Origin of the sequence: Mongoliimonas terrestris, from assembly GCF_001927285.1 — a bacterium.
Taxonomy (GTDB): domain Bacteria; phylum Pseudomonadota; class Alphaproteobacteria; order Rhizobiales; family Pleomorphomonadaceae; genus Chthonobacter; species Chthonobacter terrestris.
Map to the genome: position 1 here is coordinate 113,264 of NZ_MSIG01000007.1, position 112,341 is coordinate 225,604.

Consider the following 112,341-nt stretch of genomic DNA (forward strand, 5'->3'; position numbering starts at 1 on the left):
CCGGCGGAACCGCCACGCCGTGGCTGTAGCGGCCGAAGGGCGGGCGGACGTCGCGCGGGGTCAGGATGGTCGCCATCGTCGTCTCGCTCATGCTCGGATCGATCGCCAGCTTAGGGGCAGCCGTCCGTCCGCGACAAGCGGAAGGGGGTGGCAGCCGCGCGTCAGAATGCGGCATACTGCCCTGAAAATAAGCATAGGATCCAAACGGGCAGGTCCGTCCGTACGCTCTGAGGCGGCGTCCGCTGGTCTGGCCGTGCGGACGCATCGGTCATGCCGGTGGCATGGCTCTTGCCAACCATCCGATCAAAAATGCAAATGTCGTCCGGGTGCGACGACAGTTCGCGGGAAGGGGCTTCGATCATGGCTTCGCGTATGCTGGTTCTCACTGCCGCCGCTTTCGGTACCCTCGTCGCCGGGCCCGCCGCGGCGCTCGACGAGGTGACGTTCGGCACCAACTGGCTGGCCCAGGCCGAGCACGGGGGCTTCTATCAGGCGGTCGCCGACGGCACCTACGAGAAGTTCGGCCTGAAGGTGACCATCCGCCAGGGCGGCCCGCAGGCGGCCAACCGCTCGCTCCTCATCGCCGGCCAGATTCAGTTCTACATGGGCGGCAACATGCTGGAGGGGCTGGACGCGGTGAAGCAGGGCATCCCGACCGTCACGGTCGCGGCCAGCTTCCAGAAGGACCCGCAGGTCCTGATGGCCCATCCGGACCAGGGCGTGGAAAAGTTCGAGGATCTCGCCAAGCTGCCCACCATCTTCATGGGCAAGGACGGCTTCATCACCTTCTTCCAGTGGATGAAGTCGGCCTATCCGGGCTTCAAGGACGAGCAGTACAAGCCCTACACCTTCAACCCCGCCCCCTTCATCGCCGACCCGCAGTCGGCCCAGCAGGGCTATCTCACCTCCGAACCGTTCGAGGTGGAGCGCCAGGCGGGCTGGAAGCCGGTGATCTTCCTTCTGGCCGACCAGGGCTTCGACACCTATTCGACCACCATCGACACCCAGGCCGACCTGGTCGCCAACAACCCGGACCTCGTCCAGCGCTTCGTCGATGCCAGCATGATCGGCTGGTACACCTATCTCTACGGCGACAACGCCGCCGCCAACGCCCTCATCAAGACCGACAATCCGGAGATGTCGGACGAGCAGATCGCCTTCTCGATCGCCAAGATGAAGGAATACGGCATCCTGGAGTCCGGCCCCGCGCTCGAAAAGGGCATCGGCTGCATGACCGACGAGCAGCACGCGTCCTTCGCCGACAAGCTGATCAAGGCCGGCATCGTCGACGCGTCGGTGGACGTGAAGAAGGCCTATACCCTCCAGTTCGTCTGCAAGGGCACCGGCCTCGACGTCAAGAAGGCCAACGGCGGCTGACCCGAGCCGGGCGGCCGCGGTGCATCGCGCCGGGCCGCCCGGTCTGTCCCGCCGGCCGTTCGATCGTCCGTCGCCGCCGACCTTCGGCGGCGACGGCCTCTCCTGTCCGCCCGCTTCCCTCGCGTTCCTCCAGGCCCCGATGTCGTCTTCGTCTTCGGCCGCAGCGCCCCATTCCCCCGTCGTCCGGCTGGAAGGCGTCACCAAGAGCTTCGCCAACGGCACCCTGGCGCTCGATCGGCTGACCCTCGACGTGGCGCCGGGCGAGTTCCTCAGCCTGCTCGGGCCCTCCGGCTGCGGCAAGTCGACGGCGCTGCGCATCATCGCCGGCCTCAGCCACCCGACCTCCGGCCGGGTCGACTGGCCGTCCGCCGGCGAAGGCGCTGGCGCCCATGCCCGATCGATCGGCTTCGTCTTCCAGGAGCCGACGCTGATGCCCTGGGCGACGGTTTTCAACAACGTTTGGCTGCCGCTGCGCCTGAAAGGCCGGTCCAAGGCGTCCGTCCGCGACGCCGTCATGGACGCGCTGGAACGGGTCGGCCTCGCCGCCTTCGCGGACGCCTACCCCCGCGAACTCTCCGGCGGCATGAAGATGCGGGTGTCGCTCGCCCGCGCCCTCGTCACCCGGCCGAAGCTCCTCCTGATGGACGAGCCCTTCGCGGCCCTTGACGAGATCACCCGCTTCAAGCTCAACAACGACATCCTGAAGCTCCAGGCCGAACTCGGCTGGACGGTGGTCTTCGTTACCCATTCGGTGTTCGAGAGCGTCTATCTCTCCTCGCGCATCGTCGTCATGGCGGCCCGGCCGGGCCGGGTGTTCGACGAGATCGCCGTGCCGGTGCCGCGCCCGCGCAACGAGAGCTTCCGCACCTCGCCGGACTATGTGGCGCTCTGCCGCGAGGCGTCCGACGCGCTCACCCGGGCCATGCAGGCCGCCGGACGGGAGGTCGCCTGATGGCCGCCGACGCCTCCGCTCCCGCCGCCGCCAACCGGACCGCCGCCCCGACGGACGCTTCCGTCTGGCGCGACCGAGTGCTCCGCGTGGTGGTGCCGCTCGTCATCCTGGTGCTCTTCGTCGGCGTCTGGGACTGGTATGTGCGCGCCTACGGCATCAAGCCCTACATCCTGCCCGGTCCCTTCCTGGTGGCCGAGACCCTGGTGAAGGACTGGGGCACCCTCTCCGGCGCCCTTCTCGTCACCATCCGCATCACCGTCACGGCCCTCCTCCTGGCGCTCGTCGGCGGCACGCTCCTTGCCATCCTGCTCGTCCAGTCGAAGATCGTGGAGCTGGCGCTCTTTCCCTATGCGGTGGTGCTGCAGGTGACGCCCATCGTCGCCATCGCGCCGCTCATCCTCATCTACGTGCCGGACACCCAGGCGGCGGTCCTCCTCTGCGCCTTCATCGTCACCTTCTTCCCCATCCTCTCCAACACCACCCAGGGCCTGAAGAGCGTCGACCACAACCTCCTCAACCTCTTCGAGCTCTACGGCGCCAGCCGCTGGCAGACCCTCGTCTTCCTGAAGATCCCGGCCGCGCAGCCCTATTTCTTCGCCGGCCTGAAGATCGGCGGCGGCCTTGCGCTCATCGCCGCCGTGGTGGCGGAGTTCGCGGCCGGGTCGGCGGGGGCGGGGTCCGGTCTCGCCTTCCGCATCCTGGAGAGCCAGTACCGGCTCAACATCCCCCGCCTCTTCGCCGGCCTCATCCTCCTGTCGGCCACCGGCGTCGTCATCTTCTGGCTAACCAGCCTCGCCTCCCACCTGGCGCTCCGCCGCTGGCACGAGAGCGCCCTTGCCCGCGAGACCTGAGACATGATCCATCCGCGCGACGCCCTCGCCCGCACCGGCGGAGCCTTCCGGCTGGCGAACGCTACCGTGCCAGCCGTCCTCGTCGACGGCCCCGTGCCGGCGCCCGACGCCACAGGCCTCGTCCGCCTGGACCTTGCCGTGGAGGCCGGCCGGGTCACCGCCGTCGCGCCCGCCGGGTCGCTCGCCGCCGCCGACGGCCCGCCGGTGGTGGACGTCGACCGCGGCATGGTCTGGCCGCTCTTCGTCGACATGCACACCCACCTCGACAAGGGCCACATCTGGCCCCGCACGCCCAACCCGGACGGCCGCTTCATGAGCGCGCTCCTTGCCGTCAAGAGCGACCGGGAGGCCGCCTGGTCGCCGGACGACGTGCGGCGGCGGTTCGACTTCTCGCTGAAGTGCGCCTATGCACACGGCACCCGGGTGATCCGCACCCACATCGACAGCATCCCGCCCCAGGATGCCCTCTCCTGGCCGGTGTTCGAGGACCTTCGGGCCGCATGGGCCGGCCGGATCGACCTCCAGGGCGTCTCCATCGTCGGGCCGGACACCATGGTCGACGCCGACGCGATGGACGCCATCGCCCGGCGCGTGAAGGCCGCCGGCGGCGTGCTCGGAGGCTCGGTGGCGGTCTTCCCGGAGGCCCGCAAGGCGGTCGCCGTCACGGTCGCCACCGCCATCCGCCACGGGCTCGACCTCGACCTCCACATCGACGAGACGGAGGATCCGGCCTCGGTCGCCCTCGGCCTCTATGCGGAGGAGATCCTGGCGCAGGGTTTCGAGGGCCGGGCGGTGGCGGGCCATTGCTGCTCGCTCGCCCGACAGGACGACGCCACCGTCGACCGGACCCTCGACCGTGTCGCCGAGGCCGGCATCGCCGTCGTGTCCCTGCCGATCTGCAACATGTACCTGCAGGACCGCCATCTCGCCGGCGACGACGAGACCGGCGCCGGACCGCGCCGGACGCCCCGCTGGCGCGGCGTCACGCTTCTCCACGAGATGAAGGCGCGCGGCATCCGCGTCGCCGTCGCCTCCGACAACACGCGCGATCCCTTCTACGCCTACGGCGACCTCGACGCCCTGGAGGTCTTCCGGGAGGCGACGCGCATCCTCCACCTGGACCACCCGCACGGCGGCTGGCCGGCGGCGGTCGCCCGCGACGCGGCGGACGCCATCGGCGCCGACGGCTTCGGCCGCATCCGCGTCGGCGGGCCGGCGGACCTCGCGCTCTTCCGGGGGCGCACCTACACAGAATTGCTGGCGCGGCCGGAATCGGATCGCGTCATTCTCCGCGACGGCCGGCCGACCGTCGCGAGCCTCCCCGACTACCGCGACCTCGACGACCTTTTCGGAGACCTCTCCTGATGAGCGCTCTACCCGGACCCGACCTCGCCGCCTTCCGCGCCGCCCTCGGGCCGATCGCCCAGGAGGACAACCCGGCCATCGTGCGCCAGAAGAGCCGCGACTTCTTCTGGTACTCCCCTGTCCTCAAGAAGCAGCTGGAGCACGTCACCGGCGACCTCGTGGTCACCCCGAAGACCGAGGCGGAGGTGGTCGCGGTGGCCCGCGCCGCCTTTGCGCACAACGTGCCGCTGACCACGCGCGGCGCGGGCACCGGCAACTACGGCCAGGCCATGCCGCTCTCCGGCGGCGTGGTCCTCAACCTTGCCGACCTCGACAAGGTGAAGGCCATCCGGCCGGGCGCGGTGACGGCGGAGGCCGGCGTCATCATGGAGAAGCTCGACCACGAGACCCGGGCGCATTCGCGCCAGGAGCTTCGCCTCCACCCGTCCACCTACCGCACCGCCACCCTCGGCGGCTTCATCGCCGGGGGATCCGGCGGCGTCGGCTCCATCCGCTGGGGCGGCCTTCGCGACCTCGGCAACATCATCCGCGCCCGGGTGGTGACCTGCGAAGCCGAGCCGCGCGTGCTCGACCTCACCGGCGAGGACATCGCCAAGGTCAGCCACGCCTACGGCACCACCGGCATCATCACCGAGGTGGAGGTGCCGCTCGCCCCCGCCTACGACTGGGTGGACGTGCTCGTCGCCTTCGACGATTTCGTGGCCGCCGCCGCCTTCGCGGACGGGCTCGGCAACGAGGACGGCATCCTTCTGAAGAACCTCGCGGTCGTCGCGGCGCCCATGCCGCACGACTATTTCCTCCGCCACCAGAAGTTCCTGCGCCGCGACCAGTCCGTCGTCGCCGTCATGGTGGCGCCCTTCGCCCTCGACGCCATGCTGACCTTCACGGCGCGGGACAGTCGGGCGAGCGTCGTCTACCGGTCCGACACCGCGTCGGCGGAAGACCTGAAGACCCTGCCGCTCTCCTTCGAGCTCTCCTGGAACCACACGACGCTCCGCGGCCTCCGGGTCGATCCGACCATCACCTACCTCCAAGTGCTCTATCCTTTCCCGGACCAGATCGAGAAGGTGGCCCGGATGACCGCCCTCTTCGGCGACGAGGTGCCGGGCCACCTGGAGTTCGTGCGCTTCGACGGCAAGATCACCTGCTTCGGCCTGCCGGTGGTGCGCTTCACCTCCGAGGAGCGGCTGGACGAGATCATGCGCCTCCACGAGGAGCACGGCTGTCCCATCTTCAATCCGCACCGCTACACCCTGGAGGAGGGCGGCATGAAGCAGACCGACGCGGTGCAGCTCGCCTTCAAGCGCGAGGCGGACCCGAAAGGCCTTTTGAACCCCGGCAAGATGATCGCCTGGGAGGATCCCACCTACGATTTCGCGTCGGCGAAGACCTATCTCTTCCCCGGCCTCAGCCGAGCCGGGTGATGCCTCCATGCGCGTCCTGGTGATCCACGCCCACCCGGTGGAGACGAGCTACAACGCGGCGCTCCATGCTGCCGTGGTGTCGAGCCTGACGAAGGCCGGCCACGCGGTGGACGACCTCAGCCTCTACGCGGAGCGATTCGACCCGGTGCTGACGCGCGAGGAGCGGATCGGCTACCACGACCTCGCCCACAACCGGGCGGGCGTCGCGCCTTACGTGGACCGGCTGCTCGCCGCCGAGGCCATCGTGTTCGTCTACCCGGTCTGGAACTACGGCCTGCCGGCCATCCTGAAGGGCTTCGTCGACCGGGTCTTCCTGCCGGGCGTCTCCTTCGTGATGAAGGACGGCAAGGTGGTGCCGACCCTCACCCACATCCGCAAGCTTGCCGTGGTGACCACCTACGGCGGCACCCGCTTCCGCGCGATTCTCGCCGGCGACCCGCCGCGCAAGATCGCCGAGCGGGTGTTCCGGGTCACCATGGGTTTTCCCAGGCTCACCTATCTCGCCCACTACGACATGAACCGGTCGACCGACGCCACCCGGTCGGCCTTCCTCGCCAAGGTCACGCACGCCATGGCGGCCTTCTGACCCTCTCGTAACGGAGCGCGGACATCCGGCCGTCCTGCCGCCGGCACCCGCCCTTTCGGAGTATCGTCGATCTTGAACGTGCTTGTCGTCTACTGCCACCCGTGCGCGGACTCCTTCGTGGCGGCCGTCAAGGACGCCGCCCTTTCCGGCCTCGCCAAGGCTGGCCACGCGGTCCGCATCGTCGACCTCTACGGGGATGGCTTCGAGCCCGCCATGTCGGCGGAGGAGCGCCGGCGCTACCACGACGCCGGGGTGAACGAGGCGCCGGTCGCCGACCATGTGGCCCACCTGAAGTGGGCCGAGGCGCTGCTCTTCATCTATCCCACCTGGTGGTACAACCTGCCGGCCATGCTGAAGGGTTGGCTCGACCGCGCCTTCGTGCCCCACGTGGCCTTCGTCATGCCGACCGCCACGCAGGGCATCCGCGGGAATCTGCGCAACATCCGCCGCATCGACGTGGTCACCACCTGCGGCGCCTCCTGGCACGTCTCCAAGCTGATGGGCGAACCCGGCCGCCGCACCCTCACCCGGGGCCTTCGCGCCATCTGCCACCCCTTCTGCCGCACCAGCTACACGGCCCTCTACAAGATGGACACCGTCTCCCCGGAGCGCCGCACCCGCTACCTTGCCGAAGTCTCCGCCCGCTGCGCCCGGATCCGGTAGAGCAGGGGCGGGCTGCACGCCGCGTGGCAGGTGGGGACGTGGCGCATTGTAGGCCGTGCGGCGCGAGGGAAGGGGAGTGTAGAGTTGGGCCATCTATGGCAACCGCCACGATGGTCGCCCTGCTCCCCCATCCCCCCAGGTCGTCACCCCGGCGCACGCCGGGGCCCAACCGTCGGCGCCATCATCCGCACCGGTGCACGCACCGGCACCGCCAGCTGGATCCCGACGTCCGTCGAGATGACGGCTTGCAGGTTGCGATGAAGCGCCATCCCCCGGGTCGTCACCCCGGCGCACGCCGGGGCCCAACCGTCGGCGCCATCATCCGCACCGGTGCACGCACCGGCACCGCCTGCTGGATCCCGACGTCCGTCGAGATGACGGCTTGCAGGTTGCGATGAAGCGCCATCCCCCGGGTCGTCACCCCGGCGCACGCCGGGGCCCAACCGTCGGCGCCATCATCCGCACCGGTGCACGCACCGGCACCGCCTGCTGGATCCCGACGTCCGTCGAGATGACGGCTTGCAGGTTGCGATGAAGCGCCATCCCCCGGGTCGTCACCCCGGCGCACGCCGGGGCCCAACCGTCGGCGCCATCATCCGCACCGGTGCACGCACCGGCACCGCCTGCTGGATCCCGACTTCCGTCGGGATGACGGCTTGCACGTTGCGATGAAGCGCCGTCCCCCCGGGTCGTCACCCCGGCGCACGCCGGGGCCCAACCGTCGGCGCCATCATCCGCACCGTTGCACGGACCGGCACCGTCGGATGGATCCCGACGTCCGTCGGGATGACGGCGTACGTGTAAGGACGAAGGGCTGTTCGCCGCGTTGGCGGCTTCTTCGGTCGGACCACGGCGGACGGTAGAGCCCCCCTCACCGCACCCAATGCCGCCCCTGCAAATGCACCCCGAACCGCGTCGGCGTGCGGGCGAACGACACCAGGCCGGCGAGCGCCGGGCGGTCGTGGACGATGATGGCGGTCGGGATGGCGGCCAGCAGCTCGCCGTGCGGCCACTTGTCCTCGAAGGCGGCCCGGAAGCCGCCCTTCTGCAGGACGGCCGCGATTCGCGGCGGGATGCCGCCCGCCAGATAGACGCCGCCCTTGGCGAGGAAGGTCAGCGCCAGGCTGCCCGCCACCCGGCCGAGATGGGTGGCGAAGAGGTCCAGCGTCTCGGCGGCGAGCGGATCGCCCGCATCGGCTGCCGCCGTCACCTCGGCGGGGGTGCCGAGCGGAGCCGGCACGCCGTCGGCGGCGGCGATGGCCCGGTAGAGCCGCACCATGCCGGAGCCGCAGATCAGCGTCTCGCCGGAAACGCGCTCGCCCACCCGGTCGATGTGCGGCCAGATCTGGAGATCGCGCGCGGTGACCGGCGCGAGATCGATGTGGCCGCCTTCGCCCGGCACCGGGATCCACGAATGGGCGGCGTGGACAAGGCCGGCGGCGCCGAGGCCGGTGCCCGGACCCACCACGATCTTGGTGCCCTCCTCCGGCGGCAGGGCGTCGCCGACAGCCACCAGATCCTTGTTCTCCAGCGCCGGCAGCGCCAGGGCGAGCGCCTCGAAGTCGTTGAAGAGGATCACGTGGTCGAGGTCGAAGCGGTCGATGAGGGCGCGCGGCTCCACCACCCAGGGGCAGTTGGTGAGCGGCGTGCGCTCCTCGCCGATCGGGCCGGCGACGGCGAAGATCAGGCTGCGCGGTCGCATGGACGTCTGGTCGATCACCTCGGCGGCGAGCGCGTCCTCGATGGTGGCGTGCGCGCGGGTCTCCACGTTGGCGAAGTGGCGGAGCGCCGCGTGCACGTCCGACAGGAGGGCGAAGCGGGCGTTGGTGCCGCCGATGTCGGCGAACAGCACCGGAAAGGGGAGGGCCTTCAGGTCGTCTTCACTCTGCCGGACCATCGGAAACTCGCTGCTTGGAAGGATCGATCATGAAACGGGAAGGCGAACGGCGATAGGCACGGCGAGAGGCTCACGGCGACGCAGGCAGCACCAGAGCGCCATCGATCAGAAGGTCGGCCGTCCGACGATTGAGCGCCATCGGAATGTCGTAGACAAGGGCAAGCCGCGTCAGCGCCTTCACGTCCACGTCGTGCGGCAGCGGCGTCAGCGGGTCCACGAAGAAGAACAGGCCGTCGAGCCGGCCTTCGGCGATCAGCGCGCCGATCTGCTGGTCGCCCCCGAGCGGGCCACTCTTCAGCCGGGTCACCGGCAGGTCGGGGCAGGCAGCCTCCACGCGGCCGCCGGTGGTGCCGGTGGCATAGAGGTCGAAGCCGGCGAGCCGCGCCCGGTGGGCGATCGCGAAGGCCACCATGTCGTCCTTCTTGGCGTCGTGCGCGACGAGCGCGAGCGCGGGGCGTGCCGGCATGGGGTCTGTCCTCCCTGGAAGCGGCCACTTTTTTCGCGGTCCGTATTTAGTGGACCAGTCATAGCGCGTTTCTGATCCGGAACAAAGATGGCCCCTGTCGGGCGGCCGGCGCACCGCACGCAGGCGCCGTTCGACACCGGCATTGCCGCCGGATTGGGCAGCGCTGCCTCTCTTGTCCGCTTGGTCAAAAACGCCCAAGAATCCCGATGCAAATGATCCGAAAAGGTGCTTAGCTTCGTGTCAGGTGGCGGCGAAGCCCTCCGCGCGAGAGGGCAGCCGCCGCTGTCATATCCTTCCGAGAGGGCGAGGCTTTTCATGTTCAGACAAGTGATCGGTGCCGCCGTGGTCGCGGCGACGCTCGCGGCGCCGGCCTGGGCCGCCGACGTGAAACCGGCGGTCGTCTACGGCACCGGCGGCAAGTTCGACAAGTCGTTCAACGAGGCCGCCTATGGCGGCGCCGAGAAGTTCAAGGCCGAGACCGGCATCGAGTACCGCGACTTCGAGCCGACCAACGACACCCAGGGCGAGCAGGCGCTGCGCAACTTCGCCAGCCGCGGCTTCAACCCGGTGGTGGGCGTCTCGTTCGCCTGGACCTCGGCGATCGACAAGGTGGCGGCCGAGTTCCCCGACACCAAGTTCTACCTGATCGACAGCGTGGTGGAGAAGCCGAACGTCCGCTCGGTGGTGTTCAAGGAGCACGAGGGCTCCTACCTCGTCGGCGTCCTCGCCGGCCTCACCTCCAAGACCGGCACCGTCGGCTTCGTCGGCGGCATGGACATCCCGCTGATCTCCAAGTTCGCCTGCGGTTACGCCCAGGGCGCCGCGGCGGCCAAAGACGGCACCAAGACCCTGCGCAACATGATCGGCACCACCGGCGCCGCCTGGAACGATCCGGTGCGCGGCGGTGAACTCGCCAAGACCCAGATGGACCAGGGCGCGGACGTGATCTACGCCGCCGCCGGCGCCTCCGGCCTCGGCGTGCTGCAGGCGGCCGCCGACGCGGGCAAGCTGGGCATCGGCGTCGACAGCAACCAGAACGGCCTGCATCCGGGCGCCGTCCTCACCTCCATGATCAAGCGCGTGGACCTGGCCGTCTACAACGCCTTCATGGAGACCAAGAACGACACCTTCCAGCCGGGCGTGGTCGCCCTCGGCGTCGCCGAGGACGGGGTGGGCTGGGCGCTCGACGACAACAACGCCAAGCTCGTCACCGAGGAGGCGAAGGCCGCGGTGGAGAAGGCCAAGGCCGACATCATCGCCGGCACCGTCACGGTGCACGACTTCATGACCGACAACACCTGCCCGAACTGACGGCAGGTCGGCGGGCGTCCGGCCACGGCCGGGCGCCCCTCGCGGTCGCGTCGGCCCCGGCCCGGACAGTCCTCGTGTCCGCCGCCCGCCGGCCCGCACGCCGCTTTTCCATTCCGACCAATCGTGCATGATGGACGGACCCGGGCGCCCCACGCACCGGCCGACCGCCGCAGGACGTCGTGTGCCGGAGTGTGCAGAACCCGTGTCCAGACCCGTGCCCCCTCCCGTGAACGCCACCGCCCCATCCTCGCCGACGCACCCGGCCGGGGCGGCGCCGCTTGCCATCGAGCTCGTCGGCATCGACAAGAGCTTCGGGCAGGTCCACGCCAACAAGGACATCCACCTTGCGGTGAAGCGCGGCACGATCCACGGGATCATCGGCGAGAACGGCGCCGGCAAGTCCACGCTGATGTCCATCCTCTACGGCTTCTACCAGGCCGACCGGGGCGAGATCCGCGTCGGCGGCGTGCCGACGGTGATCCGCGACAGCCAGGCGGCCATCGCCGCCGGCATCGGCATGGTGCACCAGCACTTCATGCTGGTGGAGAACTTCACCGTCCTTGAGAACGTGATGCTGGGCGCCGAGGGCGGCGCTTTCCTGAAACCCGGGATTTCCCGCGCGCGGGCCGAACTGAAGCGGCTGGAGACCGAGTACGCCCTCGACGTCGACCCGGACGCGGTGATCGAGAGCCTGCCGGTCGGCCGCCAGCAGCGGGTGGAGATCCTGAAGGCGCTCTACCGGGGCGCCGACATTCTCATCCTCGACGAGCCCACCGGCGTGCTCACCCCCGCGGAGGCGGACCATCTCTTCCGCATCCTTCGCGTGCTCCGCGACCAGGGCAAGACGGTCATCCTGATCACCCACAAGCTCCGCGAGATCATGGCCATCACCGACGCCGTGTCGGTCATGCGCCGCGGCGAGATGGTGGCGACCCGCACCACCGCCGAAACCACCGTGGAGGAGCTCGCCGAGCTGATGGTCGGCCGCCGCGTGCTTCTCAAGGTCGACAAGGGCCCCGCGCACCCCGGTCCGGTGGCGCTTCAGGTCAAGAACCTCACGGTCCGCGACCACCGCGGCGTCACCATGGTGGACGACGTGAGCTTCGACGTGCGCGCCGGCGAGATCGTCGGAATCGCGGGCGTCGCCGGCAACGGCCAGTCGGAGCTTCTGGAGGCGCTCGCCGGCATCCGCCGCCCGTCGTCCGGCGACATCCTGATCGACGGCGCCTCCACGCTCGGCGCCGATCCGGCCATGCTCCGCCGGCGCGGCCTCGCCCATGTGCCGGAGGACCGGCACCACATGGGGCTCGTCCTCAAGTTCGAGGAGTATGAGAACTCCATCCTCGGCTACCAGGACGACCCGCGCTTCCTCAACGGCCCCTTCATGGACATCGACGCCATCCGCGCCGACGCCCGCGAGAAGATCGCCAAGTACGACATCCGCCCGCCCAACTGCCGGCTGAAGACCGCCAACTTCTCCGGCGGCAACCAGCAGAAGATCGTCCTTGCCCGCGAGATCGAGCGCGACCCGACGGTGCTGATCATCGGCCAGCCGACCCGCGGCGTCGACATTGGCGCCATCGAGTTCATCCACAAGCGCATCGTGGAGATGCGCGACGCCGGCAAGGCCATCCTGCTCGTCTCGGTGGAACTCGACGAAATCCGGGCGCTTGCCGACCGGGTGGTCGTCATGTTCGCCGGCCGGGTGGTGGGCGAGAAGACGCCCGACGCCAGCGAGCAGGCGCTCGGCCTGATGATGGCCGGCATCGCCGCATGACCCGCCCCGATCGTTCCCGACCCGACCGCTCCCGATCCCGTCGCTCCCGCCCCGACCCGACCACGAGGACCCTCGCCCGATGAGCGCCGCCTCCGTTCCCCTGCCGCGCTGGGTGACCTTCGGGCTGATGCCGGCGCTCAACCTCGCCGTCGCCTTCCTGATCTCCGGCCTCGTGGTGGCCTTCATCGGCGAAAGCCCGCTAGAGGCCGTGGAGGTGCTCCTGACCGGCGCGCTCGGCTCCGGCGAGGGCATCGGCTACACGCTCTTCTACGCCACCAACTTCATCTTCACCGGCCTTGCGGTGGCGGTCGCCTTCCACTGCGGCCTCTTCAACATCGGCGGCGAGGGCCAAGCCTATCTCGGCGGCCTCGGGGCGGCGCTCGTCGCCCTCAGCCTCGGCGAGGTGCTGCCCTGGTACGCCACCATGCCGGTGGCGGTGCTGGCGGCCGCCCTCTTCGGCGCCGCCTGGGCGCTCATCCCGGCGTGGCTGCAGGCAAGCCGCGGCAGCCACATCGTCATCACCACCATCATGTTCAACTTCATCGGCGCCGCGCTGATGGTCTACCTTCTCGTCAACATACTGAAGGTGCCGGGCGCCATGGCACCGGAGACGCGCACCTTCGCCGAAGGCGGCCAGCTGCCGAAGCTCGCCTTTCCGTTCGAACTCTTCGGCGCCCGCCTCGGCGCCGCGCCCTTCAACGTCTCCTTTGTCATCGCCCTCCTGATGGCGGTGCTCGTATGGCTCCTGATCTGGCGCACCCGGCTCGGCTACGAGATCCGCGCCACCGGCACCAATCCCACCGCCGCCATCTACGCCGGCATCCCCTACCGGCGCACGGTCATCGTCACCATGCTGATCTCCGGCGGCCTTGCCGGCATGATGGCGCTCAACCCCGTGATGGGCGCCTCCGCCCGCCTGCAGGTGGAGTTCGTCGGCGGCGCCGGCTTCGTCGGCATCGCGGTCGCCCTCATGGGCCGCTCCCATCCGCTCGGCATCGTGTTCGCCGCCATCCTGTTCGGCGTCCTCTACCAGGGCGGCGCGGAGCTCTCCTTCTGGATCCCGTCCATCACGCGCGACATGATCGTGGTCATCCAGGGCCTCGTCATCCTGTTCGCGGGGGCGCTCGAAAACATGTTCCGGCCGGCCCTGGCGCGCCTCTTCTGGCGCGTCCCCACGGCCTCCTCCGTCAAGGCTTGAGGGGCGACACGCGATGGACCTCTTCACCGCCGCCGTCCTCGTCCTCGACAGCACCGTCCGGCTCACCATCCCGCTGCTCTTCGCCGCCCTCGCCGGCCTCTTCTCCGAACGGGCCGGCGTGTTCGACATCGGCCTGGAAGGCAAGATGCTGGCCGGCGCCTTCGCGGCCGGCTCCATCGCCATCGTCACCGGCTCGCCCTATCTGGCGCTCGTCGGCGCCATCCTGGTGTCGGTGGCGCTGTCGCTCGTCCACGGCTTCGCGTCGATCACCGCCAAGGGCAACCAGATCGTCTCCGGCGTCGCCATCAACTTCGTGGCCGCCGGCCTCACCGTGCTCCTTGGCCAGAACTGGTTCAGCCAGGGCGGCCGCACGCCGCAGCTCCCCAACACCGCCCGCTTCAACCCGATCGAGCTGCCGGGCGCCGCGGCGGTCCGCGACGTGCCGGTGGTCGGCTACCTCTATGCCGAGCTCATCTCCGGCCACAGCATCCTCGTCTACCTGGCCTTCCTGGCGGTGCCCTTCTCCTGGTGGGCGCTCTACCGCACACGGTTCGGCCTGCGCCTGCGCGCCGTCGGCGAGAACCCGGGCGCGGTCGATACCGCCGGCATCTCGGTGGAATGGCTGCGCTACCGGGCGGTCATCGTCGCCGGCATCTTCTGCGGCCTCTCCGGCGCCTACCTCGCCATCGCCCAGTCGGCCGGCTTCATCAAGGACATGACCGCCGGCAAGGGCTATATCGCGCTCGCCGCGCTCATCTTCGCCAAGTGGAAGCCGGTGCCGGTGATGTTCGCCTGCCTCCTCTTCGGCTTCCTCGACGCGGTCGCCATCCGGCTCCAGGGCACGCCGGTGCCGCTCGTCGGCGAAGTGCCGGTGCAGATCTTCCAGGCGCTCCCGTATATACTGACCTGCATTCTACTCGCCGGCTTCATCGGCACGGCGATTCCGCCGAAGGCCGGCGGCGTGCCCTACACCAAGGAGCGGTGAGGATCCCCCGATGACTGAGGACACCGCCGCGGCTCCCGACACGTCCCCCGACGGCACCCTGTTCGCCGCCCTCTTCGCCGCCGCCGCCGGCGCGCGCGACAAGGCGCACGCGCCCTATTCGCGCTTCCACGTGGGCGCCGCGCTCCTCGACGACACCGGCGCCATCCACGCCGGCTGCAACATCGAGAACGCCGCCTATCCGGAAGGCTGGTGCGCCGAGACCACCGCCATCGGCCACCTCATCATGGCCGGCGGCCGGCGCATCGCCATGGCGGTGGTGGTCGCCCCGCGTATCGATTTCGCCGGCACCCCCGGCGGGCGCTTCTGCACGCCCTGCGGCGGCTGCCGCCAGCGGCTCGCCGAGTTCGCCGGCCCGGACACGCCGATCTATTCCTGCGACCCGGAGGGCCGCCACATGCTCGTCCTGATGAAGGACCTCCTGCCGGCGGGCTTCTCCCTGGAGACCGACCGATGAGAGCCTCCCACGGACCCGCCTGCGCGGAGGTGATCCGCGCCCGCCGGCCGGCGGCGCCACGCATCGGGCTGGTGCTCGGCTCCGGCCTCGGCGCCTTCGCCGACGCGGTGGAGAACGCGGTCCGCTTCCCTTATGCCGAACTGCCCGGCTTCCCGGTCTCGGGCGTCTCCGGCCACGCGGGCGAGATGGTGCTCGGCACCGTCGCGGGCGTCGAGGTCGCCGTGATGGCCGGCCGCGCCCATTACTACGAGCACGGCGACGCGGGCGTCATGCGCACGCCGATCGAAACCTTCCAGGCGCTCGGCTGCACTGCCGTCATCCTCACCAACGCGGCCGGCGGCCTCCGGCCCGAGGTGCCGCCGGGCGAATTGATGCTGATCACCGATCACATCAATGTCTCCGGCAGCAACCCGCTCTTCGGCGAGCCGACCGACCGGCGCTTCGTCGGCCTCACGGAGGCCTACGACCCCCACCTCGCCGCCCTCTTCCATGCGGCGGCGGCCGAGGAGGGGCTGGCGCTCGCGACAGGCACCTACATGTGGTTCTCCGGCCCGTCCTTCGAGACGCCCGCCGAGATCCGCGCCGCCCGCATCCTTGGCGCCGACGCGGTCGGCATGTCCACCGTGCCGGAGGTCATCCTCGCCCGCTTCTTCGGCCTTCGGGTCGCGGCGGTCTCCACCATCACCAATTTCGCGGCGGGCCTCGGCGACGGGGAACTCAGCCACGAGGACGTCAAGGCGGTCGGCCCGTTGGGCGCCGCCAAGCTGATGCGCATCCTCCCCCGGGTGATCGCAGCCTACGGGAGCCCCTGATGGACAGCGCCGACAGCCACGCCGTCGCCCGCCGGGCGCTCGGCCTTCTGGACCTCACCGACCTTTCCGGCGAATGCACCCCCGCGGCCATCGACCGGCTCTCGGCCCGGGCGGTGACGCCGCACGGGTCCGTCGCCGCGGTCTGCCTCTACCCGCGCTTCGTCGCGCAGGCGACGGCGCTTCTCGCCGGCACCGGCGTCAAGGTGGCGACCGTCGTCAACTTCCCGGCCGGCGGCGAGGACACCCCGGCCGTGCTCGCCGAAACCCAGGCGGCGCTCGCCGACGGGGCCGACGAGATCGACCTGGTCATGCCCTACCGGGCCTTCCTGGACGGCCGACCGGAGGTCGCGCGCGACCAGATCGCCGCGGTGTCGTCCCTCGTCAAGGCCGCCGGCGCCCGGTTGAAGGTCATCCTGGAGACCGGCGAGATCGGCGACCTCGACAAGGTCCGGGCCGCCTCCGAACTGGCCGTGGAGGCCGGCGCCGACTTCCTGAAGACCTCCACCGGAAAGGTGAAGGTCAACGCCTCCATCGAGGCGGCGCGCGTCATGCTCGACGTGATCGCCCGCTCCGGGCGCACCGACCTCGGCTTCAAGCCCGCCGGCGGCATCCGCACCCTGGAGGACGCCGCCGCCTACCTCGCCGTGGCGGACGCCGCCATGGGGTCCGGCTGGGCGCGCCCGTCCACCTTCCGCTTCGGGGCGAGCGGCCTCCTCGACGCGCTCGTCGCCACCCTGGAAGGGCGCGAGGACGACGGCGGCACCGGCTACTGACGGGATCGGGTCCGGCAAAGCGGGCCGGCGACCGGACGGGGCGCAAGACCCCGCCATGAGGGAGGACACCATGGCTTTCATCCCGCAGGAGATCATCCGCCGCAAGCGCGACGGCGCGGCGCTCGCCGCCGACGAGGTGCGCTTCCTGATCGACGGCCTCACCCGCGGCACGGTCACCGAGGGCCAGGCAGCCGCCTTCGCCATGGCGGTCTTCTTCCGCGGCCTCTCTCGCGACGAGCGGGTGGCGCTCACCCTCGCCATGCGGGATTCCGGCACCGTGCTCGACTGGTCGGACCTGCCCGGCCCCGCCCTCGACAAGCATTCCAGCGGCGGCATCGGCGACACGGTCTCGCTCATGCTCGCCCCGGCGGTCGCCGCCTGCGGCGGCTTCGTGCCAATGATCTCCGGCCGCGGCCTCGGCCACACCGGCGGCACCCTCGACAAGCTCGACGCCATCCCGGGCTATGGGAGTCAGCCGGACAACGCTCTTTTCCGAAGCGTGGTGCGGGACGTCGGCTGCGCCATCATCGGCCAGACCGCCGACCTCGCCCCGGCCGACAAGCGCCTCTACGCAATCCGCGACGTCACCGCCACGGTGGAGAGCCTCGACCTCATCACCGCCTCCATCCTGTCGAAGAAGCTCGCCGCCGGCCTCACCGGGCTGGTGCTCGACGTGAAGGCCGGCTCCGGCGCCTTCATGGCGACCCTCGACGACGCGCGGGGCCTTGCCGAAAGCCTTGTCTCCGTGGCGAACGGGGCGGGCCTTCCGACCGTCGGCCTCATCACCGACATGAACGAGCCGCTCGCCTCCGCCGCCGGCAACGCCCTGGAGGTCCGCGTCGCCATCGACTTCCTCACCAACACCCGCGTCGACCCGCGGCTCCACGCCGTCACGGTCGAATGCGGCGCCGAGATGCTCGTCCTCGGCGGCCTCGCTCCGGACGTGGCCGCCGGCCGCACGGCCATCGCGACGGCCTTCTCCAGCGGCCGGGCCGCGGCGGTGTTCGCCCGCATGGTGGCGGCGCTCGGCGGGCCGGCGGACCTCCTGGAGCGGCCGGAAGCCTATCTCGCCCGCGCGCCCGTGGTCCGGCCGGTGCACGCCGACGCGGCCGGTGCGATCGCCGCCATCGACACCCGCGCCATCGGCGTCGCCGTCGTCGCCCTCGGCGGCGGCCGCACGCGCCCGGAGGACGCCATCGACCCGTCGGTCGGCTTCACCAACCTTGCCGGTCTCGGCACCGTCGTCGACGGCGAGCGCCCGCTCGGCCTCGTCCACGCGGCGAGCGAGGCGGCGGCCGACGCCGCGTCCGCCGCGCTCCGCGCCGCCTACCGGATCGGCCCGCCGGCCACGCCCGGCCCCCTCGTCATCGACCGCATCACGGTTTGACCGGCCCTTCGCCCGCCGCCGCCCCCACAAGGACCCGCCTATCATGGCCAGAGCCGTTCTCATCGTCCTCGACAGCGTCGGCATCGGCGGCGCGCCGGACGCGGCCGCCTTCGGCGACGCGGGTGCCGACACGCTCGGCCACATCGCCGAGGTCTGCGCCACCGGCGGGGCCGACGTGCCGGGCCTACGCGCCGGCCCCCTCCTTCTTCCCAACCTCGACGCCCTCGGCCTCGGCGCCGCCGCCGAAGCCGCCACGGGCCGCCGGCCGCCCGGCCTCGAAACCGACGCCATCACCGGCCGCTATGCCGCCGCCGCGGAGGTGTCGAAGGGCAAGGACACCCCCTCCGGCCACTGGGAGATCGCCGGTGTGCCCGTGCCGTTCGACTGGGGCTATTTCCCCGAGACGGTGCCTTGCCTGCCTCCCGATCTGGTGGCGGCCTTCGTGCGCGAGACCGGCGTGCCGGGCATCCTCGGCGACCGGCACGCGTCCGGCACCACCATCATCGCCGAGCTCGGCGAGGACCACATCCGCACCGGCAAGCCCATCCTCTACACCTCCGCCGACTCGGTCCTCCAGATCGCCGCCCATGAGACCCACTACGGCCTCGACCGGCTGATCGACCACTGCCGCATCGCCCGCTGGCTGGTGGACCCGCTCGGCGTCGGCCGGGTGATCGCGCGCCCCTTCGTCGGCGAGACGGCCGACACCTTCACCCGCACGGCCAACCGGCGCGACTTCGCCGTCCCGCCGCCGGAGCCGACCCTCCTCACCCGGGTGGAGGCGGCGGGCGGCCGGGTAATCGGCGTCGGCAAGATCGGCGACATCTTCGCCCATACCAACGTCACGGAGGTGCGGAAGGCCGCCGGCAACGACGCCCTTGTCGACGCCACCCTCACGGCGCTCGCCGACGCCCGCGACGGCGACCTCGTCTTCACCAACCTCGTCGACTTCGACACCAACTTCGGCCACCGGCGCGATCCGGCCGGCTACGCGGCGGCCCTGGAGGCCTTCGACGCCCGCATCCCGGCGCTCCTTGCCGCGCTCCGCCCCGGCGACCTCCTGGTGCTCACCGCCGACCACGGCTGCGACCCCACCTGGCGCGGCACCGACCACACCCGCGAGATGGTGCCGGTTCTGATGGCCGGGACGGATGTCCAACCCGGCTTCGCCGGCCGCCGGTCCACCTTCGCGGACATCGGCGAGACGGTGGCGGCGGTCCTCGGCCTGCCGCAAGGTCCGCACGGCGTTTCCATGCTCTGATTCGCGTCCGCCCTCTCCCGCCGACCCTGGAACTCTTCCCCGATGACCCTCGCCATCCCGAAAGTGGAGCTTCACTGCCATATCGAGGGCGCCGCCCCGCCCGCCCTGGTGCGCCGGCTCGCCGCGCGCCACGGCGTCGACGTCAGCCGCCTGTTCGACGAGGCGGGCGACTATGCCTGGGCCGATTTCACCAGCTTCATCCACGCCTATGACGGCGCCGCCGCCGTGTTCCGCACCTCTGAGGACTACGCCCTCCTCGCCGAGACCTACCTCACCGCCTCGGCCGCCGAGGGGGTGATCTACACGGAGGTGTTCGTCTCGCCGGACCATGCCCGGCGCACCGGCATTCCGTACGCGGACTACATCGGCGGCCTCATCGACGGCATGCGCCGGGCGGAGGCGGCGCACGGCATCGTCGGCCGGCTGATCCCCTTGATCGAGCGGCACTTCGGGCCGGAGACGGCGGTGGAGGCCGCGAAGACCGCGGTCGACCACCTGGTCCCCGAGGTGGTCGGCTTCGGCATGGCGGGCGACGAGCGGATGTTCGCCGTCGCCGACTTCGCGCCCGCCTTCCGCATCGCCCACGAGGCCGGGCTGCCGCTCACCTGTCACGCGGGCGAAATCCTCGGGGCCGACAGCGTGCGCGCGGCCCTCGACGCGCTGCCGCTCCGCCGCGTCGGCCACGGCGTGCGGGCGGCGGAGGATCCGGCGCTCGTCCGCCGCCTCGCCGACGAGGGCATCGTCCTGGAATGCTGCCCCGGCTCCAACGTCGCCCTCAAGGTGTTTCCAAGCTTCGCCGCCCACCCGTTCGCGGCGCTGCGCGCGGCCGGCGTGCCGGTGACCCTCAACGCCGACGATCCGCCCTTCTTCTGGACCTCCATGGGCCGGGAGTACCAGATCGCCCGCGACCATCTCGGCCAGAGCGAGGCGGACCTGATGGCCATCACGGCGACGGCCGTGGAGGCGGCTTTCTGCGACGAGGCCACCAAGGCGCGCCTGCGCGCCCGCCTCTCGACAGGCGCCTTTCCAAGCGCTTGAGCGTACGCCATATTCCCACGTTCCATGAACGGCAGCGCCATCCGGTGCGCCAGAGGACCTTGCCATGACGGGCAGCGACAACCGTCCCAGCCACATCCGTCTCACCTCCCATCCGGGTGCCGGCGCGCCCACCCGCTTCCCGATCCACTGGGGCGAGGCGGACGCGAAGGCGCGCGGGCCGGTGATCGGCACCGTGTCCCGGTTCGGCGACCGCAACGCCATCGGCACCCACGGCGGCAGCTATTCGCTCTACCGGGCGCTCGCCGTGTCGTCGGGCGCGCTCAACCCCATCCAGCGTCCGGACCTCACCAACACCGCCCCCGTGGTGCCGGTCGGTCCCTTCCCGCAGTGGTCGGACCCCGGCCGGATCGTCTCGCTCGATCCCTTCGGCCATCTGGCGGCGGACCTCTTCGCGGACCTCATCGCCGAGGGCGTCGACATCCGGCCGACCATCGCCATCACCAAGGCGCGCCTGACCCTCAACGAGATCCAGGAGGCCATCCGCCTCGGCCGCCTGCAGGTGGACGGCACGGTTGTGCACGAGCACGGCGACGTCTCCGTCATCAAGGCCGCCGTCGACCCGGTCTGGTACCTGCCGGGCATCGCCGAGCGCTTCGGCGTCAAGGAGGAGAAGCTGCGCCGGGTGCTGTTCGAGCAGACCGCCGGCATGTACCCGGAGCTCGTCACCCGGCCCGACCTCTCCGTCTTCCTGCCGCCCATCGGCGGCATCACGCTCTATCTCTTCGGCGATCCGGCCGCCGTCGCCGACCCGCGGCGGCGCCTCACCTGCCGGGTGCACGACGAGTGCAACGGCTCCGACGTGTTCGGCTCCGACATCTGCACCTGCCGGCCCTATCTCCTGCACGGCATCGAGGAGTGCGTGGCCGAGGCCCAGCGCGGCGGCGCCGGCCTCATCGTCTACAACCGCAAGGAGGGGAGGGCGCTCGGCGAGGTCACCAAGTTCCTGGTCTACAACGCCCGCAAGCGCCAGGAGGGCGGCGACACGGCCGCCAAATACTTCGAGCGCACCGAGTGCGTGGCCGGCGTGCAGGACGCCCGCTTCCAGGAGCTGATGCCCGACGTGCTGCACTGGCTCGGCATCACCCGCATCGACCGCTTCGTCTCCATGTCGGACATGAAGCACGACGCGGTGGTACGTTCCGGCATCGAGATCGGCGAGCGGGTGGCGATCCCGGACGACCGCATCCCCATCGACGCGCTCGTGGAGATGGAGGCCAAGAAGGCCGCCGGCTACTACACCCCGACCGCGCCGCCGGCCCCGGACGATCTCGCCGACACCAAGGGCCGGTCGCTCGACGACTTCTGATCCCGCCCGCTGCCCGCCCCGAACCCGCCCCGAACCCGGTTGCCCCGAGAGTGCCGATGACGACCGTCCCAACCGACGAAGACCTCGCCCGCGGGCTCCTCGGCGCGGCCCCCGTCCGGGCGCGCGCCGGCGTCATGCTGGAGGCCGGGATCGCCAGACGCCTCGACCATTTCGACGTCCACCTCGACCGGCTGCCTGCGGCGGCCGAGTTCGTCCTTCAGGTGATCCGCCGCGCCTACCCGACCCTCGACATCCCCTTCCACGCCCGCTGGCGCCATTTCGAGGCCGGCGGCTTCGACCGCTGGGGCGCCTACGCGGAGGCGGTGGGCTTTGCCGACGTGGGCGCCATGGGCCGCGCCGCCTACGACCTCGCCATCCTGTCCGTCCTGCTCGACGCCGGCGCCGGGCCGTCCTGGCGCTACGCCGAAGGCGTGACCGGCGAGACCTTCGCCCGCTCCGAGGGTCTTGCCGTGGCGAGCTTCGCCATGATGACCTCCGGCCTCTTCTCCGCCGTCCCGCTCGACCCCTTCCGGGCCGACGCGGCGGCGCTCCGCACCCTCACCGAGGCCGAGCTCGCCGCCGGCTTCCAGGTGGACGACGGCAACCCGCTCGTCGGCCTTGCCGGCCGCACCGCCCTCCTCAACCGGCTCGGCAAGGCGGTCGAGGCCGCGCCGGACGTGTTCGCGCTTGCCGACCACCCGCGGCCCGGCGGCCTCTTCGACCTGCTCTTCGCTGAAGCCGAGGCCGCCGGCGGCACGCTCCCGGCGCCGCGCATCCTCGCCGTGCTGCTTTCCGCCCTCGGGCCGATCTGGCCGGGCCGCCTCGCGCTCGGCAACGTCGACCTCGGCGACACCTGGCGCCATCCGGCGATCGTCACCGACGACGTCACGTCCGGCCTGATGCCCTTCCACAAGCTCTCCCAGTGGCTCGCCTATTCGCTGATCGAACCGCTGGTCTGGGCCGGCATCGACGTCACCGACGTGGACGGGCTGACGGGTCTTGCCGAATACCGCAACGGCGGCCTCTTCCTCGACCTCGGCGTCATCACCCTCAAGGATCCGGCGGCGGCGGCCGTCGCCCATCCGGTGGAAAGCCCGCTCGTGGTGGAATGGCGCGCCCTCACGGTCGCGCTCCTCGACCGGATCGCCGACGAGATCCGCCGCAGCCTCGGGCGCGACGCGGAAAGCCTGCCGCTCGCCAAGGTGCTGGAGGGCGGCACCTGGGCGGCCGGCCGCGAGATCGCCCGCCGGCTGCGGCCGGGCGGCGGGCCGCCGCTCACGGTGGCGAGCGACGGCACGGTGTTCTGACGGCGCGCGCGAACCCCCGTCTGCCGGCACGGCGCGGCGGAAGGCGGGTCCGAACCGGCGCGCGGCATTCCCTCCGTTCGCGGATGAAGGTAGGGTCGCCCGACCATCGGTGGTGAGACAGGAAGCCCGGCCGCGCCGGCGGCGGGCCGGAAGACCGGAGAGAGGTCAAATGCAGGGCGTCACGATCGTCGATCATCCCCTCGTGCAGCACAAGCTGACCATCATGCGCGACAAGGAGACGTCCACGGCGGGCTTCAGGCGCCTGCTCCGGGAGATCGCGACGCTGCTCTGCTACGAGGTCACCCGGGGCCTTGAACTCACCACCATCGACATCGAGACGCCGATGGGTCCGATGAAGGCGCCCACCCTCGTCGGCAAGAAGCTGGTGTTCGCCTCCGTGCTGCGGGCCGGCAACGGCCTCCTGGAAGGCATGCTGGACCTGGTGCCCGCCGCCCGCGTCGCCCACGTGGGCCTCTACCGGGATCCGAACACCCTGGAGGCCATCGAATACTACTTCAAGGCGCCGGACGACCTCGGCGACCGGCTCACCGTGGTGGTGGACCCGATGCTGGCGACGGCCAACTCGGCCATCGCCGCCGTGGAGCGCCTCAAGGAGCGCGGCGCCAAGGACATCCGCTTCGTCTGCCTCCTGGCCGCCCCGGAGGGCATCGAGCGTTTCCGTGGCGCCCATCCGGACGTGACCATCTTCACCGCCGCGGTCGACAGCCACCTGAACGAGCACGGCTACATCGTGCCGGGCCTCGGCGACGCCGGCGACCGGATGTACGGCACCAAGTAGGCACCGAACCCAGCACGCATCGGGCAAGGCGCCGGGACAAGCGCGCCGCCCGTCGGGGAGATCAGCATGATCGTCGTCTTCGGGTCGATCAACGTCGACCTCGTCACCGTGGTGCCGCGCCTGCCGGGGCCGGGCGAGACCGTGAAGGGGCCGGACTACCAGGTCTTTCCGGGCGGCAAGGGGGCCAACCAGGCGCTCGCCGCCCGCCGGGCCGGCGCGGCGGTCGCCATGATCGGCGCGGTCGGGGCCGACGGCTTCCGGCACGAGGCCCTGTCGCTGCTCGCCGCCGCCGGGGTGGATCTTTCCGGCGTCGCCGCTCTCGACGCGCCGACCGGCATCGCCATGATCGCCGTCGACGGCCGGGCGGAGAACCAGATCGTGGTGGCGAGCGGGGCGAACAGCCGCGCCGACCCGGCCGGCGTCGCCCGCCGCATCCGGGCCGGCGACACGCTGCTCCTGCAGTACGAGGTGCCGGACGCCGCCGTGCTCGCGGCCGCCGAGGCGGCCCGGGCCGCGGGCGCGCGGGTGCTCCTCAATGCCGCCCCGGCCGGTCCGGTGCCGCCGGCGCTCGCCCGCTGCCTCGACGTCCTCATCGTCAACGAGCACGAGGCCGCCGAGGTGGCCGCCGCCGCCGGCCTGCCGGAGGCGCCACGCGCCTTCGCGTCCGCCTGGGCCGCGGCCTCGGGCGGCGTCTGCGTGGTCACGCTCGGCGCCGAGGGCGCCGTCGCGGCCGGTCCGGAAGGCCAGGTGTCGGTGGCGGCGCCCTTGGTGAAGGTGGTGGACACGACCGCCGCCGGCGACGGCTTCGTCGGCGCCTTCGCGGCCGCCCTCGATCGCGGGGCCACGCTGGCCGAGGCCTTGATGGACGGGGTCGCGGCCGGGAGCCTCGCCGTGGAGACAACCGGCGCCCAGCCGAGCCTGCCGGATGCCGCCGCCATCCGGACGCGCGCCGCCGGCCTTGCGGCGCGCGCCTGACGGCAAGCCCGGGAAGGTCGGGCAACTCCGACCTTCACGAGCCGCGCACGACCGCCTACCGGCTGGCCGCGGCGGCCTTCATGCCCGTCTGCAGGCGCTCCGCCGCGCCGCGCAGGATGATGCGCACCTGGGTGCCCTCGTCGCTCGCCGTCACGTCGCCGAGCTGGCCGCCGACCCGGCGCACGGCCGCCCGGAGGGCCGCGACGGCCAGGTGCCAGTCGGCCAGGATCGGGTCGTCCTCGCCGGCCTCCAAGGCGGCGCGCTGGCCCTTCACGGTCAGGCTGGCGGTCTCGAAGTTGATGCCCTTCATGTCGAGGGTCATCATGGCGGGGGCGGTGCCGAGCCGCGCGTAGGCGACCAGGAGGGCGAGCCGCACCACCGCCTTCAGGTCGTCCGGCGCGCCGGAAACGAGCGGCGACTCCTTGCCGATGTTGTAGGCGGCCACCAGCCCGGCGGTCTGGCCGGCGGCGAACCACTCCTCGGCGAAGGCGAGGACTTCCAGGTTCTGGCTGCCTCCTTCCGGCGCGCCGCCCATCAGGGCGAGGCAGGCCTCCAGCGAGAGCTTCACCTCCAAGACCCGGCGCTCCGACTGGCGATAGAGCCGCTTCTGCTCGCGCACGTCGGATTCGGCCGCAAGGCGCGACCGCTGGATGGGCGTGGCGTCGGCGAACATCGCAACATAGGTGGGCGTGCGGGTCTGCTTGCCCACCATCAGGCCGCCGCACGCCGCGTAGCGGGCGCCTTCCGACGTGATGATCTCCACGAGCCGGCAGTCGGCGCCGAAGCGGTCCACGTGCTCGCGCAGCACCGAGCGCACGTTGCTCTCCATGTCGCGCACCACCAGCGGCGCGGCGTTCTGGCTGCGGACGAGGTCGCGGTCGAAGAGGGCGGTGGCGGGCGCGTTGGCGAACGTGGGCGTGCCGTCGGCGACCATCTGGACGATGGCGAAGGGCGACTGTTCCAGAAGGCTTTCGGCGACGAGCACCTTCTTGCGCCACACCTCGGCCAGGAAGCCGCGGAAGCGCTCCAGCTCCGAGCCGAGCCGCCCCACCTCGGTGGCGCCGCTCGGCAGCCGGTCGCCGGTGTCGGCGAGCGCCGGGTCCTTCATCACCAGGGCCAGCACCTTGAGGATCTTGCGCAGCGGCGCGGCGATGCGCGTCTCCACCACCAGGAAGGCCGCGAGCCCGGCCGCGAGCCCGGCGACGACCGCGATCAGCACCGCGCGCTCCACCGCCAGGGCCTCCATGGCGCCGATCGAGGCGGTGTCCATGCGCGTCAGGATGTGAAAGGGCGTCGCCGTCGTCTCCGGGGCGAGGTAGAACTCCACCCGCGCCGGATCGCCGGTGGCGTAGACCGTCTCCGGCGTCCGCCGGATCGTCTCGAAGGCGGTGGTGGCCGGCTCGCCGAAGGTCTGCAGCAGGTGGCCGGAGGTGTCGATCACCGCGCCGCCCTTGACCACGTCCAGCACCGCCAGGCGGGTGGCGACGCGGTTGATCTCCTCCGCCTTGGTCTGGTAGCGCGGGTCGAGAGCCGCCCGGAAGGTGAGTTCGGTCGCGGCGAACAGCCGGTCGATGTGCACGGCCCGGTCGCGCTCGGCGATCACCACGCCGACCCCGACGCCGGCCAGGACCGTGAACAGGAAGGCGAGAAAGCCCGCCATGGCGGAGGCCGTCACCAGCACCCGCCGTCTGTTCGCGCTGTCGCTCACCGGGCCTACTCCATTGCCGGTTGTTGAAGGCGAGGTCCCCGCGGCCCTCCCCTCGGCGCCATCCCCCCGGTGGCGTCGGACAGGACCGGCCTGCCGATCTCACGTCCGGCCTATGGTTAGTGGATGTTCACTGCGTTTGCGTTAATGAAGCGAAGCGGCCCGATCAGCACCAGGTCACCGGCGTGCCGAGGCGCGGGCGGATCATGTAGACGTGCGTCAGCGTATAGGTTTCGGTTCCGGTATACTGCTGCATGATGGAAGAGAACGGCGAGGTGTAGCTGAATTCCGAGTAGGCGACGATCACCTGGCTGTTCGCTTCGGCGATTCCGGCGGGGATCGTGTGCGGAATGGTGGTGGATCCCTTGGTCGGCACGTTTGCCGGGTCGTTGCGCGAGGTGGAGCAGCCGATCGTCTGGGCGCCGCCGGCCGACACGTTGACGGTGTAGACCATCAGCTTCAGATCGCTGACCGCATAGGGCGTCATGATCGCCGACGAGGCGTTCAGAACATTGGTCACGTCGCTCGCCGTCATGGCGGAATACTGGGAGAACAGGTCGCCGATGGTGGCGGCCACCCGGTTGACCTTGCGGTCGATGGAGAGCGCCTCGCTGATCTCCACGCAGCCGGCGTAGATCAGCAGCATGAGCGGCAGGATGAGGGCGAACTCCACCGCGGACACGCCCCGCCGGTCTCGCTCCAGGGCGGCGGCGCGGGCTCGGATCCTGGCGAGAAGAGCCGTCATCGGGTCACCACGGGAAGGGTTCGTTGCGGAAGGCGACGGACGCGCCGAGGAGGTGGTTGCCGTTGGCCAGGAGCGAACTCGTCTGTCCGAAGATGTTGAAGATGGCCGGCCACTCGTAGTAGCCGGTCACCACCACCACGTCGCCGCGCGCGCCGGGGTTGAAGGCGAACACGTCCTTCATGGTGCCGTCCGGATCGACCGGCGTCGTGGTCGTGATGGTGTTGAAGTCGTCGTAGCGGACCACCTCCACGAACAGCTTGTCGGCGCAGTCCCCGAAGGTGCCGAGCCCGTTGCAGACGAGCGTCTTGAAGGCGGTGGCGGTCATCCCCGCCTGCTGCACCTGCCCGGTGCGGATCTGGCGGGAGGCCTGGGTGACGGCCGTGTCCAGCACCTGTCCGGCGAAGAACAGCAGCGCGGTTTCCAGGATGGCGAACAGGAGAGCGAAGAAGGGGATTGAGACGAGCGCGAACTCCACCGCCACCGAGCCGTCGGCCGCGCGCTGGAAGCGGCGGGCGGCGGAGCGAAGCGGCCTCATCTGGCCGGATCCCGGAAGCTGCAGTCTTGGCATGGATTGACCCGTCGGCACTCGTGGAGCCGGCCGCGACGACCGGTCCGCCAAGGATCACTGGATCACGGGGACAGTTGAGAAAAAGTGTATGTAATCGCTCGCGAGCGATTCAATTGCCACCGGCTGTGCCGTTGTGGACCGCGTTCTGCGACTGGATGGTGCTGTAGAACTCCGTGTCGTCGCCCGGGATCAGGGTCGGCTGGCAACGCTCCATGCAACTCATGCTGTAGCGGCTCGCGCCCTTCTGTACCGTGACCACGTTGATGGTCGGCGCCTGCACCATGATCTGGGTGTCGGCGATCGGCTCGCCGGCGTCGTCGAGCACGATCACGTTGGTCACCCCGTAGGCGCGCCCGGTGATCACCAGCGTCTGGCTGTCCTGCATGGTGGCGTCGGCGATCGACGGGTTGCCGATGATGACGGTCGCGGCCGGCGCCGCAATCCGCAGCACCTTCGCCTGGTCGAGCGTCACCACCACCGGATCCGCCGCCTCGGCAGCATAAAGCGGCATGGGCGACAGGGCGGCGAGCGAGACGGAAACGAAGGCGGCAAGACGGGCGGTCATCGCGGTTCCCAAGGTCGGTCCGGGGTGGGTCCGGGACGGGATTCGGACGGCGGACGAGCGCAAGGTTTCAGGATTTGGGTGAACACTTCGCTAACGACATCGCAGAAACCCGGGCCGCACCCGTCGGGAGCGGCGCGGCGACCGACACGCCGCCCGCCGGAGCGCCGCGTGCCGAAAGCGCTCGGTCCGACAAATACGACCGCGGAAATCCGGCAAATTCAAAGTTATCGGATGATGAAGCCGCGCCGTGAACGGTAAACGGCCTTTCAACGATCCTGATTAACGGAATCAATTTTAAGCAACCCTCACGTCGTTTTAACTGAAAAGAGCGGCTTTCCGATCGGGTCGATCTTATGCGTTCGGTTTAACCTCGTGGAAACATGCATAGAATAGCTTGGAACTCGGTTCAGAACGGTCGGGCGACACGAACAAGACCCTCGAACCCGTGCTGTCAAAGTAGACCTAGGAGATTGATCATGAAGTCCCTCATCGTCCGTTTCATCAAGAACGAATCCGGCGCCACCGCCATCGAGTACGGCCTGATCGCCTCCCTGATCGCCGTCGCGATCATCGGCACGGCCGGCGCCCTCGGCACCAACATCTCCAACACCTTCCAGGATGTCTCCGATGCGCTGAATCCGGCGGAGTGATGGTCCGGCCGGCGGCGGTCCGTTCCTGTCGTCGGTCCTCATCCTCCCCCAAGGGCGGTCCGCTCCCCGGCGGACCGCCTTTCCTTTTTTCGGGACGGCGCAAAAGACCCTGTTTACCGGATCGGTTCTAGCGTTCCGTCCGCCCGTGCCCGTCGCCCCACCCGGGGCGCGCCCTTTCCGGAACTCCGCCCATGTGGTCGACCGCTCTTGCCCTTCCCATCCTGGCGCTGCCGATCCTGACGACCTATGCGGCCGTGTCCGACCTCTTCACCATGCAGATCCCCAACCGGATCTCGCTCGCCCTCGTCGCGGCCTTTGCGCTCGCGGTGCCGGCGATCGGGCTCGACTGGACCCTCGTCGGCCAGCACGCGGCGGTCGGCGCCGGCGTGCTCGCGCTCACCTTCGCGCTGTTCGCGGCCGGCTGGATCGGCGGCGGCGACGCCAAGCTGGCCGCCGCCCTGGCGCTGTGGATGGGGCCGGCGCACGGGCTCGGCTTCGGCCTCTACACGGCCCTCTACGGCGGCGCGCTCACGCTGCTCTTTCTCAGCTTCCGCGCCATGCCGCTGCCCGCCATGGCCCTGCGAGAGGAATGGATCCTGCGCCTGCACGGGCGCCAGAACGGCGTGCCCTACGGCATCGCCATCGCGGCCGGAGCGATCACGATCTTCCCCAAGACCGTCTGGTTCCAGGCGCTCGCCACCCTGCTCTGACCGAGACTCCGAAACGGGCTTCGACGTTTCCGGGCATCACGCGACGGGTTGGGGCAGCCGGACGGCGACACCCCGGCGTTGCGGAGCCGGGCGGTCGAAACTCGAATACGAAATGAGATATTAACCATAAATTCAGGGCTTCGCATCCAAATTGCCCGGACAGTCCCTCCAAGGGCCCCTGTTCGGGGAATTGCGATGCGTCCGATCCAGCTTGTCATTCTTCTCGTCGCGTTCGGCGCGGCCGGTCTGGCCGGCGTCGTCGCCATGCGCCTCGCCGCGACGCCGCCGCCGGCGCCGGTCGAGGTCGCCGTGCCGTCGACGGTCCCGGCCATGGAGACCGCCGAGATCCTGGTGGCCGCCGGCAACATCCGGATGGGCGCCCCCATCCTGCCCGACACGGTCACCTGGCGGCTCTGGCCGAAGGAGGGCCTTTCCGGCGACTACATCACCCGCACCGGCCGCCCCGACGCCATCACCGAGCTTCAGGGCACGCTCGCCCGCAGCCCCTTCCTCGCCGGCGAGCCCATCAAGGACGGCAAGCTGGTGCGCACCGACCAGGGCTTCCTGTCGGCGGTGTTGCCGAAGGGCATGCGCGCCGTGGCGGTCCGCGTCAACGCCGCCTCCACGGCCGGCGGCTTCGTGCTGCCGAACGACCGGGTCGACATCATCCTCATCCGCCAGCCCCGCGAGGAGGGCGCCGAACCGGTCAGCGAGACCATCCTCCACAACATCCGGGTGCTGGCCATCGACCAGACGGTGGAAGACCAGACCAACCAGCAGAACACGGTCGTCGCCCAGGACACCGCCACCCTGGAACTCACCCCGGACCAGGCGGAACTGATCATCCAGGCCCAGCAGATCGGCACCATCTCGCTGGTGCTCCGCTCCATCGAGGACAACGACACGACGGCCGATGCGGTCCGCACCGAGGGCGTCACCGTCATCCGGTTCGGCAACCCGTCGCGCGTCAACGCCAAGGACAAGCCGTGACCGCGCCCGCTGATCAGAGAAGGACCCGCCCGATGAAGCGCTCGCTCCTCCGCCTCGCCGCGGCCGTGCTCCTGGCCGCCGGCCTCGCCGTCCCGGCGGCGGCCCCGTCCGTCGCGGCCGACGCCGCCAACCTGGTGTTCTCCTCCGGCGCCGAATTGAGCGGCCGGGTTGTCCACCTGCCGGTGGACAAGTCCATGGTCATCGAGCTGCCGGAGGACGTGCGCGACGTGCTCGTCTCCAACCCGCAGGTGGCCGACGCGGTGGTCCGCTCCGCCCGCAAGATCTACCTGATCGGCGTCAAGGTCGGCGAGGCCAACGTCTTCCTGTTCGGCGACGGCAACCGCCAGATCGCCCAGTTCGAGCTGGTGGTCAGCCGCGACACGGTCGGCCTCCAGGCCATGCTGGCCTCCGTGCTGCCCGGCACCGACATCCGCGTGCAAACGATCGGCGACAGCCTCGTCCTCTCTGGCACGGCGAAGTCCACCGAGGAGGCCGGCAAGGCCGCCGATCTCGCCGGCAAGTTCATCGGCGACCCTGCCAAGGTGGTGAACATGCTGGCCGTCGGCGGCAGCGACCAGGTGCACCTCAAGGTGGTGGTCGCCGAGGTGCAGCGCGGCGTCATCAAGGAACTCGGCATCGACACGGAATCGCTGCTGCAGAACACCGGCATCGCCCTTTCGGTGGTCAAGCAGGTGGTCGAGACCGCCAACACCGTGAACGGCAGCGTCACCGGCAACTGGACCGGCACGGCCACCCGCGCCCTCTCCTCCGGCGTCGGCCTCGCCGACGGCATGCGCCTCTCCAACGTGGTGAAGCTCCTCAACCAGCAGGGCGTCGTGCGCACTCTCGCCGAGCCGACCCTGACGGCGGTCTCCGGGGAGAAGGCGAGCTTCCTTGCCGGCGGCGAATTCCCCATCCCGGTCAGCCAGAGCGACGGCGAGATCCAGGTGGAGTTCAAGCAGTTCGGCATCAGCCTCGCCTTCGAGCCGGTGGTGCTGGCGCCCGGCCGCATCAGCCTGAAGATCCAGACCGAGGTGAGCGAGCTCTCCAACGAGGGCGCCGTGCAGATCAGCGGCCTCACCATTCCGGCCCTCACCGTGCGGCGCGCCAACTCCACGGTGGAGCTGCCCTCCGGCGGCTCGATCGTCATGGCCGGTCTCATCCGCGACAACGTCCGCCAGACGCTCACCGGCTACCCGGGCCTGATGGACCTGCCGGTGCTCGGCTCGCTTTTCAAGAGCCGCGAGTACCAGCGCAACCAGACCGAACTCGCCGTCTTCGTCAGCCCCTACCTGGTGAACCCGACGGCGAGCGCCGCCCTGACGCGCCCGGACGAGAACTTCGCCCCGTCGGGCGACGCGCAGGCGGTCTTCCTCAACCAGCTGAACCGCGTCTACGCCTCGCCGGGCATCACCCCCAAGGGGGCCTACCAGGGCCGTGTCGGGTTCGCCTATGACTGATATCCGCACCCCAGAGGAGACTGGACGCATGACGATCTTCGGTCGGCTGTCGGGACGTGTGCGCGTGAGCGCCGCCGCGGTGGGTCTCGCCGGCCTCGTCGCCCTCGGGGGCTGCGCCAAGGCGCCGGACATCACCGGGTCGCTGCCCTCCGACGACTATCGCAAGCGCCATCCGATCACCGTGGAGGAGGCGCCGGAGACGCTCGACATCGCCGTCGGCCACGGCTCGCCGGGCTTGTCGCCCAACGACCGCGACCGGGTCATGGCGTTCGCCGCCGACGCCCGCGAGAAGGCCACCGGCTCCCTCGTCATCATGGTGCCGTCGGGCGCCGCCAACGACCGCACCGCTGCCGCCGTCGCCCGCCACGTGGTGGCGACGGTCGACCGGGCCGGCCTGCCGCGCACCCTCGTGGAGACGCGCCCCTATGCGGTGGTCGAGCCGGAGGTCGCCGCGCCGATCCGGCTCAGCTACAGCCGCATCAAGGCGGTCGGACCGCGCTGCGGCGCCTGGGCGGAGAACATCTATCGCGACGCCACCAACGACAGCGACAGCGAATTCGGCTGCACCACCCAGGCGAACCTCGCCGCCATGGTGGACGATCCGGCCGACCTGATCGCCCCGCGCGCAGGCACGCCCGCCAGCGGCGCCCGCCGCACCGTCCAGTACGGCAAATGGGTCACCGGCGAACAGCCGTCGTCCACCGCCCCGATCGAGGGCGGTTCGTTGTCCAGCGTTGGAGGGGGCTGATGGATCGAGCGACAGCAGGCGGCGTGCCCGCGCCCGGCGACCGGATCGCCGAGAACGTGGACCTGAGGCCGATCCCGCGGATCGCCATCCAGGCCTTCTGCGAGACCCCGGAGGTCGCCGCGGCCCTGGAGCAGGCGGCGGGCGACCGGCGCATGGCCCGCACCCACGTGAAGATCCACATGGGCGGCATCGCCGCCGCCACCGACTTCTACAGCTCCGCGCCGACGCCCAACCTCCTCTTCGTGGAGAGCAAGGAGCGGCGCGAGAAGGCGCTCGAGCAGGTCGACCGGCTGGCGGCCGTCTGCGACGGCGGCAGCAAGGTCATCCTCGTCGGCCACTATGACGACGTGGCGCTCTACCGCGAGCTCCTGAAGCGCGGCGTCAGCGACTACATGGTGGCGCCGTTCGACCTCTTCGACGTGATCCGCGAGATCGGCGAGCTCTACCTGTCGCCGGACGCCGGGCCGGTCGGCCGCACCGTCGCCTTCCTCGGCGCGCGCGGCGGGGCGGGCTCGTCCACCGTCGCCCACAACGTCGGCTTCGCCCTCTCGCGCGACTTCGAGTCCGACGTGGTGATCGGCGACTTCGACCTCGCCTGGGGCACCGCCGGCCTCGACTTCAACCAGGACCCGGCCCAGGGCATCGCCGACGCGGTGTTCTCGCCGGAGCGGATCGACGACGTCTACCTCGACCGCATCCTCGCCAAGTGCGCCGACAACCTCAGCCTGCTCGCCGCGCCGGCGACGCTGGAGCGCACCTACGACTTCGACGAAACGGCCTTCTCCACCCTCGTCGACGTCATGCGCGCCGGGGTGCCGGCCGTGGTGCTCGACATCCCGCACGTCTGGAGCGGCTGGGTGCGGCAGACCCTGATGACCGCCGACGAGGTGGTGATCACCGCCATGCCGGACCTGGCGTCGCTGCGCAACTCCAAGAACCTCGTCGACCAGCTGAAGCTGATGCGCCCGAACGATCTGGCGCCCAGGCTGGTGATCAACCAGGTCGGGGTGCCCAAGCGGCCGGAGATCAAGCCGGACGACTTCCGCAAGGCGCTGGAGCTCGACATCGCCGCCGTGATCCCGTTCGACCCGGCCCTCTTCGGGGCCGCCGCCAACAACGGCCAGATGATCGCCGAGGTGAGCGCCAAGAGCCCGATCGCGGACGCCTTCTCCGATCTGGCCCGGCGCGTGATGGGACGCGAGCCGGTGCGCAAGGCCCGCAAGGGAGCGTTCGCGCCGCTCCTGTCGCGTTTGTCCCTTGGCCGCCGAGCGCCCGGCTGACCGGGCAGGGAGTGAAGTGCAACGATGTTCGGCAAGCGAGGAAACTTCGGACAGAGCGACGGCGCGGCCAAGCCGCTGAAGCCGACGGCGCCGCCGCCGTCGACCTCCGCGGCGCCCCCGCCGCCGGCCGCCAGCGCGCCGCCGCCGAGGAGCGACGCCAAGCCCGCCGGGTCGGGCGGCGGCCTCGCCACGCCCATGCCGGCGGAGCGGCGCAAGTCCGACAACTACTATGACGTCAAGTCGTCCATCTTCTCCGCCCTCATCGAGACGATCGACCTCTCCCAGCTCGCCAAGCTCGACGTGGAGACGGCGCGCGAGGAGATCCGCGACATCGTCAACGACATCATCCAGCTGAAAGCGGTGGTGATGTCGATCTCCGAGCAGGAGGAACTGCTCGACGACATCTGCAACGACGTGCTCGGCTACGGGCCGCTGGAGCCGCTGCTCGCCCGCGACGACATTGCCGACATCATGGTCAACGGCGCCAACACCACCTACATCGAAGTCGCCGGCAAGGTGCAGCAGACCGGCATCCGCTTCCGCGACAACACCCAGCTGATGAACATCTGCCAGCGCATCGTCAGCCAGGTGGGCCGCCGGGTGGACGAGGCCTCGCCGATCTGCGACGCGCGCCTGCCGGACGGCTCGCGCGTCAACGTCATCGCGCCGCCGCTCGCCATCGACGGCCCGACCCTCACCATCCGCAAGTTCAAGAAGGACAAGCTGACCCTCGGCCAGCTCGTCAAGTTCGGCTCCATCTCGCCGGAGGGCGCCACCATCCTGGAGGTGATCGGCCGCGTCCGCTGCAACGTCATCGTCTCCGGCGGCACCGGCTCGGGCAAGACCACGCTCCTCAACTGCCTCACCGCCTTCATCGAATCCGACGAACGCATCATCACCTGCGAGGACGCGGCGGAGCTGCAGCTGCAGCAGCCCCACGTGGTGCGCCTGGAAACCCGCCCGCCCAACCTGGAAGGGGAGGGGCAGGTGACCATGCGCGATCTCGTCAAGAACTGCCTGCGCATGCGCCCCGAACGCATCATCGTCGGCGAGGTGCGCGGCCCGGAGGCGTTCGACCTCCTCCAGGCCATGAACACCGGCCACGACGGCTCCATGGGCACGCTCCACGCCAACTCCCCGCGCGAGGCGCTCTCGCGCGTGGAATCCATGATCACCATGGGCGGCTACACCCTGCCGTCGCGCACCATCCGCGAGATGATCTGCGCCTCCGTCGACGTGGTGGTGCAGGCCGCGCGCCTGCGCGACGGGTCGCGCCGCATCACCCACATCACCGAGGTGGTGGGCATGGAAGGCGACGTGATCGTCACCCAGGACCTCTTCCTCTACGACGTGGTCGGCGAGGACGAGCACGGCCGCCTGATCGGCCGGCACCGCTCCACCGGCATCGGCCGGCCGCGCTTCTGGGATCGGGCTCGCTACTACGGCGAGGACAAGCGCCTCGCCGCCGCCCTCGACGCCGCCGAGGCGGACGAACTGCCGGCCTTCAACTGATCCGCCGTCCCGCGAAGGTGAGTGCGACCCATGCTGTTCGGTATCGATACCACCGTCCTCGCCATGATGGGCCTGATCGGCCTGTCGGCGGCGGCGGTCGCCTACGCGCTGCTCTACGGCCGCATCGCCTCGGAAAAGCAGCGTGATGAGCGCCTCGTCCGCGTCGCCGCCGCCCCGGTGCGCACCGCCGGCGCCGGCGGGCGCAAGGCCGACCCGGTGTCGTCGCGCAAGCGCTCGGTGCAGGACACACTGAAGGACATCGAGCTCAAGCAGAAGTTCAAGGCTGCCCGCTCCACCAACCCGCCCATGCCGCTCCGTCTCCAGCAGGCGGGCCTGAAGCTCTCCATGGGCAAGTTCTGGATCTTCAGCGCCATCACCGGCGTGCTCTGCTTCTTCGGCATGCTGATCGCCGGCATGCCGCTGACGGTCGGGCTCGGGGCGGCCGTCGTCGGCGCGCTCGGCCTGCCGCGCTTCCTCGTCAACTACCTGCGTAAGCGCCGCCAGGCCGCCTTCCTCGATGAACTGCCCAACGCGGTCGACGTCATCGTGCGCGGCGTCAAGGCCGGCCTGCCGCTCAACGACTGCCTCCGGATGATCGCCTCCGAGGCCAAGGAGCCCCTCCGCAGCGAGTTCCGCGCCGTGGTGGACGCCCTTGCCATCGGCATTCCCCTCGACGAGGCCATCTCCCGCCTGTTCGAGCGCATGCCGCTGCCGGAGAGCAACTTCCTCGTCATCGTCATCTCCATCCAGGCCAAGGCCGGCGGCAACCTCTCCGAGGCGCTCGGCAACCTCGCCAGGGTGCTCCGCGAGCGCAAGAAGATGCGCGCCAAGATCCAGGCGGTCAGCATGGAGGCCAAGGCGTCGGCCGGCATCATCGGCTCGCTGCCGCTCATCGTGATGGCGCTCGTGTGGATCACCAGCCCGGACTACATCTCCATCCTGTGGACCGATCCGCGCGGCCAGGTCGTGCTCGGCGTCTCGGCGCTGGTGATGTTCACCGGCGTCATGGTGATGCGCAAAATGATCAACTTCGACATCTGAGGGCGGGCATGTCCGGTTTCATCGATACGGTCCGCGACCCCGTCTTCCTGATGTCGACGCTGATCGCCGTCGCCATCTTCATGACGGTGCTGTCGATCGCCATGCCCATGCTGCAGCCCGACCGGCTGCAGAACCGCATGAAGGCGGTCGCCGTGGAGCGCGACAAGATCCGCGCCCGCGAACGCGCCCGCCTCCAGGCGGAAAGCAGCCGGGGCAGCCTGCGCGGCAAGGAATCCAAGCGCTACATGCGCGACCTTGTCACCCGGCTCTCCCTGAAGAACGCGCTCGCCGACCAGAAGACCGAGCAGATGCTGCTCCAGGCGGGTCTTCGCGGCGAGGCGCCGCTGACCATCTTCCTGTTCGCCCGCTTCGTCCTGCCCTTCATCTTCCTCGCCGTCGCGATCTTCTACGTCTTCATCGTCCTGAAGCTCGACCGGCCGCCCATGTTCAAGGCCGCGATCTGCATCGGCGCCGGCTATCTCGGCTTCTACCTGCCGATCGTCTACGTCAAGAACATGGTCAACAAGCGCCAGCTCTCCATCAAGCGCTCCTTCCCGGACGCGCTCGACCTGCTGCTGATCTGCGTGGAATCCGGCATGTCGATCGAGGCGGCCATGCGCAAGGTGGCCGAGGAGATCGCCATCCAGTCGGTGGAGCTCGCCGAGGAGTTCAGCCTCACCATGGCCGAGCTCGCCTTCCTGCCCGACCGGCGCATGGCCTACGAGAACTTCGCCGCCCGCGTCGGCCTCGACGGCGTCAAGTCGGTCTGCCTATCGCTGATCCAGTCGGAGCGCTACGGCACGCCGCTCGGCAGCACGCTCCGCGTTATGGCACAGGAAAACCGCGACATGCGCATGAACGAGGCGGAGAAGAAGGCGGCCGCCTTGCCGCCGAAGCTCACCGTGCCGATGATCGTCTTCTTCCTGCCGGTGCTGTTCGCCGTCATCATGGCGCCGGCCATCCTCAAGGTCATGGCGCTCTGACCATCCAGGCGCCCCGCCGGGCAGGGCGGGCCACCCGGCCCGCCGCTCCGAAGGGCGAGGGCCCCGGCCGCCGGCCTCAGCGCGCGAGCAGACGCTCCGCCAGCGCCACCCACCAGCTCACCCCGTAGGCGATCGCCCCGTCGTCGAAGTCGTAGGCCGGGTGATGGAGGCCCGCCGAGGGGCCGTTGCCCATAAAGATGTAGGCGCCGGGCCGTTTCTCCAACAGATAGCTGAAGTCCTCCGCCCCCATCATCGGGTCCGCCGTCTCGGTCACCTGCCCCGGCCCCACCACGGCGCGGGCGACGTCGGCGGCGAGCCGTGTCGCCTCCGGGTCGTTCACGGTCACCGGATAGCCGGGGGTGTAGGTCACGTCCGCCCGCGCGCCGTAGACCGCCGCCGTCGCCTCGGCCACCGCGCGCACCCGCGCCTCCACGGCCGTCCGGACGGCGGGATCGAGGGTCCGCACCGTGCCGGACAGAAGCGCGGTCTGCGGGATCACGTTGTTGGTGTCGCCGGCGTGGAACTGGGTGACCGACACCACCGCCGCCGACAGCGGATCGGCGTTCCGCGAGACGATCGACTGCAGCGCCATCACCACGTGGGCGCCCACCAGCACCGGGTCGATGGTCGTCTGCGGCTTGGCGGCGTGGCCGCCGCGCCCCTCGATCTCGATGCGGAACACGTCGGCGGAGGCCATCATGGCGCCCGGCCGGATGGCGAACCGGCCGACGTCGATGCCCGGCATGTTGTGCAGCCCGTAGACCTCCTCGAACGGGAAGCGTTCCAGAAGGCCGTCCTCCAGCATGGTCCGGGCGCCGGCCCCGCCTTCCTCGGCGGGCTGGAAGATGAACACGATGGTGCCGTCGAAGGCGCGCGTCTCGGCCAGGTGCCGGGCGGCGCCGAGCAGCATGGCCGTGTGCCCGTCGTGGCCGCAGGCGTGCATGGCGCCCGGCACCGTGGACTTGTGCGGCACCTCGGCGATCTCCTGGATCGGCAGCGCGTCCATGTCGGCGCGGAGCGCGATCCGCCGGCCGCCCGGCCCGTTCCGGCCGTGCAACTCGCCCACCACGCCCGTGCGGCCGACGCCCTCGGTCACCGTGTCGAAGCCGAAGGCGCGCAGCTTGTCGGCCACCACGCCCGCCGTCCGGTGCACCGCGTAGAGCACCTCCGGATGGCGGTGCAGGTCCTGCCGCCAGAGGGTGATCTCGGGAACCATGTCGGCGGCGCGGTTGAGGAGCGGCAAGGGATCTTCTCCACGGAAAGGGACCCGTCAACTTCGCCAACCCTCGGGCGAAACGCAAGGTGTCCTGCCGCCACGGCCACACCATTGCCGCCGTCGCCGCTATTGTCGGTCCTCGGCCGGCGGCGATTCGCCCGCCCTCCAACGCCGTCCCGTCCCTTCCGCCGTCTTCAGCCCATCCGGATCGCCCGCCCCATGCCGCTCAGCCGCCGCGTCTTCCTCGCCGCCCCGCTCGCCCTCGCCGCCTGCCAGTCCGAGCCGGCGCGGGTCGCCGTGAAGCCCACCTTCTACGAGGACCTCGCCGCGCCGAACGCGCAGGTGGACCAGGGCCGCGCCCTCTCCATGATCAACCAGTACCGCGCCCGCAGCGGCGTCGGCGCCCTCGCGCTCGATCCGGAACTCGGCCGCATCGCCCGCGCCTACGCAACGGAGATGGCGGCCGCCGACCGCATGTCCCATTCCCTCTCCGACGAGGCCCGGCTCGGCAACCGCCTGCGCGCCAACGGCTACGCGTTCGCGGCGGCGGGCGAGAACATCGCCGCCGGCTACCGCACCCTGGCGGAGGCCTTCTCCGGCTGGCGGGAGAGCCCCGCCCACGACCGCGGCATGAAGGACGCCGACATGACCCGCATGGGCATCGGCACCGCCTACAACCCGAACTCCAAGTACAAGGTGTTCTGGTGCCTGATCTTCTCGCGCCCGCCGGGCGATGCGGTCGGCGTCGCGGGCGTGCCGGGCGTCGCCGGCTCGCCGAGCGTGGTCACCGTGGCGGGCGCGCAAATCGGCAACTGACGGCGATCGCGGCCTCGGGCCTTGCCGACCACTGAATAACCGGGAGCGCGAGCCTTGCCGCGCCCGCAAGGCCGATCCGCGCCTTTCATCCTACATCTTTAGGCCAAATCTTAAGCCTCTTCGGCGATGCGCAATTGAATCCCGCAGCGCACGCGCTCACACTCGTCGGTCATCGAACGACCGTGATCGAGTGCATTTCCCCGTGTTGACGCGTCCCTCCTTCGACAGTCTCGCCCGGGCCTTCCGGTGGTCCGTCCCGTCCCGCCTCAACATGGGCGTGGACGTGTCGGACCGGTGGGCGGCCGTCGAGCCGGACCGGCCGGCCATCCTCGCCCACCGGCCGGGCGGCGGCGTCGACGTCACCACCTTCGCGGACCTGTCGCGCCTTTCCAACCGGCTCGCCAACGCGCTCGCCGCCAACGGCGTCGGCCGCGGCGACCGGGTCGCCATCCTGCTGCCCCAGTCGGTGGAGGCGGTGGTCGCCCACGTGGCCGCCTACAAGATGGGCGCCGTCGCCCTGCCGCTCTCCATCCTCTTCGGCGTGGACGCGCTCGGCTACCGGCTGGCGCGCGCCGGCGCCAAGGCGGTGATCGCCACCGCATCCGCCGCCGAGAAGGTCGCCGCCGTGGCGGACGCCTGCCCGGACCTCTCGCTGGTGATCACCACCGACGGCCCGGCGCCCGGCGCGCTCGCCTTCGCCGACCTCCTCGCCCGCGCGTCCGACCGCTTCACGCCCGTCGACACCGGCCCGGCCGACCCGGCGCTGATGATCTTCACCTCCGGCACCACCGGCCTGCCGAAGCCGGCGCTCCACGGCCACAGCGTCCTCCTCGGCCACCTGCCGGGCATCGACCTTGCCCAGGACGGCCTCGGCCAGGCGGGCGACGTCATGTGGACGCCGGCCGACTGGGCCTGGGCCGGCGGCCTCCTCAACGCCCTGATGCCGGCGCTCCACTTCGGCGTGCCCGTGGTGGCGCACCGGTTCGAGAAGTTCGACCCGGACCTCGCCTGCCGGCTGATGGCCGACTTCCGCGTCACCAACGCCTTCCTGCCGCCGACCGCCCTCAAGCTGATGCGCCCGCTCCAGGGCATCCGCGAGCGGCACGACCTCCGCCTGCGGGCGATCGGCTCGGCCGGCGAGGCGCTCGGCCGCGAGGCCTACCAGTGGGCCCAGACCGAGCTCGGCCTGCCGGTCAACGAATTCTACGGCCAGACCGAGTGCAACGCGGTGATCGGCTCCGCCCACGCCCTCGGCGTCGGCCGGCCGGGCTTCATCGGCCGCGCCATCCCGGGCCACGACGTCGCCATCCTTGGGCCGGACGGCGCGCCCGTCGCGCCGGGCCAGCTCGGCGAGATCGCCATCCGCCGGCCCGACCCGGTGATGTTCCTCGGCTACGCGGGCGACGATGACGCGACCGCGGCCAAGTTCGTCGGCAACTGGATGGTCACCGGCGACGCCGGCCTGATGGATGAGGACGGCTACATCGCCTTCGTCGGCCGCGACGACGACGTCATCACCTCCGCCGGCTACCGCATCGGCCCGGGCGAGATCGAGGACTGCCTCCTCGGCCATCCGGCGGTCCAGCTGGCCGTGGCGGTCGGCAAGCCCGATCCGGTCCGCACCGAGGTGGTGAAGGCCTATGTGCGCCTGAAGCCCGGCGAGACCGGCGACGCCGCGCTTGCCGCCGCCCTCAAGGCGCACGTGCGCGAGCGCCTCTCCGCCCACGAATACCCGCGCGAGATCGCCTTCGTGGACGAGATCCCCATGACCACCAGCGGCAAGCTGATCCGCCGCGGCTTCCGCGATCGCGCCCGCGCCGAGGCCGAAGCCGCCGACCCGGCCGCCTGACCGGCCGCCGCCGTCTCATCGCCGGCACGCGACGGCCGGCTCCGTCCGATTTTTCCGTGCGTCGGAATCAGCCCGTCCGGCGCAGCCGCGCCTTCACGCCCCGCGCCGCCGCCCCAAGCCGCCGGCGTGCGATCAGCAACGCCACCGCGAGATCGGCCTTGCGGTTGGCGTCGCGGCGGGTGGCGAACACCAGGGTGCCGATGCGGATCCGCCCGGCCCAGAGCCGGTCGATCATCGGATGATCGGGGGTCGCCAGGCTGTCCACCTCGGCGAAGCGCCGCTCCGCCTGGAAGCTTTCCGAGACGAGGCGGATCAGCTGCACCCCCGGCGAGCGCGCCGCGTGGGCGTCGTCGTGGGCGATCTTCCAGATCACCGCCCGGTCCGCCACCGAGAGCGTCACCAGCGCCGCCACCGGCGCGTCGGCCACGTGGAGCACGTCCACCCGTGCCTGCCCGTTGGCCGCGAAGGCCGCGATGAGGTCCGCCGCGAAGGCCCGCGCGCCCGGTTCGGCCGTCAGGCTGGTGCCTTCGCGGCCCTTCCAGCTGGCGTGCTCCAGCGCCAGGAAGGCCCCGAACGCCGCCTCCACACCCGCCGTCGTCGTCGCCGTCTCGTGCCGGTGCCCGCCAGCCTCGTCGAGCCGGCGCAGCAGCCGGCCGAGTTCCTTCCGCCGCTTGCCCTGCAGCCCCGGCCCGAACCCGACCGCCGGATCGGCCGCCGGGTCGAAGGCCGCGCGGGCGTGCACGTCGAGCGCATGGAGGGTCAGGCCCTCCGCCGCCGCCGCCGCAGAAAGCGCCGCGACGAACGGCCCGTCGAGCCGCTGGTAGGGCAGGCGCACCACGTCGGCGACGGTGCCGAGCGCGGCGATCAGCCGGCCGGCGTCGAAGCCCGGCCGGGCGAGCGGCGTGCCGAGCGGCCCGAAGCGGCTGGCGAACCCGTTGCCCATGCGTGGGCCGAGGCCCGGCAGCGGCCGGGCGCGCCGGAGCACCGCCAGACTGTCCAGGTCGCCGCCGTCCGCCCCCGGCACCGCCACCACGGTCCAGTCGTCCGGCTCCACCCGGCCGGCGGCGGCCGACAGCATGGCGGGCGTGAGGAAGGGATTGGGCTCCGCCGCCGTCTCCGCCAGCCGCATCCAGGCCTCCCCCAGGGTGGCGCGGGCGTCGGTGAGCGGACCGCCGTCGAGCCCGCGCGTCACGACGGACGCCCGTGCCCGGGCGCCCGGGTCGCGCTTTGCGGCGCAAGCGCTGTCTCGATGGCCAGATGCAGTTCGCGCGGCGAGAAGGGCTTGGCCACCACCGGCCCGCCCTGCCAGCCGGCCTCCGGCAGCCGCGGTGCGGTGGCGAGCCCCGTGATGGCGATCGCCGGCGGCATGGCCGGCCCGAGCACCTCTTCAAGGCGGCAACGCACGCTCTCGCCGGTCTCGCCGTCGAGCGTCCAGTCGAGGCAGACGAGGTCCGGCCGCCGCCGGCGCACCTCCGCCTCCGCCTCGGCGCCCGACGTCACCGCCACCACGCGCATGTCGAAGCTTTCCAGGATGGTGAGCATCAGGAGCCGGCTGACCAGGCTGTCGTCCACCACCAGCACGGCCATGCCCTTGAGGCTGACGCCGGCCGCGTCCGCCGGCCCGCGGACCGGCCGCCGCCGGATGCGCCGGCGCACGCCGAGAAGCCGCCGGCCGGTGCGCGGCCGCCCCGCGCCGGCCCGCGCGCGCCCGATGGCCCGCGGCGCCTCGTCCGCCCCCGCCCCGCTGTCCGTCGTCGCCCCGCCGTCCGCCGTCGCGAGAGGCAGGCGGAACGCCGCGCACGTGCCGCCTTCCGGCCGGCCGGAGAGCGCGAGCGTGCCGCCGAGGGCGCCGGCGAGCCGACGCGCGATCGCCAGCCCCCGGCCGCTGCCGGCCCGGCCGGTCACCGGGTCCGGCCGCCCGTCCATCACGCCGCCTGTTGCGGCGCCAAGCCTCGGACCATCGTCGAGCACGGAAAAGACCACGTCCGTCCCCTCCACGGCGACCCGCACCCGGACTTCCGTGGCGGCGAACTTCAACGCGTTGGAGACGAAGTTGACGAGCACCTGGCGCAGCCAGGTCTCGTTCGCCGGCACGTGGTCCGGCAGGCCGGGCTCCACGTCCACGGACACCCGCAGGCCCGCCGCGCCGATCAGCGGCGCGTAGAGGGCGGCCACCGAGCGCGCCATGTCGCCGGGCGCCACCCGTCCCAGCGGCGGAGTCCGCGCCGTTCCGTCCTGCCCGGTCCCGTTCCGCCCGGTCCCGTCCGACCCAGTTCCGTCCGGCCCGGTCCCGTCCGGCCCGGCGAGATCGTCCGCCAGCCCGAGCAGATGCCGGCCGGCAAGCCGGATCAGCTCCACCACCCGCCGGTCGCCGGCGTCGAGGTCGCGGGCGAGCAAGAGGTCGCCGAGCGCGATCACCGCGCCGAGCGGCCCGCGCATCTCGTGGGCGACGTCCGCCAGCCGGTCCGCGGCAGCCCGGCCGGCCTCCGCCGTGTCGGCGGCGGCCGGATGGGCGCGCGCAGGGTCCGGCGGCTCGGTCGAGGTCGGTGAGGCCATGCGGGGTCCTGGCTCGCTCGAAAGATCGGGGGACCGGCGCGCCGGCCTGTTACCCCAGTCTAGACGAGCCCCCGTAAAGACCGTCTTTATCCCCCGCCCGCCGCGCGGCCCGCCCCTACACCCCAGTTGACGCCCGCCCGCGCGCCACTATAGTCCCGCGCGCTGCCCCAGTGGCGAAATGGTAGACGCGGCAGACTCAAAATCTGTTGCCTTCGCGGGCGTGCTGGTTCGAGTCCGGCCTGGGGCACCATTTAACCATTACCAGGAGTTCCAAACTTCGCCACGGCCTCCGCTAAAGCCCTGAAAATCCATGCTTTCGAAGCGATTTGCATTGCGAGGCGTTGCGGATCGATGCGAGCTGAGTTGTTCCTAGCCGCGAATTTGTAGGGTACCCTGTAGGGGATCAACACCCAACAAGGGGTTCCCCGATGCGCCTCCGAAGCGTCAGAGCAACCCTCACCGACGCAGCAATCCGCAAGCTGAAACCGGCTGAGAAGGCCTACAAGAAGAGCGACGGCGGCGGGCTCTACCTATTCGTGACGCCTGCCGGCGCCAGGTCTTGGCGCATGGACTATCGGGTAGCCGGGGCGTGGAAAACTATCACGCTTGGGCTCTACCCGGCCGTAAGCCTCGCTGAAGCCCGGCGCCTCCGGGACGAGGCGCGGGCCCTCCTGGCGCGGGACCTGGATCCCGCCGCAGAGCGCGGGCGCCTTGAGGCTGCCAAGAAGGCCGAGGCCGCCGACACGTTTGGGGCTGTCGCCGATGAGCTGTTGGCCCGCCACGAGCAAGAGGGCAGGGCACCTGCCACGATGAAGAAGCGCCGCTGGCACCTGGACGTGCTTTGCGCACCGCTACGAGCCCGCCCACTACGGGAGATCACCCCTCAGGAAGTTCTCGCGGTGTTGAAGGGTATCGAGGCTGATGGATACCTGGAGACTGCCCACAGGGTGAAGGCGGACATCTCCGCCGTCTATCGTTTGGCGATCTCGACCTTGCGGGCCCAGTTCGACCCGGCCCAGCCGCTGAAGGGCGCGCTCCTGAAGGTACCCGAGCGCAACCGGCCCGCTATTGTTGACGAACTGGCATTTGGCAAGCTCATCAACCGGATCGAAGCTGACTGCAGGGCATCGGCATCTACCCGGCACGCGCTGCTGTTCCAAGCCCTTACGGCAGCCCGCCCCGGCGAGGTCCGCCTAGCCACCTGGGCGGAAGTCGACCTTGAGGCAGCTGTGTGGCGCATCCCTGCCGCCAGAATGAAGATGAAGCGGGCTCACGATGTGCCGTTGAGCCGGCAAGCGGTGGCGCTCCTAAAGCGCCAGCGCGATCAAACCGAAGGGGAGGATCTCGTCTTCCCGAGCAGCCACCGCGGCAAGGCCATGTCGGACATGACCTTCAACGCGGCCCTCCGCCGGATGGGGGTTACCGACCACGTCAGCCACGGATTTCGGAGCAGCTTCAGCACCATCCTCAACGAGCGCGGCCACCCAGGGCACGTCATCGAAACAGCCCTTGCGCACGTGGAGCCGAATGCGGTTCGTCGAGCCTACAACAGGGCGGTGTACTGGCCCGAGCGCATGGCGCTCCTTCAAGCCTGGGCAGATCTGATCGACGATATGAAGCGGCAAGCGGCTATCGCAATCAGTCATGATGTGCAAAGCGATGCAAGCAAGAAGGAAGGTGCGGCGCAGGCAAGGCTAGGCGGCATCTCGTCCAAGAGGCGAAGATCTGTGGAAGCCGCGTGACATTCTGGCGTCGACCTAGACAGCTATAGCGATGTAGGTGAAGTTCATTCCGTTTGCTCTGACACAGGCAGCACGAAATGAACGATGAGTACGAAAGACGCAAGCGCCTTACGTTCGCGGAGGCTGAGGGGCTAGTGCCTCTGCCAGGGCAGCATCGCCGAGATGTTGTTCCTCCTCGACTTCGTGCTAAACTCTTTCAAGTAATTTACGGATCTATAAAGAGTTCTTGCGACTATTCCTTTTGTGTTACGCACCCATGGAATTTCATTCTGTTAAGAAAGCATGTAGATCTAGATCACTTGCTTGTAAATCGCTTCACAACTAATTTCAACGCTCATGTACAATATCTAGAGGGTATATTCGGGTCCGACAATGCGCCGCAAATATACGGGCTCTTGACTTTTCTTCTTCGTGATCCGCTGGTGCCTAGAAATTTAAAGCACGCCATAGCTACGATCTTGGAGGAAGGCAGAGCTGGCTTTCGTGTGTTCGGAGGCGACACCTTGATGCCGGCAGTTTCCGAGCACGAGGCCGTGGCGATCGTAAACGCGCTCAACGATGCAAGAGAGCTACCACGGCAGGGTGCATTCGCGCATCTCACTGCTGCGTCAGTCGCCCTGAGTGAGGGTAAGCACGCGCTATGTGTACGCGAAAGTATTAGTGCAGTAGAAGCAACGGTTCGGTCTCTAACAGGGAAGAAAAGTCTTTCAGATGCGCTGGTTGAACTGCAGAAGCGCGTGCATATCCATAGCCAGATGAAGAGCGCAATAGATAAGCTTTACGGATATACAAACCAGGAAGAGGGTATTCGCCACCCGTTGCTCGAAGGTGACGAGGCAAATGTAGATGAAGCCGACGCTGTCTTCATGTTTGGTGCATGTGCGTCGCTCGTAAGCTTCATCGAGAGTAAGGCGCGGGTAGCAGGCACATCCCCGGCCTAGCCCACTGTGGACTGCCGTGCTGAGCCCGTATTGCTATATTTGCACGAGTTGCTGGGAGTAGTAGCATGCGCCTTCTACAACAGGGGGAAGCATGCGCCAGAGCCTTTTTTTCATTTTACCGGTGCTGGTCACCGGTTGCGTCTCTGCTCCTCAGCCCGTGGCCATACAGATGAGCGATGGCGCTCAGCTAATTGGATCGCTAGCTAGTTCCGGCCCTGCAGCCGACCTACAGGTGAGCAATGCGACCACCGGCCTGCGCTGCGCAGGTCAAGTCACCCAAACTGGCCCCGGCAGCACCTTACAGGTGCCGATTTCATGTTCGGATGGGCGCATCGGATCTGTTTCGATATTTCAGGACAGCGCGGGACGCACCGGCTTTGGTTCGGTCACAATGACCGACGGAAGCACAGGAAATGTGGGGCTGGGCAAGGCTGCTGGATGGACACTCAGCCCGGCACCAGTTGGGGCCGATGAGGCGTCAAGCCAAGCAAGCTTTGGTGCAGCGGCGCAAGCGGAACCCGGTGCCATGGCGGCACCATATCATCGGGCCGCAATGACTTCGTTCGGGCGTCAGTTCGCCAACTGTGCGGAGGCGCGCCGAGCCGGCGCTGCCCCTGTGCGCATAGGCGATCCCGGCTATTCGCGACGGCTGGACAGAGATGGCGATGGTGTAGCCTGCGAACCATAGTGATGGGCGGGGGGGGGCGGCTAATGTGGCAGGTGGCTTTACGAGCTTTTGTTTTCATAAGTGTGGCAGTTTTCCAAGTCACTGGTCCTGTACATGCAGGCTTTGTTAACAACTTTAGCCAATGGCGAGATCTATCGGACAATGCTCGGAGTAATTACATTATCGGTATGTTCGATGCGTTCACAAACTTAAGCTTTAACGAAGACCATCAAGCCCTCATAGTCGGTCTGGACAGCTGTGGGCATGCGCTTGATCTTAAGTCTGGGATGCTAGCTGAAGCTGTCACTCAAGAGTACCAGAGTGATCCATCGCTGTGGAACGAAACTCCATTGATCATCTTTCATCGTGTTGTGGTGTTTCGGATGTGCTTGCGTTACATAAATGAAGCCAGGGAGAGCCGTGGGCTTTCGCTGTGGTCATCTCCGTGAGATCCTCGACCGAGAAGCCCTCCCGCAAGCTTTGCCAGAAGCAGCTTGGTAGTTCGCGCCCTAATTCGCTCCTCTATCACTGCAGGTTGAGATTGCATCGGTAGCTAGCCGAGCTAAGCTTCAGCGGTAGCTGTGGCAGTGCAAGGCATACCGATGCGGATGCGGGCGGTCATAATTGCGGTTCTCACCTTGGGCGGCTGCCAGACGGCGCCGAGCAAGGTGCAGAGCGAGCCCCTCCGACTTCGGCGGAGGAGTACGAGGGCCTGCGTGCGGACATCACCGAGTTCTGCACCCCGCGCTCGCCATCTCAGGAGCAGTTCAACGCTTGCATGGCCCGGTACGCGCAGGCCTGGGCTAACCTAGTAGACGATCTGAAGGTGAGAGCCGCTGACGCTGATCGCCGGCAGGCACCCGATGCAGCGGGGGCGCCACCGAAGGCGCCGCCGCCAGCCTTCGCTCCCGCCAAGGGACGCGCCCGTAGAGTACCATCTGCCGACATCAGGTCTTGAGTGCCCGATAAACAGACGCCCTGCCGATGCCGAGCTTATTGGCGATTTCCGTGGGGCCAAGGCCTTGCGCCTGCAGCGCCAGGACGGCCGCGCGGTCGATCTTTGCCGGGCGCCCCTTGTAGAGCCCCTTCTCTTTTGCGGCCCGAATGCCCTCCAGCTGGCGCTCGCGGCGAAGGTTCGTCTCGAACTCGGCGAAGACGCCCAGCATCTGGAGGAAGGCGCGGCCTGCTGCCGTGCCGGTGTCCACCGGCTGTTCGGTGGCCCGAAGAGCCACCCCTCTCGCCTCGAGATCGCGGACAAGCACAGCAAGGTCCGCCAACGACCGCGCGAGGCGGTCGATCCGTGTGACCACAAGCGTATCACCCTTGCGCAGGAAGCCCAGCACGGTCGCCAACTCGTCCCGGCCTTTGGTCGTGGTCCCGGAGCGCTTCTCGCTGCGGACGACGGAACAGCCGACGGCTTGAAGCGCGGCCTCTTGGATGTTGCAATCTTGGTCGTCAGAGCTGACGCGGGCATAGCCGATGAGGGTCATTGTGCGCTTCCGGTGTCTCGTTTGCATCTAGATCCTTGTCGCACAGTGTCTCGGAACTGTCAATCGGACCCAAATGAGACGCGCAGACTGTCTCACTGCATTGCTTCGCATGGGTATACCTAAACGAGACGTATGGCGGGGGGGGGGGGGGGGTGAAAAGCCCAGCCTTTTGCAGCTTGCGTTACGGCGAACAGCCGTGAAACCATCAGCTGTGCCTTGGGCGAAGCAATGGAGGGTCGATGCGGTCCGCAACTATCACAATCGTCACCTGCCTCCTGGCAGGCTGCCAGACAGCGCCGAGTAAGCCCCAGGTCACGCAGGCGGAGCTTCTGACGGTGCTCCCACACGCGCAGGCCTACTGCCTGCCGCGGTCGACCACACAGGCACAGCTCGACCAGTGCTTCCGCGATTACGGGTATGCCTACGGCTACGCCAAGGGCATGGCGCACAATCGCCAGATGGCCGCCCAGCAGGAAGCCTGGGGCAAGGTGGCCGCCTTCGGCTTCGGTATGGCGGCAGGGGCCAGCCGGCCGCCACCGCGCTCGGTCCACTGCACGCACGTCACGACAATGACGACCGTCTGCCAATAGCCGTGAAGCACGCGCCTACACGAGCGCGTCACGCGCCCAGGCGCGAGGGGACGGGGGTGGGGGAGGGCCTAATGGCCGTAACGTCCCTAGCTACAATCCTACATATTATGTCCGACATACGATCAGCAGAAATTTCCAGACCCCACACCTCCCACCCTCTCCGCGCAAAATTTCGTCGCGGAGGGACCCACGGGTCCCCCGCGCACCAGAGGAGTACCTAAAAATTCCGGAACACGGAATACCGTGTTATGCAGGACCTGCATAAGCTATCCAGAAAATTCATAACGGCATTCCAAATTTCTGGGGGTGTTTTCCCGCAGCATGAAATGAGGAGAAGACAGTCGAAGGCGCTACAGGAGAAAGTCAGTGCAGTCGGTTCTTTTGAAAGTAACGGACGTGGGTGAACTGCTCAACCTTGCACCTGCCACGATCTACCGGCTCATGGTGCAAGACGAAGATTTCCCACACCCGGTTCGAATTGGGCGTTCTACAAGATTTCGTCGAGACGAGATCATGGCATGGATCGAGGATCGTCCGCGCGGGCTAAATGAGGAGCACCAGATCTATGGTGCCGTCCAGCGGCGCGTGGAGTTGAACCGCCAGCGGAAGGCCGCCACGGCCGCGAGGATCGCCGCCGGCGTGCCGGCGAAGGATCGCCGGGCGCAGGAGCATCCCCCGGAGGTTGGGGCGCCCTAAAGCGCAAAAGGCCCCCCGGCCGGCAAGCCGAGGGGCCTCGCGAAGACCCGGCAAGGATCTAATAGAGCTGCGGTTCACGGCCGCAGAAGGCAGTACCAACATCATGATCCTACCAGAAGAACAAACACGGAACAAGTCCCATTTAGGTGGGTCGAGCTTGGCCTCCGGCCGCCGTAGTGCTGGGCTGGACGTGCCCGATGAGAAGCCCGCCCTCGACCCCTACGGAGAGCCCTCCTTCGCGCCTACGGCAGCCCTCTGGCACTCGGATCCGTCCCCGGCAGACCCCCACACAGGCGCTTCTTTCCGGCAGACTAATGATCCGCATCCGGAGGGTTTTTCTCGGCGGCGTTTTGAGGGGCTGATTTCTGTTTTCGAAGCTGGCGCAGAGAGCCGCGAACCCCAGAAGCTGGGCGGCTTTGCGGCTGAGAGCGCCGGACCCTCGCAAGAGGCGGAAGGAGGTCTGGGAGTTTATAAGGGCATTCCGGGCTGCCGTCTGGACCCGTGCAAGCCGCGTGCAGAAGCACCCTCCAAGGGGCTGCGCATAGCCCACCTCCTCGAGGCAGCCTCATCGGTCGAGTTCGCGATGTCGTCTGGTCAAGCGCCGAACCGCTTCGTGACAGTCTCCCTCGGCTACCTGCCGCATGCAACAGCCAAGATCGCCAAGCATGCTGTGATGGACATGCTCGCTAAAAGCTTTCGGCGTTGGGGGCGGCGTGGTGAGTACGTGGCCTTCCACGAAGACGGTCACCGTGAAGGCGAGCACCTACACGTGCTCGCCCGCATGTCGACCCATGAGGCCACCGAGTTCGAGGCGCGCTTCAACCGGGCATGGCCGAACACGTGCAGCCACGGCGTCACCCTGAAGGTTCAGAGGATCAAGTCTAATAAGGCTGTAGCGGGCGCCGTTAGGTATCTACTCAAGACCCTGCCGGACGAAATACGCTTCGGCGACAGTCTCCACCGAACGCTCGGGATCACGCGCTCTGCGGATCCTGGGAGCATCTCTGGACGCCGGGTCAATGTTGGGTCGGCGTGGGCCAAGAAGGCCCGCGCAGCTACGGGGCATCGGGACTTCCGGTTTGTCGAGGAGGTCGGCAATTGGCTTGATGGCCTCGCCGAACCCGGTGCTCTTCCGAGGCCGCCAACCCCGCCCAGCCGCCCCCGCATACCAGCCCGCCCGGCTCCCAAGCGGGCGGGCGCTGTCGCCATGGAGACCTCCTGGCCGACCAGCCCTGCTATGCACGCAGCCGCAACGGAGCATAGCCACAGTACCTCCGAAAGCACTGAAGCCAGCGGCTGCACAATTCCCATGAACCTCCCGCCGCACATGAGGCTAACCCGTGGTGGAGGGAATGCAGTCAACAACCACACACCCGGAGGAACAAAAGATGAACCTTGCAATCGACTTAGAAGAAGCCCGGAAGCGGGCGCTTATCGCACGCAAGATGCTAATCCGCCCGAGCAGGCTGCCGGAGGACTTCAATACCGACGCAGTGCTGCGCGGCATGGAAGTGCTGGAGACGCTGGAGCAGGAACATCCGCCAGTGCCACCGCGGCCGCTGCCGACGCCGGGTGCCTCTTTCGAGGAGCGTCTCCCCGAACTCTTCGGTTCTGGCGTCACCGATTTTCAGAAGCTGGAGCGCCTCGTGGGCGAGGCATTCTCGGAGGCGTGGCCGCAGTCGCTGCTGGTACGGGACTTCATGCGGCACGTGGACGAGCGTCAGCCGGCGAGGAGGCCCAAGCGGGGCCGACGCCGCGAGGAGATTGCGAACGCGGAACCCGCCGACGAGGATTGACCTCACGCCCGCCCAGCGCAAGGCCAGCCGCCCACATGCGGCAGGTGCGCTCCAGGGCGCCCGCATCGCCCCTCCGGCAGCTCGCATCGAGGCCAGCGGCCTCCCCCCAGGGGAGGGCCGCGTGATGGACAGCACCAGCGAAATCGCCGCCCACCAGCGCCTACTGGATGGCCTCGCGATCGAGGCAGCTTTCGTCCGCATCGTGACGCTAAGGGGCGGCCATGCGTGGCCCTCTACCTACCACGACCACAGCCGGCCCCGTCCCCGGCCTGTGCCTGGAGACGGCGCCCCGTTGCTCTGGACGCCCTCCGGCTTTGAGGCCGCGCCCGACATGCTAGTCTCGCATCCATCCCTCACGGCAGTATCTCCGGTTGAGATCAGATCGAAGGATAGTTTTCGGGTGGATGGGGAGTTTGTATTCGGCCTGGACGCTAGCAAGCTGCGCAGCCTTGAAGCTGCAGCAGCGTTCGGGCCTCCGCTGATAATCTTTCGTGACGCCCGAATACTGCCGCTTCCACGGCAGCAGGACGGCAATGTCGATGTGGAAGAGCTGATGGCGATCGACGCCTCAACTGATTTCGCAGCATGGCGTGGCGTATCGTTGCTTCAAGCTATGGCTGCCGGCCGGTGGCTGGAGAGTGCGAAGGGCCGCTGGTTCGTGGTGCCGAAGAGGGCCACATCCAGGCTGGAGGCAATAATCCCCTGGGCAGACCCACTGGCCGACTTCTAGGAGAACAGTTCATGAACAATGAAGACGAGGGCGGCTCCGAAGCCGCCCGGCTTGCGAAGGTGAAGGGCGATGCGGCGACGGTAATTCAGTTCGCCGGAGGCAAGCCCCGTGCCCGCAAGGCGCCGTACAATGCCTCGAACCCGGCCGCTGCGGGCGAGCCGCTGACCGACGCACTGACGCCACGTGACGAGCACTTCGCTCATCTCGTGGGCTGGCACGGACTGAGCCTTGCGGAGGCATTCCGCCAGAGCCGTGACGTTTCGAACTGGGCCGACAAGTCCGTATACGAGAAGGCCAGCCATCTAGCTGCCGTGCCCTATGTTAGGGCAAGGATCCAGCAGCATGAGCAGGCTAAAAAGGCTCGTACACATCGTGACGGCGACTTTGTGAAGACCTTCGTCATCGACAAACTGATGAACGAAGCTGTAACGGCCGAGAAAGCTTCGGAGCGACTTCGTGCCCTCGAGCTTCTCGGTAAGCTCGGCCACGTGAGAGCTTTCGAGGAGATCACTGTTACCAAGACAGAGAACATCGAAAGCATGTCATCTAAGGAGATCATGCAAGAGATCGAGACGCGCCTCAAGACGTTCGCGGAGGGCTGACCATTGTTTTTCCTAACTCCTCTCCTCGCCGGCCTGGGCGCCACCGGCGCGGCAGCCGGCGGAGGTCTTGCCTCACTACTGGGTCTTGGTGCTTCCGGCGCCGCAGCCGCTGCGCCAACCGCTGCCGCTACTGGCATCGGCGCACTTGCGGGTTCCGCCGGGACCGCCGCGTCCGCCCTGCCAACCACCGGCCTTGCTGGCGCCGTGGCACAGCCCATGGCCGCCCTCGGCTCCGGCCTGCAGTCCATGCTGGCAGCGCCCTTCGGGGGCGCTGGCGCCGGCACCGCGATGGTAACCCCTGAAGCGGCAGCCGCATCAGCCCAGGCCACCCCAACGCTCGCCTCCATGGGCACGGCCGCGATGACCCCAGGAGGTTTCGCGGAGCTTGCTACAGCAGCCGGCACGCTCGACAAAGCAGCCGCTGCCCCAGGCGCCGCGAAGGGCCTGGGCAGCCTTCTCACCCCCAACAACCTGATGATGGCCGGCGGCGCGCTGTCGATGCTGGGCCAGGGTGGCGGCCCCGATGACGACGAGGAGGAGGGCTCCAATTTCAAGGACTACGACCCGCACTCCAAGCCGACCAACACGCCCAGCTCCAGCTACGACCCGGGCAAGGACGCCGAGTTCGACTACTTCGGCGGCGCGGGTTATGCCGAGGGCGGTCCGGTGAACCGCGCGCCCACCGGCGCGGCGGATGACGAGGTTCGGCAGGGTCAGCAGTCGCCCCTAGTCGAGATCGCGGGGGCTTCCGACGAAGATCTGCAGCTCCACAGTGATCTAGTCGCAGCCGTGCTCGGAGTGAGCCCTGACCCAGATGCCGCTGCTCTTCGGTTCGCGGCGAGGTACGGCGAGGATACGCTTGTCGCCAGCCTAGTGCGCGCCAGGCAGCTTCAGGAGGGCAGGGGTATGGACGGCACTGGGTGGCTGCAGTCGCAGATGAGCGTCGACCCTGAGGACGCTGACCAGGATCCTGAAGCGCCCCTCCAGCGCGGCGGGGTCGGTCGCCCTCAGCGACCAGAGCCCGAGCCGTGGGCCGATGCCGGCCGCAGGGATGAGGTCACTGATCGCGCCAAGGCGGCCATTTTGGGTATTAGTCTGACCCCCCGCGAGGACGTAGAGAACTACCTCCGAACATACGGTGCTGAGGCCTTCGAGGGCCTCCGGGATGCCTACCTTGCCGCCACCACCCAGCGGCGTTGGACGGTGGGTTGACCAAGGTGCGCAAGCGCCAGGAGGAGGCCGCACAAGCGGCCCCTCCGCCGGCGTGACCCGCCAGGGCATTGGGCGGCTCAGCAGGGCTCGCTGTGATCCGGATGCGCTGCCGCTGCGGGCGCAGTATCGCAGCCACCAGCGGCGCTCCGGGCGGCTTCAAGGGCTAGTCGGATCACCCCAAGCCACGCGGCAGAAGTGGCTGACGATGGCCATGCGCCGTCCTGAGCGCACTCAGCCATGGCGTCGATGAGTTCGAAGGCCTCAACAGTCAAATTCATAGTGTTCATTTGTCCCCATCCGCATCAGCTGCGCAAATCAGCGCTAGAAAGTTATCGCAAGCGGAGTGGTGACAGTTTTCGGCTGGGTCTACAAGTGTAAAAGAAGTCATACGCTTATGACCGAGAGCATAGTCAGCGTGTTAAGCGCTGGTTAAGCTGGCCGCTGGAGGACTATCGGCATATGCATAGCTGGTTTAACGGATTAGAAAGAAGGGGAAACCGAACGCATGCTTAACGGGCACTTTCAAAGCGCCACGCCATGCGGAAAAGGGTATTCTGCAGGGTATCGATGGTGGCGATCGCCTCAAAATATATTACGAAGCAAAGAGATAGAGATCTGATTTGGTGCCGGCCTGGGGCACCATCCTTCCGCGGAAGGGCGGATCTCGCGCGATCCCTTTGCCAACGCACCGCGGCCCGCATCCTGCCGGCACCGATGGGCGCACCCGCTCAAAACAGCAGCCTCACCCCGGCCCGCCCCATCACCGCGTAGGTGGCGCCGATGTTGATCAGGTCTCCGGCAAAGCCGATCTCGCCGAAGGCCTGCATCCGTCCGTCGGGGTCGCCGAGGGAGAAGCCGAGGTCGAGCTCTCCGGTCAGCGGTCCGGGCGTGTTGGAGAGCCCCGTGCCCACCACCTGGACCTCGGTCGTGCCGAGAAGCTGGCGGGCGATGGCGAGCCGGCCGTGCAGCCGCGCCCGCAACGGCCGTGTCGGCGTCGCGACCTCCGTCACCCGCGCGAAGGCAAGTTCGATGCGCGCCGTCAGGCTCTCGCCGCGAGAGACCGACACCGTCCCGCCGGCATCCGCGTCGAACGGGTCGGCATCGACGCTCGCCCAGGCAAGACCGGCGCGCGGGGTGAGCGACACGCCCGCCGCCTCGAACCGCCTGCCCACCTCGGCGGCGGCGGCGAACACCCGCGCGGCGGTGTCGGTCGCCAGAACGCCGCCTTCCACGGCGGTGAGGGTGGTCGCGGTGAGGCCGGCCTGGCCGCGGATGTCGGCCTGGACCCCGTTGGCGCCGAGCCAGCTCAGCGACGCGGCAACGCCATGGCCCATGCCTGAGAGGACCGCGTCGCCGAGCGCCGACTGCACGCGGGTCTGACCGGAAACGCCGAAGCCCGACACCCCGGCCATCAGCACCCCGGCCCCGGTCTCGTGGAGGAGCCCGTCGATCCCGATCCGCATCGTCCGGCGGTCGGTGGTGAGGTCGCTCCCCGTTTCGCTGGCGCGCGCGTCGAGCCGGCTCCGCCCGCCTTCCACCCGCGCCCAGACCGCCTGCGCGAGGCCCGCACCGTCCCCCGCCATGGCCATCCGGCCGTCCGTCGCCCCGTCGTCGCGCCGACCGAGACGGTCCGGCTCGAACCGGTCGACGCCGCCGCCGAGGGCGAGCAGATGGCGCGGATAGGCCTCGTAGGCCGGCATGCTCGGCGCCAGGCCGGCCTGAAGGATGATCTCGCCGTCGACGACGATAGGCGCATAGGTGAACGCCCCGGACCGTCGCGGCGCCACGATCTGAAAGTCGCCACCCCCGGTCGTGTCGCCGAGCTCGACGAGCCGAATGGCGAGGCCGTTGCCGAAGCCCGTCGACACGTCGTTGACAACGATCCTGGTGGTCCCGCCGGCATGACCGCCGCCGATCGCGATGCGGTCGGCCGTGCCGGTGTGGAGGTCGAGGTCGAGTTCGACGGTGCCGTCGCCGCGATAGTCCCCGGCGACGACCAGCCGGTCGCCCGGCCGGTCGTCCGTGAGCGTGATCGTGCCGTCGTTCGTCAGCGATCCCAGGACGGCGAACGTGCCGCCGCCGCCGCCGGCGCCGATCAGGCGCGTGCCGTCGGCCAGCTCCAGATTGGCCGCGACGGTCAAGCCATCGCCCGCCCGCAGGACCGCGCCGTCGACGAGGAGGACGCCGGTCCCCAGGTCCGTGCCGGCCGACACAAGCCCGTCGGTGACGGCGAGGTCCGTCCCGTTAAGGGCGATGATCTCGAAATTCCGCAGCGTCGATCCGGTGAGCGAGACCGTCTGTCCGTCGATCGTGAGTCGATCGAGAAAGCCGTCGGCGAGCGAGAGATCGTCGCCGCCGTCCATGACTTCGGTGCCCTCATAGCCCGCATCCGGGCCGATCCAGAGCACGTCGGCCCCGTCTCCGCCGTAGAAGCCGCTGTTGAGGTCGCCCGCCGACCAGACGAAGCTGTCGTCCCCCGCCGCCCCGAACACGTCGCCCGTGTAGCTGCCGCCGGCGAGTTGAAACGTGTCGTCGCCGGAGCCCAGCAGGGCGTCGCCGCGCACCGTTCCGGCGGTGGTGACGGTCACCGGCCCCGCCGCGCCCACGGTCTCGTCGGCAACGCCGTCAAGGTCGAGATCCGCCAGTCCGTCGCCGACGCGGATGGCGACGCCGGAGGCCGCGCCGTCGACCACGCCGTCGGCGAGGATGGTCACCGTCCCGCGCCCGGGACCGCCGAGGCGGATGGCCGCGTGATCGCCGCCGCCGCCGGTCACCGTGCCGCCGGTGATCTCCACGGTCCGTGCGCCGGTCCCGGCCCCGACGATGTGCAGGCCGTCGCCGGACGCGCGGACGGCGCCGCCTTCCAGGCGGATCGACAACGCCGCGGCGGCGTCCGTGTCGAGGCTCCCGATGGCGATGCCGTGCGCCGCCGTGCCGCTGGTCCGCACCGCGCCGCCCGTCATCGCCACGCTGGTCTCCCCGAGCCCGGCGTTGACCACCGCCACCCCGTGCCCGGCGGCGCCGGACGTTTCGATCGCGCCGCCGGACACGGTGGCGGCGACCGCCGCGGCCGCGTCCGCCCGCTCGCCCGAAAGATGCAGCCCGACCGCGCCGTCGCCCGTCGTCGCGATCGCCCCCCCGGCAACGGTCGCCTCCACCGCGCCGCTTCCCGACGCGACCACCGACGCCCCATGCGCGCCGTCGCCCGCGGTGGAAAGGCTGCCGCCGGTCATGTCGACGTGCGCCGCGCCGGTTCCGGTCGCCAGCGCCTGCACGCCGTAGGCGCTCTCACCCGTGGTGGAGAGCGTGCCGCGCAACAGGCTGGCCGTCGCCAAACCCGCGCCGGCATTTGCTGCGAAGACCGCATGCGCGCCCGACCCGGCCGTCGAGAGGGTTCCGCCGTCGACCGTCACCGACGCGCTCGCGGCGCTGGCGCCGTTCGCCACCTCGGCCATGAGCCCGTGGGCGTCCGTTCCGATCGTGCCGCCGGTTCCGCCGGAAACGGTGATCCGTGCCGCGCCGGTGCTGGTGGCGGTGGCGAACGCGTGGGCGACAGGGCTGTCGTCGCCGGCCGTCGACACCGACCCGCCGGACACGGTGATGCCCGTCTCGCCGGTGCCGCGCGCCTCGGCGTGGAGGCCGGCGCTGTCGTCGCCTGCCGTCGCGACCGACCCGCCGGTCATGGCGATGGACCCCGCGCCGGCGCCGGCGTTCTCCACCTTGACGCCGTCCGCGTTGTCCCCGGCGTTCAAGAGAGTCCCGCCGGAGACCGTGATCGCAACGGCTGACGCGCTCGCCCCGTTCGCGATGGCGGCGAGCACGGCGGACGCCCCGCTCCCCAATGCGGTGATCGTTCCGCCGCTGATGTCGATCGCCATCGATCCGGTGCCCGAGTGCGCGCCCTGCACGGCTTCGGCGCCCGCCCCCCGGGTCGTGATGCTGCCGCCGGACACCGAGATCTGGCCGTTTCCGGCGTGGCCCGTCTCGTGGATGACCCTGAGGCCCTCGCCCATGGTGTCGATGGAGCCGCCGGTCATGATCCCCGTTCCGGCGCCCGTCCCGCCGACGGCCCTCAGCCGCGCGAACAGTCCGGCGTTCGTCCCGTCCGTCGTCTCGATCGACCCGCCGTGCATCATCACCGTCGCGCCGCCGTTTCCTTGAGAGGTCGCGCGGCCTCCGCTTGCGAACTGGCCGGTGGTCCGCACCGAGCCGCCCTGCATCACGATGCGCGCCTCGCCGCTGCCGAGCACGGTGCTCTGCAGGCCGTGACCGCCGCCCCCCGACGTGGTGATCGACCCGTTGCGGAGCGTGACGGTCGCGTCGTTCGTCCCTCCGGTCTCCCGGTTGAGGACGGCGAGGCCGGCCCGTTCAAATCCGCCGGACGTGGTGATCGAATTGAAGTTGACGGCGTCGATCGCCAAGTCCCCGGTCGCCCCCGTCCCGGACTCGATCACGACGCCCCGTGCGTTGCTGACCGCGATCACCAGCGCGATGGTGTCGACCTGGAGGGTCAGGCCGTTCGCCAGCCCGTCGGCGTTGAGATAGGAGACACCGGTCGGGTAGCTGGCGGCGTTGCAGACGAGGGGCGAGCCACCGGGGACGGGCCCGCATTCGTTGGCCATCACCGGGTGAGACGCGACGAACAGCGGGACGAGCGCGACACCCGCCAACAGAACGGATGCCGTGCGGCTTTGAAGGCGAACATCCATGGAAGGCAAGCCAGTGTCGCGCGTCGCGTCCGCCCTGCGCCTGCAGGATGTCCGCCATAACTACGTGAAAGTTACATTTAGGAAATTTACTATATTATAATTAACAGATCACTAATGTGGGGAGTCAATCTGCAACCTGAAATATGTCTACCTTCTTCGCGCACTCACGAATGCGAAACGGCCCGGATTGCTCCGGGCCGTCGTCGTCTCGGCTCTTGCCGTGCTGCGGGTCAGCGGTAGAGCAGGCTCGGCAGCCAGTTGCCGATGGCCGGGAAGGTGTAGAACAGGAACATCGACACGAACACCATGCCGACGAAGGGCATGATGCCGGCGAAGATGTCGGTCAGTTCCACGCCCTTCGGCGCCACCCCCTTCAGGTAGAAGGCCGACATGGCCATCGGCGGCGTCATGAAGGAGGTCTGGATGTTGAGGGCGACGAGCACGCCGAAGAACAGCGGGTCGATGCCGTAGAGATCCAGGAGCGGCAGGAAGATCGGCACGAAGATGATGATGATCTCCGTCCATTCCAGCGGCCAGCCCAAGAGGAAGATCAAGAGCTGGGCGAGCAGCAGGAACTGCAGCGGCGTCAGCTCCAGGGCGGTGAACCAGCTCTCCACCACGTGGTGCCCGCCGAGCAGCGAGAACACCGACGAGAAGATCCACGAGCCGACGAACAGCCAGCACACCATGGCGGTCGACCGGGCGGTGAGGAAGACCGCCTCTTTGAGCGCCGTGAAGGTCAGCGCCCGGTAGAGGGCGGCGAGCAGGATGGCGCCGAGGGCGCCGATGCCGGCCGCCTCGTGCGGGGTGGCGAAGCCGAACAGGATGGCGCCGAGCACCGCCAGGATGAGCACCGCCAGCGGGAAGAAGGAGGTGATCAGCATCCAGGTGACGCGCACGAAGGACACGTCGCCAAGCTCCTCCCGGCTCGGCTTCGGCGCAACCTTGGGATTGATCATGGCGCGGACGATCACGTAGAGGATGTAAAGCCCCGCCAGCATCAGGCCCGGCAGCAGCGCCGCCGCGTAGAGCCGCACCACCGACACGCCCGCCATCGCTCCGTAGAGGATGAGCATGATGGACGGCGGAATGAGGATGCCGAGGCATCCGCCTGCGCAGATCACGCCGCTCGCCAGCTTCTTGTCGTAGCCGGCGTTGAGCATCGCCGGCAGGGCGAGCAGCCCCATCAGCGTCACCACCGCGCCGACGATGCCGGTGGCGGTGGCAAACAGCGCGCAGGTGATCAGGCTCGCCACCGCGAGCGACCCCGGCACGTTGCGCGCGGCAAGCTGGATGCTCTTGAACAGCCGCTCCAGGATGTTCGCCCGCTCGATCACATAGCCCATGAAGAGGAAGAGCGGCACGGAGATCAGCACGTCGTTCGACATGACGCCGTAGGCGCGCTGCACCAGCAGCGGGAAGATGGTGTCGCCGACCGCGTAGAAGCCGAAGAAGACCGACAGGGCGATCAGCGTGAAGGCGATGGGAAAGCCGAGAAGGATGGTGCCGATGAACACCACCAGCATCAGGATCCCGATTTCTGGATTGGTCATCGGGCCGTTCCTTCCAGGCTGGCGCGGGCGAGGATTTCCTTCTCGAGCTCTTCCACGTCGTGCTGGCGCTGCGGCCAGACGCCGGTGCGCAGCGCGATGACGCAGCGCACCGTCTCGGCCGCCCCTTGCAGGAAGAGGAAGAAGGCCGCCACCGGGATCACCGCCTTGAAATGGTAGAGCGGCGGCCCGTTCGGGCTGAACGAGGAGTGCTCGTTGATCATGAAGGACAGCTTGGCGAAGAAATAGCCCGAGTAGACGAGCGCGATCACGCCGGGAAAGAAGAACAGGATGTAGAGAACGAGGTCGATGGAGGCCTGCACCTTCACCGGAAAGAAGCGGTAGATGACGTCGCCGCGCACATGGGCGTTGCGCGACAGCGCGTAGGCGCCAGCCATCATGAAGAGCGTGCCGTAGAGAATGTAGGAGACGTCATAGGCCCAGGTGGTGGGCTGGCCCAGCACGTAGCGCACGAACACCTCGTAGCTGACCACGAGCGTCAGAAGAACGATGCACCAGGCGAACAGCTTGCCGACGGCGGTGCTGAGCCTGTCGATAAAGAGCAGGGTACGATTCATGGGAAAGGGGACCGGCCTTGAGGTTGCGCATCGGTCGCGGCACGCGATGGGGAGCGGCGAAAGCCGCTCCCCATGCCGTTGCTGGAAACCGGGCGTGCGTCCAGGAGGGCGTCAGCCGTGGAAGTGTTCGAACGCCTTGGACCGGGGCACTTCCCACTCCAGTTCGAAGCCGACCACGTCCTTGGCCCAGGCCTTCTGGCTGTCCACCACCTTCTTGAAGAAGGCGTCGGCGGAGAGCTCATCGACCACCTGGGTCCATGCGTCGAGCTGCGCCTGCAGCACGCTGTCGGGCGTCTTGATGACGTTGACGCCCGCGTCCTTCAGGGCCTGCAGGTCCTTCGGGTAGCGCGACATGGCCTTCCAGACCATGTCGGCGGACGCCGCGTCGGCCGCCACCTTCAGGATCTGCTTCACCTCGTCGCCGAGGCTGTCGAGCTTGGTCTTGTTGTAGATGACCTCGAAGCACTCGCTGCCCTGGTGGTAGCTCTGCACCATGTAGGTCTTCGACACGTCCGAGAAGCCGAGCAGCCGGTCCGAGGTCGGGTTGTTGAACTCGGCGCCGTCCAGAAGGCCGCGGTCCATGGCCGGCACGATGTCGGCCGCGCCCATGATGGTGACCGCGACGCCCATCTTCTGGTTCATGTCGGCGGCGAGACCGTTGGTGCGGTACTTCAGGTTCTTCAGGTCCTCCGGAGAGGTGATCTCCTGCTTGAACCAGCCGAGCGGCTGGGTCGGCATCGGGGCCATCAGATAGCCGGCGAGGTCGAGGCCGAGCACCTGCTGGACGAGCTCGTCATAGAGCGCCTGGCCGCCGCCATAGCGGATCCAGCCCAGCATCTGGTTGGCGTTCCAGCCGAAGGCCGGCGGCGTGGCGAACAGCGAGAACGCCTTGTTCTTGCCGTACCAGTAGCCGGCGACGCCATGGCCGCCGTCGAGGGCGCCGGCGATAATCGCGTCCTGCAGCTGCAGGGCGCCCACCACCGCGCCGGCGGGCAGCAGTTCCAGGGTCAGGCGGCCGCCGGAGAGGCCGTTCACGGTGTTCACATAGTCCTGGGCGAACTCGTGGAAGATGTCGCGCGAGGGCCAGGTGCTCTGGAAGCGGAGCGTGGTCCCCTGGGCGCGGGCGATGTTCGGCATCGCGACGCCGGCCGCCACCGCGCCGGTGGCTGCCGCCGCACCGGTCAGGAAGGTGCGGCGCGTCTTGGTGGCCGCGGTTTCGGCCACCGGGGCCGTCTTGTCGCCAGTGTGCATCGGTGTGTTACCTCCCGGGTAAACTCAAGGACAGTCTTCTGACGCGATCGTTGAAGCTGTCGCGTCCTTTGCCGTTCGCAGGTGCGATGATGATGTTGCATTGCAAGCATATTGCTGCTTTGTTGCACAGCAACACCCGATCCGTCAGCCGTCGAAGCGTGACGAAATCAGATCATCGGCAGGGCGAGTGTACACGGGACTGCTACGCTCGCCCCCTGGATGCGGGACCGGGCGTATTATATCTTTGAACTACACAAAAGAAGCAATGATATTTCTTGCCGAGCGTCGACCGTACTGGCCGTCGGCCCGGGCTCGCCCATCCGTCGAAGGCGCCGTCCGGCCCCGGTTTCGGCCGACCGGCGACGCGTACCCGGTTGCTCCGGCCGAGCCCTGGACGCCGGATCAGCGCCAGAAGCGCCGCCGCTTCGGCGGGTGGAAGCGGTGGCGCACCTCCTCGAAGGTGGATCTCAAGGCCGGCCTTGCGCGGAAGCGCCGGCTGACCGCCCCGACCACGAGGCCGGCGCCGGCGGCGGCGAAGGCGCCGAGAACGAGGCCGATCATCTCCCGCTCGCCGGCCGGCCGCCAGCCGCCGTCGATCGCCCCGGTGCCGACGGGCGGGCGGTAGAGCGTGCCCTCGGCCTCCGGCACCGGCCGGGCGCGCCGGAAGGCGAAGTCCATCAGCCGGGCCATGATGCGGGTGGTGAGGGCCGGGGCGACCGCGTGGGAGAGGCGGGCCAGATGCACCTCCGCGCCCACCGGCACAGCGTTCCGCGGGCGCTTGGCCGTCCGCACCACCGCGGCCGCCACCGTGCGCGGGTCGAGGGCGCCCGGCGGCACGGCCAGACGCTTGCCCACATAGTTGGCGCCATGGGCGATGCCGGGCGTGTCCACGAAGGACGGATAGACGTCGCAGATGCGGATGCCCGGATAGGCGGCGAGTTCCGCGCGGAGCGCCTCGGTGAAGCCGCGCAGGCCTAACTTGCTCGCCCCGTAGGCGGCGGCGAACGGCGTGGAGACGAAGCCGCCCACCGAGATCATGTTGATGAAGGTGCCGTGGCCCTGGGCGATGAACACCGGCATTACCGCGTGGGCGTCGTTCATGTGGCCGATCAGGTTGGTGCGGATCACCCGCTCGTGCGCCTCCATGGGCACCGCCTCGAAGCGGCCCACCGCGCCGATCCCCACGTTGCTGAACCAGACGTCGATGCGGTCGCCGAAGCGGAGCGCCTCCGTGGCGAGGCGCACCACCGCGGCCGGGTCGGTGATGTCGGTCGGCACCACCTTCACCTCGGCGCCGAGGATCCGGCAGGCCGAGGCGGTGGCCTCCAGGGCGGTCTCCCCGCGCGCCGCGAGCACCAACCGGGCGCCCTCCCGGGCGAAGAGTTCCGCCGTGGCGCGGCCGATGCCGCTGGAAGCGCCGGTGATCACCACCGTCCGCCCGGTGAGAGTCCGCTCCGCCATCATGGGTCTCCTCCGCGCGCGCCGATCCCCGTGCCGTCCGGGGCGTCCGCACGAGAAGGGGAACGGCCGCTTTGACCCGCAGGTTCCGGATCTCCCACCTAGCCCGGACGGCCGCCGGCCGGCCAGGCGGTGAGGCGGGCATCAGGGGCCCACATCGGCGGGGAACACCGGTCGTCGACCGCCGGTTAGAAGGACGACCCCGCGTGGAGGCGCCGCCTCCGTCGCGCCCCCATCCCCCACCACCGGAGACGCCCCATGCAGGACCCGAAGACCGCCGCCCCGCAGCCGCCGCAGCCGAAGCAGCAGCAATCCATGCCCGGCTCCACCGGCGAGATGACGCCGAGGCCCGACCACGGCGAGGAGAGCTACAAGGGCAGCGGCAAGCTGGAAGGCTGTGCCGCACTCATCACCGGCGGCGACAGCGGCATCGGCCGGGCCGTCGCCATCGCCTATGCGCGCGAAGGCGCCGACGTGCTGATCGCCTACTACGACGAGCACGACGACGCCCAGGAGACCGCCCGCTGGGTGGAGGCCGCCGGCCGCAAGGCGGTGCTGGCGCCCGGCGACATCAAGGACGAGGCGCATTGCAAGTCGCTCGTCGCCAAGGCCCTGGAGGCCTTCGGCCGGCTCGACATCCTGGTCAACAACGCCGCCCACCAGGCGAGCTTCACCAGCCTGGAAGACATCAGCGCGGAGGAGTGGGACGTCACCTTCCGCACCAACATCTACAGCCAGTTCTACCTCTCCAAGGCGGCCGTGCCGCACATGAAGCCGGGCGCGTCCATCATCAACACGTCGTCGATCAACCACAAGAACCCGTCGCCGACGCTCCTCGCCTACGCCGCCACCAAGGGGGCGATCGCCAACTTCACCGCCGGGCTCGCCGGCCTCCTCGCCGATCAGGGCATCCGGGTGAACGCGGTCGCGCCGGGGCCGATCTGGACCCCGCTCATCCCGTCCACCATGCCGCCCGAGCAGGTGGAGAGCTTCGGCAAGAACACGCCGCTCGGCCGCGCCGGCCAGCCCGCGGAACTCGCCGGCGCCTACGTCCTCCTCGCCTCCGGCGACGCCAGCTACATCACCGGCGCCCTCATCCCCGTCACCGGCGGCCGCCCCATGCTCTGAAGGCAGCGCCGCCCACCCGAACGCGAACGGCCACCCAAGCGGGTCGCCGTTCGTCTTTCTCATTCCGTCACACTCGACCGTCATCCCGGCGAACGCCGGGATCCAGCCGGCGGATGCATCAGCCCTCAAGGGTGCGGATGGGACGCCGGACGGTCGAACCCCGGCCTTCGCCGGGATGACGCGTCCGGTATCCCCCCAGCCTCAGCCGTTGGCGATGTACTGGCCGCCGTTGATGGTGTGGACGGCGCCGGTGAAGAAGCCGGCCTGCTCGGAGGCGAGGAAGACGCAGAGGGCGGCGATCTCTTCGGCCTTGCCGAGGCGGCCGACCGGGATCGACTTGATGATGCCCTTCAAGACGTCCTCCGGCACCGCCGCCACCATGTCGGTGTCGATGTAGCCCGGGCAGATGCAGTTCACCGTGATGCCCTTGAAGGCGTTCTCCTGGGCGAGCGCCTTTGTGAAGCCAATCACGCCGGCCTTGGCGGCCGAATAGTTGGTCTGGCCCATCTGGCCCTTCTGGCCGTTGATGGACGAGATGTTGATGATCCGGCCGAAGCCGCGGGCGCGCATGCCCTCGATCACCGGCTTGGTCATGGTGAACATGGAGTCGAGGTTGGTCGAGAGCACCGCGCGCCACTGGTCGAACGACATCTTGTGGAACATGCCGTCCTTGGTGATGCCGGCGTTGTTGACCAGGATCTCCACCGGGCCGAGTTCGGCCTCCACCTTGGCAAGGCCGGCCGCGCAGGCCTCCGCGTCCGCCACGTCCCACTGGTAGACGTGGATGCCGGTCTCCGCCTTGAAGGCCTCCGCCCGCTCCACATTGCCGGCGAAGGTGGCCGCCACCGTGTAGCCGGCCTCCTTGTAGCCCTTGGAAATCGCCGCGCCGATGCCGCGCGTGCCGCCGGTGACCACTGCAACCTTGCTCATGTCTCGCTCCCAAACCTGTTCGTTTCGGACGTGGCTTCGCCGTCCCTGCGGCGCCGTCCCGATTGTCGGACCGCCGCCCGCCCCGCGCCTCCTTGCGCCGGGCGGACGGCGGAGAATGTCAGCGCTCCACCGTCAGGGCGACGCCCATGCCGCCGCCGATGCAGAGCGTGGCGAGGCCCTTCTTGGCGTCGCGCTTCTGCATCTCGTGGAGGAGGGTGACGAGCACCCGGTTGCCGGAGGCGCCGATCGGATGGCCGATGGCGATGGCGCCGCCGTTGACGTTCACGATGTCGGTGTTCCAGCCCATGTCCTTGTTGACCGCGCAGGCCTGGGCGGCGAAGGCCTCGTTGGCCTCCACGAGATCGAGGTCGCCGGCCGACCAGCCGGCCTTCTCCAGGGCCTTCCGCGACGCCGGGATCGGGCCGGTGCCCATCACCGCCGGGTCGACGCCGGCGGTCGCCCAAGAGGCGATGCGGGCGAGGGGGGTGAGGCCGCGGCGCGCCGCTTCGGCGGCCGTCATCAGCACCACCACGGAGGCGCCGTCGTTGAGGCCGGAGGCGTTGCCGGCGGTCACCGTGCCGTCCTTGGAGAAGGCCGGCCGCAGCTTGGCCACCGCGTCGAGCGTGGTGCCGGCGCGGATGTACTCGTCGCTGTCCATGACCACGTCGCCCTTGCGGCCCTTGATCACGAACGGCACGATCTCGTCCTTGAACTTGCCGGCGGCCTGGGCGGCCTCGGCCTTGTTCTGCGAGGCGACCGCGAAGGCGTCCTGCTCGTCGCGGGTGATCTGGTAGGCCTTGGCCACGTTCTCCGCCGTGGTGCCCATGTGGTAGCCGTGGAAGGCGTCCCAGAGGCCGTCCTTGATCATCGAGTCGATGAAGGACATGTCGCCCATCTTGGTGCCGGCGCGCAGATGCGCCACGTGCGGCGAGAGGCTCATGCTCTCCTGGCCGCCGGCCACCACGATGGCGGCGTCGCCGTTGGCGATCTGCTGCAGGCCGATCGCGACGGCGCGCAGGCCCGAGCCGCACACCTGGTTGAGACCCCAGGCGGTGGTCTCGATCGGCAGGCCGGCCTTGATGGAGGCCTGGCGGGCCGGGTTCTGGCCCTGGCCGGCGGTCAGCACCTGGCCGAGGATCACCTCGTCCACCTCGCCGGCCTCCACCTTGGCGGCCTCCAGGGCGGCCTTGATCACGGCCGCGCCGAGATCGTGGGCCGGCGTGGACGCGAACGCGCCGTTGAACGATCCGACCGCCGTGCGCTTGGCGGCGACGATGACGACATCCGTGGACATGACTGACCTCCCGACCCTTGATCTCGTGCCTTGATCTCTTCGGCGCCGCACCGGCTCCAACCGGTCCGGCGCGCGCACCCCGACGCGCCCATCCATGATGCATGCGCGCCGTCGCAACCAATGTCGCGCACGGCCGGCAAGGCCGCATTGATGCGCCGCAAGCACTCGCGTGGCACTACAGTCGGCGGGAACCATGCTGTCAACTCAGACGACCGGCCTATGGTCGCGGCATCCGGTCTCCCACGTTTTGTCGCATCGCACGCCGTTTCTGCGACCTCAGGTGGGCAACAACCCGCGTCTCATGCGTGAATCCTATGGCCGCGCCGCACAAAAGCCCCTAACATCCGGGTGGGAGACCCGTTCGGCCAAAATGGTCGGGCAGCGGAGACAAACAAACCCGAAGAACCCCAAGGGGGCGACATGAAACCGATGGCCAAGTCCGACGATCCGACCATCATCAAGAAGTACGCCAACCGGCGACTCTACAACACGGGCACCAGTACCTACGTCACGCTCGAGGATCTCGCCAGCATGGTGAAGGGCGGCGAGGACTTCGTGGTGTTCGACGCCAAGACCGGCGAGGACATCACCCATTCGGTGCTGACGCAGATCATCTTCGAGCAGGAGAACAAGGGCCAGAATCTGCTGCCCATCACCTTCCTGCGCCAGCTGATCCGCTTCTACGGCGACAGCATGCAGACCCTGGTGCCGAGCTACCTGGAGCATTCCATGGGCCAGCTGACGCGCGAGCAGGAGAAGTTCCGCCAGCAGCTCGGGCAGGCGTTCGGCGCCGGCCCCGCCTTCGAGGCGATGGACGAGACGATCCGGCGCAACACCGAGATCTTCGAGCGCGCCTTCCGCATGTTCCTGCCCTTCAGCGGCGACGCCGACGGCCAGGCCAAGATGGAGGCGGCGAACAAGGCCGCCCAGGCGCCGCGCTCCGACGACCTCGACGCCCTGAAGAAGCAGCTGGAAGCCATGCAGAAGCGCCTGGACCAGCTCGCGCCGGAGAAGTGACGCCCCGTTCGTGAAGGCCGGTGAAGGTCCGGCCGCATCGGGCCTTCGCGGACGATGCCCATGACCCTTGCACGCCTCGGCCGGTTCCCCCGGTTCGAGGCGTGTTTCGTCTAGAGCATTGTCCGACCAAGTTGAAAGACTTGGTCGATGAGACAATGCTCCAGGATATTGTATCTGGAGCGATTTCTTATCGACCTGATGAGTCCATCAGGTCGGAAAGCGCTCTAGGCGTGCCGATCCCGTTGCGTCTCGTCTTTTCGCGGATGGATCCTGTGGCGCCGCGGCCGTCCGGCCACCGGCGGCCAGCCGATCCCGGCCGGCCGACCCGTCCGTTCAGCCCTGCCGCCGCTCCTCGCGGGGCAATGCATCGTGCAGGCGAATGCTGCCGGGCGCCTCGGCCCGGGCGTCGGCCAGCGCCGCCGCCGCGCGGGCGAGCGCGGTCTCCCGATCGCGGGCATGGCGCGGGATCAACAGAACGCCGACCGAGGCGGTCGCCTGCACCAGCGTGTCGCCGAGCGGCACCGGCTCCTCGCTCACGGTGTCGCGAAAACGCTCCGCGGCCACGTGGAGCGCCGGTTCCGGGCAGTCCCGCAACAGCACGACGAAGGCGCCGTCCGCGCCCTGTCCCAGCACGTCGCCGCCGCGCATCCGGCCGGCGATGCGCTGGCCTATCGCCTCGCGCACCCTATCTGCCGTTTCAGGGTCCATCCGGCCCGCGCCGTCGTCCACCGCGATCATCGCAAGACCCGCGACGCCGGTGCGGTCGCGGACGAGGTCCTCCAGCGTGCGGTCGAGTTCCCCGAGAAAAGCGGTCCAGCCGAGCGCGCCGGGTGTCCGGTTGCGGCGCCGGCTGACGGCGGTCCGGGTGCCGGCGTCGGCCTCGTCCGGTCGGGGCTGGGTCCATGCGGTCATTCAGGGGCGCTCTCGTCTCAAGGGTGGCGAAGGGATCGGCAGTCCCCTCGTCCGGCTTAGCGCGCCGGCCTTAACGCTGAACCAACAGGCCGGGCCCGCCGGAACCTCGGGCTGGTCCCGGACTTGCGATGGATGAGGATGATCAACCGATCCGTCCCGTTCCGGGACAGATTGCAGCAAGGCGGCGCCGGCCATGATTCACGGTCTCGATCCGATGCGCGGTGGCGCCGCTCCCTTTGGGGCCGATCATCGCCGGGCTGCCGCCGGCCGTTCGGTCGGCGCCAACGGGGCGGCGGCCGACAGCCGCGCGAACGACCAGCGGTCGCAGACGCCCGCCGGGCGCGCCCTGGTGCCGGCCGGTCCGCGCGTCTCCCACGGCGCCCCGGCGCCCGCGCACCGGGACACCGCCGCCCCCTATCTGGTCCAGCTCATCGCCGGCCAGATGGTGGAGGGCGAAACCGGCGAGCGCCGCCATCGGCGCGATCCGCGGGCCGTCGCCCCGCGCGCCGTCGTGGCCTACCGGGCGGCGGAGCGGCTCGGCAGCGACCTGGAGCCCGGCTTCCTGGCGTCCCGGTCGGCCTGATCCGAAGCGGCCGAACGGTCTCTATCCTGCCTGTCCCGCTAGAGCGCTTGTCCACCTGACGGACGCGTCAAGTCGACACGGAATCGCTCCAGATACAATCAGCTGGAGCATTCTCTCATCGATCAAGTCATGCAACTTGATCGGAGTATGCTCTAGCGTCCGCACATCACGCTGGGCGTCCCGATTCGGTACGACCGAGGCGCCGTCGTGCCAAGCCTGCGCCGCCGGGCATCAAAGGTCGCGGGTGCCGATGCCGATGTCGCGCCTTGAGGTGCGGATGGTGACCGAGAAGCCCGCGACCACGTCGATGAAGGCGATCACCATCAGGATGGCGAAGACCGAATGGGCCGCCACCGGCACAGTGAGAAACTCGACGAGGTAGACCACGAAGACCAGCATGGAGAGGAAATGGTCGCCGAGGGTGGCGGCGCCGATCCGTGTCGCCTTGATCACCTCGCCGAAGAGGAGCGCGATGGCGAGAATCACCAGGACGTCGCCGGAGGTCAGGGTGAAGCGGGCGCCGGACAGCATCTCCACGGTGAGGAGCGGCATCAGCCACGGGTCGCCCGCGTCGAGGCCGATCAGCCGGAAGGCGAAGATGTTATAGACGATCAGCGGCACGAGGGTGAGCGGCAGCGTTCCGATCATCGTGGCAAGTCCCGGTTGAGCATGGGGCCGTCCGAGCCGGTCGCCCGAACCGGTGGCCTGTGCGGATGGTCGCCCGCGTGGACGGTCGCCGCGGACGGTCTTCCGAAGCGGTCGTCCCGAACCATAGTGGAGTTTCGAACCGACAGGATGGCGAAACCGGGGCCGGTTTGCCATCGGTGCCCCTGGCCGATCTCCGAACACGAAAAAGCCGGCGCGAACGCCGGCTCGTTTCGACTGCACGATCCCGCTGTCGCCATTCGGCCTCTAACAGCCGCGCCGCGGTATCGGAGCTCTTCTGGATGACCGACCGCGCCTTCGGTTCGGCCCCGTGCGGGGCCGCCGGACAGGTGCGCCGATATTCCGAAGACGGTCAGACCGTCTCCTTGGGCTCCAGGATCTGCCGGCCGCGATACATGCCGGACTTCAGGTCCACGTGGTGCGGGCGGCGCAGCTCGCCCGAGGTCTTGTCTTCCACATAGGCCGGGCGCTTGAGGGCGTCCGCCGAGCGGCGCATGCCGCGCTTCGACGGTGACGTCTTTCGCTTCGGGACTGCCATGTCTCAACTCCATCGTCGTCCGGTCACCGGCAAGGCGCACGGCTTCGCCGCGGCGCCGGAGACGCTCAATCTTCCAAAGATCGCGCCTTATACAGACATCCCAGGCCGTTGGCCAGTGGCCTCGCGGCGATTTCGCTTGCCCGATGGCCCGCCGCGCTCACCTGTCGAACAGGCAGTCCGTATAGGCGCCTGCCTGGGTCGCCCGGCGCTCCACCAGCCGGGCGATCCGGCTCTGGCGCTGGGTCGGCTTGGCGGGATTGCGGGCGATCGGGTTGGGCAGGGCGGCCGTCATCAGGGCCGCCTCCCGGCGCGAAAGGGCTTTGGCGCTCTTGCCGAAATAGGCCTGGGCGGCGGCTTCGGCGCCATAGAGGTTCGGCCCCCATTCGGCGATGTTGAGGTAGATCTCCATGGTGCGCCGCTTGGACCAGACGAGGTCCGCGTAGAGCGCCAGCGGCAGTTCCAGGCCCTTCCGCACATAGCTTCGGGAATTCCAGAGGTAGAGGTTCTTCACCGTCTGCATGGTCACCGTGCTGGCGCCGCGCGCCGGCCCGTCCTCGCTCGCCGCCTCCAGGACGGCGCCAAGCGCGTCCCAGTCGACGCCCCCATGGGTGCAGAACCGTCCGTCCTCGCTCATCACCACGGAGCGCACTAGGTGGGGCGAGATGCTGTCCAAGGGCGCCCAGGTCCGGGTGTAGCCCGACAAGGTCACCAGGTCGTAGAGCATCAGCGTGGAGACCGGCCTCACCAGGGCATGCACCGGCACCAGCAGCAGCGGCAGCGCGACGATCGCCGCCATCACCAGGGCGATCCGCCCGAGGATCCGCCGACGCCGGGTGCGGCGCCGGGCCGCGGGCGGCGGTGTCTCGGCTTCGGATGGGGCGTCCGCCTCCTCGATGCTCCTGGCCATGGTCTCGCCTGTCCCACGCACACCCGATCGTCCACCGCGACCGGTCCCCGCTTGAGGGGGAAATCGCCCGTCCCGCTCGCCCCGCCGATCAACCCGCAACGGGCCCTCCGGGTCAACCCATTCCGGCCCATCCATCGACCGCCAGCCTCTCGTCGGCCGCCCTGCTCAATAATGAGGCAAGTCTCGCTCAACATTTGGCGTGGCACGAAAAGAGGCAACATGAGACCTTGATGACAAGAGTTGCTCTCGGGTCCTTCCCTCACAGATCGGCTAGGCGACCCACGGGCGGCGCTTCTCTTGACCTTTCCTCCCAAACTCAGGCCGGATTTTCCGGCCTGTTTTTTTTGGCCGCACGGCGCGCTCCCATGACGCGCCTCTGTCGTCTGTCGACGCGGGGGCCGAGGGCGACGCGCGGTCCTCCGGCGATCCACGCGATCACGGCGACCGACGGCCCTTCATGGCGCGCCATCCGGGCTACAAGCCACAACATGGCCGCTCCTTCCGCGCGACAACGGCGCGACAACGGCGCTCCATCGGCACTCCATTGGCGCTACGTCCCGGCTACATCGGCTCCATCTTGCGCCCCCTTCCGGCGTACATCCTTTGCCGCCGAAACGGCTTGGCGTCCCGCGCCGCATCCGCACGACCACCGTCCGTCCCATTCCGTATTCAGTCCGTATTCGGCCCCATGGATGGACGTGTCGCATAGCCAAGCGCTTCGGTTCGTGGTTGGTTGATCCTTCCCGCAGCGTGCCGACGTCAACGAGAGCCCGCGCGGGGAGGGGAGGGACGAGCCCGGGGGAAGGCTGGCTGCGCGCTGCAAGTCTTTGAAAGGCTTGAGGTTGCGGACTGGTGTCCTGTCTTTTCGGACTGTCCTTCGTGAAAGGAAGCCGCCTGGCGAAAGCCGGGTCACGATGGACCATTCGGCCGCCGTCATGCCGCCGGAGGAGGGCCTGCCGCCGTGAGTACCGCAACCACCGAACGGTTCAATCGCCGAACCGATCCGGAGATCCCCGGCCTCGACCGGATCGACCGGAAAATCTTGTCCGCCCTCCAGTTGGACGGGCGAATCACCAACCTGGAACTCGCCGACAAGGTCGGCCTGTCCCCCACCGCGACCGCCGAACGGGTCAAGCGGCTGACCCGCGACGGTTACATCCAAGGCTATACCGCCCGTCTCGATCCAGTAAAACTGCAGCGCGGACTGCTGGTCTTCGTCGAGATCAAGCTCGATCGCATGAATCCGGAGGTCTTCTCCCAGTTCAACGCGGCCGTCAGCCGGGCGCCTGAGGTCCTGGAGTGTCATCTGATCGCTGGCGGCTTCGATTATCTGGTGAAGGCGCGTGTCAGAGACATGGAGGCCTATCGGGCTTTTCTGTCCGATGTCCTGATGGCGCTACCGGGCGTGCGCGAAACCCACACCTATCCGGTGATGGAAGAGGTCAAGCATTCCACGGCGCTGCCGCTTTGAACGGCCGCCCGGGCGCGCCGCGAAGCCGCCCGGAAAGCGACCAGTAAGGCGTTCCATCGATTCGCTTTTTCCCGCTCCGGCCGCCGGTTTCCCTGCCGGATCAGAGCCGACCGGCCCGCACCGACAAAAGCCGATGGACCACCGCCCGCAGCCGGGCGATCCAGCCGGCCCTGGCCGGCTGGACGGAGGAGCGGATTGCCGCCGAAAGGGCGCGCGCCTCAGGACCCTGACGGCGCCGACGCGCTTCTCCCATCAGACGGCGCCGGTGGCGAAGGCGAGGCCGGCGGCCGAGAGGGCGACCCCGCCCACACGCCAGACCATCGTCTTTTCAAGCACTTGCCGCCCCGCCAGGACGCCGGCCGTATGCAGTCCGGCGGTCGTCAGAAGGAAGCCGGCGGCGTAGGCGAGGCCCGAGCCGCTCTCCGGCACCTCGGTGCCGTGGGCGAACCCATGCAGGAAGCCGAACAGGCCGGCGAGCGCCACAAGGCGCGCGCCCGCCGTCCCGACGCCCGAGACGGACACCGCCAGAAGCACACCGAGAATCACCAGCGATCCGGCAATGCCCTGTTCGGCAAACGGAATCGCCACGCCGCCCATGGCCAGCAGCGCGCCGAGACCCATGCCGCCGAGAAAACCGGCCGGCACGCGCAGCTGGAAGGCGCCGCCGGCGCGGGCCGACACCAGGCCGATCGCCACCATGGCGAGCAGGTGGTCGACGCCGAGAATCGGATGGGAAAGCCCGGCTTCAAAGCCGTGCACATGGTCGCCGCCGGTGTGGGCGAGCGCGACCGTCGGCACGACGGCAAGAAGGGCGGCAAGGGTGGGCGAGGCGAGACGATTCATGTGCAGTTCCTTGGTGTTACGTCGTCCGGACGGCGGCGGTGGGCGATCCGCGCGGGATCGAATCCGACCGGGTCCGGCTGCCCATCGGCTCCTTCCGGGGGAGATCCGCGGGCGATTTCGGGATGCAAGACTCCTGCCGGATCAGGGTGTCGGCGGATCGAACGCGACCATGGCCGCGTCCGTGCGGTCGGCGAGCCGGCGGGCGGCCGAAAAGTCGAGGCGGACCACCTGGCGACCGTCGTGGTAGGCGAACTGGAGGGTCCGCCGCCGCGACGTCAGCTTGGCCGGCAGCGGATCGTAGCGAACCCCCTCGCCGCCAAGGAGCGGCATGACGGCGCCCACATCCATCGTGTCGGCGGTCTCCACCCGGAGGAGATGGTGCCGCCGGCCGTCGCCGTCCTCGCCGACGAAGGGCACTCCGGCGAGCCGCAGGAAGCTCACCGGGTCCGGCGCCCGGCCGAATCCCTCCAGGAAGGCGGCCTCGACCAGGTCGAGGTCGAGGGTCCGCGGGTCGGCCGCCGGGGCCGGCTCGTGCGGCAAGTGCGGCGTCTGCCATTGCACCGCCCGGCCGCCGGGCGCGTTGTGGCCGACGGAACCGGGCACCGGATGGGCCGGCTGAGCCCCATGGCCGGCATGGCCGCCGGCGTGGGGGTGATGGTGATGATCGTGGTCGTGGCCGCGGTGCATGGTCAGAAACTCACCGGCTTGTCGATGATCGCCTTGTGCTTGCCCATGGTGCCATGGGCCACCATGGAGCCGAGCGCCTCCACCACCACGCGCACGCCGAAAAGCGCCGTAATGTCAGAGGTATCGTAAGGCGGCGAGACCTCCACCACTTCAAGGCCGCAGATGCCCGGCGCGGTGACGAGCCCGAGGAGCTTCAGTGCCTCGCGCGGCAGGAAACCGCCCGGCTCCGGCCAGCCGGTGCCCGGGACGAAGCCGCAGTCGACCGAGTCCACGTCGAAGGAGATGTAGACCGCGTCGGCATCCTTCCAGGCAAGTTCCAGGGCGATTTCGGCCGTCTTTTCAAGGCCGATCTTCTCGATATCGTCGATGGTCAGCACGTTGGTGTTGCGCTTCCTCGCCTCCGCCACGCCATAGCGCGGCACCTGCCAGCCGCCGATGCCGAGCTGGACCAGGTTGGTGGCCGACACGTTCGGCAGGTTGGTCGCCCAGTACCAGGGCGTCGTGTGCATCCGCTCGTCGAGATCCTTCTCCTGGATGTCGATGTGGCGGTCGAAGTGGATGATGCCGATCCGCTTGGACGTGACGTCGGCGATGCCGCGTACGCACGGGAAGCCGATCGAATGGTCGCCCCCGAGCATGATCGGCAGGGCGCCGGAGGACGCCACATGGCTGACGCCGCGGGTGATCTGGTCGAAGGATTTCTCCAGGTTCGCCGGGATTGTGAACACGTCGCCGGCGTCGCAGAGCGTCATCTGCTCGCGCAGATCGACACCGAGTTCGTAGTTGTAGGGCGTGTAGAGCGCCGAGATGCGGCGGATGCCCTGCGGCCCGAAGCGGGTGCCCGGCCGGTAGGTGGTGCCCGAGTCGAACGGAATGCCGACCACGGCGGCGTCATACTTGCCGACGTCCCGCACGTTCTCCACGTAGGGCGCCTTCAGAAAGGTGTTGATGCCGGCAAAATGCGGCAACTCCCCGCGGGCGAAGGTCGGGATCGACTTGTCGGTGAGGATGTCGGCGCCGGGCAGGCCCATCTCCAGGGCCCACTTCTGCTCCGCCCGCCAGCCGTCCTCCGGCAGCGCGCCCTCCTTCTCGATGGCCTTCCAGCCCTGCATCTCCTTGATGGCGAAGTTCGGATGGTGCCGGCGGCTCGGCGCCGGCCTTGCGGCCGGTCCGGCGCGGCGGTGGGCGCGGGTGGGGGCGGGGCGGGACATCAGGCACTCCTCTGAAGCACGGGACCGGGGATGACCCCCGCGTCCGTCGGGGCGGCCGGCCGGGTCTTGCGGTCGAGCGGCAGGTCGTAGGTGATGGTGGCGCCATAGGCGCCGGGAAACTGCGGATCGCGGCGCACCTTGTCGAAGACGAGCACGCGGGTGCCGAGCTTGAAGGCCTCGCCGATGTCGTGGGTGACCATCAGCACGGTCATGCGGTGCTCCGCCCAGATCTCTAGGAGAAGCGCGTGCATCTCCACCCGGATGCCCGGGTCGAGGGCGCCGAACGGCTCGTCGAGGAGGAGGATCTTCGGCCGGCCGAGCAAGGTCTGGGCGATGGCGAGCCGCTGCTGCATGCCGCCGGAGAGCGATGCCGGGTAGAGGTCGGCGGCGTGGCGAAGTCCCACCCGTTCCAGGAGCGCGTCGGCCTCGTCGCGGGCCGTCCGGCGCTTCGGGCCGAACACCCGGGCAAGCGGACCGCCGTGCTTCAGGTCCGCCACCAGCACCAGGTTGTCGCGGACGGTGAGATGCGGGAAGACCGAATAGCGCTGGTAGACGATGCCCCGGTCCGTGGTCGGCTCCGGCGGCACCGGCCGGCCGTCCACGGTGAGCGTGCCGGCGGTCGCGGTCTCCTGGCCGAGCACGATCTTGAGGAAGGTGGACTTGCCGCAGCCCGACGCGCCGACGAGGGACAGGAACTCCCCCGGCGCCGCCGTGACGGACACCCGCTCCAGGACGCGAGTCTCGCCATAGCTCTTGGCGAGATCCTTGACGACGAGCCGGCTCATGGGGCCTCCCGCGGGTGGGCCCAGGGGAAGGCGGCGGCGGACAGGCGGGCCAGGAGCCAGTCGGTGCCGACGGCAAGGACGGTGATCCAGACCACGTAAGGCAGGATCACGTCCATGGAGAGATAGCGGCGGACGAGGAAGATGCGGTAGCCGAGCCCCTCGGTGGAGGCGATCGCCTCGGCGGCGATCAGGAAGAGCCAGGCCGGTCCGAGCGCGAGGCGCACCGCCACGATCAGCCGGGGCATCACCTGCGGCAGCACCAGACGGAGGATCATGGTCCAGGTGTTGCCGCCGAGGGTCTGCGCCTTCACCACCAATTCGGCCGGGATCTCGGCCACCCGCTGGGCCACGTCGCGGATCATCACCGGCCCGACCCCGAGCGCGATGAGGGCGATCTTGGCGGTCTCGCCGAGGCCGAGGGCGATGAAGAGGACGGGCAGCACGGCAAGCGGCGGCACCACCGAGACGACCGCCACGAAGGCCCCGAGAGTGGCCTTCACCCGCGGGATGAAGCCGAGCGCGATCCCGAGCGTGAGAGCCACGGTCGCCGCGATGCCGACGCCGCTGAAGAGGCGGACGAGGCTCGCGGTCGTGTCGGCCCAGAGGATCAGCGTCCCCGACCGCCGGTCCGGCACCACCGCCAGGGTGTGGAAGGCGGCGCCCATCTGGCCGAGCGAGGGCAGCAGCTTGTCGTCCGGATTGACGGCGAGCCGGTCCATGGAGGCCATCACGTAGAGGGTGCCGACCACGAGGAAGGGCAGCGTCGCAAGCGCGAGCGCGGAGCCTTTCGACGGGCGGGCGTTGACGAGCCGCATCGGCGCGTGTGCGGCAGACGGAGAGGGGAGGGCGGAAGGCCGTGGCCGCCGGGGGCCGGACGGCTCTTCAGCCGCCCGGCGAGCGACCGGCTCAGAGGCCGCCGGCGGCGGCCATGTCGGTGTAGGTCGGGTCGAAGCGGAGCTTCACGTTGCCGGCCGACCCCAGGATGGAGCCGTCTGCAAAGGCGATGCCGACCGCGTCCACGTTTTCGGCATTGGTGCCGAGGATGCCGTGGTCGAACAGGAAGGTGCGCACCACGTCCATGGTCTTCGGCAGGTCGGCGCTCTTGATGAAGGCCGAGGCCTCCGCCGGGGTGGCGAACAGCTTGGTGGAGGCGAGCTGGGCGTCGAAGCCGGCGACGTCGGTGCCGGACGCCTCGGCCATGGCCTCCTTGGCGGCCTTGCCTTCCGGCGTGTCGGAGAGCATCAGCCCCAGCACCTCGTACCAGGCGCCCACCAGCGCCTTGCCGAAGGCCGGGTTGTCGGCGAGCGTCTCGGTGTTGACCACCATCAGGTCTATGATCTCGCCCGGAATCTGGCTGCTGTCGAACACCGTGGCGGCGCTTGGCATGGCGAGGATCTCTGCCACCAGCGGGTTCCAGGTCACCACCGCCGTCACGTCCGCGGTGCCGAAGGCCGCCACCATGTCGGCGTCCGAGGTGTTGACGACGGTGATGTCGCGCTCGCTGAGCCCCACCGTGTCGAGGCCGCGGGCGAGCAGGTAGTGGGAGACGGAGAGCTCCACGAGGTTCACCGACTGGCCCTTGATGTCGGCAAGGCCGGTCTTGTCCTTCAGGATCACCGCATCGTTGCCATTGGAGAAGTCGCCGACGATGAGGGCTGTGGTGTCGACGCCGCCGCCGGCCGGAATGGACAGCGCGTCCATGTTGGTCATGGTGCAGCCGTCGAAACTGCCGGCGGTGTACTGGTTGATGCTCTCCACATAGTCGTTGATGCGCGTGATCTCGACGGTGATGCCGTACTTGTCCGCCCACTTCTTCATGATGCCGCTGTCGGCGAGATAGCCCCAGGGCATCCAGCCCACATAGATGGACCAGCAGACCTTGAAGTCGGTCTTCGGCGCGGCCAAGGCGGGGGCCGGCGCGGCGGCGGTCAGGGCGACGCCCAGCGCGGCGGCGGTCAGGAAGGAAGTCACGGTCCGGATCATGCTCTGCCCTCGTCTCGGGTCGGCGGGATCGCCGGTGGTTCAAGATCAAGGGTTCGCGCGGGCGCACCAACGGGAGGTCAGGTTTGCGCCGGCAAACCCTGGTGCAGTGACCTCCCGGGATTTTGTCCCGCCGTGTCTCCGTTGCCGACGGACCTTGCGGCCCGTCCGGAGTGCGTCTCTCGGACCAGCATGGCCAACGGCCACCGGAACCCTAGACGCTCTGCACGCCCGTCTCGATGCAAGCACGGGGCCAAGCGCGGGCTTGGCCGATTCGCCCGGTGTTTCGCGACCCCTTCGTCCGGACCTGCTGGCCGCCTGCCGCATTCCGCGCCAGTCTGCAGCCCGATGAGGCGCCAGATGCCGCGCCGACCGCCGAGACCCGCCTCCGCCGCCCGCGGCTCGCTTGACCTTCTGCCGCCGTTGAGGCACGGCTGCGACGCCGGAACGGAGGCGACCAGACCATGCAGGATCCCGGGTTCGAACAGCGGCTCGCCGCGGTGGCGGCCGCCGTGGAGGAGCGGCTGCAGGCGGTGCTCGCCGACGAGGCGCGTGCCGGCGAGATGCTCCGCCCGCCGCGCCTGACGGCCGCCATGCGGCACGCGGTGCTGGCCGGCGGCAAGCGTCTTCGGCCCTTCCTGGTGGTGGAGACCGCCCGTCTGTTCGGCACCGGAGCGGATGTGGATCCGCTCGGGGCGGCGGCGGCGCTCGAATGCGTTCACTGCTATTCGCTCGTCCACGACGATTTGCCGTCCATGGACGACGACGACCTGCGCCGCGGGCAGCCGACCGTCCACAAGGTCTACGACGAGGCGACGGCGATCCTCGCCGGCGACGCCCTCCTCACCCTCGCCTTCGATCTGATGGCCGACGACGCCGTCCACCCGGACCCCGCGGTGCGCCTGGCGCTCGTTCGGGCGCTCGCCCGCGCGGCAGGGCTCGGCGGCATGGTGGGCGGCCAGATGCTGGATCTGGCCGCGGAAGGCCGCTTCGACGGCGGTGCGCCCCTGGCGCTCGGGGCCGACGCGGTGCGCCGGCTGCAGGCCATGAAGACGGGCGCGCTGATCCGCTTTGCCTGCGAGGCCGGCGCGCGCCTCGCCGGGGTCGCGGACGACGAGCGGGCGCGGCTCGTCCGCTATGGCGAGATCCTCGGCCTTGCCTTCCAGCTTGCGGATGATCTCCTCGACGCGACCGGCGACGCCGCCACCGTCGGCAAGGCGACCGCCAAGGACGCCGCCGCCGGCAAGGGCACGCTCGTCTCGCTGATCGGCGTGGAGGCCGCGCGCGGCGCGCTGAAGGACCTGGTGGACGAGGCCGTCGGCCTCCTCGATCCCTATGGGCCGGCCGGCGAGACCTTGAAGGCGACGGCCGCCTTCGTGGCCGCCCGCCGGCGCTGAACCCTCAGCCGCGTTTTTCCACCGACACGGGGAAGAGCGCCTTCCCGGTTGTCTCAAAGGCGGTGATGTTGCCGACCGTGGTCTCGGCGATGGCGGTCAGCGCCTCGTCGGTGAGGAAGGCCTGGTGGCCGGTGATCAGCACGTTCGGGAAGGTGAGGAGCCGGGCGAACAGGTCGTCGCCGATGTAGCGGTTGGAAAGATCCTCGAAGAAGAAGTCGCCTTCCTCCTCGTAGACGTCGAGCGCCACGGCGCCGATGGCGCCGGATTTCAGGCCCTTCAGCACGGCGGCGGTGTGGATCACCGCGCCGCGGCTGGTGTTCACCAGCATCACCCCGCGCTTCATCCGGCCGATGGCCTCGGCGTTGATCAGGTGGTGCGTGTCCGGCGTGAGCGGGCAGTGCAGCGTGATGACATCGCTCTCCTGGCAGAGGGTGGGAAAATCGACGTACTCCACGCCCGCCGCCTCGCAGGCCGGGTTGAGATAGGCGTCGTGGGCGATCACCCGGCAGCCGAAGCCCTGGAGGATGCCGGCGACCAGCGCGCCGATCTTGCCGGTGCCGACCACGCCGGCCGTCTTGCCGTGGAGGTCGAAGCCGATCAGGCCGTCGAGGGCGAAATTGCCTTCGCGGACCCGGTTGTAGGCCCGATGGATCCGCCGGTTGAGGGTGAGCAACAGGGCGATGGTGTGCTCGGCGACCGCGTGCGGCGAATAGGCCGGCACGCGGGCGACGGTGAGGCCGAGCGCCTTGGCCGCGGAGAGGTCGACATTGTTGAAGCCGGCGCAGCGGAGTGCGATCAGGCTGACCCCGCTGTCGTTGAGGCGCGTCAGCACGGGCGCGTCCAGCCTGTCGTTGACGAAGACGCAGACGGCGGCGTGGCCCTTGGCGAGCACCGCGGTCTCCATCGAGAGATGTGGCTCCAGGAAGAGGAAGCTGTGGCGGCCTTCGGTATTGGCCGCCTCCAGGTAGCGCCGGTCGTAGGGCTTCGTGTTGAAGACGGCGACGTCCATGCGGGAGCTCCTGTCGATCGGGTGGCGAACCGCGGCGGCACGAGCCGGCCGCGTCGCTCCCGATGCGACTTTCGTACCACGATCCCGCCTTGCGACGATCCCGATCGACCGCGCGCCGGGACGCCCGGGGCCGGTCCGCCGTCAGGCGGCCGTCTCGGTCTCCGGCACGGCGGCCCCGGCGGCGGCGGCCCGGCCGTAGCGCTTCTCGATATAGTCGAGGACCAGGGCCTGGAAGTCCTCCGCGATGCGCGGGCCGCGCAGCGTCAACGCCTTGCGGCCGTCGATGAAGACCGGCGCGGCGGGCGCCTCGCCGGTGCCCGGCAGGGAGATGCCGATGTCGGCGTGCTTGGATTCGCCCGGCCCGTTCACCACGCAGCCCATCACGGCGACCTTCAGCGCCTCCACGCCCGGATAGGTCTCCCGCCAGACCGGCATGGCCTCGCGGATCTGGTCCTGGATGGTCTTGGCGAGCTCCTGGAACACGGTGGACGTCGTCCGCCCGCAGCCTGGGCAGGCGGCCACCACCGGCACGAAGGCGCGGAAGCCCATCACCTGCAGTAGTTCCTGCGCCACCTGCACTTCGCGGGTGCGGTCGCCGCCAGGCTCCGGCGTCAGCGACACCCGGATGGTGTCGCCGATGCCCTGCTGCAGCAGGATGCCCATGGCGGCCGACGAGGCGACGATGCCCTTGGTGCCCATGCCGGCCTCGGTCAGGCCGAGGTGGAGGGCGTGGTCGGAGCGCTTCGCCAGTTCGGTGTAGACGGCGATCAGGTCCTGCACCTGGCTGACCTTGGCGGAAAGAATGATCTTGTCGCGCGGAAGGCCGATCTCCTCGGCCCGCTCCGCCGACAGGATGGCGGACTGCACGATGGTCTCCCGCATCACGTCGGCGGCCGACATGGGGAAGCCCTTGGCCTGGTTCTCGTCCATCAGGTAGGTCAGCAGGTCCTGGTCGAGCGAGCCCCAGTTGACGCCGATGCGCACCGGCTTGTTCCAGCGGGCGGCGAGCTCGATGATGTCGGCGAACTGCTTGTCCTTCTTGTCCTTGAAGCCGACGTTGCCCGGGTTGATCCGGTACTTGGCGAGCGCCTCGGCGCAGGCCGGATGGTCGGCGAGGAGCTTGTGGCCGATGTAGTGGAAGTCGCCGATCAGCGGCACGTCGAGACCGAGGCGGAGCAGCCGCTCGTGGATCTTCGGCACCGCCGCGGCGCTCTCGTCCCGGTCGACGGTGATGCGGACGAGCTCCGAGCCGGCACGCGCGAGGGCGGCGACCTGCGCCACGGTGCCGTCCACGTCGGCGGTGTCCGTGTTGGTCATCGACTGGACGACGATCGGTGCCGGCCCGCCCACCAGGACGGAGCCCACCCGCACGCCGACGGAGGCGCGGCGCGGCTGGGGCGCGGTGAAGTCGGTCATTCGTCGTCTCCGAGGGTCAGGGCAGGTTCCGGGCGCCGCGTCGCGCCCTCGAGCTGGCAGCGCGCGCAGAGGCCGCGCATTTCAAGGACGGCCGACGTCGCCTGGAAGCCGGAGGCGGCGGCCATGCGATCGAGCACGGGCGCGAGCCCGGCGTCCTCCGCCTCCACGGCGACGCCGCAGCTTTCGCAAAGGAGGAAGACCACGGCCGCCTCGGCGCTCGCCTCGCCGTGGTCGTGGCTGCAGGCCAGGAAGGCGTTGCGGCTCTCGATCCGGTGCACGAAGCGGTTGGCGACGAGGAAGTCGAGCGCCCGGTAGACCGAGATCGGGCTCGGCCGCCGGCTGCGGTCGGCGATGTGGTCGATGATCTCGTAGGCCGACATGGGCACGTGGCGGGCGAGCAGCACGTCGAGCACCTGACGCCGCTGGGCGGTCATGCGCAGGCCGAGCGTCTCGCAGCGCCGTTCCACCCGGTCGAGGGCGTCGTGGCGGCAGACCTGGTGGTCGTGATCGTCGTGACCGTGCAAGAGCGGGCGCCTTCCGCGGGGTGTCCGGTGTCCCTCTCATATAGCCATCCCTCCGGCGCGGTGGAAGTCCGCCGATGCCCAAGCCGGTCGCGGTGCCGGCCGAAGAGCACCGACCCGCTTCACCGGCGCCGGTCCGATCACCGGAAGGGGAAGCGCTGGGGCTGGCCTTCCGTGTGCAGTGCGTCATAGTGTTCGCGCACCTGCGGCAACGGTTCGGACGGAGGATGGCCATGTTTGACGGCAAGGCGGCGATCGTGACGGGATCCACCTCCGGCATCGGGCTCTCGATCGCCACGGCCTTCGCCCGCCAGGGCGCCGACGTGATCCTCAACGGTTTCGGCGACCCGGACGCGATCGAGCGGACGCGCGCGGATCTGGCGGCCGAGACCGGCGTCACCGTGCTCCATTCGGCGGCCGACATGTCGAAGCCGGCGGAGATCGCCGCCCTGATCGGCCTTGCCGAAAGCGCCTTCGGCCGGCTCGACATCCTCGTCAACAACGCCGGCATCCAGCATGTCGCCCCGGTGGAAGAGTTTCCGGCGGAGAAGTGGGACTTGGTGATCGCCATCAACCTCACCGCCGCCTTCCACACCATCCGGGCGGCGATCCCGCTGATGAAGCGGCAGGGCTGGGGCCGCATCATCAACACCGCGTCCGCCCACGCGCTGGTGGCCTCGCCCTACAAGTCGGCCTATGTGGCGGCCAAGCACGGCATCGCGGGGCTGACCAAGACCGTCGCCCTCGAAGTCGCCCGCGACGGCATCACGGTCAACGCCATCGCGCCCGGCTATGTCTGGACGCCGCTCGTGGAAAAGCAAATCCCCGACACCATGAAGGCGCGCGGCATGACCGAGACGGAGGTGAAGGAGCAGGTCCTCCTCGCCGCCCAGCCCACCAAGGCCTTCGTGACGGTGGACGAGATCGCCGGGCTCGCCGTCTATCTCGCCTCCGACGCGGCACGCTCCATCACCGGCACCATCCTGCCGGTCGACGGCGGGTGGACCGCCCAATGACCGGCGCGTCCGCCGGCGCGTCCGTCCGGCACCGCCGGGGAGGGCGTTCGTGACGCCCGCCGGCCGCAAGACCGTCAACCTCGCGCTCCAGGGCGGCGGCGCCCACGGGGCGTTCACCTGGGGCGTGCTCGACGCGCTCCTGGAAGACGACCGGATCGGCTTCGAGGCGATCTCCGGGGCAAGCGCCGGGGCCATGAACGCGGTGGTGATGGCGGCCGGCTACGCCACCGGCGGGCGGCCGGGCGCGCGCCTCGCCCTCGACCGATTCTGGCGCGGCATCAGCCTGGAGGGGCGCGTGGCGGGGCCGCGGACGACGCTCCTGGAAACCTGGTTCGGCGCCTGGCCGATGCCCTTCAAGGTGCCGAAGCTGCCCTTCTTCGACCTCTTCGCCCGGATGGCGAGCCCCTACGACTTCAACCCGCTCAACATCAACCCGCTTCAGGACCTGATCGGCGAGCAGGTGGACTTCGCGGCGCTCCGCGCCTGCCCGGACCTGAAGCTCTATCTCTCGGCCACCAACGTGCGGACGGGCAAGATCCGCGTCTTCTCCAACGCCGAGCTGACGCCTGCCGCCGTGATGGCCTCCGCCTGCCTGCCCATGCTGTTCCACGCGGTGGAGATCGACGGGGAGCACTATTGGGACGGCGGCTACATGGGCAACCCGCCGCTCTTCCCCTTCTTCGGCGAGACCCGGTCGGGCGACATCCTGCTCGTCCAGATCAACCCGATCGAGCGGCCGGACCTGCCGCGCTCCGCCGAGGAGATCGTGGAGCGGGTGAACGAGATCACCTTCAACGGCTCGCTCCTGCGCGAACTGCGCGCCATCGACTTCGTCAACCGGATGAACGAGGAAGGCCGCCTCGACACCAGCCGCTACCAGACCAACCGGGTGCACCGGATCGACGGGGCGGACGCGCTCGCGGCCTATTCGGCGTCCACCCGGCTCGACACGTCCTTCGCCTTCTTCGAGGACCTGAAGGAGATCGGCCGGGCCGCCGCCCTCGACTTCCTCGAACGGCATTTCGACGCCATCGGCGCGCGGAGCACGCTCGACCTGCGCGACGCCTTCTCCTGAGCCCCTTCCCCTCACCGTTCCAAGCGCGAGACCACCGGACCATGGCGGACGACAAGCGAGTGATCCTCATCACGGGCGCCTCGTCGGGCATCGGCTTTGCCGCCGCCCGCGACATGGCGGCGCGCGGCTGGCGGGTGTTCGCCACGGTGCGCACCGACGCGGACGCGGAGCGGGTCGGCGCCCTTCCCGGCGTCACCGTGCTCCGGCTCGACTACACCCGCCCCGCCGAGATCGCCGCCGCCGCCGAGGCGGTGCTTTCCGCCACCGGTGGGCGGATCGACGCGCTCTTCAACAACGGCGCCTACGGCCAGCCGGGCGCCGTGGAGGACCTGACGACCGATGTGCTCCGCGCCCAGTTCGAGGCGAACGTGTTCGGCTGGCACGACCTCACTTGCCGGCTGATCCCGGCCATGCGGGCGCGGGGTGGCGGGCGCATCGTGCAATGCTCGTCTATCCTCGGCTTCATCGCCATGAAATACCGGGGCGCCTACATCGCCTCCAAGCACGCGCTGGAAGGGCTGACCGACACCCTGCGGATGGAGCTGAAGGGCACCGGCATCGCGGTGGTGTCGATCCAGCCGGGGCCGATCGCCACCAACTTCGTCGCCGCCTCCATGCGCCGCTTCCACGAGACCATCGACATCGCCGGGTCGGCCCACAAGGCCGTCTACGAGCGCCGGCTCGCCCGGATGGCGCGGGGTGGGGCGACCCGCTTCAAGCTGCCGCCGGAGGCCGTTGTGGCCTGCCTGATCGAGGCCTGCGAGAGCCCGCGCCCGCGCCCGGTCTACCGGGTGACGCAGCCGACGAAGACGCTGGCGGTGCTGAAGCGGGTGCTGCCGACGCGCGCCTGGCACCGCTTCCTGGAGAAGGCGTCGGACGCGGAGGAATGAGGCCGAAAGGCGTTGCCTGACCGGCACACGTGTCTGTGACAAAGCGGACTTCGGGCGAATCACACGCTTCACAGGCCTGACACAGACGCTATACATTATCGCGGGCGCTCCTGGAGGTTCCTTTCAGGATTCGGTCGAGGAGAGCGTGAGGTGACGATTGCCGTCTCGCCGGACGCGCATCCGGCGCTGGTACTCAACGCGGACTACCGTCCGCTGAGCTACTATCCCCTGTCGCTGTGGTCGTGGCAGGACGCGATCAAGGCTGTCTTTCTGGATCGGGTCAACATCGTCTCCGAATACGACCTCGTGGTCCGAAGTCCGAGCTTCGAGTTCAGACTTCCCTCCGTCGTTTCGCTGAAGACCTTCGTCAAGCCGTCCCGTCACCCCGCCTTCACCCGGTTCAACGTCTTCCTCCGCGACCGTTTCAGCTGCCAGTACTGCGGATCCCGGGAAGACCTGACGTTCGACCACCTGGTGCCGCGCTCCAAAGGCGGCCAGACCACCTGGGAGAACGTCGTCACCGCCTGCTCGCCCTGCAATCTGAGGAAAGCCAACAAGACGGTCGGCGAGGCCGGGATGATGCTCCACATGCATCCCTTCGCCCCGTCCGTGCAGGACCTCCACAACAACGGCCGGCTCTTCCCGCCGAACTTCCTGCACGACAGCTGGCTGGACTTCCTCTACTGGGACACCGAGCTGGACCCCTGAGCGCGGAAAGCCGGACCGGGAAGGCCGGGCGCGGCCGGTCGACCTGCCGCCTCGATCGACCACCATCGCGCCCCGGCCGCCATCACGCTCCGGCTGCAAGCCCGATCTGCGGCAGCTTGCCGTTCTGGCGCAGACGCCGTTCGGGCGGCGCGACCAGCATCCAACGCAAGCCGATCTCCTCCGCCGCCATCGGGCGGGCGAAATAGAAGCCCTGCAGTTCGTGACAGCCGGCTTCCGCCAGCAGCCGCGCCTCGGCGGCGCACTCGATGCCTTCCGCCGCCACGCGGATGCCGAGGGCGTCTGCCACCGCGATCGTGGCGTGGACGAGCTTCTGGATCGCCAGGTCGTCGCAGGTGCCGGCCACCAGCGACCGGTCGATCTTCACCTTGTCGAAGGCGAAGCGGCGGAGGTAGCCGATCGACGAGAAGCCGGTGCCGAAATCGTCGAGCGCCACGGTGACGCCGAGCTGGCGGACGGCCGCCAGCATGTGCTGCGCGCGGTCCGGATTGGCGACCAGGAAGGTCTCGGTGATCTCGATCTCCAGCTGGCTCGCCGGCAGGCCGGTCTCGGTCAGCACATCGCGCACCACCGTGTCGAAGTTGGGGTTGCGGAACTGGGCCGGCGACACGTTGACCGAGACGCGAAGGCCGGACCAGGCGAGCGCGTCCTCGCAGGCCTTGCGCAGCACCCACCGGCCGAGGTCGTCGATGAGGCCGGTCTCCTCCGCGATCGGGATGAAGTCGGCCGGCGACACGGGCTCCCCGCCCGGCGGGGTCCAGCGAAGCAGGGCCTCCACGCCGACGAGCGTCCGGGTGCGGGCATCGACCAGCGGCTGGTAGACCACCGAGAGGTCTCCCGCGGCGAGCGCGGCTCTGAGCGCGGAGGCGATGGCGGTCCGTTCCGCCCGGCGCTGGTCCAGATCGGCGCGGTAGACGACCGCGCGCCGCTTTCCGCCCTCCTTGGCGGCGTACATGGCCACGTCGGCGCGCCGAACCAGCTCCACGGCCGACGACTCGCCGACCTGCGAGGTCGCGATGCCGATCGATGTGCCCACGGGCACCACGCGCCCCTCGATGTCGAACGGCTCTTCCAGGGCGTGCAGCATGCGGTCCGAGACGAGCCGGCCGCGCAGGGTCGACTCCGGTCCGGTGATGACCACGGCGAACTCGTCGCCGCCGAGCCGCACCAGGAGACCCGAGGCCGACACCGCCTTGCGGAAGGCGTCGCTGACGGCGCGCAGCAGCTTGTCGCCGGTCTCGTGGCCGTAGGTGTCGTTGGTCTCCTTGAAGCCATCGAGGTCGAGGAAGATGACCGTGACCTCCGGGCCGTCCGCGCTGGCGAAGGACCGGTCGAGGGCCGCCTGGAAGGCCGCCCGGTTCGGCAGCGCGGTCAGCGGGTCGTGCAGCGATGCGAAGAGGGCGTTCTGCTCGCCCCGGTAGGTGGACTGCATGTTGCGCCAGGACACCCCGATCAGGAAGGTCATGACGATCCCGAGGAGGGCCAGCACGCCGAGGGCCGGCGGCAGGGCGTTGGCGTAGGCCTGGTTGCCGGGCGCCCGGGCGCTCCAGGTGAGCGCGGCGACCGGTTTGCCGAGCGGGTTGTTGATCGGCAGGACCTGGCCCTGGCCGGACAGGCTCGGGGTCATGTGAAGGTCGGGCAGGGCAAAGTCGCGGCCGAGCTTGGTGATCATCGCCGGACCGATCGTGGTCGCCAGAACCAGGATGCGGATCTCGCCGGACGGCGGTTCGATGTCCTCCGAATAGGGCAGCACAGGCCCGGCGGCGACCGCCAGGGCGCCCCATGTGGAGCCGATGAAGCTCACGCGGGCGCCTTTGCTGGCGGTTGCCGGATCCATGTGGTCGATCATCAACTGCAGGCCGGGGCCAATATAATCCTCGACCCCGCCCTTGAGCGGCTGGCCGTTGCGGAAGGCCGCCAACGTGCGGTGATGCTCGTCGATCAGGAACGCCGTGTCGAAGAGATTGGCCGCCTCGGTGGCGTCCCGCATGTTCTCCTGCACGAAGGCCGTATTGGGCGTGCCGTAGAGGTTGCGGACGGCGTCGTCCCAGAGCGCGTACTCGTCATGGCCGACGCGAATGCGCTCGAGCGCGCTCGCCATCGCGGTTTTCGCCGCGCGCACCGCGTGCTGCGCCTCCAGGGTGTTGACCTCGTCGGCCATGCGGCCAAGGCCGATGAACACCACCGACGTGGTGGCGGCGATCGTCAACAGGCCCGGCACGGCCACGCCGAGGATGAACTCGATGATCCGACGGTTCTTGGATTTGGCCCGCGCCATCTTTGGATTGCCCCCTTAGGGCACGCTAAGCGCGTCGTGTTAAAAAACGAAAAATATGCATCTGTCAGAGGGCTTTGGACCGCGAAAGGCCGCTCCTTGAGGCCGTGTCGTCACAACCTTGGATCGTCGTCGGTTGCGGCGCTGCTGCGGCGCGGATCTTGTGGCGGCGGTGGCGGGCCGCTATGGGATGGGCGCCGTCGGGTGGTCCGAACCCGGCAAGGAGGTTCCGCGCCTGATGTCCGCGTCCCGCCGCCGCGCCACCCTGATCGGCCTCTCGGCGGTCGTCATGTGGTCCATGCTCGGCCTCTTCACCGCCGGATCCGGAGAGGTGCCGCCCTTCCTCCTCAACGGGCTCTGCTTCGGCCTTTCCGGCGCCGCGGCGCTCGCCTATCTGAAGCTCTCAGGCCGGGGCTGGTCGGCGCTCCGCCAGCCGCTGCCGGTCTGGATCGTCGGCACCGGCGGCCTGTTCGGCTTCCACGCGCTCTACTTCACGGCGCTCCGTCATGCGCCGCCGGTGGAGGCCAATCTCATCAACTATCTCTGGCCGCTCCTGATCGTGCTCTTCTCCGGCCTGCTGCCGGGCGAGCGGCTGAGAGCCCATCATGTCGCCGGCGTCCTGCTCGGCTTCGTCGGGGCCGCTCTCCTGATCGCACGGGGCGGCTTCTCGCTCTCGGCGGACCACACGATCGGCTATGCGGCGGCCATCGCATCGGCGCTGACCTGGTCCAGCTACTCGGTGGTGTCGCGCCGCATGGCCGCGGTGCCGACCGAGGCGGTGGCGGGTTTCTGCGTGGCGACCGCCGTCCTCTCCTTCGCCGCGCACGCCCTCTTCGAGACGACGGTGCTGCCGGCTTCGGCCGGCGAGTGGACCATGGTGGCCCTTCTCGCCGTCCTGCCGGTGGGGGCCGCCTTCTTCGTCTGGGACTACGGGGTGAAGCGCGGCGACATCCAGGTGCTGGGGGCGGCCGCCTACGCGGCGCCGGTGCTCTCCACGCTGACCCTGGTGGCGGCGGGCTATGGCCGGCTCGACCTCTCGGTCGGCTTTGCCTGCCTTCTGGTCACGGGCGGCGCGCTGATCGCCGCCAAGGACCTCTTCGTCGCGCGAAAGCCCGCGGCGGCGGCCTGAGCCGGCGCGTTCGGGGGCCTCAGCCGCGCGGCGGGCGCGGCGTCGGCCGCCAGTCCGGCGGGGCGAGTTCGAAGCCCTCGAAGCGGAAGCCCGGCGCCACCGTGCAGCCGACGAGCGTCCAGGCGCCGAGGCTCTCCGCCGTCTGCCAGTGCCCCGCCGGCACCACCGCCTGGGGCTGCTGCCCGGCGCCAAGATCCGGCCCGAGGCGGACCGACCAGGCGTCGTGCCCGTCCGGCGAGACGGTGAGCGCCAGCGGCGCGCCCGCGTGCCAGTGCCAGACCTCCACCGCGTCCACCCGATGCCAGGCCGACACGTCGCCGACGTCGAGGAGGAAGTAGATCGCCGTGGACCGGGGCCGCCCGTCGCCGTCGACGGCCGCGTCGCGGAAGGTCTCCTTGTACCAGCCGCCCTCCGGATGGGGCTTCATGTCGAGCAGGCGGATGATCTCGCGGGCAGTGGTCATGGGGGCCTCGGGTTGGCGAGCGGCTCAGGCCGCGTCCTTGCGGCGGCGGAGATGGGCGAAGACGGCGGCCGGCGCTGCGCCCGCCATGCCGACGGCGGTGGCGAGCGCCGGGTCGTCGGCACGCAGGAAGGGGTTGGTGGCAAGCTCGTCCGCCATGGTGGTCGGCAGCGTCGGCCGGCCAGCCTCGCGCGCCGCGGCAATAGTCGTCGCGCGGGCCTGAAGCGCCGTGTTTCCGGGATCCATCGACACGGCGAAGCGGGCGTTGGAGAGCGTGTACTCGTGGCCGCAGTAGATGATGGTCTCCGGCGGCAGCACCGTCTTCAGCCGATCGAGCGAGCCCCACATGGCGTCGAGCGTGCCCTCGAACACCCGGCCGCAGCCGAGCGCGAACAGGGTGTCGCCGGTGAAGGCGAGGCCGATCGACGGCAGGTGGTAGCAGAGGTGGCCGAGCGTGTGCCCCGGCGTGCGGATCGCGTCGACCGTCCACGGCCCGATCTCCACCACGTCGCCGTCCTCAAGCGTGCGGTCGAGCCCGGCGATGCGGTCCGCCTCCTCGGCGGGGCCGAGCACCAGCGCGCCGGTCTCGTCCTTCAGCGCCATCAGGCCGGTCACGTGGTCGTGGTGGTGGTGGGTGATCAGGATGTGGGTCAGCGTCCAGCCGCGACGGCGGAGCGCGGCCGCCACGGGCGCCTCCTCGGGCGCGTCGACAAGCAGTGTCGTGCCGCTCGCAGGATCGTGGACGAGGACGGCGTAGTTGTCGCGCAGGCACGGGATGAGGTCGATGACGGGGGGCATCCGGTCTCCTCGGGCGGGATGGGCGGCCGCGCCCGTCCCCACCCGGACGGCACGGCCCATGGAAGGGCGCCGGGGCACACCATAATGCGGATCGGGCCGCGTGGCACCCGGCGGCGCGTCCCTGCGGACCGGGTGCCACGCGGCCTCTTGCCCCGGCGCGCGCCGCCCCCCATGGTGAGGCCGCCGCACGTCACACCCGCGGCGGCCGTGGCCGCCCTGCCGAGGATCGCGTGTTCATGTACCTCGACGTCGTCGATCTGCGCGACTTCTACGCCCAGGACCTGGGGTTCACGGTCCGGGAGATCCTGATCCAGCGTCTAACCGAGCGCTGGCCGACGGTTGCCGGCGACCGGCTGCTCGGGCTCGGCTACACCACGCCCTATCTCTCCGTATTCCGGCCGACGGCGGAGCGCACGCTCGCCTTCATGCCGGCCACCCAAGGGGTGGTGAACTGGCCGCCGGACGGGCCGTCCGCCTCCGCCCTCGTGATCGAGGACATGCTGCCGCTGCCCGACGCGGCGGTCGACCGGGTGCTGCTCGTCCACGCGCTGGAGGTCGCCGGCGACCCGCGCGAGGTGCTGCGCGAGGTCTGGCGGGTGCTGGCGCCGGGCGGGCGGCTGGTCGCGGTTGTGCCGAACCGGCGCGGCCTGTGGGCGCGGGTCGACACCTCCCCGTTCGGCTACGGCCGGCCCTTCTCGCGCGGACAGTTGACGCAGCTCCTTCGCGAAAGCCTGTTCTCCCCCGTCGGCTGGGCCGAGGCGCTGCACATGATGCCGCTCAACCGCCGCCGCTTCCGCCGCTCGGCCAACACCTGGGAGACCATCGGCCGGCGGCTCTGGCCGGCCTTTGCCGGGGTGATCATCGTGGAGGCCACCAAGCAGCTCTACCAGGGCCTGCCGGCGAAGCGCCGGGCGGTGCGGGCGCCCGCCTTCCGGCCGGCGTTGATCCCCAGCCCGGCGGGCGCGGGGCTGTCGCCGCGCCTCGGCGAGACGGCCGGCGACCCGCCAGGCTGACCGATCCGGTCAGCGCGCCGGGGCCCTGTCGGCGGCGGGCTTGCTGAGCAGGAACACCCCTTGGGCGCCGATCAGGTTCCAAACCCACCAGGGCGCGGTGAAGGGCAGCTTGTTGCCGGTCGCGTCGAGGGCGATCGCCTTCTCCACCGTGGCGCCGATCTCGTCGCAGAGGGCGACGAAGTCCCGGATGGTGCAGAAGTGGATGTTGGGCGTGTCGTACCAGGTGTAGGGCAGCCGCTTGGACACCGGCATGCGGCCGGTGAGGAGGAGCCGCAGCCGCACGTCGAAATGGCCGAAGTTCGGAAAGGAGACGATCACCTTGCCGCCGATCCGCAACAGGCTCTCCAGCACGGCCTTCGGGTTGCGCGTCGCCTGGATGGTCTGGCTGAGGATCACGTAGTCGAAGGCGTTGGCCGGATACTGGTCGAGGTCCCGGTCGGCGTCGCCCTGGATCACCGCGAGACCGCGGGCGACGCCCTTGTTGACGCCCGCCTGGGAGAGCTCGATGCCGCGGCCGTCCACTTGGCGCACGCTTTCCAGGAGGGCGAGCAGGTCGCCCTCGCCGCAGCCGACGTCGAGCACCCGGCTTCCGGGCGTCACCAGGTCGGCGATGAGGTCGAAGTCGACGCGCACGTCCGGGTTCGGAAGGGAGAGGTCCGCCATGGGCGTCACTCCCCCGCCGGCGCGGGCGCCGGCCCGGCGATGCCGCGCGCCCGGGCGGCGCCGGTGAGAAAGCCGCGCACGATGCGGTACTGCTCCGGAATGTCGAGGAGGAAGCTGTCGTGGCCCCGGTCGCTGTCGATCTCCACGAACGAGACGGACGCGCCGGCCCCGTTGAGGGCGTGCACGACGGCCCGGGTCTCCGACGTGGGGAACAGCCAGTCGGAGGTGAAGGAGATCAGGCAGAATCGGGTGCGGCTGCCCTGGAAGACGCGGGCGAGCGAGCCTTCGGTGCGGGCCGACAGGTCGAAATAGTCCATGGCGCGGGTGACGTAGAGATAGGAATTGGCGTCGAACCGGTCGACGAAGGTCATCCCCTGGTGGCGCAGGTAGCTCTCGATCTGGAAGTCCGCGTCGAAGCCGAAGGTCAGCGCCTCCCGGTCCTGAAGGTTGCGGCCGAACTTGGCATGCAGCGACCGGTCGGACATGTAGGTGATATGGGCGGCCATACGGGCGACCGCGAGGCCCTTCTTCGGGTTTCGGCCGGCGTCCAGATACCGGCCCTCGGCCCAGTCCGGGTCCGCCATCACGGCCTGCCGGCCCACCTCGTGGAAGGCGATGTTCTGCGAGGAATGCCGGTGGCTGGTGGCGATCGCCACCGCGGCGAATACCCGCTGCGGCAGCGCCGCCGCCCATTCCAGCACCTGCATGCCGCCCATGGAGCCGCCGACGACGGCGAACAGGCTGTCGATCCCGAAATGGTCGACGAGGCGGGCCTGCGCCCGCACCATGTCGGTGATGGTCACCACCGGCAGGCCGAGCCCGTAGACGCGGCCGGTCGCCGGGTCGGTGGAGGCCGGCCCGGTGGTGCCCATGCAGCCGCCGAGCACGTTGGCGCAGATCACGAAGAAGCGGTCGGTGTCGATCGGCCGGCCGGGGCCGACCATCAGCGTCCACCAGCCGGGCTTGCCGGTCACCGGATGGTCGTTCGCCACGTGCTGGTCGCCGGTGAGGGCGTGGCAGACCAGGATGGCGTTCGACTTGTCGGCGTTGAGGCTGCCGTAGGTCTGGTAGGCGATCTGCCAGGGCGCCAGGACGGCGCCGGCTTCAAGGACGAGCGGCTGGTCCGGCCCGAAGGCGAGCACTGCGCTGGACGGATGATCCGCCTCGGACCGCCGCATGGCGTTCTGGGCATCGGGACCGAGGGCGTCGACGGCTGACATGATGAACTTTCGGAGAAACCCGTTCGAAGGCCGCTAGCTAGGGATCGGGAGCGGGCGCTGTCAAGCGCGCGGGTGCCGACGGGGCGCGCCGGGCCGCCCGCGAAAGTTCGCCAATCCCGCGCCGGGCCGTGGCGCGCCTGCCGCGGACTGGCGTGGTCGTGCGGCTCCGCGGCAGCCCTCGGCGAGGGCTTTTCCTTTGCCTTCCCGGTGCTCGCCGCCTATGAATAGCGCCGCCGCGCGGGTGCGTCCGCCCTCGCCGGCCAAGCCTTTCCCATCCCGTTCGAAACAGACCCGTCATGGCCCTCGACGATCCTGCCCCTCCGCGCGACCTCGCCGACCTCCGGGCGCGCATCGACGCCATCGACGCGGAGATGCACGGCCTCCTCATTCGCCGTAGCGAGATCATCGACCAGCTGATCAGCGTCAAGCGCACCGCCGAGACTGGCGCCGCCTTCCGGCCGGCGCGCGAGGCCGCCATGATGCACGCCCTCGTCGATCGCCATCGCGGCCACCTGCCGCTGGTGACCGTGGAGCATGTCTGGCGGGAGGTCATCGCCACCTTCACCTGGCTGCAGGCGCCCTACACGGTCCATGTGGCCACCGGCGACGCGGCCGAGACGCGGGACGTGGCGCGCTTCTACTTCGGCTTCACCGTGCCCTTCGAGACGGTCGACCAGCCTTCGGACGCGGTGGCCGCCGTGGCGCGTTCGACGTCCGACCTCGCCGTCGTCCGCCTCGGGGAAGCGGCGCAGCCCTGGTGGCTGGGCCTCTCCGCCGAAGGCGCCCGCCCGCGGGTGATCGGCCGGCTGCCCTTCATCGGCATCGACTCGCGGCCGGTCGCCACCCCGGCGGTGGTGCTCTCCATGCCGCTCCGCGATCCGGTGGAGCCGGAGGTGCAGGTGTTCGCCGGCCGCGGCCCCGCCGACCCGGCCGCCCACGCGGCGCTCGCCGCGCTTGGTGCCGAGGTGTTGGCCTGGCACGCGCCCTGGGGCCACCACACCGGTGCCGTCGGCGCCGACCTGGTGATCGCCGTCGCCGGCAACGGCCGCCGCCCGGCCGAAACTGCCGCCAGCCTCGTCGACGGTGCCCGCGACCGGGCCGGCGTGATCCTCGCCGACCTTCAGCCGATCGGCGGCTATGCGGCGCCGATCCAGCCGCGACCGGCCGTCTAGCGGCCGATCGATCCGTCCTCCCTCTCCCGCGCCGTCCCCCCTTCAAAGAGCCCGACGCCCATGTCCGACACGCTCCTCCGCCCCGTTCCGCGCGCCAGCCTGATGACGATCGACGCCTACGTGCCGGGCCGCTCCAAGGCGGCGCCGGGCGTGAAGCTGCACAAGCTGTCGTCGAACGAGACGCCGCTCGGCCCGTCGCCGAAGGCGATCGAGGCTTACCGCGCGGAGGCCGGCAGCCTGGAGCGCTATCCGGACGGGTCGGCGCTTGCGCTCCGCCAGGCGATCGCCGAGTCGCACGGCCTCAACCCGGACCGGATCCTCTGCGGCAACGGCTCGGACGAACTCCTCCACCTCCTAGCCTCGGCCTATCTGGGGCCGGGCGACGAGGGGCTCTACACGGAGCACGGTTTCCTCGTTTACAAGATCGCCATCCTGGCGGCCGGCGCCACCCCCGTCATTGCGCCGGAGACGAACTTCACCACCGATGTGGACGCGCTGATCGCCAAGGTGAGCGAGCGCACCAAGGTGGTCTTCCTCGCCAACCCGAACAACCCGACCGGCACCTACCTGCCGATCCAGGAGGTGCGCCGCCTGCACGCCGCCTTGCCGAAGACCGCCCTTCTGGTGCTCGACGCGGCTTACGCGGAGTATGTGCGCCGGAACGACTACGAGAGCGGCATCGAGCTCGTCTCATCGTTCGACAATGTCGTGATGACCCGCACCTTCTCCAAGGTGCACGGCCTCGCGGCGCTCCGGATCGGCTGGCTCTACGGGCCGGAGCACGTGGTGGACGTGGTGAACCGCATCCGCGGGCCCTTCAACATGTCGGCGCCCGCCATCGCGGCTGGTGCCGCCGCGGTGCGCGACAAGGCCTTCGTGGACGCCGCGGTGCGGCACAACGAGTCCTGGCTCGCCTGGGTCTCCGAGGAGGTCGGTAAGCTCGGCCTCGCCGTCACGCCGTCGGTCGGCAACTTCGTGCTGATCCACTTCCCCGAGACCGCCGGCCGCACCGCCGCCGAGGCGGACGACTTCCTGGTCGGGCGCGGCGTGGTCGTCCGCCGGGTCGCCGCCTACGGGCTGCCCAACGCGCTCCGCATGTCGATCGGCGACGAGGAGGCCAACCGCGCCACCGTGGCGGCACTCCGCGACTTCCTGGGGGCGTCATGACGGATCCCCAGTTCGGCCGGGTCGCCATCATCGGCATCGGCCTGATCGGCTCGTCGCTCGCCCGCGCCGTTCGCGCGCGCGGGCTCGCCGGCCATATCGCCATCGCGGACCGCTCGCCGGACCACCTGGAGCGGGCCGAGGCCCTCGGGCTCGGCGACAGCCTGCACGCCGGGGCGGACGCGGCCGTGAAGGACGCGGACCTCGTCATCTCCTGCGTGCCCGTGGGCGCCTCGGAGGAGGTCGCCAAGCTGATCAGCCGCGACCTGAAGCCCGGCGCCATCGTGTCGGACGTCGGCTCGGTGAAGGGCTCGGTGATCCGGCAGATGCAGCCGCACCTGCCGGCGAACGTCCACCTGGTGCCGGCCCATCCGGTCGCCGGCACGGAGTTCTCCGGCCCCGACGCGGGCTTCGCCGAGCTCTTCGAGAACCGCTGGTGTATCGTCACGCCGCTGGAGGACAGCGATCCGGCGGCGGTCGAGGCTCTCGTGCGCTTCTGGAGAGCGCTCGGCTCCAACGTGGAGACCATGGGGGCGGACCACCATGACCTGGTGCTCGCCATCACCAGCCACGTGCCGCATCTCATCGCCTACAACATCGTCGGCACGGCGGCGGACCTTGAGACCGTCACCCAGTCGGAGGTGATGAAATTCTCCGCCGGCGGCTTCCGCGACTTCACCCGCATCGCGGCGTCTGACCCGACCATGTGGCGCGACGTCTTCCTGCACAACAGGGAGGCGGTCATCGAGGTGCTGGGCCGCTTCACCGAGGACCTGATCGCCTTGCAGCGGCAGATCCGCTGGGGCGAGGCGGACAAGCTCTACGACCTCTTCTCGCGCACCCGCGCCATCCGCCGCGGCATCATCGGCATCGGCCAGGAGACGCCCGCGCCGGACTTCGGCCGGCGCAAACCCTAAAGAGAGAGCTCGGTGCGCTAGCGCCGCGCGGGCCGGACTTCGGCCGGCGCAAACCCTAAGAAGAGAGCGCGGCGCGCTAGCGCCGCGCGGGCCGGACTTCGGCCGGCGCAAACCCTAAGGAGAGAGCGCGGCGCGCTAGCGCCGCGCGGGCCGGACTTCGGCCGGCGCAAACCCTAAGGAGAGAGCGCGGCGCGCTAGCGCCGCGCGGGCCGGACTTCGGCCGGCGCAAACCCTAAGGAGAGAGCGCGGCGCGCTAGCGCCGCGCGGGCCGGACTTCGGCCGGCGCAAACCCTAAGGAGAGAGCGCGGCGCGCTAGCGCCGCGCGGGCCGGACTTCGGCCGGCGCAAACGCCATGCGCGTCCTCAGTAGAGGCGCGGTGCGCTGCCGAGGGCGAAGCCGTTGGCCGTGATGGTGCCGTCGCGGATGTCCATGGTGACGGCGCGGGCGCCGGCCTCCCCGTCCACCGGCTTGCCGAAGATCATGAAGGCGGTGCCGAGCGCCCCGAGCGGGGCTGCCAGCGGCCGGCCGGCCGAGACTTGCTGGGTCAACCACTGCAGGCCGGTGCCGACCACCACGAACGTGCCGGCGAGCCGTCCGTCCTCCGTGGCGGTCGCGGTGCCGCTCGCCTCCAGGCGAGTCTCGCCCACGTCGATCGCCATCTCGGAGACGCCGACCTCGCCGCCCGCCGCCCGCCAGGCGGCGACGCCCTCCGGGGTCCCGTCGAGGAGCATCGCCTGTCGCACCACCACGGCGGCGCCGAGATCGGCCTCCGCGGGCAGAAGATCCGCCGCACCGGTGCTCACGTTGGCGTCGGTGAGGACGGCGGCGAGTTCCACGGCGCCGGGGCCGGCTGCCTCCGGTCGCACGTGCATCTCCCCATGGCGGGCGGTGAGCCGGCCGACCGAGCGCTCCAGGACGACGCCGTTGACCGCCAGATCGACGGCCTCCAGCGAGATGCGGCCGAGCCGCCCGTCGGTCATCCGCACGCTCGCCCTGAGGTCCGCAAAAGTGGCGTCCGCGTGCGATCCGTCGGCGGCCCGCACCACCAGCGGCGCGCCGATGCGCACCACCGTGAGGTTCGGGTCCACCACCACGCCGTTCGCCTCGAGCCGGTCGGCGAGAACCGCGCTGCCGTCCGGCAGACGGATCTCCGGCCCGGTGCAGGCGACCGTGACCCGGAACGGCCAGCCGCCGGTGATCCGCTCGGGACAGGACACGACGATCCCTTGCCGAGCGAGGTCCGCGACCGTGTCGTCGATGCTGGCGACCACCGCGTCGTGAACCCGCATCCAGGCATAGCTCCAGCCGGCAATCACCACGGCGACGAGGGCGAGGAGCAGAAGGACGTTGCGGCGCATGCGGGTGATTGTCTCCTTGGTTGGCACCGATCCACCCGATCCGTGTGGCAAGGTCAAGGCCGCATCGTCGGCCAAGGCCGCGGCGGGCGTCGTCGGGTCGCCGACTTGGACGGCGTGAAAGCGCCGCTTGCACCGCTGCCGGCGCTCTGCTAGGCGGCGATCCGCGCAACCGGGAAACCGCCATGGATGACAGTCTCTGGGTGTTCGGCTACGGCTCCTTGATGTGGAATCCGGGCTTTCCGCACGAGGCCGTCGCGCCGGCGCTCCTCAAAGGCGCACACCGGTCGCTCTGCGTCTATTCCTACGTCCACCGCGGCACGCCGGAGAGCCCCGGCCTCGTCTTCGGCCTCGACCGGGGCGGATCCTGCCGCGGCCTCGCCTTCCGGGTGGCGGCCGCCGACCGGCAGGCGACGGTGGACTATCTGAGGGCGCGCGAGCAGGTCACCACCGTCTACCGGGAGGCCGTCCGGCCCGTCGCCCTGTCCGACGGCCGGATGGTGGCGGCGCTCACCTATGTGGTGGACCGCGGCCATCCCCAGTACGCGGGCCGGCTCAGCGCCGAGGCCCAACTGGCGCTGGTGCGCGCGGGGGTCGGCCGGTCGGGCGCCAACCCGGACTATGTGCGCTCCACCGCCGACCACCTGGTCGCCCTCGGCATCCGCGATCCGCACGTGGAGACGCTGGTCGCCGCGCTCCGCTGATCCGGCGCGCGGGATCGGTCGGCCTCAGGCACCGCGCAGCGCCGCCACCCGGGCGGCGGCAAGCGGCGGCAGGTCGTCGCCGGCGGCGGCGGACACGAGCAGCAGCCGGTCGGACTCCGCTTCCGTCACGGCCTGCAGCCGGTCGAACGCCTCGCGCGGGTCGAGGCCCGGGGGGATCGGCGGCAGGAATTCCATGGTGACGGTCCCGCGCCGCTGCACGAACGACCGCCGCGGCCACACCACGCCGGAATTGAGCGCCACCGGCACGATCGGCACGCCGAGATCCCGGTAGAGATGGGCGACGCCGTACTTGTAGCGCGGCTCGGCCCCGGCCTCGCGCCGGGTGCCTTCCGGAAAGATGATGATCTGCCGGCCCTCCGCCATGGCCTTCTTGGCCGCTTCGGTCATGCCGGCAAGCGCCTGAGATCCCTTGCCCCGATCCACCGGGATCATGCCGGCGCGCGCCGCCCACCAGCCGAAGAGCGGGATCCACATCAGCTCGCGCTTCAGGATGAAGGCGAAGTTCGGCACGAAGGGCAGGAGCGCCATGGTCTCCCAGGCGGACTGGTGCTTGGCGGCGATGATGCAGGGGCCGTCCGGGATGTTGTGGAGGCCCTTCACGTCGTGCCGCGCGCCGATCACCGCCCGGTGGACCGCCATGACGCTCGCCCCCCAGGCGCGCGCCACCGCCATCACGGCGCGCGAGCCGAGCGGCAGCACGATCGGCGTCCCGAGGACGAGGGCCGTGAACGTGCCGAGGTAGAAGAGGGTGTAGAAGACCAGCGAGCGAATGAGCATCAGGCGTCCGGCGACGGATTGGGTTGCACCGGGCGCCGTCCGCCGTCGCCGGTCAGCGCCCGAGCGCCGCCAGCGTCGCGGCGGATCCGTCGACCGTGGCGAGCGCCAGCCGCGCCCGCGTGGCCATATACTTCAGGTACTCCTCCAAAAGAAGCACCAAGGTTTCCCGGTTGCCGTACCAGCGGGTCAGCGCCAGCCGTTCCGGAGCCACCGGATAGGGCTTCAAGGTGACGCCCGGCATGGCGAAGGAGAGTTCGGCCATGGAGCGCGGCATGTGGTAGGCGCTCGTCACCACGATCACCGAGCGGAAGCCGTTGCGGCGGGTCCACTTGGCGGCCTCCTCGGCGTTGCCGATGGTGTTGGCCGCCCGGTGGTCGAGGTCGACGCAGCAGTCGAAGAGGTTCGGCCCGGCGTCCACCACCCGGCCGATCTGGCGGGCGCTGGTTTCCGGATGGACGCCGGAGATGAGCAGCCGCCGGGCGTGGCCGCGGGCAAGGAGGTCCACCGCCCCGGCGATCCGCTCGGCGCCGCCGGTGAGCACCACGATGCCGTCCGCGTCGATGGGCGAGGGCGCGGCGAGGCGCCCCACCGTGTCGGCGAAGCCGAGGAAGCCGCCGGCCATGATGCCGGCTCCGAACAGGGCGACGCAGGCGAGGAGAACCGCCGCGTGCCGGACGAACGGCGGCGCGCCGAGACCCTGCCGCCCGTCCTTGGCGGACGTCGGGTCGATCGGCGCGTTGGCGCGCGGCGCGGCCGGAACGGGCGAGCGGTTCGGCTTCATGGCAAAACCATTCTATGGAATTGCGGCGCCTGGGCGGCAAGGTCTTTTCCAGTGGAGTGCGGGTTTCGGTTTTGGTTTCGGGCCGCCGCCGTCACTCGATCGTCGCCAGGGACCGGTGCACCGCCATCCGGGAGGTCACCGCCGTCAGCACCGCGACCGCGATGCCGAGGAGGAGCACGGCGCCATAGCCGACCGGCCCCATGGCGAAGCCGCCGAGCAGGGTGTCGAACTGGTCGGCACCGGGCAGGCCGGTGGACTGGCGCACGAAGAGGCCGAGAAGAGCGAAGATCGCCAGCGCCAGCACCCCGCCGATGGCGGCGCCCTTGGCGCCGAGGAGCAGGAAGTGGCGCTGGAATTCGCCCGCGATGAAGCGGTGCTCGGCGCCGCAGAAGTGCAGCACCTCGATGATCTGCCGGTTGCCCGCCATGGCGGCCCTCGTCGCGAACACCACCGAGAGCACCATGGCGATCAGCACCAGCACCAGCACGCCGACCCCGACCGCCACCATGGAGGCCGCCATGGCGCGCAGGCGATCCACCCAGGCGGCGTGGTCGTCCACGCTGCCGCCGCGAATCTCGCGCTCCACCGCCGCCGAGAGTTCGGTCACACGGAACGCCCCGGGATCGGAGACCGTCACCACGACAAGCCGCGGCACCGGCAGCGCGCTGAGGTCGATGCCGGCGCCGAGCCAGGGCTCCAGCAAGCGCCGGGTCTCCTCGTCGCTGAGCGCGCGGGCGCCGCCGACGCCGGGAAACTCGGCCGCAAGGGCGGCGGCCTTGGAGAGTTCGCCCGCAAGCGCCACCCCGTCCTGCGGCCGCACCTCGATGGTCACCTCCCGGCCGATGTCCGACTGCCAGGCTTCGGCGGCATCGTTGACCATGGTGACAGCCCCGATGGTGAGGCTCGCCAGGAAGGTCATGATGGCGATCACCAGGGTCAGCGCCCGGCCGGCGATGGTCTGCGGCGGCACGATGGACGTCTGGCTGCGCCGCCGCGGCCGCCGTGCCCGTTCGGGCGCCGCCGCCGGGGTCTCTTCCGCGGCGGTGGCGACGGCGTCGTCCACCGGCTCGGTCGGGGCCGGCGTGCGGCTGCGGCGGCCACGCGCGCTCATTCGTAGATCTCCAGCCTGCCGTCCATCAGCACCAGGCGGCGGGCGTCCACCTGCTCCATGAGGGCGATGTCGTGGGTGGCGATGACGACGGCCGTGCCGAGCCGGTTCATCTCCACGAACAGGCGCAGGAGGCGGCGGGCGAGCGGCGGGTCCACGTTGCCGGTGGGCTCGTCGGCAAGCAGGATTTCCGGCTTGGTGATCAGCGCGCGGGCGATGGCGGCGCGCTGCTTCTCGCCGCCGGAGAGAACGGGCGGCAGCACGTTCATGCGCTCGCCGAGCCCGACCCACTTCAAGAGTTCCACCACGTCGGCCCGGTAGCTGCTCTCGTCGTAGCCGATCACCCGGTAGGGCAGGGCCACGTTCTCGTAGGTGGTCAGGTGGTCGAGCAGGCGGAAGTCCTGGAACACCACGCCGATCCGGCGGCGCAGCCGCGGCAGGTCGCGCGGCTCGATCCGGGTGGTCTCCTGGCCGAACAGGCGGATCAGCCCCCGGGTGGGCTTCAGGGCGAGGAAGAGCAGGCGCAACAGGGTGGTCTTGCCGGCGCCGGACGGTCCGGTCAGGAACTGCAGCGAATGGGGCGCCACCTCGAAGGTGAGATCGCTCAGGACCTCCGGGCCCATGCCGTACCGGAGGCCCACATTCTCAAACCGGATCACGTGTGCGCTCCCGCTCGCGGACGGCGGCATGCTGCCGCGCGTCGCGTCCGGAAGTGACAGTGCGGTGTCGATCTTAACGTTTCATTAAACATCTGAGGGTCCGCTAGGGGTGCGGCGGGGAGAGCGGCGGCTTCCCGTCGCAACTGATTCGCCCGTCTCGTATCCATGCACCGTCAACGGGGCGGTGCGGGGGCGGCAACGATCCGGTGCCATGAAGATCAGGTGTCCCTCGTGCGAATCGACCTACCAGCTGGCCGACGGCGCCCTCGGGGCGACAGGCCGGAAGGTTCGGTGCACCCGATGCGGCACGATATGGCGAGCCATGCCCGGGATGGAAGACCCCATCGAGCCGGAGGAGACGGACGGCGGCTGGTCCAGCGTCAGCGAGGGGCCGGCGAGCGACGAGGAAGTGGACGCCTGGCGCAAGGCGCTGGAGGAGGACGAGGCATCGACGACGCCGGTCCAGGCCGGAACGGGCCGGGTCGATGCCGGTGACGACAACGTCGGCGAGGCCGACGAGAGCGCGGCCGATGCCGAGCCCGCGGCGCCGGTCGGCACCAACGTGGTGCCGTTCCAGCCCGATACGGCGGCGGGCGAGGAGGCCACGCTCGACGCCGCCCCGGCCGGATTCGCCGAGCCGGCCGAGCGGCCGCGCCGGGTCGTCCGGCCGAAGAAGCCCGTTAAGAAGTCCGGCGGCCTGTCGTCGTCGGTGGTCTCGGTCGTGCTGGTTTCGGTGGCGGTCGCCATCGTGGCGGCGACCTTCGTGGGAGCCTTCGTGGCGCGCGAGACGGCGGTGCGGCTGGTGCCGGACCTTGCCGGACTCTACGCCCTTGCGGGCCTTGAGGTGAATCTGCGCGGCATCGACATCGTCGAGGTGAAGACCCGACGGGAGATCGACGGCGCGACGCCGGTGCTGGTGGTGGAGGGCATTCTGGAGAATGTCTCCGCCACGACCCGGCCGGTGGCGCGCATCCGGTTCGGCCTGATGAGTTCCACCGGGCGCGAGGTTTATGCCTGGACCATGGAGGCGGCCAAGCCCACCTTGGATCCGGGAGAGATGATGCCATTCCGCAGCCGCCTGCCGGCGCCGCCCGATGCGGCGAACGCGGTGGAGGTGCGGTTCGCCGATCGGCCCTCCGGGTGACGGGCGCGCGGCAAGGAGACCGGATGACCCAGCGGATCGAGGTGCTGTTTTCCGAGGAGGTGATCGCGGAGACCGTCCGCACCCTGGCGCACGCCATCGCGGCGCGGCAGCCGAAGGACCTCCTGGTGGTCGCCATCCTGAAGGGCAGCTTCATGTTCGCCGCCGACCTCCTGCGCGCCCTTCACCGGGAAGGCGTGGTGCCGGGCGTCGAGTTCATGATGCTGTCGAGCTACGGGGCCGCCACCGTGTCGTCCGGCACGGTGCGGATCATCCGCGACATCGACACGGACGTGTCCGGGCGGGCGGTGCTCCTCGTCGACGACATCCTGGAATCGGGGCGCACGCTCGCCTTCGCCAAGCGGCTGATGACAGAGCGTGGCGCGCGGTCGGTGGAGATTGCGGTGCTCCTGGACAAGACGGGCAAGCGGCAGGCGCCGTGCGAAGCCGACCATGTGGGCTTCGTCTGCCCGGACAAGTTCGTGGTCGGGTATGGAATGGACGCGGCGCACCAATGGCGCCAGCTCCCGTTCGTCGGCGTCGTGGTCGATGCCGCGGACGGCGGGCGTTAGAGGAAGAGGGACCGGAGATGGCGCACATCCTTCTCACCGAGGACGACGACTCGGTCCGGACGTTCGTCCGGCGGGCGTTGGAGATCGACGGCCACACGGTGACCACCGCCGAGGACGGCGGCATGGCGCTGGAGATCCTGCGGGAGCAGGAGGGCCGGTTCGACCTTCTGGTGTCGGACATCATGATGCCCGTGATGGACGGCATCGCGCTCGCCATGGCGACGGCGCGGGACTTCCCCGACCTCACCATCCTCCTGATGACGGGCTATGCGGAGCAGCGGGAACGGGCGCACGGCCTCGACCAGCTGGTGCACGACGTGCTTTCCAAGCCGTTCAGCCTGGCGGAGATCCGACGCGCGGTGGACCAGGCCCTCGCGGCCGTGCCGACCGGCGACCGCCGCCTCGCGGGCTGACCAGCGGCCCTCCGCAGCGGTGCCTTTCTCGACGCTCCGATCTTGACGAACGGCAACGGCCGGCGGGTGAACCCGCCGGCCGTTGCCCGTTGTTCGCCTTGGTCCCGCTCTGTCAGAACGGGTTCAGCAGCCGCTGCAGATAGTCGAGCTCGATGGTCGGCCGGGTCGGCTCGGAGAAGCGGCGGCGCAGCTCTTCCAGGATGCGGCGGGCCCGCTGCACCTCGATCTCGCCGGGCACCTTCACGCTGTCGCCGAAGTCCGGCCCCTCGCGGCGCTGCGGCCGGCCGAGCGGGTCCTCGGCGAACTCGCTCTGGCCGCGGCCGCGGCCCTGGCCTTCGCCCTCCTGGTCGCCCATCTGCTCGGCGAGCTGCTGGGCGCCCTGGCGCATCTGGTCCAGTGCCTGGCCCTGCTGGCCAAGGGCGCTCTCGCTCTCGCCCTGGCCGAGCGACTGCTGCGCCTCGCCCATGGACTTGCCGGCCTCGCCCAGCTGTTCGCCGGGCTGCATGCCCTGCTGCTGCATCTGGCCCAGCATCTGCTCCAGGCGCTTCTGCAGCTCGGACTGGCCCTCCTGCAGACGCTGCATGGCCTCGGCCCGCTCCTCGGGCGTCATCGGCTGGCCGTCCTGGTTCTGCTGCTGACCGTCGGGCGAGGTGTTGAACGTCTCGTTCATCAGCTCCTGCTGACGCCGGATCATGTCGGCGAGCTCGTTCATCATCTGGTTCATCGGGCCTTGCTGGCCCTGCTGCTGGTTGCGCTGGTTCTGCCGCGGCTGCGCCGTCTGCAGGTTCTCCAGCATGCGGTCGAGCTGGCTGAGAAGCTGCTCCGCCGCCTCCTTGTCGCCGAGCTTGGAAAGCTCCTCGATCCGGTCGATCATCTCCTGGAAGTCCTCGGGCGAGACCTCCTGAGCGTTCTGCTGCTGTTGCGGCGACATCTCCTGGGAGAGCGACGGATCGTTGCGCATCTGCTCCTGGAGGGCCTGCAGATACTCGTCCATCGCCTTGCGGAGTTCCTCCGTCAGCCGGGCGATCTCCTCCGGCGAGGCGTCGTTCTGGAGAGCGTCGCGGAGCGCTTCGCGGGCCTCGCGCAGGCGCTGCTCGGCAAGCGAGGCGTCGCCGCCGTCGATGGCGAGCGCCATCTCCCACATGAGGTCGAGGGCGGCCCGGAGTTCGTCGTCCGTGCTGGCGTTCTCCAGCCGGCTGTGCAGGACCGCGAAGCCCACCTGCATGCCGGCGCCGTCGAGCATGCCCTCGCCGCGAGCGATCACCGTGCCGATCACATCGGTCACGAAGGGCTGCGTGTTGGCGTCGAGCGCGAGGATCCGCCGCTGCTCCACCAGCATGCGGGCGATCGGGTTGCGGAAGGGCCGCGCCGGGACCACCACATCCATCGGCTGCGACAGGCCGAGCTTGCCGGCGTCGTCGCGGGCCTCCAGGCGCATCGACACGGTAGCGCCCGCCCACGGATGGGCGGAAAGGTCGCGGAAGGTCTCCGCCACCGGCGTCTCGGCGCCCCGGCGGGGCAGACCGAGCGGCATCTCGGGTGCCGGCACCAGGGGCCGGGCGGCCTCGGTGGTCTGGCCGAAATTGGGCGTCAGCGCCGTGCGCGGTGTTTCGAAGAGCGCGCGGGCGCCGGCGACGCGGTAGTCGTCCGTCACTTCGTAGGCGAGGCGGAAGGCGCCTTTGGCAGTGGCGGCCGGGTCCTCCACCTGGCGAATCGTCGGCGGCAGGTCCGGCGTCACCTGGAAGTGGAAGCGCCGCAGCGTCTCGTCCGCCGCGCCGAGGTCCACGGTGCCGGAGCCGTCCAGCGTGTGCTCGAAGGCGGTCGGCCGCACGATGCCCTCGTCCGTCCGGGCGTTGGCGGCGGCCGGGGCGGCGGCGCCCTCGATGGCGACGCCCTCCTCGCTGCCGGCCGGCACAAAGCGGGCGGTCGGGGCCTCCACGCCGTTGACGCGGACCGCCACCACGCTGCCCTCCGGCACGGCGAGCGGGTTGCCCTCGCTGGCGAGCGGGGCGGCGCCCTCGGCCTGGGCGGTGGTCAGGTAGATGGGCGCGCGGCCGGTGTAGCCCGGCGGCGTCACCCAGGCGTCCATGCGCACGTTGGACGGCGGCGGCGCGGGCAGGCTGAAGGCGCTGGCGAGCGGCGACCAGGGGTCGTGCCGGGCGGCCACGAGGCCGATGACGAAGAGAAGGAAGACCGCTGCGCGGAGCGCATAGGGGTCGCGCCGGTCCATGCGCGGCGACGGCGCGCGCACCTCGACGGCCGACAGCGACGCCGCCACCCGCCGGCGGTGGGCCCGCCAGAGCGCGTCCGACACCGCGTCGTCCCGCCCGGTCGCCCGGGTGTCGGCGAGCGTCGCCAGCGGATGGTGGCTGAAACCGCTGTCCCGTTCCAGCCGCCCCAGCGCCTCGGGCCGTCCCGGCAAGCGGACGCGGGCGAGGTGGACGAGCGCGGCGAGGAGCGCGACGACGAAGACCGCCACGAGGGCGAGACGCACGTACGGCCCGAGGGCGGCGAACACGCCGAGCCAGGCCGCCGAGGCGAACACGGCAAGAAGCGCCAGCACCGGCACCAGCCGCGGCCAGATCCGCTCCCAGATGAGCGAACCGCGGGCAAGGCGTGTCTTGTTGGCAAGGGCCGCGAGCGGATCAGTGTCCGCGGTGGGCCGTGTCGGTTCAGTGTGCAACGGATCCGCCACCCGGATCTCCTCGTGCGCTGGCGCAGGCGGCGAAACCGGGCGACCGGTGGCTCGCGGCATGCATGCATTGGCAGACGTCCGCGCGCGCCTTCGCGCCCGGAGGCAACCCCGATCCCCGTTGGCGAAGATAGCACAGGTCGGCGTTTCGCCAAGCCGGCGGCGGCCCGCCGCGGCTCACATGAAAGTGTTGAGGCTGGATGCCGCACGGACGATCGGCGCCGCTGGCGGTCCGTCCGCAAGGAGAGGGCGCGCTCGGCCGTCCGTTCTCAGCCGAGCCAGGGCGGCAGGGAATCGAGGCCGATCAGCGCCTCAAAGGAGGTGCGCGGCCGCACCACGTGGAAGGCGTCGCCGTCGACGAGCACCTCCGGCACCAGGAGGCGCGTGTTGTAGGTGCCCGCCTGCACCGCCCCGTAGGCGCCGGCGGAGAAGACCGCCAGCTGCTCGCCCGCCGTCACCGCCGGCATCGGGCGGCCGAGCGCCAGGTAGTCGCCGGTCTCGCACACCGGGCCGACCACATCCGCCGTATGGCGCGGCTCACCCGGCGGCCGCTCGCGCACCGGGCGGATCTCGTGGTGGGCCTCGTAGAGCGTCGGGCGGATCAGGTCGTTCATGCCGGCGTCGACGATGATGAAGGTCCGCGCGTCGCCGGTCTTCACGTAGAGCACCTCGGTCACCAGGATGCCGGCGTTGCCGGCGATCAGCCGGCCGGGCTCGAACAGCACCTCGCAGCCGAGCGGCTCCACGTGCCGGCGGACGACGGCCGCGTAGGCGCTGGGGTCCGGCGGCGGCGCGTTGTCGTCCTTGTAGGGGATGCCGAGCCCGCCGCCGAGGTCGATATGGTCGATCCCGTGGCCGTCGGCCCTGAGCCGCCCGATCAGCTCGCCGAGCCGGCCGAAGGCGGCGTCGAACGGTTCCAGTTCGGTGATCTGCGAGCCGATGTGCATGTCGATGCCGGTCACGCGGATGGACGGCAGCCCTGCCGCCACCGCGTAGACGCGCGGCGCGTCGGTCCAGGGAATGCCGAACTTGTTCTCCGACTTGCCGGTGGAGATCTTGGCGTGGGTGCGGGCGTCCACGTCCGGGTTGATGCGGAACGACACCGGCGCCCCCACGCCCTTTGCGGCGGCGACTTCGGCGAGCCGGTAGAGCTCCGGCTCGCTCTCCACGTTGAAGCACTTGATGCCGGCGTCGAGCGCGAAGGCCATCTCGGCCGCCGTCTTGCCGACGCCGGAGAACACCACCTTGCCGGCCGGAATGCCCGCCGCGAGCGCCCGCCGCAGCTCGCCCTCGGACACCACGTCGGCGCCGGCGCCGAGCCGGGCGAGCGTGGCGATCACCGCCTGGTTGGAGTTCGCCTTCATGGCATAGAAGACGTGCGCCGGCATGCCCTTGAACGCGTCCGCGAACACCCGGTAGTGGCGGGTGAGGGTGGCGGTCGAATAGACGTAGAAGGGCGTCGGCAGGGCCTCGGCGATCCGCGGCACCGGCACGTCCTCCGCGTGGAGGACGCCGTCACGATAGGCGAAATGATGCACGGGCGGCGGTCTCCGGTCGTCGATCGGGCGCGGATGCCGATCGCGGGGCTGCGTGTCGAGGTTCGGGCCGGATCAGATCAGCGGATCGAGCACGAACGGCTTGTCCGCCTCCCCGGTCCGCGCCGGCGCCGGGTCGTCCCGGCTGATGGCGCCGATCAGCGAGGCGGGCGTCGCCTCGCGCTCGGGCAGTCCGCCCGGCGGCTCCAGGTCGCCGCGCCGGCCGCAGGCGGTGACGGCGAGAAGGACGGCGGCAAGCACGACGAGGGTCTTCGGCAGGATCCACATTGGCGATGGTCCGGATGCGGCGGTGCGGGCGGTGATCATGGCGGTCGGCCGCGGCCCCGTCACGCGCTTTCCGCCTCGGCGGCGAGCGCGGCGGCCCAGCGGGCGGCCTCGGCGCGCACGTTCGCCGGTGCGGTGCCACCGTGGCTCGTGCGGCTTTCCACCGACCGGTCGACGCCGAGCACCTGGAACACCGCCGGCGTGATGCCGTCGTGGACGCCGCGCATCTCGTCGAGGGTGAGGTCCTCCAGGCCGACGCCACGGGCCGACGCCAGCGCGACGATGCGCCCGGTCACGTGGTGCGCCTCGCGGAACGGGATCCCGAGCACCCGCACCAGCCAGTCGGCGAGGTCGGTCGCGGTGGCGTAGCCGGAGCCGGCGGCGGCGCGCATGCGCTCCGCGTTCGGCTGCATGTCGGCCACCATGCCGGTGGTCGCGGCGATCGCCAGCGACAGGCTCTCCAGGGCGTCGAAGATCTGCTCCTTGTCTTCCTGCATGTCCTTCTGGTAGGTCAGCGGCAGGCCCTTCATGACGATCATCAGCGCGGTCATGCCGCCGACGATGCGTCCGGACTTGGCGCGCACCAGTTCGGCGGCGTCCGGGTTGCGCTTCTGCGGCATGATGGACGAGCCGGTGGAGAAGGCGTCGGAGAGGCGCACGAAGCCGAACTGGGCCGACGACCAGATGACGATCTCCTCGGCGAAGCGCGACAGGTGGATGGCGCAGATCGACGCGGCGCTCATGGCCTCCAGGGCGAAGTCCCGGTCGGCGACGCTGTCGAGGGAATTGGCTGTCGGCCGGTCGAAGCCGAGCGCGGCGGCCGTCATCGCCCGGTCGATCGGGAAGGACGTGCCGGCGAGCGCGGCGGCCCCGAGCGGCGATTCGTTCAGCCGCGCGCGCGCGTCGCGGATCCGGCCGCGGTCGCGGGCGAGCATCTCCACATAGGCCATCAGATGGTGGCCGAAGGTCACCGGCTGGGCCGACTGCAGGTGGGTGAAGCCCGGCATCACCGTGCCGGCGTGCTCGTCGGCGCGCGCCACCAGGGCCCGCATCAGGTCGCCCAATTGGCCGTCGATGTGGTCCAGGCTGTCGCGGACCCAGAGCTTCACGTCGAGCGCCACCTGGTCGTTGCGCGAGCGGGCGGTGTGCAGCCGGCCGGCCGACGGGCCGATCAGCTCGGCGAGGCGGGACTCCACGTTCATGTGGATGTCCTCCAGCGCTCGCGAGAAGGTGAAGCGGCCGTCGTCGATCTCCGCCTTGATGCGGTCGAGACCTTCGGCGATGGTCGCGGCGTCCTCGGCGGAGATGATGCCGCGGGCGGCCAGCATGGCGGCGTGCGCCTTCGATCCTCGGATGTCCTGGGCGTAGAGCTTCTGGTCGAACCCGATGGAGGCGTTGATCTCCTCCATGATGGCGGCGGGGCCGGTCTCGAAACGGCCACCCCACATGCGGTTGCTCATGGTGCTAGGACTCCGGAGGTTGACGAGAGGATCATGGCCGAGACATCCCGCCGCGGCGGACTGACCAGGATCGCGGCCTTCGCCGCCGTCGCCGGGCTCCTCGCGGGGTTCGCAGGCGTATACGTGACCGGATGGGGGGCTGGCAACGCCGAAGCCCGCGCGTGCGCGGCGGCGACCGACCAAGCCGCTACGCTGAAACCGCTTGCGGTCGGCGAGGTGGCGGCCTTCCTGCCGGCCGAACGGGCGATCTCCCTCTCCGACGTCGCCTTCCTGGATCCGGCCGGCGCCCCGGTGACGCTGTCCCGGTTCGCCGGCAAGACCGTCCTCGTCAACCTCTGGGCCACCTGGTGTGCGCCCTGCCGTCAGGAGATGCCGGCGCTCGACCGCCTGCAGGCGAACGAGGGATCCGACAGGTTCGAGGTGGTGGCGGTGAACATCGACATCGGCGATCCGGCCAAGCCCGAGGCCTTCCTGACGGAGGCGGGCATCGACCATCTCACCCGCTGGCGCGATCCGAAGATGGCCATCTTCAACGACCTGAAGTCCCGCGGCCTCGCCTTCGGCATGCCGACAACGCTGCTGGTGGACGAAACCGGCTGCCAGCTGGGCGCCC

At 69.8% G+C, this 112,341-nt stretch carries 105 protein-coding genes, 1 tRNA gene, 1 pseudogene and 1 riboswitch (2 of these 108 only partly in view); of the genes and pseudogenes, 62 read left to right on the forward strand and 45 right to left on the reverse strand.

Annotated features, from left to right (window positions below; translation table 11 throughout):
• On the reverse strand, nt 1-76 hold the start of the coding sequence (locus BUQ68_RS12155) for a RidA family protein (protein WP_075216370.1). 314 nt of this gene lie to the left of the window's left edge; 76 of the gene's 390 nt are visible here — the first part of the coding sequence; the start codon lies at nt 74-76; its stop codon lies beyond the left edge, outside the window.
• 284 nt (nt 77-360) lie between these two features.
• Here BUQ68_RS12155 and BUQ68_RS12160 point away from each other — a divergent pair, with 284 nt between their 5' ends.
• The 7 genes from BUQ68_RS12160 to BUQ68_RS12190 all read left to right on the forward strand — a co-directional run bounded on the left by BUQ68_RS12160 (nt 361) and on the right by BUQ68_RS12190 (nt 7,218).
• Nucleotides 361-1,377, forward strand: a complete 1,017-nt coding sequence (locus BUQ68_RS12160) for an ABC transporter substrate-binding protein (protein WP_095407334.1) — start codon at nt 361-363, stop codon at nt 1,375-1,377.
• Nucleotides 1,378-1,516: 139 nt separating this feature from the next.
• Entirely contained in the window at nt 1,517-2,329 is an 813-nt protein-coding gene (locus tag BUQ68_RS12165) for an ABC transporter ATP-binding protein (RefSeq protein ID WP_075216371.1), read from the forward strand.
• Complete coding sequence (locus BUQ68_RS12170; protein ID WP_075216240.1) at nt 2,329-3,180, forward strand: ABC transporter permease; 852 nt, start codon at nt 2,329-2,331, stop codon at nt 3,178-3,180. The genes BUQ68_RS12165 and BUQ68_RS12170 overlap by 1 nt, the downstream gene beginning before the upstream one ends.
• A gap of 3 nt (nt 3,181-3,183) precedes the next feature.
• Nucleotides 3,184-4,545: a cytosine deaminase gene (locus BUQ68_RS12175; protein ID WP_075216241.1), complete on the forward strand. Its 1,362-nt coding sequence runs from the start codon at nt 3,184-3,186 to the stop codon at nt 4,543-4,545.
• Nucleotides 4,545-5,969 carry an FAD-binding oxidoreductase gene (locus BUQ68_RS12180; protein WP_075216242.1) on the forward strand — a complete coding sequence of 475 codons (1,425 nt, stop codon included), beginning with the start codon at nt 4,545-4,547 and terminating at the stop codon, nt 5,967-5,969. Before BUQ68_RS12175 ends, BUQ68_RS12180 begins: the two co-directional genes overlap by 1 nt.
• A gap of 7 nt (nt 5,970-5,976) precedes the next feature.
• The gene (locus BUQ68_RS12185; protein ID WP_075216243.1) at nt 5,977-6,555 is read left to right on the forward strand and encodes an NAD(P)H-dependent oxidoreductase; all 579 of its coding nucleotides are present in this window, start codon (nt 5,977-5,979) and stop codon (nt 6,553-6,555) included.
• 78 nt (nt 6,556-6,633) lie between these two features.
• A complete protein-coding gene (locus tag BUQ68_RS12190) occupies nt 6,634-7,218 on the forward strand; it encodes an NAD(P)H-dependent oxidoreductase (RefSeq protein ID WP_342587014.1) in 585 nt (194 codons plus the stop codon).
• Nucleotides 7,219-8,089: 871 nt separating this feature from the next.
• On the opposite strand, the gene BUQ68_RS12195 is transcribed toward BUQ68_RS12190, so the two are convergent.
• Together BUQ68_RS12195 and BUQ68_RS12200 are read right to left on the reverse strand one after the other, a co-directional pair.
• Complete coding sequence (locus BUQ68_RS12195) at nt 8,090-9,115, reverse strand: glucokinase (protein WP_075216245.1); 1,026 nt, start codon at nt 9,113-9,115, stop codon at nt 8,090-8,092.
• 70 nt (nt 9,116-9,185) lie between these two features.
• The gene (locus BUQ68_RS12200; protein WP_075216246.1) at nt 9,186-9,581 is read right to left on the reverse strand and encodes a methylglyoxal synthase; all 396 of its coding nucleotides are present in this window, start codon (nt 9,579-9,581) and stop codon (nt 9,186-9,188) included.
• Nucleotides 9,582-9,896: 315 nt separating this feature from the next.
• On the opposite strand from BUQ68_RS12200, the gene BUQ68_RS12205 reads away from it, so the two are divergent.
• The 14 genes from BUQ68_RS12205 (at nt 9,897) to BUQ68_RS12270 (ending at nt 25,006) form a co-directional block, all read left to right on the forward strand.
• The gene (locus BUQ68_RS12205; protein WP_075216247.1) at nt 9,897-10,892 is read left to right on the forward strand and encodes a BMP family lipoprotein; all 996 of its coding nucleotides are present in this window, start codon (nt 9,897-9,899) and stop codon (nt 10,890-10,892) included.
• 226 nt (nt 10,893-11,118) lie between these two features.
• A complete protein-coding gene (locus tag BUQ68_RS12210; RefSeq protein WP_075216248.1) occupies nt 11,119-12,669 on the forward strand; it encodes an ABC transporter ATP-binding protein in 1,551 nt (516 codons plus the stop codon).
• 79 nt (nt 12,670-12,748) lie between these two features.
• Nucleotides 12,749-13,867: an ABC transporter permease gene (locus BUQ68_RS12215; RefSeq protein ID WP_075216249.1), complete on the forward strand. Its 1,119-nt coding sequence runs from the start codon at nt 12,749-12,751 to the stop codon at nt 13,865-13,867.
• Between the two features lie 13 nt (nt 13,868-13,880).
• Nucleotides 13,881-14,852, forward strand: a complete 972-nt coding sequence (locus BUQ68_RS12220) for an ABC transporter permease (RefSeq protein WP_075216250.1) — start codon at nt 13,881-13,883, stop codon at nt 14,850-14,852.
• Between the two features lie 10 nt (nt 14,853-14,862).
• Complete coding sequence (cdd, locus tag BUQ68_RS12225; RefSeq protein WP_075216251.1) at nt 14,863-15,327, forward strand: cytidine deaminase; 465 nt, start codon at nt 14,863-14,865, stop codon at nt 15,325-15,327.
• Complete coding sequence (locus BUQ68_RS12230) at nt 15,324-16,139, forward strand: purine-nucleoside phosphorylase (protein WP_075216252.1); 816 nt, start codon at nt 15,324-15,326, stop codon at nt 16,137-16,139. The genes cdd and BUQ68_RS12230 overlap by 4 nt, the downstream gene beginning before the upstream one ends.
• Nucleotides 16,139-16,912 carry a deoxyribose-phosphate aldolase gene (gene deoC / locus BUQ68_RS12235; protein ID WP_075216253.1) on the forward strand — a complete coding sequence of 258 codons (774 nt, stop codon included), beginning with the start codon at nt 16,139-16,141 and terminating at the stop codon, nt 16,910-16,912. Before BUQ68_RS12230 ends, deoC begins: the two co-directional genes overlap by 1 nt.
• A gap of 70 nt (nt 16,913-16,982) precedes the next feature.
• Nucleotides 16,983-18,299: a thymidine phosphorylase gene (gene deoA / locus BUQ68_RS12240; protein WP_075216372.1), complete on the forward strand. Its 1,317-nt coding sequence runs from the start codon at nt 16,983-16,985 to the stop codon at nt 18,297-18,299.
• A gap of 43 nt (nt 18,300-18,342) precedes the next feature.
• The gene (locus BUQ68_RS12245; protein WP_075216254.1) at nt 18,343-19,560 is read left to right on the forward strand and encodes a phosphopentomutase; all 1,218 of its coding nucleotides are present in this window, start codon (nt 18,343-18,345) and stop codon (nt 19,558-19,560) included.
• A 42-nt stretch (nt 19,561-19,602) separates the two neighbouring features.
• Complete coding sequence (locus BUQ68_RS12250) at nt 19,603-20,598, forward strand: adenosine deaminase (RefSeq protein ID WP_075216255.1); 996 nt, start codon at nt 19,603-19,605, stop codon at nt 20,596-20,598.
• 64 nt (nt 20,599-20,662) lie between these two features.
• Complete coding sequence (locus BUQ68_RS12255; protein WP_075216256.1) at nt 20,663-21,925, forward strand: GTP cyclohydrolase II; 1,263 nt, start codon at nt 20,663-20,665, stop codon at nt 21,923-21,925.
• Between the two features lie 56 nt (nt 21,926-21,981).
• Nucleotides 21,982-23,232: a URC4/urg3 family protein gene (locus BUQ68_RS12260; protein ID WP_075216257.1), complete on the forward strand. Its 1,251-nt coding sequence runs from the start codon at nt 21,982-21,984 to the stop codon at nt 23,230-23,232.
• A gap of 169 nt (nt 23,233-23,401) precedes the next feature.
• Complete coding sequence (upp, locus tag BUQ68_RS12265; protein ID WP_075216258.1) at nt 23,402-24,031, forward strand: uracil phosphoribosyltransferase; 630 nt, start codon at nt 23,402-23,404, stop codon at nt 24,029-24,031.
• Nucleotides 24,032-24,097: 66 nt separating this feature from the next.
• Nucleotides 24,098-25,006, forward strand: a complete 909-nt coding sequence (locus BUQ68_RS12270) for a ribokinase (RefSeq protein ID WP_075216259.1) — start codon at nt 24,098-24,100, stop codon at nt 25,004-25,006.
• Nucleotides 25,007-25,061: 55 nt separating this feature from the next.
• Here the strand turns inward: BUQ68_RS12270 and BUQ68_RS12275 are convergent, their stop codons facing one another.
• The 4 genes from BUQ68_RS12275 to BUQ68_RS12290 form a co-directional block, all read right to left on the reverse strand.
• Nucleotides 25,062-26,714, reverse strand: coding sequence for a hypothetical protein (locus tag BUQ68_RS12275; protein ID WP_075216260.1), 1,653 nt, complete (start codon nt 26,712-26,714; stop codon nt 25,062-25,064).
• Between the two features lie 163 nt (nt 26,715-26,877).
• Entirely contained in the window at nt 26,878-27,456 is a 579-nt protein-coding gene (locus BUQ68_RS12280) for a TadE/TadG family type IV pilus assembly protein (RefSeq protein ID WP_075216261.1), read from the reverse strand.
• A 4-nt stretch (nt 27,457-27,460) separates the two neighbouring features.
• The gene (locus BUQ68_RS12285) at nt 27,461-27,991 is read right to left on the reverse strand and encodes a TadE/TadG family type IV pilus assembly protein (protein ID WP_175577804.1); all 531 of its coding nucleotides are present in this window, start codon (nt 27,989-27,991) and stop codon (nt 27,461-27,463) included.
• A gap of 142 nt (nt 27,992-28,133) precedes the next feature.
• Entirely contained in the window at nt 28,134-28,589 is a 456-nt protein-coding gene (locus BUQ68_RS12290; RefSeq protein WP_075216263.1) for a pilus assembly protein N-terminal domain-containing protein, read from the reverse strand.
• A 476-nt stretch (nt 28,590-29,065) separates the two neighbouring features.
• On the opposite strand from BUQ68_RS12290, the gene BUQ68_RS12295 reads away from it, so the two are divergent.
• The 9 genes from BUQ68_RS12295 to BUQ68_RS12335 all read left to right on the forward strand — a co-directional run bounded on the left by BUQ68_RS12295 (nt 29,066) and on the right by BUQ68_RS12335 (nt 37,963).
• Nucleotides 29,066-29,239: a Flp family type IVb pilin gene (locus BUQ68_RS12295; protein WP_075216264.1), complete on the forward strand. Its 174-nt coding sequence runs from the start codon at nt 29,066-29,068 to the stop codon at nt 29,237-29,239.
• A 191-nt stretch (nt 29,240-29,430) separates the two neighbouring features.
• Complete coding sequence (locus tag BUQ68_RS12300; RefSeq protein WP_075216265.1) at nt 29,431-29,949, forward strand: A24 family peptidase; 519 nt, start codon at nt 29,431-29,433, stop codon at nt 29,947-29,949.
• Between the two features lie 195 nt (nt 29,950-30,144).
• Nucleotides 30,145-30,939, forward strand: a complete 795-nt coding sequence (cpaB, locus tag BUQ68_RS12305) for a Flp pilus assembly protein CpaB (RefSeq protein WP_075216266.1) — start codon at nt 30,145-30,147, stop codon at nt 30,937-30,939.
• A gap of 32 nt (nt 30,940-30,971) precedes the next feature.
• A complete protein-coding gene (locus BUQ68_RS12310) occupies nt 30,972-32,399 on the forward strand; it encodes a type II and III secretion system protein family protein (RefSeq protein ID WP_075216267.1) in 1,428 nt (475 codons plus the stop codon).
• Nucleotides 32,400-32,427: 28 nt separating this feature from the next.
• A complete protein-coding gene (locus BUQ68_RS12315; protein WP_075216268.1) occupies nt 32,428-33,147 on the forward strand; it encodes a CpaD family pilus assembly protein in 720 nt (239 codons plus the stop codon).
• Complete coding sequence (locus tag BUQ68_RS12320; protein ID WP_075216269.1) at nt 33,147-34,427, forward strand: CpaE/TadZ family protein; 1,281 nt, start codon at nt 33,147-33,149, stop codon at nt 34,425-34,427. The genes BUQ68_RS12315 and BUQ68_RS12320 overlap by 1 nt, the downstream gene beginning before the upstream one ends.
• Before the next feature lie 24 nt (nt 34,428-34,451).
• Complete coding sequence (locus BUQ68_RS12325; RefSeq protein ID WP_075216270.1) at nt 34,452-35,939, forward strand: TadA family conjugal transfer-associated ATPase; 1,488 nt, start codon at nt 34,452-34,454, stop codon at nt 35,937-35,939.
• 33 nt (nt 35,940-35,972) lie between these two features.
• Entirely contained in the window at nt 35,973-36,980 is a 1,008-nt protein-coding gene (locus tag BUQ68_RS12330; RefSeq protein WP_075216373.1) for a type II secretion system F family protein, read from the forward strand.
• A gap of 8 nt (nt 36,981-36,988) precedes the next feature.
• Nucleotides 36,989-37,963 carry a type II secretion system F family protein gene (locus BUQ68_RS12335; protein ID WP_075216271.1) on the forward strand — a complete coding sequence of 325 codons (975 nt, stop codon included), beginning with the start codon at nt 36,989-36,991 and terminating at the stop codon, nt 37,961-37,963.
• A 76-nt stretch (nt 37,964-38,039) separates the two neighbouring features.
• Here BUQ68_RS12335 and BUQ68_RS12340 read toward each other — a convergent pair whose 3' ends face one another.
• Nucleotides 38,040-39,206 carry a M20 aminoacylase family protein gene (locus BUQ68_RS12340; protein WP_075216272.1) on the reverse strand — a complete coding sequence of 389 codons (1,167 nt, stop codon included), beginning with the start codon at nt 39,204-39,206 and terminating at the stop codon, nt 38,040-38,042.
• Between the two features lie 192 nt (nt 39,207-39,398).
• Here BUQ68_RS12340 and BUQ68_RS12345 point away from each other — a divergent pair, with 192 nt between their 5' ends.
• Together BUQ68_RS12345 and BUQ68_RS12350 are read left to right on the forward strand one after the other, a co-directional pair.
• On the forward strand, nt 39,399-39,995 hold the full coding sequence (locus tag BUQ68_RS12345; protein ID WP_075216273.1) for a CAP domain-containing protein: 597 nt from the start codon (nt 39,399-39,401) through the stop codon (nt 39,993-39,995).
• 202 nt (nt 39,996-40,197) lie between these two features.
• Nucleotides 40,198-41,844 (forward strand): AMP-binding protein, encoded by a 1,647-nt coding sequence (locus BUQ68_RS12350; protein WP_075216374.1) that lies wholly within the window; start codon nt 40,198-40,200, stop codon nt 41,842-41,844.
• A gap of 67 nt (nt 41,845-41,911) precedes the next feature.
• Here BUQ68_RS12350 and BUQ68_RS12355 read toward each other — a convergent pair whose 3' ends face one another.
• Together BUQ68_RS12355 and BUQ68_RS12360 are read right to left on the reverse strand one after the other, a co-directional pair.
• The gene (locus tag BUQ68_RS12355; protein WP_075216274.1) at nt 41,912-43,036 is read right to left on the reverse strand and encodes a GNAT family N-acetyltransferase; all 1,125 of its coding nucleotides are present in this window, start codon (nt 43,034-43,036) and stop codon (nt 41,912-41,914) included.
• Nucleotides 43,033-44,400: a hybrid sensor histidine kinase/response regulator gene (locus BUQ68_RS12360; protein ID WP_075216275.1), complete on the reverse strand. Its 1,368-nt coding sequence runs from the start codon at nt 44,398-44,400 to the stop codon at nt 43,033-43,035. Before BUQ68_RS12360 ends, BUQ68_RS12355 begins: the two co-directional genes overlap by 4 nt.
• A 164-nt stretch (nt 44,401-44,564) precedes the next feature.
• On the opposite strand from BUQ68_RS12360, the gene BUQ68_RS12365 reads away from it, so the two are divergent.
• The 4 genes from BUQ68_RS12365 to BUQ68_RS24000 all read left to right on the forward strand — a co-directional run bounded on the left by BUQ68_RS12365 (nt 44,565) and on the right by BUQ68_RS24000 (nt 47,771).
• Nucleotides 44,565-44,650 (forward strand) — tRNA-Leu (locus BUQ68_RS12365).
• Nucleotides 44,651-44,828: 178 nt separating this feature from the next.
• Entirely contained in the window at nt 44,829-46,142 is a 1,314-nt protein-coding gene (locus BUQ68_RS12370; protein WP_075216276.1) for a tyrosine-type recombinase/integrase, read from the forward strand.
• Nucleotides 46,143-46,537: 395 nt separating this feature from the next.
• Nucleotides 46,538-47,083: a hypothetical protein gene (locus tag BUQ68_RS23310; RefSeq protein WP_139315231.1), complete on the forward strand. Its 546-nt coding sequence runs from the start codon at nt 46,538-46,540 to the stop codon at nt 47,081-47,083.
• Between the two features lie 553 nt (nt 47,084-47,636).
• Entirely contained in the window at nt 47,637-47,771 is a 135-nt protein-coding gene (locus tag BUQ68_RS24000; RefSeq protein WP_245293239.1) for an excalibur calcium-binding domain-containing protein, read from the forward strand.
• Nucleotides 47,772-48,697: 926 nt separating this feature from the next.
• Here the strand turns inward: BUQ68_RS24000 and BUQ68_RS12380 are convergent.
• The gene (locus tag BUQ68_RS12380; RefSeq protein WP_075216277.1) at nt 48,698-49,240 is read right to left on the reverse strand and encodes a recombinase family protein; all 543 of its coding nucleotides are present in this window, start codon (nt 49,238-49,240) and stop codon (nt 48,698-48,700) included.
• Between the two features lie 239 nt (nt 49,241-49,479).
• Here BUQ68_RS12380 and BUQ68_RS12385 point away from each other — a divergent pair, with 239 nt between their 5' ends.
• The 6 genes from BUQ68_RS12385 to BUQ68_RS12410 all read left to right on the forward strand — a co-directional run bounded on the left by BUQ68_RS12385 (nt 49,480) and on the right by BUQ68_RS12410 (nt 54,866).
• The gene (locus BUQ68_RS12385; RefSeq protein ID WP_075216278.1) at nt 49,480-49,830 is read left to right on the forward strand and encodes a hypothetical protein; all 351 of its coding nucleotides are present in this window, start codon (nt 49,480-49,482) and stop codon (nt 49,828-49,830) included.
• 366 nt (nt 49,831-50,196) lie between these two features.
• A complete protein-coding gene (locus BUQ68_RS12390) occupies nt 50,197-50,526 on the forward strand; it encodes a helix-turn-helix transcriptional regulator (protein ID WP_075216279.1) in 330 nt (109 codons plus the stop codon).
• 1,388 nt (nt 50,527-51,914) lie between these two features.
• Complete coding sequence (locus tag BUQ68_RS12395; protein WP_075216280.1) at nt 51,915-52,322, forward strand: hypothetical protein; 408 nt, start codon at nt 51,915-51,917, stop codon at nt 52,320-52,322.
• 124 nt (nt 52,323-52,446) lie between these two features.
• Nucleotides 52,447-53,052, forward strand: coding sequence for a hypothetical protein (locus tag BUQ68_RS12400; protein ID WP_075216281.1), 606 nt, complete (start codon nt 52,447-52,449; stop codon nt 53,050-53,052).
• An 11-nt stretch (nt 53,053-53,063) separates the two neighbouring features.
• Nucleotides 53,064-53,654: a hypothetical protein gene (locus BUQ68_RS12405; RefSeq protein ID WP_075216282.1), complete on the forward strand. Its 591-nt coding sequence runs from the start codon at nt 53,064-53,066 to the stop codon at nt 53,652-53,654.
• Nucleotides 53,655-53,870: 216 nt separating this feature from the next.
• A complete protein-coding gene (locus BUQ68_RS12410; RefSeq protein ID WP_075216283.1) occupies nt 53,871-54,866 on the forward strand; it encodes a hypothetical protein in 996 nt (331 codons plus the stop codon).
• Nucleotides 54,867-55,594: 728 nt separating this feature from the next.
• On the opposite strand, the gene BUQ68_RS12415 is transcribed toward BUQ68_RS12410, so the two are convergent.
• The 5 genes from BUQ68_RS12415 to BUQ68_RS12435 all read right to left on the reverse strand — a co-directional run bounded on the left by BUQ68_RS12415 (nt 55,595) and on the right by BUQ68_RS12435 (nt 64,415).
• Nucleotides 55,595-59,536 carry a hypothetical protein gene (locus BUQ68_RS12415; RefSeq protein WP_075216284.1) on the reverse strand — a complete coding sequence of 1,314 codons (3,942 nt, stop codon included), beginning with the start codon at nt 59,534-59,536 and terminating at the stop codon, nt 55,595-55,597.
• Nucleotides 59,537-59,805: 269 nt separating this feature from the next.
• Nucleotides 59,806-61,128, reverse strand: a complete 1,323-nt coding sequence (locus tag BUQ68_RS12420) for a TRAP transporter large permease (protein WP_075216285.1) — start codon at nt 61,126-61,128, stop codon at nt 59,806-59,808.
• The gene (locus BUQ68_RS12425) at nt 61,125-61,703 is read right to left on the reverse strand and encodes a TRAP transporter small permease subunit (RefSeq protein ID WP_075216286.1); all 579 of its coding nucleotides are present in this window, start codon (nt 61,701-61,703) and stop codon (nt 61,125-61,127) included. The genes BUQ68_RS12420 and BUQ68_RS12425 overlap by 4 nt, the downstream gene beginning before the upstream one ends.
• 111 nt (nt 61,704-61,814) lie before the next feature.
• On the reverse strand, nt 61,815-62,954 hold the full coding sequence (locus tag BUQ68_RS12430; protein ID WP_075216287.1) for a TRAP transporter substrate-binding protein: 1,140 nt from the start codon (nt 62,952-62,954) through the stop codon (nt 61,815-61,817).
• A gap of 402 nt (nt 62,955-63,356) precedes the next feature.
• Complete coding sequence (locus tag BUQ68_RS12435) at nt 63,357-64,415, reverse strand: SDR family oxidoreductase (protein WP_075216288.1); 1,059 nt, start codon at nt 64,413-64,415, stop codon at nt 63,357-63,359.
• A 255-nt stretch (nt 64,416-64,670) separates the two neighbouring features.
• Between BUQ68_RS12435 and BUQ68_RS12440 the strand changes: the two genes are divergently transcribed.
• On the forward strand, nt 64,671-65,540 hold the full coding sequence (locus BUQ68_RS12440) for an SDR family oxidoreductase (protein ID WP_075216289.1): 870 nt from the start codon (nt 64,671-64,673) through the stop codon (nt 65,538-65,540).
• Between the two features lie 201 nt (nt 65,541-65,741).
• Here the strand turns inward: BUQ68_RS12440 and phbB are convergent, their stop codons facing one another.
• Nucleotides 65,742-66,470 (reverse strand): acetoacetyl-CoA reductase, encoded by a 729-nt coding sequence (phbB, locus tag BUQ68_RS12445; RefSeq protein ID WP_075216290.1) that lies wholly within the window; start codon nt 66,468-66,470, stop codon nt 65,742-65,744.
• Between the two features lie 118 nt (nt 66,471-66,588).
• On the reverse strand, nt 66,589-67,764 hold the full coding sequence (locus tag BUQ68_RS12450) for an acetyl-CoA C-acetyltransferase (protein ID WP_075216291.1): 1,176 nt from the start codon (nt 67,762-67,764) through the stop codon (nt 66,589-66,591).
• A gap of 429 nt (nt 67,765-68,193) precedes the next feature.
• Here BUQ68_RS12450 and phaR point away from each other — a divergent pair, with 429 nt between their 5' ends.
• The gene (gene phaR, locus BUQ68_RS12455) at nt 68,194-68,781 is read left to right on the forward strand and encodes a polyhydroxyalkanoate synthesis repressor PhaR (protein WP_075216292.1); all 588 of its coding nucleotides are present in this window, start codon (nt 68,194-68,196) and stop codon (nt 68,779-68,781) included.
• A gap of 333 nt (nt 68,782-69,114) precedes the next feature.
• Here phaR and BUQ68_RS12460 read toward each other — a convergent pair whose 3' ends face one another.
• A complete protein-coding gene (locus BUQ68_RS12460; RefSeq protein ID WP_075216293.1) occupies nt 69,115-69,693 on the reverse strand; it encodes a GGDEF domain-containing protein in 579 nt (192 codons plus the stop codon).
• A gap of 193 nt (nt 69,694-69,886) precedes the next feature.
• Between BUQ68_RS12460 and BUQ68_RS12465 the strand changes: the two genes are divergently transcribed.
• Nucleotides 69,887-70,276 carry a hypothetical protein gene (locus tag BUQ68_RS12465; RefSeq protein WP_075216294.1) on the forward strand — a complete coding sequence of 130 codons (390 nt, stop codon included), beginning with the start codon at nt 69,887-69,889 and terminating at the stop codon, nt 70,274-70,276.
• Between the two features lie 231 nt (nt 70,277-70,507).
• On the opposite strand, the gene BUQ68_RS12470 is transcribed toward BUQ68_RS12465, so the two are convergent.
• The 3 genes from BUQ68_RS12470 to mtgA form a co-directional block, all read right to left on the reverse strand.
• Nucleotides 70,508-70,924 (reverse strand): hypothetical protein, encoded by a 417-nt coding sequence (locus tag BUQ68_RS12470; protein ID WP_075216295.1) that lies wholly within the window; start codon nt 70,922-70,924, stop codon nt 70,508-70,510.
• 370 nt (nt 70,925-71,294) lie between these two features.
• Nucleotides 71,295-71,480 carry a 50S ribosomal protein L32 gene (gene rpmF / locus BUQ68_RS12475; protein ID WP_075216296.1) on the reverse strand — a complete coding sequence of 62 codons (186 nt, stop codon included), beginning with the start codon at nt 71,478-71,480 and terminating at the stop codon, nt 71,295-71,297.
• Nucleotides 71,481-71,637: 157 nt separating this feature from the next.
• The gene (gene mtgA / locus BUQ68_RS12480) at nt 71,638-72,387 is read right to left on the reverse strand and encodes a monofunctional biosynthetic peptidoglycan transglycosylase (protein WP_083656533.1); all 750 of its coding nucleotides are present in this window, start codon (nt 72,385-72,387) and stop codon (nt 71,638-71,640) included.
• 1,009 nt (nt 72,388-73,396) lie between these two features.
• Between mtgA and BUQ68_RS12485 the strand changes: the two genes are divergently transcribed.
• Nucleotides 73,397-73,858, forward strand: a complete 462-nt coding sequence (locus BUQ68_RS12485; protein ID WP_075216376.1) for an Lrp/AsnC ligand binding domain-containing protein — start codon at nt 73,397-73,399, stop codon at nt 73,856-73,858.
• Between the two features lie 252 nt (nt 73,859-74,110).
• On the opposite strand, the gene BUQ68_RS12490 is transcribed toward BUQ68_RS12485, so the two are convergent.
• The 6 genes from BUQ68_RS12490 to BUQ68_RS12515 form a co-directional block, all read right to left on the reverse strand.
• Complete coding sequence (locus BUQ68_RS12490) at nt 74,111-74,701, reverse strand: HupE/UreJ family protein (RefSeq protein WP_075216297.1); 591 nt, start codon at nt 74,699-74,701, stop codon at nt 74,111-74,113.
• Between the two features lie 141 nt (nt 74,702-74,842).
• Nucleotides 74,843-75,388: a hypothetical protein gene (locus tag BUQ68_RS12495; RefSeq protein ID WP_075216298.1), complete on the reverse strand. Its 546-nt coding sequence runs from the start codon at nt 75,386-75,388 to the stop codon at nt 74,843-74,845.
• A 2-nt stretch (nt 75,389-75,390) separates the two neighbouring features.
• Nucleotides 75,391-76,599 carry an agmatinase family protein gene (locus BUQ68_RS12500; RefSeq protein ID WP_075216299.1) on the reverse strand — a complete coding sequence of 403 codons (1,209 nt, stop codon included), beginning with the start codon at nt 76,597-76,599 and terminating at the stop codon, nt 75,391-75,393.
• Complete coding sequence (locus BUQ68_RS12505) at nt 76,599-77,384, reverse strand: ABC transporter ATP-binding protein (RefSeq protein ID WP_075216300.1); 786 nt, start codon at nt 77,382-77,384, stop codon at nt 76,599-76,601. Before BUQ68_RS12505 ends, BUQ68_RS12500 begins: the two co-directional genes overlap by 1 nt.
• Nucleotides 77,381-78,199: an ABC transporter permease gene (locus BUQ68_RS12510; protein WP_075216301.1), complete on the reverse strand. Its 819-nt coding sequence runs from the start codon at nt 78,197-78,199 to the stop codon at nt 77,381-77,383. The genes BUQ68_RS12505 and BUQ68_RS12510 overlap by 4 nt, the downstream gene beginning before the upstream one ends.
• A 91-nt stretch (nt 78,200-78,290) precedes the next feature.
• Entirely contained in the window at nt 78,291-79,364 is a 1,074-nt protein-coding gene (locus BUQ68_RS12515; protein WP_075216377.1) for a putative urea ABC transporter substrate-binding protein, read from the reverse strand.
• A gap of 112 nt (nt 79,365-79,476) precedes the next feature.
• Nucleotides 79,477-79,593: riboswitch (guanidine-I (ykkC/yxkD leader) on the reverse strand.
• A 235-nt stretch (nt 79,594-79,828) separates the two neighbouring features.
• Here BUQ68_RS12515 and BUQ68_RS12520 point away from each other — a divergent pair.
• A complete protein-coding gene (locus tag BUQ68_RS12520) occupies nt 79,829-80,761 on the forward strand; it encodes a polyprenyl synthetase family protein (protein ID WP_075216302.1) in 933 nt (310 codons plus the stop codon).
• Nucleotides 80,762-80,765: 4 nt separating this feature from the next.
• Here BUQ68_RS12520 and BUQ68_RS12525 read toward each other — a convergent pair whose 3' ends face one another.
• From BUQ68_RS12525 to BUQ68_RS12535, 3 genes are all read right to left on the reverse strand, one after another.
• A complete protein-coding gene (locus tag BUQ68_RS12525) occupies nt 80,766-81,770 on the reverse strand; it encodes a 2-hydroxyacid dehydrogenase (RefSeq protein ID WP_075216303.1) in 1,005 nt (334 codons plus the stop codon).
• A 141-nt stretch (nt 81,771-81,911) separates the two neighbouring features.
• Nucleotides 81,912-83,186: a flavodoxin-dependent (E)-4-hydroxy-3-methylbut-2-enyl-diphosphate synthase gene (gene ispG, locus BUQ68_RS12530; protein WP_075216304.1), complete on the reverse strand. Its 1,275-nt coding sequence runs from the start codon at nt 83,184-83,186 to the stop codon at nt 81,912-81,914.
• Nucleotides 83,183-83,710, reverse strand: coding sequence for a Fur family transcriptional regulator (locus BUQ68_RS12535; RefSeq protein WP_075216305.1), 528 nt, complete (start codon nt 83,708-83,710; stop codon nt 83,183-83,185). The genes ispG and BUQ68_RS12535 overlap by 4 nt, the downstream gene beginning before the upstream one ends.
• 230 nt (nt 83,711-83,940) lie before the next feature.
• Here BUQ68_RS12535 and BUQ68_RS12540 point away from each other — a divergent pair, with 230 nt between their 5' ends.
• The 4 genes from BUQ68_RS12540 to BUQ68_RS12555 all read left to right on the forward strand — a co-directional run bounded on the left by BUQ68_RS12540 (nt 83,941) and on the right by BUQ68_RS12555 (nt 87,396).
• Nucleotides 83,941-84,723 (forward strand): 3-hydroxybutyrate dehydrogenase, encoded by a 783-nt coding sequence (locus BUQ68_RS12540; RefSeq protein ID WP_075216306.1) that lies wholly within the window; start codon nt 83,941-83,943, stop codon nt 84,721-84,723.
• Between the two features lie 49 nt (nt 84,724-84,772).
• Complete coding sequence (locus BUQ68_RS12545) at nt 84,773-85,798, forward strand: patatin-like phospholipase family protein (protein ID WP_075216307.1); 1,026 nt, start codon at nt 84,773-84,775, stop codon at nt 85,796-85,798.
• 41 nt (nt 85,799-85,839) lie between these two features.
• Entirely contained in the window at nt 85,840-86,688 is an 849-nt protein-coding gene (locus BUQ68_RS12550) for an SDR family NAD(P)-dependent oxidoreductase (protein ID WP_075216308.1), read from the forward strand.
• A gap of 150 nt (nt 86,689-86,838) precedes the next feature.
• A complete protein-coding gene (locus BUQ68_RS12555) occupies nt 86,839-87,396 on the forward strand; it encodes an HNH endonuclease (RefSeq protein WP_075216309.1) in 558 nt (185 codons plus the stop codon).
• An 82-nt stretch (nt 87,397-87,478) separates the two neighbouring features.
• On the opposite strand, the gene BUQ68_RS12560 is transcribed toward BUQ68_RS12555, so the two are convergent.
• Nucleotides 87,479-89,692: a putative bifunctional diguanylate cyclase/phosphodiesterase gene (locus BUQ68_RS12560; protein WP_075216310.1), complete on the reverse strand. Its 2,214-nt coding sequence runs from the start codon at nt 89,690-89,692 to the stop codon at nt 87,479-87,481.
• Nucleotides 89,693-89,927: 235 nt separating this feature from the next.
• Here BUQ68_RS12560 and yddG point away from each other — a divergent pair, with 235 nt between their 5' ends.
• On the forward strand, nt 89,928-90,818 hold the full coding sequence (gene yddG / locus BUQ68_RS12565) for an aromatic amino acid exporter YddG (RefSeq protein ID WP_075216378.1): 891 nt from the start codon (nt 89,928-89,930) through the stop codon (nt 90,816-90,818).
• Nucleotides 90,819-90,837: 19 nt separating this feature from the next.
• On the opposite strand, the gene BUQ68_RS12570 is transcribed toward yddG, so the two are convergent.
• Nucleotides 90,838-91,281, reverse strand: coding sequence for a cupin domain-containing protein (locus tag BUQ68_RS12570; protein ID WP_075216311.1), 444 nt, complete (start codon nt 91,279-91,281; stop codon nt 90,838-90,840).
• Nucleotides 91,282-91,305: 24 nt separating this feature from the next.
• The gene (gene gloB, locus BUQ68_RS12575) at nt 91,306-92,076 is read right to left on the reverse strand and encodes a hydroxyacylglutathione hydrolase (RefSeq protein ID WP_075216312.1); all 771 of its coding nucleotides are present in this window, start codon (nt 92,074-92,076) and stop codon (nt 91,306-91,308) included.
• 236 nt (nt 92,077-92,312) lie between these two features.
• Between gloB and BUQ68_RS12580 the strand changes: the two genes are divergently transcribed.
• Entirely contained in the window at nt 92,313-93,089 is a 777-nt protein-coding gene (locus tag BUQ68_RS12580; RefSeq protein WP_075216313.1) for a methyltransferase domain-containing protein, read from the forward strand.
• Nucleotides 93,090-93,098: 9 nt separating this feature from the next.
• Here BUQ68_RS12580 and metW read toward each other — a convergent pair whose 3' ends face one another.
• Nucleotides 93,099-93,752 carry a methionine biosynthesis protein MetW gene (gene metW, locus BUQ68_RS12585; protein WP_075216314.1) on the reverse strand — a complete coding sequence of 218 codons (654 nt, stop codon included), beginning with the start codon at nt 93,750-93,752 and terminating at the stop codon, nt 93,099-93,101.
• 5 nt (nt 93,753-93,757) lie between these two features.
• Nucleotides 93,758-94,930, reverse strand: a complete 1,173-nt coding sequence (gene metX / locus BUQ68_RS12590) for a homoserine O-acetyltransferase MetX (protein WP_075216379.1) — start codon at nt 94,928-94,930, stop codon at nt 93,758-93,760.
• 338 nt (nt 94,931-95,268) lie between these two features.
• Between metX and BUQ68_RS12595 the strand changes: the two genes are divergently transcribed.
• From BUQ68_RS12595 to BUQ68_RS12605, 3 genes are read left to right on the forward strand one after another with little or no spacing between them, the layout of a single operon-like run.
• Nucleotides 95,269-96,144 (forward strand): chorismate mutase, encoded by an 876-nt coding sequence (locus tag BUQ68_RS12595; protein WP_075216315.1) that lies wholly within the window; start codon nt 95,269-95,271, stop codon nt 96,142-96,144.
• 60 nt (nt 96,145-96,204) lie between these two features.
• Nucleotides 96,205-97,311: a histidinol-phosphate transaminase gene (gene hisC, locus BUQ68_RS12600; protein WP_075216316.1), complete on the forward strand. Its 1,107-nt coding sequence runs from the start codon at nt 96,205-96,207 to the stop codon at nt 97,309-97,311.
• Entirely contained in the window at nt 97,308-98,225 is a 918-nt protein-coding gene (locus BUQ68_RS12605) for a prephenate/arogenate dehydrogenase family protein (RefSeq protein WP_075216317.1), read from the forward strand. Before hisC ends, BUQ68_RS12605 begins: the two co-directional genes overlap by 4 nt.
• Before the next feature lie 362 nt (nt 98,226-98,587).
• On the opposite strand, the gene BUQ68_RS12610 is transcribed toward BUQ68_RS12605, so the two are convergent.
• Nucleotides 98,588-99,583: a DUF2125 domain-containing protein gene (locus tag BUQ68_RS12610; RefSeq protein ID WP_075216318.1), complete on the reverse strand. Its 996-nt coding sequence runs from the start codon at nt 99,581-99,583 to the stop codon at nt 98,588-98,590.
• 182 nt (nt 99,584-99,765) lie between these two features.
• Here BUQ68_RS12610 and BUQ68_RS12615 point away from each other — a divergent pair, with 182 nt between their 5' ends.
• On the forward strand, nt 99,766-100,284 hold the full coding sequence (locus tag BUQ68_RS12615) for a gamma-glutamylcyclotransferase (protein ID WP_075216319.1): 519 nt from the start codon (nt 99,766-99,768) through the stop codon (nt 100,282-100,284).
• Between the two features lie 24 nt (nt 100,285-100,308).
• On the opposite strand, the gene BUQ68_RS12620 is transcribed toward BUQ68_RS12615, so the two are convergent.
• The 4 genes from BUQ68_RS12620 to ftsE all read right to left on the reverse strand — a co-directional run bounded on the left by BUQ68_RS12620 (nt 100,309) and on the right by ftsE (nt 103,630).
• Entirely contained in the window at nt 100,309-101,082 is a 774-nt protein-coding gene (locus BUQ68_RS12620) for a lysophospholipid acyltransferase family protein (protein WP_245293233.1), read from the reverse strand.
• 52 nt (nt 101,083-101,134) lie between these two features.
• The gene (locus BUQ68_RS12625) at nt 101,135-101,863 is read right to left on the reverse strand and encodes a YdcF family protein (protein WP_075216321.1); all 729 of its coding nucleotides are present in this window, start codon (nt 101,861-101,863) and stop codon (nt 101,135-101,137) included.
• Nucleotides 101,864-101,954: 91 nt separating this feature from the next.
• Nucleotides 101,955-102,974: a cell division protein FtsX gene (locus BUQ68_RS12630; RefSeq protein WP_083656534.1), complete on the reverse strand. Its 1,020-nt coding sequence runs from the start codon at nt 102,972-102,974 to the stop codon at nt 101,955-101,957.
• Nucleotides 102,971-103,630, reverse strand: coding sequence for a cell division ATP-binding protein FtsE (gene ftsE, locus BUQ68_RS12635; RefSeq protein ID WP_075216322.1), 660 nt, complete (start codon nt 103,628-103,630; stop codon nt 102,971-102,973). The genes BUQ68_RS12630 and ftsE overlap by 4 nt, the downstream gene beginning before the upstream one ends.
• Nucleotides 103,631-103,841: 211 nt before the next feature.
• On the opposite strand from ftsE, the pseudogene BUQ68_RS24550 reads away from it, so the two are divergent.
• The 4 genes and pseudogenes from BUQ68_RS24550 to BUQ68_RS12650 all read left to right on the forward strand — a co-directional run.
• A pseudogene (locus tag BUQ68_RS24550) lies at nt 103,842-103,940 on the forward strand (zinc-ribbon domain-containing protein); the annotation flags it as partial.
• Between the two features lie 21 nt (nt 103,941-103,961).
• The gene (locus tag BUQ68_RS12640; protein ID WP_245293234.1) at nt 103,962-104,774 is read left to right on the forward strand and encodes an FxLYD domain-containing protein; all 813 of its coding nucleotides are present in this window, start codon (nt 103,962-103,964) and stop codon (nt 104,772-104,774) included.
• 23 nt (nt 104,775-104,797) lie between these two features.
• Nucleotides 104,798-105,343: a hypoxanthine phosphoribosyltransferase gene (hpt, locus tag BUQ68_RS12645; RefSeq protein ID WP_075216324.1), complete on the forward strand. Its 546-nt coding sequence runs from the start codon at nt 104,798-104,800 to the stop codon at nt 105,341-105,343.
• Between the two features lie 17 nt (nt 105,344-105,360).
• Nucleotides 105,361-105,756 (forward strand): response regulator, encoded by a 396-nt coding sequence (locus BUQ68_RS12650; RefSeq protein WP_075216325.1) that lies wholly within the window; start codon nt 105,361-105,363, stop codon nt 105,754-105,756.
• 112 nt (nt 105,757-105,868) lie between these two features.
• Here BUQ68_RS12650 and BUQ68_RS12655 read toward each other — a convergent pair whose 3' ends face one another.
• The 4 genes from BUQ68_RS12655 to argH form a co-directional block, all read right to left on the reverse strand.
• A complete protein-coding gene (locus BUQ68_RS12655) occupies nt 105,869-108,451 on the reverse strand; it encodes a TIGR02302 family protein (RefSeq protein WP_175577807.1) in 2,583 nt (860 codons plus the stop codon).
• A gap of 266 nt (nt 108,452-108,717) precedes the next feature.
• Complete coding sequence (gene lysA, locus BUQ68_RS12660) at nt 108,718-109,986, reverse strand: diaminopimelate decarboxylase (protein WP_075216326.1); 1,269 nt, start codon at nt 109,984-109,986, stop codon at nt 108,718-108,720.
• A 72-nt stretch (nt 109,987-110,058) separates the two neighbouring features.
• Nucleotides 110,059-110,334, reverse strand: coding sequence for an LPS translocon maturation chaperone LptM (lptM, locus tag BUQ68_RS12665; protein WP_139315232.1), 276 nt, complete (start codon nt 110,332-110,334; stop codon nt 110,059-110,061).
• Nucleotides 110,331-111,728 carry an argininosuccinate lyase gene (gene argH, locus BUQ68_RS12670; protein ID WP_075216328.1) on the reverse strand — a complete coding sequence of 466 codons (1,398 nt, stop codon included), beginning with the start codon at nt 111,726-111,728 and terminating at the stop codon, nt 110,331-110,333. The genes lptM and argH overlap by 4 nt, the downstream gene beginning before the upstream one ends.
• 33 nt (nt 111,729-111,761) lie before the next feature.
• Between argH and tlpA the strand changes: the two genes are divergently transcribed.
• On the forward strand, nt 111,762-112,341 hold the 5' portion of the coding sequence (tlpA, locus tag BUQ68_RS12675; protein ID WP_075216329.1) for a thiol:disulfide interchange protein TlpA. It continues 71 nt past the right edge of the window; only the first 580 of its 651 coding nucleotides appear in the window; it begins with the start codon at nt 111,762-111,764; the stop codon falls past the right edge of the window.

Coding starts and splice junctions, on each gene's coding strand:
- BUQ68_RS12160 (WP_095407334.1), top strand. CDS start 361: ATGGCTTCGCGTATGCTGGTTCTCACTGCCGCCGCTTTCGGTACCCTC.
- BUQ68_RS12165 (WP_075216371.1), top strand. CDS start 1,517: ATGTCGTCTTCGTCTTCGGCCGCAGCGCCCCATTCCCCCGTCGTCCGG.
- BUQ68_RS12170 (WP_075216240.1), top strand. CDS start 2,329: ATGGCCGCCGACGCCTCCGCTCCCGCCGCCGCCAACCGGACCGCCGCC.
- BUQ68_RS12175 (WP_075216241.1), top strand. CDS start 3,184: ATGATCCATCCGCGCGACGCCCTCGCCCGCACCGGCGGAGCCTTCCGG.
- BUQ68_RS12180 (WP_075216242.1), top strand. CDS start 4,545: ATGAGCGCTCTACCCGGACCCGACCTCGCCGCCTTCCGCGCCGCCCTC.
- BUQ68_RS12185 (WP_075216243.1), top strand. CDS start 5,977: ATGCGCGTCCTGGTGATCCACGCCCACCCGGTGGAGACGAGCTACAAC.
- BUQ68_RS12195 (WP_075216245.1), bottom strand. CDS start 9,115: ATGGTCCGGCAGAGTGAAGACGACCTGAAGGCCCTCCCCTTTCCGGTG.
- BUQ68_RS12200 (WP_075216246.1), bottom strand. CDS start 9,581: ATGCCGGCACGCCCCGCGCTCGCGCTCGTCGCGCACGACGCCAAGAAG.
- BUQ68_RS12205 (WP_075216247.1), top strand. CDS start 9,897: ATGTTCAGACAAGTGATCGGTGCCGCCGTGGTCGCGGCGACGCTCGCG.
- BUQ68_RS12215 (WP_075216249.1), top strand. CDS start 12,749: ATGAGCGCCGCCTCCGTTCCCCTGCCGCGCTGGGTGACCTTCGGGCTG.
- BUQ68_RS12220 (WP_075216250.1), top strand. CDS start 13,881: ATGGACCTCTTCACCGCCGCCGTCCTCGTCCTCGACAGCACCGTCCGG.
- cdd (WP_075216251.1), top strand. CDS start 14,863: ATGACTGAGGACACCGCCGCGGCTCCCGACACGTCCCCCGACGGCACC.
- BUQ68_RS12230 (WP_075216252.1), top strand. CDS start 15,324: ATGAGAGCCTCCCACGGACCCGCCTGCGCGGAGGTGATCCGCGCCCGC.
- deoC (WP_075216253.1), top strand. CDS start 16,139: ATGGACAGCGCCGACAGCCACGCCGTCGCCCGCCGGGCGCTCGGCCTT.
- deoA (WP_075216372.1), top strand. CDS start 16,983: ATGGCTTTCATCCCGCAGGAGATCATCCGCCGCAAGCGCGACGGCGCG.
- BUQ68_RS12245 (WP_075216254.1), top strand. CDS start 18,343: ATGGCCAGAGCCGTTCTCATCGTCCTCGACAGCGTCGGCATCGGCGGC.
- BUQ68_RS12250 (WP_075216255.1), top strand. CDS start 19,603: ATGACCCTCGCCATCCCGAAAGTGGAGCTTCACTGCCATATCGAGGGC.
- BUQ68_RS12255 (WP_075216256.1), top strand. CDS start 20,663: ATGACGGGCAGCGACAACCGTCCCAGCCACATCCGTCTCACCTCCCAT.
- BUQ68_RS12260 (WP_075216257.1), top strand. CDS start 21,982: ATGACGACCGTCCCAACCGACGAAGACCTCGCCCGCGGGCTCCTCGGC.
- upp (WP_075216258.1), top strand. CDS start 23,402: ATGCAGGGCGTCACGATCGTCGATCATCCCCTCGTGCAGCACAAGCTG.
- BUQ68_RS12270 (WP_075216259.1), top strand. CDS start 24,098: ATGATCGTCGTCTTCGGGTCGATCAACGTCGACCTCGTCACCGTGGTG.
- BUQ68_RS12280 (WP_075216261.1), bottom strand. CDS start 27,456: ATGACGGCTCTTCTCGCCAGGATCCGAGCCCGCGCCGCCGCCCTGGAG.
- BUQ68_RS12285 (WP_175577804.1), bottom strand. CDS start 27,991: ATGAGGCCGCTTCGCTCCGCCGCCCGCCGCTTCCAGCGCGCGGCCGAC.
- BUQ68_RS12290 (WP_075216263.1), bottom strand. CDS start 28,589: ATGACCGCCCGTCTTGCCGCCTTCGTTTCCGTCTCGCTCGCCGCCCTG.
- BUQ68_RS12295 (WP_075216264.1), top strand. CDS start 29,066: ATGAAGTCCCTCATCGTCCGTTTCATCAAGAACGAATCCGGCGCCACC.
- BUQ68_RS12300 (WP_075216265.1), top strand. CDS start 29,431: ATGTGGTCGACCGCTCTTGCCCTTCCCATCCTGGCGCTGCCGATCCTG.
- cpaB (WP_075216266.1), top strand. CDS start 30,145: ATGCGTCCGATCCAGCTTGTCATTCTTCTCGTCGCGTTCGGCGCGGCC.
- BUQ68_RS12310 (WP_075216267.1), top strand. CDS start 30,972: ATGAAGCGCTCGCTCCTCCGCCTCGCCGCGGCCGTGCTCCTGGCCGCC.
- BUQ68_RS12315 (WP_075216268.1), top strand. CDS start 32,428: ATGACGATCTTCGGTCGGCTGTCGGGACGTGTGCGCGTGAGCGCCGCC.
- BUQ68_RS12320 (WP_075216269.1), top strand. CDS start 33,147: ATGGATCGAGCGACAGCAGGCGGCGTGCCCGCGCCCGGCGACCGGATC.
- BUQ68_RS12325 (WP_075216270.1), top strand. CDS start 34,452: ATGTTCGGCAAGCGAGGAAACTTCGGACAGAGCGACGGCGCGGCCAAG.
- BUQ68_RS12335 (WP_075216271.1), top strand. CDS start 36,989: ATGTCCGGTTTCATCGATACGGTCCGCGACCCCGTCTTCCTGATGTCG.
- BUQ68_RS12345 (WP_075216273.1), top strand. CDS start 39,399: ATGCCGCTCAGCCGCCGCGTCTTCCTCGCCGCCCCGCTCGCCCTCGCC.
- BUQ68_RS12360 (WP_075216275.1), bottom strand. CDS start 44,400: ATGGCCTCACCGACCTCGACCGAGCCGCCGGACCCTGCGCGCGCCCAT.
- BUQ68_RS12370 (WP_075216276.1), top strand. CDS start 44,829: ATGCGCCTCCGAAGCGTCAGAGCAACCCTCACCGACGCAGCAATCCGC.
- BUQ68_RS24000 (WP_245293239.1), top strand. CDS start 47,637: ATGACTTCGTTCGGGCGTCAGTTCGCCAACTGTGCGGAGGCGCGCCGA.
- BUQ68_RS12380 (WP_075216277.1), bottom strand. CDS start 49,240: ATGACCCTCATCGGCTATGCCCGCGTCAGCTCTGACGACCAAGATTGC.
- BUQ68_RS12385 (WP_075216278.1), top strand. CDS start 49,480: ATGCGGTCCGCAACTATCACAATCGTCACCTGCCTCCTGGCAGGCTGC.
- BUQ68_RS12395 (WP_075216280.1), top strand. CDS start 51,915: ATGAACCTTGCAATCGACTTAGAAGAAGCCCGGAAGCGGGCGCTTATC.
- BUQ68_RS12400 (WP_075216281.1), top strand. CDS start 52,447: ATGGACAGCACCAGCGAAATCGCCGCCCACCAGCGCCTACTGGATGGC.
- BUQ68_RS12405 (WP_075216282.1), top strand. CDS start 53,064: ATGAACAATGAAGACGAGGGCGGCTCCGAAGCCGCCCGGCTTGCGAAG.
- BUQ68_RS12410 (WP_075216283.1), top strand. CDS start 53,871: ATGGCCGCCCTCGGCTCCGGCCTGCAGTCCATGCTGGCAGCGCCCTTC.
- BUQ68_RS12420 (WP_075216285.1), bottom strand. CDS start 61,128: ATGACCAATCCAGAAATCGGGATCCTGATGCTGGTGGTGTTCATCGGC.
- BUQ68_RS12425 (WP_075216286.1), bottom strand. CDS start 61,703: ATGAATCGTACCCTGCTCTTTATCGACAGGCTCAGCACCGCCGTCGGC.
- BUQ68_RS12430 (WP_075216287.1), bottom strand. CDS start 62,954: ATGCACACTGGCGACAAGACGGCCCCGGTGGCCGAAACCGCGGCCACC.
- BUQ68_RS12435 (WP_075216288.1), bottom strand. CDS start 64,415: ATGGCGGAGCGGACTCTCACCGGGCGGACGGTGGTGATCACCGGCGCT.
- BUQ68_RS12440 (WP_075216289.1), top strand. CDS start 64,671: ATGCAGGACCCGAAGACCGCCGCCCCGCAGCCGCCGCAGCCGAAGCAG.
- phbB (WP_075216290.1), bottom strand. CDS start 66,470: ATGAGCAAGGTTGCAGTGGTCACCGGCGGCACGCGCGGCATCGGCGCG.
- BUQ68_RS12450 (WP_075216291.1), bottom strand. CDS start 67,764: ATGTCCACGGATGTCGTCATCGTCGCCGCCAAGCGCACGGCGGTCGGA.
- phaR (WP_075216292.1), top strand. CDS start 68,194: ATGGCCAAGTCCGACGATCCGACCATCATCAAGAAGTACGCCAACCGG.
- BUQ68_RS12460 (WP_075216293.1), bottom strand. CDS start 69,693: ATGACCGCATGGACCCAGCCCCGACCGGACGAGGCCGACGCCGGCACC.
- BUQ68_RS12465 (WP_075216294.1), top strand. CDS start 69,887: ATGATTCACGGTCTCGATCCGATGCGCGGTGGCGCCGCTCCCTTTGGG.
- BUQ68_RS12470 (WP_075216295.1), bottom strand. CDS start 70,924: ATGATCGGAACGCTGCCGCTCACCCTCGTGCCGCTGATCGTCTATAAC.
- rpmF (WP_075216296.1), bottom strand. CDS start 71,480: ATGGCAGTCCCGAAGCGAAAGACGTCACCGTCGAAGCGCGGCATGCGC.
- mtgA (WP_083656533.1), bottom strand. CDS start 72,387: ATGGCCAGGAGCATCGAGGAGGCGGACGCCCCATCCGAAGCCGAGACA.
- BUQ68_RS12490 (WP_075216297.1), bottom strand. CDS start 74,701: ATGAATCGTCTCGCCTCGCCCACCCTTGCCGCCCTTCTTGCCGTCGTG.
- BUQ68_RS12495 (WP_075216298.1), bottom strand. CDS start 75,388: ATGCACCGCGGCCACGACCACGATCATCACCATCACCCCCACGCCGGC.
- BUQ68_RS12500 (WP_075216299.1), bottom strand. CDS start 76,599: ATGTCCCGCCCCGCCCCCACCCGCGCCCACCGCCGCGCCGGACCGGCC.
- BUQ68_RS12505 (WP_075216300.1), bottom strand. CDS start 77,384: ATGAGCCGGCTCGTCGTCAAGGATCTCGCCAAGAGCTATGGCGAGACT.
- BUQ68_RS12510 (WP_075216301.1), bottom strand. CDS start 78,199: ATGCGGCTCGTCAACGCCCGCCCGTCGAAAGGCTCCGCGCTCGCGCTT.
- BUQ68_RS12520 (WP_075216302.1), top strand. CDS start 79,829: ATGCAGGATCCCGGGTTCGAACAGCGGCTCGCCGCGGTGGCGGCCGCC.
- BUQ68_RS12525 (WP_075216303.1), bottom strand. CDS start 81,770: ATGGACGTCGCCGTCTTCAACACGAAGCCCTACGACCGGCGCTACCTG.
- ispG (WP_075216304.1), bottom strand. CDS start 83,186: ATGACCGACTTCACCGCGCCCCAGCCGCGCCGCGCCTCCGTCGGCGTG.
- BUQ68_RS12540 (WP_075216306.1), top strand. CDS start 83,941: ATGTTTGACGGCAAGGCGGCGATCGTGACGGGATCCACCTCCGGCATC.
- BUQ68_RS12550 (WP_075216308.1), top strand. CDS start 85,840: ATGGCGGACGACAAGCGAGTGATCCTCATCACGGGCGCCTCGTCGGGC.
- BUQ68_RS12560 (WP_075216310.1), bottom strand. CDS start 89,692: ATGGCGCGGGCCAAATCCAAGAACCGTCGGATCATCGAGTTCATCCTC.
- yddG (WP_075216378.1), top strand. CDS start 89,928: ATGTCCGCGTCCCGCCGCCGCGCCACCCTGATCGGCCTCTCGGCGGTC.
- BUQ68_RS12570 (WP_075216311.1), bottom strand. CDS start 91,281: ATGACCACTGCCCGCGAGATCATCCGCCTGCTCGACATGAAGCCCCAT.
- gloB (WP_075216312.1), bottom strand. CDS start 92,076: ATGCCCCCCGTCATCGACCTCATCCCGTGCCTGCGCGACAACTACGCC.
- BUQ68_RS12580 (WP_075216313.1), top strand. CDS start 92,313: ATGTACCTCGACGTCGTCGATCTGCGCGACTTCTACGCCCAGGACCTG.
- metW (WP_075216314.1), bottom strand. CDS start 93,752: ATGGCGGACCTCTCCCTTCCGAACCCGGACGTGCGCGTCGACTTCGAC.
- metX (WP_075216379.1), bottom strand. CDS start 94,930: ATGCGGCGGTCCGAGGCGGATCATCCGTCCAGCGCAGTGCTCGCCTTC.
- BUQ68_RS12595 (WP_075216315.1), top strand. CDS start 95,269: ATGGCCCTCGACGATCCTGCCCCTCCGCGCGACCTCGCCGACCTCCGG.
- hisC (WP_075216316.1), top strand. CDS start 96,205: ATGTCCGACACGCTCCTCCGCCCCGTTCCGCGCGCCAGCCTGATGACG.
- BUQ68_RS12605 (WP_075216317.1), top strand. CDS start 97,308: ATGACGGATCCCCAGTTCGGCCGGGTCGCCATCATCGGCATCGGCCTG.
- BUQ68_RS12610 (WP_075216318.1), bottom strand. CDS start 99,583: ATGCGCCGCAACGTCCTTCTGCTCCTCGCCCTCGTCGCCGTGGTGATT.
- BUQ68_RS12615 (WP_075216319.1), top strand. CDS start 99,766: ATGGATGACAGTCTCTGGGTGTTCGGCTACGGCTCCTTGATGTGGAAT.
- BUQ68_RS12620 (WP_245293233.1), bottom strand. CDS start 101,082: ATGCTCATTCGCTCGCTGGTCTTCTACACCCTCTTCTACCTCGGCACG.
- BUQ68_RS12625 (WP_075216321.1), bottom strand. CDS start 101,863: ATGAAGCCGAACCGCTCGCCCGTTCCGGCCGCGCCGCGCGCCAACGCG.
- BUQ68_RS12630 (WP_083656534.1), bottom strand. CDS start 102,974: ATGAGCGCGCGTGGCCGCCGCAGCCGCACGCCGGCCCCGACCGAGCCG.
- BUQ68_RS12640 (WP_245293234.1), top strand. CDS start 103,962: ATGGAAGACCCCATCGAGCCGGAGGAGACGGACGGCGGCTGGTCCAGC.
- hpt (WP_075216324.1), top strand. CDS start 104,798: ATGACCCAGCGGATCGAGGTGCTGTTTTCCGAGGAGGTGATCGCGGAG.
- BUQ68_RS12650 (WP_075216325.1), top strand. CDS start 105,361: ATGGCGCACATCCTTCTCACCGAGGACGACGACTCGGTCCGGACGTTC.
- argH (WP_075216328.1), bottom strand. CDS start 111,728: ATGAGCAACCGCATGTGGGGTGGCCGTTTCGAGACCGGCCCCGCCGCC.